The 115,343-nt window shown below is 61.9% G+C and carries 103 protein-coding genes, 3 tRNA genes, 1 other RNA gene and 1 pseudogene (2 of these 108 cut by a window edge); 34 read left to right on the top strand and 74 right to left on the bottom strand.

Features of this window, described 5'->3' with window-relative positions; all coding sequences use genetic code 11:
- The 4 genes in view from rsfS to QP305_RS01045 are tightly spaced (each overlapping or abutting the next) and all read right to left on the bottom strand, a layout consistent with a single transcriptional unit that may run on beyond the window.
- A protein-coding gene (rsfS, locus tag QP305_RS01030) for a ribosome silencing factor (RefSeq protein ID WP_284903396.1) crosses the window boundary here: on the bottom strand, positions 1-39 show its 5' portion. It extends 459 nt beyond the left edge of the window; 39 of the gene's 498 nt are visible here — the first part of the coding sequence; it begins with the start codon at positions 37-39; the stop codon falls past the left edge of the window.
- Positions 36-941, bottom strand: a complete 906-nt coding sequence (locus QP305_RS01035; protein ID WP_284903398.1) for a hypothetical protein — start codon at positions 939-941, stop codon at positions 36-38. Before QP305_RS01035 ends, rsfS begins: the two co-directional genes overlap by 4 nt.
- Positions 920-1,609, bottom strand: coding sequence for a nicotinate-nucleotide adenylyltransferase (gene nadD / locus QP305_RS01040; RefSeq protein ID WP_035277256.1), 690 nt, complete (start codon positions 1,607-1,609; stop codon positions 920-922). Before nadD ends, QP305_RS01035 begins: the two co-directional genes overlap by 22 nt.
- On the bottom strand, positions 1,599-2,861 hold the full coding sequence (locus QP305_RS01045) for a glutamate-5-semialdehyde dehydrogenase (protein ID WP_284903401.1): 1,263 nt from the start codon (positions 2,859-2,861) through the stop codon (positions 1,599-1,601). The genes nadD and QP305_RS01045 overlap by 11 nt, the downstream gene beginning before the upstream one ends.
- A 173-nt stretch (positions 2,862-3,034) precedes the next feature.
- On the opposite strand from QP305_RS01045, the gene trxA reads away from it, so the two are divergent.
- Complete coding sequence (trxA, locus tag QP305_RS01050) at positions 3,035-3,418, top strand: thioredoxin (protein WP_087070873.1); 384 nt, start codon at positions 3,035-3,037, stop codon at positions 3,416-3,418.
- Between the two features lie 171 nt (positions 3,419-3,589).
- Here the strand turns inward: trxA and QP305_RS01055 are convergent, their stop codons facing one another.
- The 6 genes from QP305_RS01055 to QP305_RS01080 all read right to left on the bottom strand — a co-directional run bounded on the left by QP305_RS01055 (position 3,590) and on the right by QP305_RS01080 (position 11,120).
- On the bottom strand, positions 3,590-4,483 hold the full coding sequence (locus QP305_RS01055) for a hypothetical protein (protein ID WP_284903402.1): 894 nt from the start codon (positions 4,481-4,483) through the stop codon (positions 3,590-3,592).
- Between the two features lie 509 nt (positions 4,484-4,992).
- A complete protein-coding gene (gene proB / locus QP305_RS01060; RefSeq protein ID WP_284889070.1) occupies positions 4,993-6,108 on the bottom strand; it encodes a glutamate 5-kinase in 1,116 nt (371 codons plus the stop codon).
- A gap of 45 nt (positions 6,109-6,153) precedes the next feature.
- On the bottom strand, positions 6,154-7,689 hold the full coding sequence (gene obgE / locus QP305_RS01065; RefSeq protein WP_087070876.1) for a GTPase ObgE: 1,536 nt from the start codon (positions 7,687-7,689) through the stop codon (positions 6,154-6,156).
- Between the two features lie 195 nt (positions 7,690-7,884).
- Positions 7,885-8,139 (bottom strand): 50S ribosomal protein L27, encoded by a 255-nt coding sequence (rpmA, locus tag QP305_RS01070; RefSeq protein WP_026429451.1) that lies wholly within the window; start codon positions 8,137-8,139, stop codon positions 7,885-7,887.
- 48 nt (positions 8,140-8,187) lie between these two features.
- On the bottom strand, positions 8,188-8,493 hold the full coding sequence (rplU, locus tag QP305_RS01075) for a 50S ribosomal protein L21 (RefSeq protein WP_016442902.1): 306 nt from the start codon (positions 8,491-8,493) through the stop codon (positions 8,188-8,190).
- Positions 8,494-8,684: 191 nt separating this feature from the next.
- On the bottom strand, positions 8,685-11,120 hold the full coding sequence (locus QP305_RS01080; protein ID WP_284903403.1) for an Rne/Rng family ribonuclease: 2,436 nt from the start codon (positions 11,118-11,120) through the stop codon (positions 8,685-8,687).
- A gap of 496 nt (positions 11,121-11,616) precedes the next feature.
- Here QP305_RS01080 and QP305_RS01085 point away from each other — a divergent pair, with 496 nt between their 5' ends.
- From QP305_RS01085 to QP305_RS01105, 5 genes are all read left to right on the top strand, one after another.
- Complete coding sequence (locus QP305_RS01085; protein WP_284903404.1) at positions 11,617-13,122, top strand: cytochrome ubiquinol oxidase subunit I; 1,506 nt, start codon at positions 11,617-11,619, stop codon at positions 13,120-13,122.
- 9 nt (positions 13,123-13,131) lie between these two features.
- Positions 13,132-14,259 (top strand): cytochrome d ubiquinol oxidase subunit II, encoded by a 1,128-nt coding sequence (cydB, locus tag QP305_RS01090; RefSeq protein WP_087070878.1) that lies wholly within the window; start codon positions 13,132-13,134, stop codon positions 14,257-14,259.
- A gap of 173 nt (positions 14,260-14,432) precedes the next feature.
- Positions 14,433-16,142, top strand: coding sequence for a thiol reductant ABC exporter subunit CydD (gene cydD, locus QP305_RS01095; RefSeq protein ID WP_284903405.1), 1,710 nt, complete (start codon positions 14,433-14,435; stop codon positions 16,140-16,142).
- The gene (cydC, locus tag QP305_RS01100; protein ID WP_284903407.1) at positions 16,139-17,899 is read left to right on the top strand and encodes a thiol reductant ABC exporter subunit CydC; all 1,761 of its coding nucleotides are present in this window, start codon (positions 16,139-16,141) and stop codon (positions 17,897-17,899) included. Before cydD ends, cydC begins: the two co-directional genes overlap by 4 nt.
- A 2-nt stretch (positions 17,900-17,901) precedes the next feature.
- Entirely contained in the window at positions 17,902-19,590 is a 1,689-nt protein-coding gene (locus QP305_RS01105) for a GAF domain-containing sensor histidine kinase (RefSeq protein ID WP_284903409.1), read from the top strand.
- Between the two features lie 103 nt (positions 19,591-19,693).
- On the opposite strand, the gene QP305_RS01110 is transcribed toward QP305_RS01105, so the two are convergent.
- The 8 genes from QP305_RS01110 to QP305_RS01145 form a co-directional block, all read right to left on the bottom strand.
- Positions 19,694-20,311, bottom strand: coding sequence for a response regulator (locus tag QP305_RS01110; RefSeq protein ID WP_039899046.1), 618 nt, complete (start codon positions 20,309-20,311; stop codon positions 19,694-19,696).
- A gap of 74 nt (positions 20,312-20,385) precedes the next feature.
- Positions 20,386-21,267 (bottom strand): bifunctional DNA-formamidopyrimidine glycosylase/DNA-(apurinic or apyrimidinic site) lyase, encoded by an 882-nt coding sequence (mutM, locus tag QP305_RS01115; protein WP_284903410.1) that lies wholly within the window; start codon positions 21,265-21,267, stop codon positions 20,386-20,388.
- Positions 21,268-21,276: 9 nt separating this feature from the next.
- Positions 21,277-22,056 carry a ribonuclease III gene (rnc, locus tag QP305_RS01120; protein WP_284903411.1) on the bottom strand — a complete coding sequence of 260 codons (780 nt, stop codon included), beginning with the start codon at positions 22,054-22,056 and terminating at the stop codon, positions 21,277-21,279.
- An 11-nt stretch (positions 22,057-22,067) separates the two neighbouring features.
- On the bottom strand, positions 22,068-22,628 hold the full coding sequence (locus tag QP305_RS01125; protein ID WP_284903412.1) for a YceD family protein: 561 nt from the start codon (positions 22,626-22,628) through the stop codon (positions 22,068-22,070).
- A complete protein-coding gene (locus tag QP305_RS01130; RefSeq protein WP_026429460.1) occupies positions 22,628-23,221 on the bottom strand; it encodes a hypothetical protein in 594 nt (197 codons plus the stop codon). The genes QP305_RS01125 and QP305_RS01130 overlap by 1 nt, the downstream gene beginning before the upstream one ends.
- Positions 23,218-23,691 (bottom strand): pantetheine-phosphate adenylyltransferase, encoded by a 474-nt coding sequence (gene coaD / locus QP305_RS01135; protein ID WP_016442914.1) that lies wholly within the window; start codon positions 23,689-23,691, stop codon positions 23,218-23,220. Before coaD ends, QP305_RS01130 begins: the two co-directional genes overlap by 4 nt.
- 48 nt (positions 23,692-23,739) lie before the next feature.
- Positions 23,740-24,369: a 16S rRNA (guanine(966)-N(2))-methyltransferase RsmD gene (gene rsmD, locus QP305_RS01140; RefSeq protein WP_284903413.1), complete on the bottom strand. Its 630-nt coding sequence runs from the start codon at positions 24,367-24,369 to the stop codon at positions 23,740-23,742.
- Between the two features lie 3 nt (positions 24,370-24,372).
- A complete protein-coding gene (locus QP305_RS01145) occupies positions 24,373-26,586 on the bottom strand; it encodes an ATP-dependent DNA helicase RecG (protein WP_284903415.1) in 2,214 nt (737 codons plus the stop codon).
- 312 nt (positions 26,587-26,898) lie between these two features.
- Here QP305_RS01145 and rpmB point away from each other — a divergent pair, with 312 nt between their 5' ends.
- Complete coding sequence (gene rpmB / locus QP305_RS01150; protein WP_016442917.1) at positions 26,899-27,090, top strand: 50S ribosomal protein L28; 192 nt, start codon at positions 26,899-26,901, stop codon at positions 27,088-27,090.
- Positions 27,091-27,279: 189 nt separating this feature from the next.
- Here rpmB and QP305_RS01155 read toward each other — a convergent pair whose 3' ends face one another.
- From QP305_RS01155 to QP305_RS01175, 5 genes are all read right to left on the bottom strand, one after another.
- Entirely contained in the window at positions 27,280-28,011 is a 732-nt protein-coding gene (locus tag QP305_RS01155; RefSeq protein WP_284903416.1) for an SDR family NAD(P)-dependent oxidoreductase, read from the bottom strand.
- Between the two features lie 48 nt (positions 28,012-28,059).
- The gene (locus QP305_RS01160) at positions 28,060-29,289 is read right to left on the bottom strand and encodes an L-lactate MFS transporter (protein WP_284903418.1); all 1,230 of its coding nucleotides are present in this window, start codon (positions 29,287-29,289) and stop codon (positions 28,060-28,062) included.
- Positions 29,290-29,640: 351 nt separating this feature from the next.
- Entirely contained in the window at positions 29,641-30,657 is a 1,017-nt protein-coding gene (gene adhP / locus QP305_RS01165) for an alcohol dehydrogenase AdhP (RefSeq protein ID WP_026429465.1), read from the bottom strand.
- A gap of 187 nt (positions 30,658-30,844) precedes the next feature.
- Entirely contained in the window at positions 30,845-31,903 is a 1,059-nt protein-coding gene (gene thiL / locus QP305_RS01170; RefSeq protein ID WP_284903420.1) for a thiamine-phosphate kinase, read from the bottom strand.
- Positions 31,904-32,986, bottom strand: coding sequence for a D-alanine--D-alanine ligase family protein (locus QP305_RS01175; RefSeq protein ID WP_284903421.1), 1,083 nt, complete (start codon positions 32,984-32,986; stop codon positions 31,904-31,906).
- Positions 32,987-33,082: 96 nt separating this feature from the next.
- On the opposite strand from QP305_RS01175, the gene QP305_RS01180 reads away from it, so the two are divergent.
- A complete protein-coding gene (locus tag QP305_RS01180) occupies positions 33,083-33,724 on the top strand; it encodes an AMIN-like domain-containing (lipo)protein (protein ID WP_284903422.1) in 642 nt (213 codons plus the stop codon).
- A gap of 3 nt (positions 33,725-33,727) precedes the next feature.
- On the opposite strand, the gene murA is transcribed toward QP305_RS01180, so the two are convergent.
- The 3 genes from murA to leuC all read right to left on the bottom strand — a co-directional run bounded on the left by murA (position 33,728) and on the right by leuC (position 37,219).
- The gene (murA, locus tag QP305_RS01185) at positions 33,728-35,053 is read right to left on the bottom strand and encodes a UDP-N-acetylglucosamine 1-carboxyvinyltransferase (RefSeq protein ID WP_284903423.1); all 1,326 of its coding nucleotides are present in this window, start codon (positions 35,051-35,053) and stop codon (positions 33,728-33,730) included.
- 89 nt (positions 35,054-35,142) lie between these two features.
- A complete protein-coding gene (leuD, locus tag QP305_RS01190) occupies positions 35,143-35,793 on the bottom strand; it encodes a 3-isopropylmalate dehydratase small subunit (RefSeq protein WP_284903425.1) in 651 nt (216 codons plus the stop codon).
- A 13-nt stretch (positions 35,794-35,806) separates the two neighbouring features.
- Entirely contained in the window at positions 35,807-37,219 is a 1,413-nt protein-coding gene (leuC, locus tag QP305_RS01195; RefSeq protein ID WP_284903426.1) for a 3-isopropylmalate dehydratase large subunit, read from the bottom strand.
- Between the two features lie 246 nt (positions 37,220-37,465).
- On the opposite strand from leuC, the gene QP305_RS01200 reads away from it, so the two are divergent.
- Positions 37,466-38,227 (top strand): IclR family transcriptional regulator, encoded by a 762-nt coding sequence (locus QP305_RS01200; RefSeq protein ID WP_051278627.1) that lies wholly within the window; start codon positions 37,466-37,468, stop codon positions 38,225-38,227.
- A gap of 104 nt (positions 38,228-38,331) precedes the next feature.
- Here QP305_RS01200 and QP305_RS01205 read toward each other — a convergent pair whose 3' ends face one another.
- A complete protein-coding gene (locus tag QP305_RS01205) occupies positions 38,332-39,558 on the bottom strand; it encodes a glycosyltransferase family 4 protein (protein WP_284903429.1) in 1,227 nt (408 codons plus the stop codon).
- 195 nt (positions 39,559-39,753) lie between these two features.
- On the opposite strand from QP305_RS01205, the gene def reads away from it, so the two are divergent.
- Positions 39,754-40,311 carry a peptide deformylase gene (def, locus tag QP305_RS01210; protein ID WP_284903430.1) on the top strand — a complete coding sequence of 186 codons (558 nt, stop codon included), beginning with the start codon at positions 39,754-39,756 and terminating at the stop codon, positions 40,309-40,311.
- 87 nt (positions 40,312-40,398) lie between these two features.
- Positions 40,399-41,430 carry a ChbG/HpnK family deacetylase gene (locus QP305_RS01215; protein WP_284903433.1) on the top strand — a complete coding sequence of 344 codons (1,032 nt, stop codon included), beginning with the start codon at positions 40,399-40,401 and terminating at the stop codon, positions 41,428-41,430.
- Between the two features lie 757 nt (positions 41,431-42,187).
- Here QP305_RS01215 and QP305_RS01220 read toward each other — a convergent pair.
- From QP305_RS01220 to gltX, 5 genes are all read right to left on the bottom strand, one after another.
- Positions 42,188-42,436, bottom strand: a complete 249-nt coding sequence (locus tag QP305_RS01220) for a hypothetical protein (RefSeq protein WP_284903435.1) — start codon at positions 42,434-42,436, stop codon at positions 42,188-42,190.
- Positions 42,437-42,529: 93 nt separating this feature from the next.
- Positions 42,530-42,602, bottom strand: a tRNA-Glu gene (locus QP305_RS01225).
- Positions 42,603-42,627: 25 nt separating this feature from the next.
- A tRNA-Gln gene (locus tag QP305_RS01230) sits at positions 42,628-42,699 on the bottom strand.
- 214 nt (positions 42,700-42,913) lie between these two features.
- A complete protein-coding gene (locus QP305_RS01235) occupies positions 42,914-43,954 on the bottom strand; it encodes a hypothetical protein (protein WP_284903436.1) in 1,041 nt (346 codons plus the stop codon).
- Positions 43,955-43,980: 26 nt separating this feature from the next.
- The gene (gene gltX / locus QP305_RS01240) at positions 43,981-45,483 is read right to left on the bottom strand and encodes a glutamate--tRNA ligase (protein WP_284903437.1); all 1,503 of its coding nucleotides are present in this window, start codon (positions 45,481-45,483) and stop codon (positions 43,981-43,983) included.
- A gap of 25 nt (positions 45,484-45,508) precedes the next feature.
- Here gltX and QP305_RS01245 point away from each other — a divergent pair, with 25 nt between their 5' ends.
- The 4 genes from QP305_RS01245 (at position 45,509) to aroE (ending at position 50,415) form a co-directional block, all read left to right on the top strand.
- A complete protein-coding gene (locus tag QP305_RS01245; protein WP_284903438.1) occupies positions 45,509-46,702 on the top strand; it encodes a MalY/PatB family protein in 1,194 nt (397 codons plus the stop codon).
- A gap of 55 nt (positions 46,703-46,757) precedes the next feature.
- Complete coding sequence (locus QP305_RS01250) at positions 46,758-47,501, top strand: fumarylacetoacetate hydrolase family protein (RefSeq protein ID WP_101595075.1); 744 nt, start codon at positions 46,758-46,760, stop codon at positions 47,499-47,501.
- Between the two features lie 69 nt (positions 47,502-47,570).
- Positions 47,571-49,553, top strand: a complete 1,983-nt coding sequence (locus QP305_RS01255; protein ID WP_284903439.1) for an AMP-dependent synthetase/ligase — start codon at positions 47,571-47,573, stop codon at positions 49,551-49,553.
- A gap of 4 nt (positions 49,554-49,557) precedes the next feature.
- The gene (aroE, locus tag QP305_RS01260) at positions 49,558-50,415 is read left to right on the top strand and encodes a shikimate dehydrogenase (protein ID WP_284903441.1); all 858 of its coding nucleotides are present in this window, start codon (positions 49,558-49,560) and stop codon (positions 50,413-50,415) included.
- A 46-nt stretch (positions 50,416-50,461) separates the two neighbouring features.
- On the opposite strand, the gene QP305_RS01265 is transcribed toward aroE, so the two are convergent.
- From QP305_RS01265 to QP305_RS01275, 3 genes are all read right to left on the bottom strand, one after another.
- Positions 50,462-50,543 (bottom strand) — tRNA-Leu (locus QP305_RS01265).
- A 156-nt stretch (positions 50,544-50,699) separates the two neighbouring features.
- Complete coding sequence (locus QP305_RS01270; RefSeq protein ID WP_284903443.1) at positions 50,700-51,170, bottom strand: peroxiredoxin; 471 nt, start codon at positions 51,168-51,170, stop codon at positions 50,700-50,702.
- A complete protein-coding gene (locus QP305_RS01275) occupies positions 51,154-51,477 on the bottom strand; it encodes a hypothetical protein (RefSeq protein ID WP_284903444.1) in 324 nt (107 codons plus the stop codon). Before QP305_RS01275 ends, QP305_RS01270 begins: the two co-directional genes overlap by 17 nt.
- Before the next feature lie 129 nt (positions 51,478-51,606).
- Here QP305_RS01275 and QP305_RS01280 point away from each other — a divergent pair, with 129 nt between their 5' ends.
- A complete protein-coding gene (locus QP305_RS01280; protein WP_026429485.1) occupies positions 51,607-52,143 on the top strand; it encodes a DUF4916 domain-containing protein in 537 nt (178 codons plus the stop codon).
- On the opposite strand, the gene rdgB is transcribed toward QP305_RS01280, so the two are convergent.
- From rdgB to clpS, 6 genes are all read right to left on the bottom strand, one after another.
- Positions 52,140-52,763: an RdgB/HAM1 family non-canonical purine NTP pyrophosphatase gene (gene rdgB / locus QP305_RS01285; protein WP_284903447.1), complete on the bottom strand. Its 624-nt coding sequence runs from the start codon at positions 52,761-52,763 to the stop codon at positions 52,140-52,142. The two genes, QP305_RS01280 and rdgB, sit on opposite strands and share 4 nt — an antisense overlap.
- Entirely contained in the window at positions 52,754-53,545 is a 792-nt protein-coding gene (gene rph, locus QP305_RS01290) for a ribonuclease PH (protein WP_284903449.1), read from the bottom strand. The genes rdgB and rph overlap by 10 nt, the downstream gene beginning before the upstream one ends.
- 89 nt (positions 53,546-53,634) lie before the next feature.
- Positions 53,635-54,432 (bottom strand): MBL fold metallo-hydrolase, encoded by a 798-nt coding sequence (locus QP305_RS01295; protein ID WP_284903452.1) that lies wholly within the window; start codon positions 54,430-54,432, stop codon positions 53,635-53,637.
- A complete protein-coding gene (murI, locus tag QP305_RS01300; protein WP_087070908.1) occupies positions 54,429-55,241 on the bottom strand; it encodes a glutamate racemase in 813 nt (270 codons plus the stop codon). The genes QP305_RS01295 and murI overlap by 4 nt, the downstream gene beginning before the upstream one ends.
- Before the next feature lie 9 nt (positions 55,242-55,250).
- Positions 55,251-55,877 carry a DUF2017 family protein gene (locus QP305_RS01305; protein WP_284903453.1) on the bottom strand — a complete coding sequence of 209 codons (627 nt, stop codon included), beginning with the start codon at positions 55,875-55,877 and terminating at the stop codon, positions 55,251-55,253.
- Positions 55,867-56,205, bottom strand: a complete 339-nt coding sequence (gene clpS / locus QP305_RS01310) for an ATP-dependent Clp protease adapter ClpS (RefSeq protein WP_284883395.1) — start codon at positions 56,203-56,205, stop codon at positions 55,867-55,869. The genes QP305_RS01305 and clpS overlap by 11 nt, the downstream gene beginning before the upstream one ends.
- 82 nt (positions 56,206-56,287) lie before the next feature.
- On the opposite strand from clpS, the gene QP305_RS01315 reads away from it, so the two are divergent.
- Entirely contained in the window at positions 56,288-57,643 is a 1,356-nt protein-coding gene (locus QP305_RS01315) for a nicotinate phosphoribosyltransferase (protein WP_026429492.1), read from the top strand.
- Between the two features lie 165 nt (positions 57,644-57,808).
- On the opposite strand, the gene QP305_RS01320 is transcribed toward QP305_RS01315, so the two are convergent.
- From QP305_RS01320 to QP305_RS01330, 3 genes are all read right to left on the bottom strand, one after another.
- Positions 57,809-59,626, bottom strand: a complete 1,818-nt coding sequence (locus QP305_RS01320; protein WP_284903454.1) for a DEAD/DEAH box helicase — start codon at positions 59,624-59,626, stop codon at positions 57,809-57,811.
- Positions 59,587-59,931 carry a DUF3039 domain-containing protein gene (locus tag QP305_RS01325; protein ID WP_026429494.1) on the bottom strand — a complete coding sequence of 115 codons (345 nt, stop codon included), beginning with the start codon at positions 59,929-59,931 and terminating at the stop codon, positions 59,587-59,589. Before QP305_RS01325 ends, QP305_RS01320 begins: the two co-directional genes overlap by 40 nt.
- Before the next feature lie 183 nt (positions 59,932-60,114).
- Positions 60,115-60,399 (bottom strand): HU family DNA-binding protein, encoded by a 285-nt coding sequence (locus tag QP305_RS01330; RefSeq protein WP_026429495.1) that lies wholly within the window; start codon positions 60,397-60,399, stop codon positions 60,115-60,117.
- 307 nt (positions 60,400-60,706) lie between these two features.
- Here QP305_RS01330 and mprF point away from each other — a divergent pair, with 307 nt between their 5' ends.
- Both mprF and QP305_RS01340 read left to right on the top strand, forming a co-directional pair.
- Complete coding sequence (gene mprF / locus QP305_RS01335) at positions 60,707-63,400, top strand: bifunctional lysylphosphatidylglycerol flippase/synthetase MprF (RefSeq protein ID WP_284903455.1); 2,694 nt, start codon at positions 60,707-60,709, stop codon at positions 63,398-63,400.
- Complete coding sequence (locus QP305_RS01340; protein WP_284903456.1) at positions 63,393-63,863, top strand: hypothetical protein; 471 nt, start codon at positions 63,393-63,395, stop codon at positions 63,861-63,863. The genes mprF and QP305_RS01340 overlap by 8 nt, the downstream gene beginning before the upstream one ends.
- A 53-nt stretch (positions 63,864-63,916) precedes the next feature.
- Here the strand turns inward: QP305_RS01340 and QP305_RS01345 are convergent, their stop codons facing one another.
- The 3 genes from QP305_RS01345 to QP305_RS01355 form a co-directional block, all read right to left on the bottom strand.
- The gene (locus tag QP305_RS01345; RefSeq protein WP_284903457.1) at positions 63,917-64,801 is read right to left on the bottom strand and encodes a class C sortase; all 885 of its coding nucleotides are present in this window, start codon (positions 64,799-64,801) and stop codon (positions 63,917-63,919) included.
- An 86-nt stretch (positions 64,802-64,887) separates the two neighbouring features.
- Complete coding sequence (locus tag QP305_RS01350) at positions 64,888-66,384, bottom strand: SpaH/EbpB family LPXTG-anchored major pilin (RefSeq protein WP_284903460.1); 1,497 nt, start codon at positions 66,382-66,384, stop codon at positions 64,888-64,890.
- A 132-nt stretch (positions 66,385-66,516) separates the two neighbouring features.
- Complete coding sequence (locus QP305_RS01355) at positions 66,517-69,255, bottom strand: MSCRAMM family protein (RefSeq protein WP_284903462.1); 2,739 nt, start codon at positions 69,253-69,255, stop codon at positions 66,517-66,519.
- Between the two features lie 494 nt (positions 69,256-69,749).
- Between QP305_RS01355 and QP305_RS01360 the strand changes: the two genes are divergently transcribed.
- Positions 69,750-70,181: a DoxX family protein gene (locus tag QP305_RS01360; RefSeq protein WP_284903464.1), complete on the top strand. Its 432-nt coding sequence runs from the start codon at positions 69,750-69,752 to the stop codon at positions 70,179-70,181.
- Between the two features lie 236 nt (positions 70,182-70,417).
- On the opposite strand, the gene QP305_RS01365 is transcribed toward QP305_RS01360, so the two are convergent.
- Complete coding sequence (locus QP305_RS01365; protein WP_284903466.1) at positions 70,418-71,494, bottom strand: inositol-3-phosphate synthase; 1,077 nt, start codon at positions 71,492-71,494, stop codon at positions 70,418-70,420.
- Positions 71,495-71,783: 289 nt separating this feature from the next.
- Entirely contained in the window at positions 71,784-72,806 is a 1,023-nt protein-coding gene (locus QP305_RS01370) for a Cna B-type domain-containing protein (RefSeq protein WP_284903468.1), read from the bottom strand.
- 240 nt (positions 72,807-73,046) lie between these two features.
- Between QP305_RS01370 and QP305_RS01375 the strand changes: the two genes are divergently transcribed.
- The 6 genes from QP305_RS01375 to QP305_RS01400 all read left to right on the top strand — a co-directional run bounded on the left by QP305_RS01375 (position 73,047) and on the right by QP305_RS01400 (position 77,762).
- On the top strand, positions 73,047-74,093 hold the full coding sequence (locus tag QP305_RS01375; RefSeq protein ID WP_284903469.1) for a hypothetical protein: 1,047 nt from the start codon (positions 73,047-73,049) through the stop codon (positions 74,091-74,093).
- Positions 74,094-74,157: 64 nt separating this feature from the next.
- Positions 74,158-75,183 (top strand): hypothetical protein, encoded by a 1,026-nt coding sequence (locus QP305_RS01380; protein ID WP_284903471.1) that lies wholly within the window; start codon positions 74,158-74,160, stop codon positions 75,181-75,183.
- 259 nt (positions 75,184-75,442) lie between these two features.
- Positions 75,443-75,816: a transfer-messenger RNA gene (gene ssrA, locus QP305_RS01385) on the top strand.
- Between the two features lie 91 nt (positions 75,817-75,907).
- Positions 75,908-76,249 carry a helix-turn-helix domain-containing protein gene (locus tag QP305_RS01390; RefSeq protein WP_284903472.1) on the top strand — a complete coding sequence of 114 codons (342 nt, stop codon included), beginning with the start codon at positions 75,908-75,910 and terminating at the stop codon, positions 76,247-76,249.
- Positions 76,246-77,109 (top strand): ImmA/IrrE family metallo-endopeptidase, encoded by an 864-nt coding sequence (locus QP305_RS01395; RefSeq protein WP_284903473.1) that lies wholly within the window; start codon positions 76,246-76,248, stop codon positions 77,107-77,109. The genes QP305_RS01390 and QP305_RS01395 overlap by 4 nt, the downstream gene beginning before the upstream one ends.
- A 5-nt stretch (positions 77,110-77,114) precedes the next feature.
- A complete protein-coding gene (locus QP305_RS01400; RefSeq protein WP_284903474.1) occupies positions 77,115-77,762 on the top strand; it encodes a PIN domain-containing protein in 648 nt (215 codons plus the stop codon).
- Between the two features lie 539 nt (positions 77,763-78,301).
- On the opposite strand, the gene smpB is transcribed toward QP305_RS01400, so the two are convergent.
- From smpB to QP305_RS01465, 13 genes are all read right to left on the bottom strand, one after another.
- Complete coding sequence (smpB, locus tag QP305_RS01405) at positions 78,302-78,832, bottom strand: SsrA-binding protein SmpB (protein ID WP_026429507.1); 531 nt, start codon at positions 78,830-78,832, stop codon at positions 78,302-78,304.
- Positions 78,833-78,847: 15 nt separating this feature from the next.
- Positions 78,848-79,594 (bottom strand): hypothetical protein, encoded by a 747-nt coding sequence (locus QP305_RS01410; protein ID WP_284903475.1) that lies wholly within the window; start codon positions 79,592-79,594, stop codon positions 78,848-78,850.
- Between the two features lie 81 nt (positions 79,595-79,675).
- Complete coding sequence (locus tag QP305_RS01415) at positions 79,676-80,989, bottom strand: murein hydrolase activator EnvC family protein (protein ID WP_234984490.1); 1,314 nt, start codon at positions 80,987-80,989, stop codon at positions 79,676-79,678.
- 86 nt (positions 80,990-81,075) lie between these two features.
- A complete protein-coding gene (gene ftsX / locus QP305_RS01420) occupies positions 81,076-81,990 on the bottom strand; it encodes a permease-like cell division protein FtsX (RefSeq protein ID WP_026429510.1) in 915 nt (304 codons plus the stop codon).
- A complete protein-coding gene (gene ftsE, locus QP305_RS01425) occupies positions 81,990-82,682 on the bottom strand; it encodes a cell division ATP-binding protein FtsE (protein WP_026429511.1) in 693 nt (230 codons plus the stop codon). The genes ftsX and ftsE overlap by 1 nt, the downstream gene beginning before the upstream one ends.
- Before the next feature lie 117 nt (positions 82,683-82,799).
- Positions 82,800-83,987 (bottom strand): peptide chain release factor 2, encoded by a 1,188-nt coding sequence (gene prfB, locus QP305_RS01430; protein WP_284903477.1) that lies wholly within the window; start codon positions 83,985-83,987, stop codon positions 82,800-82,802.
- 9 nt (positions 83,988-83,996) lie between these two features.
- Positions 83,997-84,464 (bottom strand): hypothetical protein, encoded by a 468-nt coding sequence (locus QP305_RS01435; protein WP_284903478.1) that lies wholly within the window; start codon positions 84,462-84,464, stop codon positions 83,997-83,999.
- Positions 84,461-84,901, bottom strand: coding sequence for a hypothetical protein (locus QP305_RS01440; protein WP_284903480.1), 441 nt, complete (start codon positions 84,899-84,901; stop codon positions 84,461-84,463). The genes QP305_RS01435 and QP305_RS01440 overlap by 4 nt, the downstream gene beginning before the upstream one ends.
- A complete protein-coding gene (locus QP305_RS01445) occupies positions 84,898-85,332 on the bottom strand; it encodes a hypothetical protein (protein WP_284903481.1) in 435 nt (144 codons plus the stop codon). Before QP305_RS01445 ends, QP305_RS01440 begins: the two co-directional genes overlap by 4 nt.
- Complete coding sequence (locus QP305_RS01450) at positions 85,329-85,541, bottom strand: hypothetical protein (RefSeq protein WP_284903482.1); 213 nt, start codon at positions 85,539-85,541, stop codon at positions 85,329-85,331. The genes QP305_RS01445 and QP305_RS01450 overlap by 4 nt, the downstream gene beginning before the upstream one ends.
- 40 nt (positions 85,542-85,581) lie before the next feature.
- Positions 85,582-86,487: a type II secretion system F family protein gene (locus tag QP305_RS01455; RefSeq protein WP_284903484.1), complete on the bottom strand. Its 906-nt coding sequence runs from the start codon at positions 86,485-86,487 to the stop codon at positions 85,582-85,584.
- Positions 86,488-86,502: 15 nt separating this feature from the next.
- On the bottom strand, positions 86,503-87,510 hold the full coding sequence (locus tag QP305_RS01460) for a type II secretion system F family protein (protein WP_284903485.1): 1,008 nt from the start codon (positions 87,508-87,510) through the stop codon (positions 86,503-86,505).
- Positions 87,511-87,512: 2 nt separating this feature from the next.
- Positions 87,513-88,718 (bottom strand): CpaF family protein, encoded by a 1,206-nt coding sequence (locus QP305_RS01465; RefSeq protein WP_284903486.1) that lies wholly within the window; start codon positions 88,716-88,718, stop codon positions 87,513-87,515.
- Positions 88,719-88,983: 265 nt separating this feature from the next.
- On the opposite strand from QP305_RS01465, the gene QP305_RS01470 reads away from it, so the two are divergent.
- On the top strand, positions 88,984-90,042 hold the full coding sequence (locus QP305_RS01470) for a phosphotransferase (protein WP_284903488.1): 1,059 nt from the start codon (positions 88,984-88,986) through the stop codon (positions 90,040-90,042).
- On the opposite strand, the gene QP305_RS01475 is transcribed toward QP305_RS01470, so the two are convergent.
- Entirely contained in the window at positions 89,990-93,907 is a 3,918-nt protein-coding gene (locus tag QP305_RS01475; protein ID WP_284903490.1) for an ATP-dependent DNA helicase, read from the bottom strand. The genes QP305_RS01470 and QP305_RS01475 overlap by 53 nt on opposite strands.
- Entirely contained in the window at positions 93,904-97,365 is a 3,462-nt protein-coding gene (locus tag QP305_RS01480; RefSeq protein WP_284903491.1) for an ATP-dependent DNA helicase, read from the bottom strand. Before QP305_RS01480 ends, QP305_RS01475 begins: the two co-directional genes overlap by 4 nt.
- A gap of 197 nt (positions 97,366-97,562) precedes the next feature.
- Here QP305_RS01480 and QP305_RS01485 point away from each other — a divergent pair, with 197 nt between their 5' ends.
- A complete protein-coding gene (locus QP305_RS01485) occupies positions 97,563-97,787 on the top strand; it encodes a DUF3107 domain-containing protein (RefSeq protein WP_284903493.1) in 225 nt (74 codons plus the stop codon).
- A 260-nt stretch (positions 97,788-98,047) separates the two neighbouring features.
- A complete protein-coding gene (locus QP305_RS01490) occupies positions 98,048-99,739 on the top strand; it encodes a DEAD/DEAH box helicase (protein WP_284903494.1) in 1,692 nt (563 codons plus the stop codon).
- An 84-nt stretch (positions 99,740-99,823) separates the two neighbouring features.
- On the opposite strand, the gene QP305_RS01495 is transcribed toward QP305_RS01490, so the two are convergent.
- Positions 99,824-100,450, bottom strand: coding sequence for a MarC family protein (locus QP305_RS01495; protein ID WP_026429521.1), 627 nt, complete (start codon positions 100,448-100,450; stop codon positions 99,824-99,826).
- 216 nt (positions 100,451-100,666) lie between these two features.
- Positions 100,667-101,506 carry a PHP domain-containing protein gene (locus tag QP305_RS01500; protein ID WP_284903495.1) on the bottom strand — a complete coding sequence of 280 codons (840 nt, stop codon included), beginning with the start codon at positions 101,504-101,506 and terminating at the stop codon, positions 100,667-100,669.
- 102 nt (positions 101,507-101,608) lie between these two features.
- Here QP305_RS01500 and QP305_RS01505 point away from each other — a divergent pair, with 102 nt between their 5' ends.
- The 5 genes from QP305_RS01505 (at position 101,609) to QP305_RS01525 (ending at position 107,104) form a co-directional block, all read left to right on the top strand.
- Positions 101,609-103,135, top strand: coding sequence for an aminopeptidase P family protein (locus QP305_RS01505; RefSeq protein WP_284903577.1), 1,527 nt, complete (start codon positions 101,609-101,611; stop codon positions 103,133-103,135).
- Positions 103,135-104,547 (top strand): magnesium transporter MgtE N-terminal domain-containing protein, encoded by a 1,413-nt coding sequence (locus tag QP305_RS01510; protein ID WP_284903497.1) that lies wholly within the window; start codon positions 103,135-103,137, stop codon positions 104,545-104,547. Before QP305_RS01505 ends, QP305_RS01510 begins: the two co-directional genes overlap by 1 nt.
- The gene (locus tag QP305_RS01515) at positions 104,540-105,181 is read left to right on the top strand and encodes a DUF1003 domain-containing protein (RefSeq protein ID WP_087070615.1); all 642 of its coding nucleotides are present in this window, start codon (positions 104,540-104,542) and stop codon (positions 105,179-105,181) included. The genes QP305_RS01510 and QP305_RS01515 overlap by 8 nt, the downstream gene beginning before the upstream one ends.
- Entirely contained in the window at positions 105,168-106,325 is a 1,158-nt protein-coding gene (locus tag QP305_RS01520) for an Mrp/NBP35 family ATP-binding protein (RefSeq protein WP_284903498.1), read from the top strand. Before QP305_RS01515 ends, QP305_RS01520 begins: the two co-directional genes overlap by 14 nt.
- A gap of 155 nt (positions 106,326-106,480) precedes the next feature.
- Positions 106,481-107,104, top strand: a complete 624-nt coding sequence (locus tag QP305_RS01525) for an O-methyltransferase (protein WP_284903499.1) — start codon at positions 106,481-106,483, stop codon at positions 107,102-107,104.
- 215 nt (positions 107,105-107,319) lie between these two features.
- Here the strand turns inward: QP305_RS01525 and QP305_RS01530 are convergent, their stop codons facing one another.
- The 8 genes and pseudogenes from QP305_RS01530 to QP305_RS01565 all read right to left on the bottom strand — a co-directional run.
- Positions 107,320-107,487 (bottom strand): DUF3117 domain-containing protein, encoded by a 168-nt coding sequence (locus QP305_RS01530; RefSeq protein ID WP_016442993.1) that lies wholly within the window; start codon positions 107,485-107,487, stop codon positions 107,320-107,322.
- A gap of 55 nt (positions 107,488-107,542) precedes the next feature.
- On the bottom strand, positions 107,543-108,325 hold the full coding sequence (locus tag QP305_RS01535; RefSeq protein ID WP_284903501.1) for a TIGR00730 family Rossman fold protein: 783 nt from the start codon (positions 108,323-108,325) through the stop codon (positions 107,543-107,545).
- A gap of 58 nt (positions 108,326-108,383) precedes the next feature.
- Positions 108,384-109,508, bottom strand: coding sequence for a mannose-1-phosphate guanylyltransferase (locus tag QP305_RS01540; protein ID WP_284903502.1), 1,125 nt, complete (start codon positions 109,506-109,508; stop codon positions 108,384-108,386).
- A gap of 2 nt (positions 109,509-109,510) precedes the next feature.
- Positions 109,511-110,809, bottom strand: coding sequence for a YihY/virulence factor BrkB family protein (locus QP305_RS01545; protein ID WP_284903503.1), 1,299 nt, complete (start codon positions 110,807-110,809; stop codon positions 109,511-109,513).
- A 58-nt stretch (positions 110,810-110,867) separates the two neighbouring features.
- Positions 110,868-111,704, bottom strand: coding sequence for an exodeoxyribonuclease III (locus QP305_RS01550; RefSeq protein WP_284903504.1), 837 nt, complete (start codon positions 111,702-111,704; stop codon positions 110,868-110,870).
- A 1-nt stretch (position 111,705) separates the two neighbouring features.
- Positions 111,706-112,644: a bifunctional methylenetetrahydrofolate dehydrogenase/methenyltetrahydrofolate cyclohydrolase gene (locus QP305_RS01555; RefSeq protein WP_284903505.1), complete on the bottom strand. Its 939-nt coding sequence runs from the start codon at positions 112,642-112,644 to the stop codon at positions 111,706-111,708.
- Positions 112,645-112,790: 146 nt separating this feature from the next.
- Positions 112,791-114,068 (bottom strand): annotated as a pseudogene (gene glyA, locus QP305_RS01560) (serine hydroxymethyltransferase); the annotation flags it as partial.
- 78 nt (positions 114,069-114,146) lie between these two features.
- On the bottom strand, positions 114,147-115,343 hold the 3' portion of the coding sequence (locus QP305_RS01565; RefSeq protein WP_434736380.1) for an amino acid permease. It continues 258 nt past the right edge of the window; only the last 1,197 of its 1,455 coding nucleotides appear in the window; its start codon lies beyond the right edge, outside the window — the gene reads right to left on this strand; the stop codon is at positions 114,147-114,149.

Raw genomic sequence — 115,343 nt, forward strand, 5'->3', positions numbered from 1 at the left:
AATACGGGCGAGCTCAATCGCGCGGTCCGAAGCTGTCACAAGATCTCCTTGATATTGGGGGTAATGCTGGATGCCACAAGATCACCAGGCGCGGCCTGCGCGCCGTGCTGGAGGAAGAAGAATCCGATAACCAGGCCGAGCACCACGCTAATAACAATGAGCAGCAGCATGGTCATCGTCCAGCGGCGCGGGGAGGATTCGTCGTCGAGTTCATCTTCGTCCACATATTCGTGCGCGAGCGGATCCGGCTGCGCCGCGGGAACGGAAGCGGGCGAGAACGCCGCTGCGGCGTCGTTCCCGGTATTTTCTCCTACCGCAGGCGCCGGTTCCTGCTCCGTAACCGAGGCGCGCAAAGCATCGCTTTGGGTGCGAGCGAGTAAACGTTCGCGCAGGCTGCCGCCTTCGGAAAACTCCGCTGCCACGTCCGGTTCCGGAGCCGGCTCGGAAGCCGATACCGATTCCGGGGCCACTTGCGAGGCAGGAGCCGCCGCGGCAGCTGGTGCCGAGTCAGCAAATGGCGGGATGAGCGAGTGTTCTTCTTCGCCAATACTTGCCTCGGTATCGGCTTCGAAACGGTCGAAAACGGAGATTCGCTCCCCCGCGGGCGCGGATTCTTCACGGATCGCGCGGGGCTCGGTCGCGTTCACAGGTTCGTATGCCTGGGTGGGAGCGCCCTCATCTTCCACCAGCGGTGCCACCACTTCAGCGCCTTCAGCCGCTTGAGAAACTTCAGCCGCCCCAGCTGCCTCAACGGCTTCGGCACGCTCGGCCAGAATGGCGCGCCGCCGCGTTGCCCGCACCACCGGAATATCACGGGTGCGCCGCAATTCTTCTACCGGCGAAGCCTCGCCTTCTTCGAGAGGTTTTAGGAGTCCGCGCTCGCGCATCTCGCTGCGTGTGAGGCGCCGCCCGCCCTCGCTCATTTCTTCTCCTCTCGGCACGACTGTCCTTTGTCAAGTTTACCCGGTGCCTCGCGCTGGGCATAAAGTTTGTATTTCCTGATGTGCTGCACCACGCCTTCGGGCACCAAATACCAGATGGGCTCGTGGGCTTTCACCCGCTCGCGCACATCCGTGGAGGAAATCGCCATAGCGGGAACCTCCACAATTTCCACGGCATGTTTGGGCAGCGCGGACACGTCAATATTGTGCCCGGGGCGCGTCACCCCGATGAAACGCGCCATCCCCCACAGTTCCTCGGCGTTCTTCCAGCGCAAAATTTCCGGAATAACATCCGCTCCGGTAATGAAGTACAGATCAGCATCCGGGTAGACCTCACGCAAATCCCGCAGGGTATCCACGGTGTAGGTCAGTCCGCGCCGCTCAATATCCACCCGCGATACCGTAAAGCGGGTATTCGAGGCGGTGGCGATAACCGCCATGAGATAGCGGTGTTCGGCCGGGCTCACGTGCTGCCCCTGCTTGAAAGCCGGGCGGCCGGTGGGCACAAAAACCACCTCGTCCAGCCCGAAACGATGCTGTACTTCCGAGGCTGCCACCAGGTGACCGTGGTGAATCGGGTCGAAAGTTCCGCCCATCACCCCGATCCGCCGACGCCGGTGCTTGCGTTCGTCGAAAGGAATCTGCACCGGTTCGTCTTTATCGGACATGCCCCTCGCCCTCTGCAATCCACGTCGTCGTGGTCATTTCTTCCAGACCCATAGGCCCGCGCGCATGCAATTTTTGGGTAGAAATACCAATTTCCGCGCCCAGCCCAAATTCGCCACCGTCCGTGAACCGCGTCGAAGCATTAACCATGACCGCCGCGCAATCCACCTCGGAGGTAAACCGATTAATAGCACGCTGATCCTCGGCCACAATAGCCTCGGTATGGCCGCTCGAATAGCGGGAAATATGCGCGAGCGCCGTCTCAATATCAGGCACCACCGCGACGGCCATCTCCAGCGCCAAATATTCCTTGGCCCAATCTTCTTCCGTTGCGGCCTGCGTGGGAATATCCCCCGCGAAACTTTGCGCGGCCGCATCGCAATGCAAGGTCACGCCGCGCTCATAAAGTTCACGCAAAATCCGCGGCATAAATTGCGGTGCGATATCCGCGTGGACCAGAAGTGTTTCGGCCGCATTGCAGACGCTGGGCCGATGCGTTTTCGAATTAACGACGACGGCGCTAGCCCGCTCCACATCCGCGCTGGCATCTACGTACACGTGATTATTGCCCACCCCGGTTTCGATCACGGGGACCAGGGATTCGCGCACGACTGTCTGGATGAGGCCGGCGCCTCCGCGCGGAATAACAAGGTCCACCAGGCCGCGCAATTTCATCAGTTCGACGGCGCCCGCGCGCCCGAAAGCATCAATGGTCTGCACACAGTCGGCCGGGAAACCGGCCTCCGTTACCGCCTGGCGCATGAGTTCCACCAGCACTTCATTGGTGCGGATGGCGGCACTCCCCCCGCGCAAAATCACCGCGGATCCGGCTTTGAGCGCCAAGGTAGCCGCATCGACCGTGACATTGGGCCGGGCCTCATAAATCATTCCGATCACGCCCATGGGCACCCGCACTTGCCGCAAACGCATCCCGTTAGCTAAGCGCGAACCGCGTACCACTTCACCCACCGGGTCGGCCAAACCCACCACATGTTCTACCGCCCGGGCAATTCCTTCGATGCGCTCCGCATTCAGGAGGAGGCGATCAATCATGCCCGGGGAAAGCCGGCTTTTTTCCCGGGCCACATCCTGGGCATTCGCCTCCACAATACGGGCGGTTTCGCTGCGCAAAATCGCGGCGATACGGCGAAGGGCGTCATTTTTTGACGTGGTTTGCGCCCCCCGCAAAGAACGCGCCGCCTGGCGCGCGCGGCGGGCCACATCGGCCACGCCCTCGGTTAACGTTGCGGTCATAGTCTCTACTTTAGGCCAGGAAGGCCTCCGTTACCGAATAGGAACAGCCGGCGGGCTGCGACTTCGCGGATACCTCATGTGGCCACTCGTATATATTCGGGCTACCTCATGGGAATAGCGCGCGCACGTGGCGCGTTGCAGGTAGCGAGATTTCCACTAACTCGAGGAGAACCATGGCAACCGTTACTGTCACCGCGGAAAACTTCAACGATACCGTGCATGAAGGCATTGTCCTGCTGGATTTCTGGGCGAGCTGGTGCGGTCCGTGCCGTGCTTTCAGCCCGATTTACGAGAAGGCTTCTGAAAAGCACCCCGATATTACTTTCGGCAAGGTGAGCACCGAGGATAGCCCGGAGCTCGCCGCGCATTTCCAGATTCAGGCGATTCCCACCATTATGGCTTTCCGGGATGGTATCCGCGTCTTCGAGCAGGCCGGGGCACTGCCGGCCGGCCCGCTGGAGGATCTCATCGGGCAGGTCAAGGAGCTGGATATGGATGAGATTCGCGCTCGTCTTGCCGCTCACGAAGCCGAGGAATCCGCGAAGCAGGCTGAGTAAGCGCGGTAGCTGGCCGCTAGCCGGGCAGCACCACGCGCGAGGCCGAGGCATGCAGCGCCACGCACGCGAAGCTCCAAGCCACGAGGGGCGAACTGGTCAATTCCAGTTCGCCCCTCGTGGTGTTCGGGAAACTCCGCGACTCTCGGAAGGCCCCGCTACTCTCAGTACAGCTTAGGAAATCTCTGCCCGGCCAAAGAGGACCGGGAGCACTCCGCGCACCAGCGAGGCTAAATCGGTACGGATGGAGGTGGGTCGGTAAATAATGCCATCTGCCGCGCCCATGCCCAGCCAGGACTCGGTGGTATCCGCGACATCGTATACGGTTCCAACCACGTGAGCACTGCGGGAGAAGTCCGGGCCGCCCAGGGCTTGGACCAGGAAGAGGCGCTCGCGGGCCGCGGTGCGGGTAGCCGAAATAATAACGGTCATATCGAGGAGGACCTGCAAGTCGGTATCGTATTCTTCCGCCGCCGTACGCAAAGCGAAACGGGCCTCGCGGGCACGGTGCGCATCCGGAGCGGAGAGGCGCATCATCGGCGAAATACCGCAGATCGCGCGCAGATTCAGATTCGGAACATCTTCGGCGCGCACGTGCGGCATGAGGCGCACCCCGGCCGCAATCGCATTTTCCACGTCGCTGCGCAGGGCCGCAAGGTCCGTTGCCGGGGTGATGGGCAGGCTCACCAGGGCCGGAGTATCAGAAGTATCTTGCTGGGTTCGGGCGACCGCTTCGCGCAGGGCTTGGGAGGTAGCAGGCACTTCCACCGCGATATCACCGCGGGCACGCGGCCCTAAGCGGCTTGCCGTTTCCATTGCGGAGGCAACCCGGGAGCCGGGAAGCACAAATTCCCCGGAGAACTGGACGAAATCGAGTCCGCCTTTCCAGGCCGCATCGGCGCAGGAGGCCAGGTGGGCGATGGACGCCCCGTGGGCTGGGCGCACGGCTGCGCCGTCGCCGCACAGATTCTCCCCGCCGCCGAGCGCCGAGAGATCGACTCCTAAAAATGTTTCTCTTAAAACTTCCTCATTCGTGGTGGTGCACAGGGTGGTCAATTGGATGGTCATTAGTACTCACTATCAGGACGAAGACGGGCAGAGGGGGCACTGGCCGGCGCAAGAAGGCGCGCGCTCATAAAGTGGTGATGCCAGCGGCGCCAATGCGCCTTGGTAATTCGATAGTCGGCAAGCATGCTAGAGGTGACATCCTGGAGCGTGACAAACTGCGACATCGAATTCTCCGTTCTTCGTCGGCTCGGGTAGTTCCGAGCGATTGCGAGGGTGCTATATAAGCACTTGCGATAACGCTAGATCTTTATTGTCCAATAGGCAAGACGAACACGACGGTTCTTTGCGCAAGTCACTATTCAATTATTCAGATTACTATTCAGTCACTGTGATGTAATATTTCGCTAGCTTGTGCGCAAATAACCCGATGACCAGCGCAAATAATAATCCTGAGCCGCGCCCGCCGTGAAACTTTATGCAGCTTCCACATAGTTACAGGTCCGTAAAGTAAGGCGAAACACAGAATTGCCCGCGCGTTGCGCGCGCCACCGGCTCAGTATTGAAGCACGCTACGAACCGAGCAGCACGATATCGTTTGCGTGCACCACCGGCTTCTTACCGCGTGCCCGGGTGCTACCGACCAGCTCAATGAGTTCCTCGACGCTGTAGGCGCTCAGGCCTCGGGCGATAACCTCGCCGTGCCCATCGCATAATTCCACGATGTCCCCGGCGGCGAAGCGGCCCGAGATCCCGATGACTCCCACCGGGAGGAGGGATGCGTGGTTGCCGGTGATAGCGGCAACGGCGCCGTCGTCCAAAGTGACCCGGCCGCGGGCTCGCGCCGCAAATTCCATCCAGCGCCCGCGCGCGGAAACGTGTCTGGTGCTCGGCACGAACCAGGTTCCCACGTTGTCGCCGGCCACGGCGCGCTGCACATTATCGACATGGGTGAGAATCACGCCGACCCCGCCCGAGGTGGCTAACTCGGCAGCCGCTACTTTGGTGCGCATTCCCCCGGTTCCCACCGCGGAGCCGCGTCCGGTAATCCGCAGTCCTGCTAAGTCATCTTCGCTGGTCACCTCGGTAATGCGGGTGGCTCCCGGTTCGCTGGGTGGTTTGGTGTAGAGGCCATCCACATCCGTGAGCAATATCAGGGTGCCAGCTCCTACCAGGTGGGCGGTGAGCGCGGCTAGCCGGTCATTGTCACCGAAGCGCAATTCGTCGGTGGCCACGGCGTCGTTCTCATTAACAATCGGAACTACCCGTAAACGCAAGAGCGTGCGCATGGCCGTGAGCGCATTGGCGTAGTGGCGCCGGTTGGTGACATCGGAGGCGGTGAGGAGCACCTGCCCCACGCTGATGTCATGCGCTTCGAAACGTTCTTCGTAGGCGGCCATGAGGCGGGACTGGCCCACCATCGCCGCAGCCTGCTTTTCCCGCAGGGAACGCGGGCGGCCGAGCTTGAGCGGGCCGATGCCGGCCGCCACCGCGCCGGAGGACACCAGCACCACATCCACTCCGCGGGCGTGCACCTCCGCGATGGTATTAACAAGAAGATCGAGGGTTTCCTGGTGCAGGGCACCGTCCGGCCCGGTCAAGGAGGAGGAACCAACTTTGATGACTATTCGACGGGAGTTCTCAAGGCAGTCACGCCGGGTCAGCGGGGCGGATGAGGTACCGGACACGAGTCACTCTTTCTTATCTGATGCTTCGGGACACCGCAGGATAGTTTAGTCCCCTTCCGGGGTGCCTGCCTGCGGGTCCGTCCATATGCCGGCCTCCCGCTCGGAACGCAATTCCTGCCGGGCCTCCTCTTTGGCGTCCATACGCTCGTAAAAATCGGCGCGCTTTTCGCGGCGGGTGGGGCGCGAGCGTTCGGCTTCCACCCGGATATCCCGCCCGCGCGGCCCGTAAATTTCGGCGACGGCGGCAACGGTCGGTTCCCAATCGAAAACGAAGCCGGTCTGCGGCGGACCAATCACCACCATATCGCCCGGCACCGCACCCAGGCGCGCCAGTTCATCTTCAATGCCCAGGCGGTGCAGGCGCTCGCCGAGGTACCCGACCGCTTCATCATTGGCGAAGTCCGTTTGCCCCACCCAGCGTTCGGGCTGGCGCCCGCGCACATTCCAAAACTCTTGCATGCCGTCGCGCCGCTTGACGATGGTGAAACGGTCATCGCGTTCGCGAGTGAGATGGAGCACCGGGCGCACCGTTTCGGTAACCTCACGATTGGCCTTTTCTTCGCGCACCACCCGCGCCAGGTAGAAGGAAAGCTCGCGCAGACCTTCGTGGCTAGCGGTGGAGATAGCGAAAACATCCAGGCCGCGTTCGCGCAGCTCCGGGGTCACAAATTCGGCGAGTTCCCGCGCGTCCGGAACATCGATTTTATTGAGAATAACCACCCGCGGGCGCTCGGTGAGGGGAAGCTGGCCTTCCGTGGGCGGAATATTCGCCGCGTACCGGGCCAGTTCGTGTTCCAGGGTATCCAGATCGGTGAGCGGATCACGCCCCGGTTCCAGGGTGGCGCAATCAATAACGTGAGCAATCACCGCGCAACGCTCGATATGGCGCAAAAACTCCAGGCCGAGCCCGCGCCCTTCCGAGGCGCCGGGAATGAGGCCGGGTACATCGGCAATGGTGTAGCGTTCCTCCCCGGCGGTCACCACGCCAAGGTTGGGCACAAGGGTGGTGAAAGGATAGTCGGCGATTTTCGGGCGGGCTGCGGACATGGCCGCGATAAGGGAGGATTTTCCGGCGGAAGGGAAACCCACCAGCGCCACATCGGCCACCGATTTCAATTCGAGAACAACATCGAGTTCCTCACCGGCTTCCCCGAGCAGGGCGAAGCCGGGCGCTTTGCGCCGCGGGGAGGCCAGGGCGGCATTCCCCAGGCCGCCCACTCCGCCGCGTGCCACTTCGAAGGAATCCCCGGGGTTCACCAGGTCCGCGAGCACATCACCTTCGCTGTTTTTCACCACGGTTCCGGCGGGAACTTTGAGGATCAGGTCCGCGCCGTTCTTGCCGCGTTGGTTATCACCGGCGCCGGGCTGGCCGTTTTCCGCGCTGCGGTGCGGGGTGTGGTGGTAGTCCATAAGGGTGGATTCTTGGGAATCGACCTCAAAGATGATGGAGCCCCCGTGGCCGCCGTTGGCGCCGTCGGGCCCTCCGAGAGGCTTGTACTTCTCCCGGCGCACCGAAACGCACCCGTTTCCGCCGTTGCCGGCGCGCAGGTGCAAGGTCACTTTATCGACGAACGAGGCCACGTGTGCCCTCCCCTTTTCCTGTAGTGATAACGCGGTGCGGGTGCGAAAAGCTGAACGCCCGTACCGCCGCAAACAGCAAGGCGCCGTAGCAAACAGCTGAACGCCCGCGCCCCGCCCGCGTTAACGAATGACGGGGTGGAGGTTGAATCCCCCACCCCTCATCATAGGTGCGTGCGGCGCTAGGGCCGCTGCGCCTTAAGCCTGGGCCACAACGTCAACGACCTTGCGGTCGCGACGGGTAGCGAACTGGACCGTCCCGGCTGCGGTAGCGAACAGGGTGTCATCCTTGCCGCGCCCGACGTTATTGCCCGGATGGAACTTCGTGCCGCGCTGGCGAACCAGAATTTCACCGGCGGATACAACCTGACCGCCGTACCGCTTCACCCCGAGGCGCTGGGCATTGGAGTCGCGCCCGTTGCGCGAGGAAGAGGCGCCCTTCTTATGTGCCATCTGTCTACCTTCTTACTATCTCAAAACTAGCTGCTGACGCGGCAGATCCTACTGGATGCCGGTGACCTTGAGGCGGGTCAGGGGCTGACGATGCCCCTGGCGCTTCCGGTAACCCGTCTTGTTCTTGAACTTGATGATGGAGATCTTCGGTCCCTTTTCATCGCGCACAATTTCCGCGGTAACCTTCGCCGAAATGCCATCGGCAGCCGTGGTGATCTTATCCCCGTCAACGAGCATGATGGGTTCGAGTTCGACGGTATCGCCGACTTCACCTTCCATCCTGTCAACAACCACGACGGTTCCGACAGAAACCTTTTCCTGACGGCCCCCGGCCTTGACGATCGCGTACACCACGTTTGCTCCTGTTGATTACGGCTACTTTTCGCGCTGGACAGCGCACTTAAACGACTGAGTGCCTAAGCACCGACCATCTACTTTACTGCGTTGACCCGCTTTCTTACAAGTGAGACTGCGCATGAGACCGGCCGTGTCGCTATGGGATGCGCCACGTACCTGAGGTTCGCGGCGCATTCCACCACCCCGGTTTACCCTTGGGAACTCGCCGGGAAGCTCAGGACCCCCGCCCCGGTTCCGGTGGAGATAGGGCCGGAGGAAACCACGGCGCGCCGCTTGGTACCCCCACGCGTACCGTTAGCCGCTTCACTCGATCCGGTGTGGATAGAGGACGACGGCGACACCGTCTTTGCGTGGGCACTAGTCGAAGCGGCCGCGTGCGCGGGGCTCACCACGCCGGAGGAGATAACCATGCCGGTTTTACGCGCGGTGCCCGTGCTTGCGGTGCCGGTTCCGTTAGTTGCGGTACCAGATGTAGTACGTGCGCCGCCCGTGACAGCCGCATCCTTAGCGGTAGCGCTCGAGGTATCCGCGGTGGCTGCCGCGCTGCGCGAGGTACGACGACGCCGCGTAGCCGGCTGCTTCTCGGACTTGTCCTGTTTATCTGGCTTCTCCGAGTTTTCAGATTTCTCCGACTTTTCCGGCTTCTCCCGCTTCGCGGATTTCCGTGATTCGGCGGGTTTGTCGGTTTTCTCCTGGTTGTCCGCCTTCTCCTGGCTATCTTTCTGCTGCGCATCAGCATGCCCGGCAGCGGCGATGGAATTCATCATCTGCACGGCCGCCTCGCGCTGCGGCGCGGTGGCTTCCCGCCGCGCCTTGCGCTTGCGGGGTGCGTGAGGTTCTTCGTTTTCCTCCACCGGGTGATCATGAATAATATAGCCGCGCCCTTCGCAGGCCTCACAAACGGTCGAGAAGGCCTCCACGAGGCCCTGCCCCACGCGCTTGCGGGTCATCTGCACCAAGCCCAGGGAGGTCACTTCCGCCACCTGGTGGCGGGTGCGATCCCGCCCGAGGCACTCGATGAGCCGGCGCAGCACCAGATCACGGTTGGATTCCAGGACCATATCAATAAAGTCAATGACCACAATCCCGCCGATATCGCGCAGCCGCAATTGCCGCACGATTTCCTCGGCCGCTTCCAGATTATTGCGGGTGACAGTTTCTTCCAGCGAGCCGCCCGATCCGGTGAATTTCCCGGTGTTCACATCCACAACCGTCATGGCTTCGGTGCGGTCAATAACCAGGGTTCCACCCGAGGGCAGCCACACCTTGCGATCAAAAGCCTTAGCCAGCTGCTCTTCCACCCGGTAAGCCTCGAAAATATCGCGAGAATCATCCCAGCGGCTCACCCGATCCATGAGTTCGGGAGACAGCTCTTCCACATAGGTGGAGATCGTTTCCCAGGCATCCTCACCCTGCACACGCAAGGAATCAAAATCTTCGTTGAAGATATCGCGTACAACCCGCACGGCCAGTTCCGGTTCGCTCTTGAGCACCTGCGGGGCGGTTTTCGCCGCCTTGGCCTTGCGCTGAATTTCCTTCCAGCTCTTCGTCAGGCGATCCACGTCATTCTGGAGCTGTTCCGCGCTCGCCCCTTCGGCGGCGGTACGCACAATAACGCCGTGATCTTCCGGCACAATTTCTTTAAGGAGCTTCTTGAGCCGCGAGCGTTCCGAATCGGGAAGCTTACGCGAAATACCGGTCATATCCCCACCGGGAACAAGAACAAGATGCCGCCCGGCCAGGGTAACCTGGCTGGTCAGGCGCGCGCCCTTATGACCAATAGGATCCTTGGTGACCTGCACCAGCACGGTATCCCCGGATTTCAGGGCCTGCTCAATGCGGCGATTCTTCCCGGTAACCCCGGCGGCTTTCCAATCAACTTCCCCGGCGTACAGGACCGCATTGCGCCCCTTACCGATATCCACGAAAGCGGCTTCCATTGAGGGCAGCACATTTTGCACCCGCCCCAGGTACACATTGCCGACCATGGAAATTTGGGTATGCCGCGCCACGTAATGCTCGACGAGCACATCATCTTCGAGCACCGCGATCTGGTTGAGCCCATCACGTTCACGCACGATCATGTCACGCTTGACCGATTCGCGCCGCGCCAGGTATTCCACTTCCGTAATGGAACCGCGCCGGCGCGCTGAACCCTCGCGGTTTTCGCGGCGCCGGGCCCGCTTGGCGGCCAGGCGAGTGGAGCCCCGGGGCGCTGCCACTTCATCATCCGAAGAAAGGCTACGACGACGCCTGCGGGTGGGCGCTTCCGAAGCACCTTCCGTTTCTTCGTGCTCGCCTTCTTCAGAGGCGGCGTCGTCGTGCTCCGCACTTCGAGGCGTGCGGGCGGATGAATCATGCTCGCCACGTTCGCGCCGGCGGGTGCGCCGGGAGGAAGAATTATCGCCGGAATCGGAATCTGCACCGCTGGAGGAATCGTCATCAACGAGGTAGGTGACCCGGATGGCGTTGGCGGCGTCGGGTTCCTGGAAGAGTGGAATATCCGTATTAATACGGAAGCGCGGGATGTCCACCGCTTCTTCTTCGGGTACCGGAATAAAAAACGGACTCGCCGCAGCCGCACTCACGGTGCCGTACTCCGACGCGGTGGCTTCTTTCGCCATTCATCTACACTTCCCGACGGGCGCGCACCCCGTATCCCGTGCGGGCCTGTCACCATTGCGGCCAATGCCGCGCAAGCATATCCACGTTCGAGGGCATATCCGGCACTCACAATCTGCCGGCCAGGTTCTTCACTACCTCAAACCACCGGGGCGATACGGTAGCGCCCGGTACACTGATACCGATTCTACATGAGGAGACCTCGACCGGCGCTGGGAGATTCCCGAGATCTCCGCAAAGGCGGCGCCTCAGCGGAACGCGCAATCGCCACCACATGAGGCCGGCCGGGACTTTCGTCCTTATTTTTTGACAGGTGTCGCTAACCTGTGTGCCAGATGGCACATGAGCACCGCGCCGGACAAAAGTCCCTCGTGTTCGATACCTCTTATTGCCACTGCGGTGAGTAGGATCGAGGGTGAAAAATTGATCGCGCTGCTACGGGACCACCGCAGCGCTCCACGCGCGATCACACGTGTTACACATCGGAAAGGTGAAAAGGTGGATCCGATCACCCTTGCGCGATGGCAGTTCGGTATTACAACCGTCTACCACTGGCTTCAGGTGCCCCTGACCATTGGCCTGTCTGTCATCGTTGCGTATATGCAAACTAAGGCCCGCAAAACGGGCGATCCGAAGTGGCAGCGGATTACCGATTTCTTCGGCAAGATCCTGCTCATCAACTTCGCGCTCGGCGTTGCCACCGGTATCGTGCAGGAATTCCAGTTCGGTTTGAACTGGTCGGAGTACTCGCGTTTCGTCGGTGACATCTTCGGCGCCCCGCTCGCTTTCGAGGCTCTCCTGGCGTTCTTCCTGGAGTCCACGTTCCTCGGATTGTGGATCTTCGGCAAGGGCCGCCTCTCCCCCAAGATGCACAACCTGACCATCTGGCTTTTCTCCATGGGTACCGTGATCTCCGCGGCCTGGATTTTGGCCGCGAACTCCTTCATGCAGGATCCGCACGGCGCGGTCTTCAACCCGGAAACCGGGCGCGCTGAGCTGGACGGCATGGCGGGCTTCCTCGGGCTGTTCGCCAATACCACCTGGGTACTCACCTTCCTCCACACCATGGGCGCCGCCTTCACACTGGCCGGCGTTGTGGTGGCCGGCTTCGCCTTCTGGTGGATGGCCCGCTCTATTCGCCTCTCCGGCAATGAAGTTGAGGCACGCGAATACTGGAAGCCCACCGCCAAGCTCGGCCTCAAGGTCACCCTGGTTGCCGCGATTATCGCCGCGCTCTCCGGCCACTACATGGGCCAGCACCTCGGCGTGATCCAGCCACCCAAGGCCGCGGCCATGATGGGCGTGTGCCAGGGTGAAGAAAACGCCAAGCTGTCCCTCGTGATGTGGGGCAATAGCTGCGAGGACGCCACCTCCATTTACGTGCCGATTCCCGGTCTGGAATCCTTCATGATGACCAACCACTGGTCCGGCCCCGAATCGCGGCTGGAATCCATTAGCGAAGCTAATGAGCGGGTGCGGGATCGCATCCACCAGATGGAAAACGTCAATGCGGAACTCGTGGAGAAATTCGATACCGCGTTCGAAAATCAGCAGGTCACCCCGAATGTTCTGGCCTCCTACTACTCCTTCCGCGTGATGGTCGGAGTTGGATTGCTGGACATCCTCATCGCGGCCCTCGGGTTGTGGGTGCTGCGCGGTGATCGGATCATGCGTTCGGAAAGCTGGGGTAAGTTCTGGCTGTGGATGATTCCGCTGCAATTCGTGGCGAACTCCGCGGGCTGGATCCTGACCGAAATTGGCCGCCAGCCGTGGATCGTGTACCCGACTCAAATCGACGGCGTGCTTCTTATGACGGATCTGGGTGTTTCCCATTCCGTCAACGGTGGCAGCGTGGCCTTCTCGCTAACGATCTTCACGGTGCTCTACTCGGCACTGGGCGTGGTGTGGGTGTGGCTCCTGGGCCGCTACCTGCGCGAGGGTATCAATACCCACAAGAAGGTCGTCGAATACGATGCGAAATCTACCCCGAATTTCGTTTACTAGGAGGACCTCATGGAACAAACATTTTTGATGACACTGTGGTTCATCCTCGTAGCGGTCCTGTGGATTGGTTTCCTCGCTCTGGAGGGCTTCGGCTACGGCGTGGGGATGTTCCTCAAGACCTTTGCGCGTAATGAACGTGAACGCCGCGCGATGATCAACTCGATTGGCCCCCACTGGGATGGCAACGAAGTGTGGCTGCTCACCGCCGGTGGCGCTACTTTCGCGGCGTTCCCGGAATGGTACGCCACCATGTTCTCGGGCATGTACATCGCCCTTGTCCTCGTGCTCGTCTGCCTCATTATCCGGATCTGCGCCCTGGAATGGCGCAAGATGATCCGCACCGAGCGCTGGCGTAACACCTGGGACACCCTGCATTGCATCGTCTCGTGGATCGTCTCGATCCTCTTCGGGGTGGCTTTCGCTAACCTCGTGGCCGGGATGAAAATCGAAGTGGGCAACTACTCCTCCGGTGAGTTCGTGGCCGTGGCACCCGATGCGGTGACCTGGGAAGCCCTCGCGGATAACCACCACTACCTGACCGGCGGGTTCTTCTCGCTGCTCACTCCCTTCACCATCCTGGGCGGGCTCGTGACCCTCTCGCTCTTCTTCAGCCACGGCGCGCTGTGGCTCTCGATTAAGACGGCTGGTGAACTCCAGTTGCGCTCCATTAACCTGGCGAAGCGCACCACCGTGATCTCCACGGCCATCACCGCGGTCTGGGCGCTGTGGGCCTACTTTGTGTACAGCTCGCAGGTGCTGGCGATTATCCCGCTGGCTATCTGCGCGCTGCTCCTCATTGCCACTGTGGTAGCCACCTGGGCCAACCGCGAAATTCTGGCCTTCGGGCTGCACTTCGCGGCGATTGCCGGGGCGGTATCCACCATCTTCGCGATGATGGTTCCCTACGTCATGAAGTCGTCGATCAACGAGGCCTACTCCCTCACGATCGCGCAGGCTTCGGCCACCGCGCCAACGCAAACCATCATGACCATTGCGGCACTCATCTTCGTTCCGATCGTCCTCGGTTACACGGTGTGGGCATACTCCGTGTTCCGCAAGCGCATTGACGCTGGCCAAATCCCCGAGGAACCCGTGGGATTGGAACCGAAGAAGATCCGCGAGTTCGAGGTTCGCTAAGTAGCACGTGAGATCGGGAGGCCGCGCCCACGCACCGTGCGCGCGGCCTCCCCTCATAAACCCGCACCTTCAAAAACTCGCTCTTAAACCGCCGTAGCGGCCTCGCGAATTCGCGTGGCCGCCGGGTAAGCAATACCGGGCGGGCTACGATAAAGCAGAGTGCAAGGAGAAGAATGAAGCCCGTTGATGCTCGACTCATGAAATTTGCGCCCACGGCGCGCCGCTACGTCGCCTTACTCGGCGGCGTTGGTTTTCTCGAAACAGCGCTCGTGCTCGCGCAATGCTTCTTTATTGCCGCTTCGGTCGCCCCGGTGGCAGACGGCGATCTCACCTTCCGTGATATTGGCTGGCCCGTGTTCGGGGTCGCTGCGGCTTTCACCGCGCGCAGCCTTCTCATCTATATCCGCGAATCCTACGGCCACCGCGCCGCGCTGCGCACCATCGCCAATCTGCGCGCCCGGGTACTACGCCGCGCCGGTGATCTGGGCGACCGCTGGCTCGCCGCGGGAAACACCTCCACCACCGTCACCCTGGTGACCTCCGGGCTGGACGACTTGGAACCCTATTTCGTCAAATTCCTCCCCCAGCTCATCCTCACCTGCACGGTCACCCCCTTCGCGCTCGTCGTTATTCTTTTCCTCGATTGGGTGAGCGCTATCGCCATCGTGGCCTGCATCCCTCTCATCCCGATTTTCATGATCCTCATCGGGCGCATGACCCAGGCATTCTCCAATGAGCGCCTCGCCTCCATGCAGCGCCTCGGCCAGCAGCTCCTTGACCTCCTGGGCGGCCTTTCCACCCTCAAGGCGCTCGGGCGTGAAGAAGGCCCGGCCCGGCGCGTCAAGCACCTCGGGGATGATTACGCGAAGAAAACGCTCCAGACTCTCTATATAGCTTTCCTTTCCGGCGCCGTTCTGGAATTCCTCGCCACCCTCTCCACCGCCCTCGTTGCGGTGGAGGTAGGCCTGCGCATGGTGGCCGGAAACGTCTCCCTTTTCACCGGCCTGACGATTATTATGCTCACGCCGGAAGTCTTTAAACCGCTGCGGGAAGTGGGCACCCAATTCCACGCCTCCTCCAACGGGGTGGCCGCTTCCGCCCAGGTCTTTGACCTACTCGAACAGCCCCTGCCCGTGGAAGACGGCACGCTCGACTGCCCCGATCTGGCCACCTCCCCCATCACCATCTCCGACCTTTCGGTGCTCGCCCCGGGCCGCGATACCATCGCTCCCTCGCACCTGAATGCCCAGATCCTTCCCGGGCACGTCACGGCTTTGCGCGGGGCTTCCGGTTCCGGAAAAACGACGACGGCGAATGTGCTCCTCCGCTTCATTACCCCCGATAGCGGAACCGTTCATATCGGCACCACCCCGCTCGCAGACATCCGCCGAGAAAGCCTGTGGGCGCAGGTTTCTTGGGTATCGCAACGTCCGGTGATCGTACCGGGAACCGTGGCGGAAAATATCGGGGTAACGCCGGGCCCGGCCCTGGAGCGCGCCGCCGCCCTCGCCGGCTTTGATGAGGTCATCGCCGAGCTTCCCGAAGGCTGGAATACCTTCATTGGGCAGGGCGGGGTGGGCCTTTCCGTGGGCCAGCGCCAACGCCTCGCCCTCACCCGCGCCCTGGTATCCGAGCGCCCGCTGGTGCTCCTCGATGAACCTTCCGCCCACCTGGATGCCCGTAGCGAAAAGCGCGTCGTCGAATCTGTTGCGCATCTACGCGCGCAGGGCCGCACCGTTATTGTGATCGCGCACCGCACCGCGCTTCTCGATCTTGCCGACGCGGTTATTGATGTTGTATCGACGACGGCGCAACCGGCCACCGTACCAACGAAAAACGCCACCGCATCCACTAACTCCCAGACAACCGAGGTGACCAAGTGAGTACTTTCCCTCAAGACGAACGCCGCGCTCTCATCCGTGCCCTGCGTTTGCTGCGCGTGGATAAGGGCGGATTCTGGGGCTCCGTTGCGGCGGGTGCCGCCGGGCTGAGCAGTTCAGTGGCCCTGGCTGCCGTTTCTGCCTGGCTTATTACCCGCGCGTCCCAAATGCCTCCGGTTCTTGCCCTCGGGGTGGCCACCACCTCGGTGCGTTTCTTCGGGGTGTCCAAGGCGTTGCTGCGCTATGTTAATCGGATTTTCTCGCACCGGGTCACCCTCTACGGGATGTCCAATCTGCGTACTGCCGTGTACGCGACGCTGGCCGATTCCCCCACCGACGTCGTCACTTCGGTGCGGCGCGGTGACCTGCTCGCCCGTACCGGCCGGGATGTCGATTCCGTTGGCGACGTCGTCGTCAAAGCGGTGCAACCGGGCGCGGTTGCCGGGATAGTCTGCCTGGTCTCCTGCCTGATCGTGGGGATTCTGTGCCCGCCCATCGGTCTGCTGCTGGCCGGCTGCCTCCTGATTTCCGGTATTCTCGCGCCCTACCTGGCCATGCGCGGCGGGCGTATCGCCGAAGAAGCGCAGGTGCGTGACGAAACCGAGATCTCCGCTACCGCGCTGACCATGCTGGATTCCGCCGCGGAGCTGCGGGTAGCCGGGCGGGTGGGCGCCATGGAGGACGTGCAGGAAGCCACCGAACAGCGGATCTTCCGCCACCGCGATGCCGCGGCCCGCCCCCAGGCCCTCGCTATCGCCCTCGATACCCTCGCCATGGGGATTGCCGTGGTGAGTGCGATTCTTATCGGGAGCCGCGCCCTGGATGCCGGCACCCTCTCCGCCACCGCGCTGGCGGTCTGCGTGCTCACCCCGCTCGCCGCTTTCGAAGCCACCCAGGGCCTCGGGGAAGCAGCTATCCAGCTGGTGCGTTCCGCCAAAGCCGCCCAGCGGATCCTCGAGCTCCTCGACCGCGCCCAGCGCAGTGAGGAACCGGAAGCCCCGGCCCCGGTTGCGGAACGTGGCCTGCATGCCACCGACCTTATTATCGGCTGGCCAGGCGGCCCGGATGTGGCCGGGCCTTTCGAGCTGCACGTGGAACGCGGTTCCTCCATCGCCATCGTGGGGCATTCCGGAATCGGGAAATCGACCCTGCTCTACACCCTGGCGGGAATGCTGCGCCCGCACGCCGGCTCGGTGCGCCTGGACGGGCATGAAGTTTCCACCCTGGATCGGCGCACTGTATCCCACACCCTCACCCTCACGGCGGAAGACGCCCACGTTTTCGAAACAACCGTGCTGGAAAACCTGCGGGTGGCCCGCCCTTCGGTTACGGAAAGAGAAGCGGTGGAGCTGCTGGTGCGGGCGGGCCTGGGCACCTGGCTCACCCAGCTTCCGCGCGGGGTACACACCCTGCTGGGAGAGGACGCCGCCACGATTTCCGGTGGAGAACGACGGCGCCTGCTCCTTGCCCGCGCACTGGCCTCCGACGCGGAGTTCTTGCTCCTGGATGAGCCCGGTGAGCACCTTGACCCGGAAACCGCCGATGAGCTTATCCGCGATTTGCTCCGGGCCGGTAAGAATAGCTCCGACCCGCGTACTATTATCTTGGTGACGCACCGGCTCACGCCCCTCGATGCGGCCGACGAGGTTATTGTGATAACCCGTGATGAGGGCGGTATCGCCCACGTGAGCGCGCGCGGCACCCACGAGGAGCTCACCGAAAGGCTCGCCTCATACGCATGGGCGGCGAAACAGGAATAAGGATGCTGGATACCACAACGGTTATTTTCAATGCGCTGGCCTTGACCGCGCGCCTGGATCGCACCCAGGTGCTCGAAAATCTGGCCGGCGCCGGATTGAAACTAACCGGGGCATCCAGCGCCGCCGTTCTCATATTCAATTCGGCGGAAAAGGTGACGAGCATTGTCACCCTGGGCCAGCCGCTGCCCGCGGCTGCCAGCCTCACCCCCACCAGCCTGGATCGGGACCTGACCAGCTTGGGCGATGAGGATACCGTGATGTGGGATCGCGCCGAGGCGGTGAGCGCCGTCCACGATGAGAGCGGCATCATCCCGGAACCCGCCGCTGGCAGCACTCCGCTCAGCGCCGCCGGCCACCAGGACGGCATCTACGGCCCGGGTATCACGAATTTCCTCACCTCCCGCCTCATGACCGGGAACCGGGTGCTCGCCCGGGTGATCTTCTTTAACAAGCCCGGGGCTTTTAGCGAATCAGATATTAACCTCATTGCGCTCTTGGCGCGCGCGGCCACCATCGCCGTCGAAAATGCGCGCCTGTACGAGGAATCGAACTCCCGTGCGCAGTGGCTTTCTGCCTCACGGCGCATCACTATCGCGCTGCTGCAAGGAAGCGACGAAGAAGAAGCCCTCCAGCTCATCGCCACGGAAATGCGGCGGGTAGCGGATGCCGATCTGGCCCTCATTATTCTGCCTTCGGTAGCCGATACCTGGGCCTGCGAATTCGTGGCGGGGGAAGCCGGGCAGGACCTGGTGGGAACCACCTTCGGGCGGGATTCCCGGGCGCGGGCCGTAGCCCAAAGCGGGCTCGGGCGCATTATCGATACGAGCACCGCGGCTCCCTCCCCCGATAATCCCCTCGACCGTTTCGGCCCGCTTCTCTACGCGCCGATGGCCGGCGGGGATACCGCACGCGGCGTTATTATCCTGGCCCGGCTGCGCGGGCGCGCCGAATTCGACATGGTTGATTTGACGATGGCGGAAAGCGTGGCCAACCAAGCCGCCCTCGCCCTGGAACTGGCCGATGCCCGCTATGTGCAAGCCCAATCGGCCCAGCTGGAAGAACGCTCCCGCATTTCGCGCGATCTGCACGATTTCGCGATCCAGCAGTTGTTTGCTTCCGGGATGCGCCTATCCGCGCTGCGTGACGATTTGGCAACCGAGGATGCGGTGGCCGATAACGTGCTCGATTCCCTCGATAACGCCATCGAGTCGATTGACGAATCCGTGGCGCAGATCCGCCAGATTATTTACTCGCTGCGCGGCCCGGATACGTCCGTCCCAGTAGTTTCACGCCTGCGCCGCGAGGTCAGCTCCGTCACGGCGCAGCTCGGTTTCACCCCGAGCCTGCGGATTACCGTGCGCGGCGAAGATATTGATAGCGGCACGCACACCGAAATCGATGATGCTATCGGTTCGGATATTAGCGACGACGTTATCGCGGTGGTGCGCGAATGCCTCTCCAATGCGGTGCGCCACGCCCACGCCCATTCCATCACCGTGACCGTCACCGTCACCGACCGTGATATTAGCGTGGAAGTTGCCGATGACGGCGTGGGCATTGGCGAATTGAGCCGGCGTTCGGGGCTGTCTAATCTGGCCGCCCGGGCCCGGCGCCACCACGGCACTTTCTCCATCGCTCCGGGAAGCGAACGCGGTACCGTGGTGCGCTGGCGGGCCCTTATTGACGGATAAATGCCCGTTTAGATGATAGCGACAGGCGCAAGCACCTAAGCGGGCACTATGGCTGCCGGCTCAACCGGGTGACTGCACAGCCGCTCCGCCACAACAAGCGTTCTTACTGGTTACGCCAACCGGTGGCACGCTGGCCGGCAACCCACGCGGCCACCTGGGTGCGCCGCTGCAGTCCCATCTTGGACAGCAGCGAGGTGATGTGGTTCTTCACTGTCTTTTCTGCCACCCCGAGCTGCTCGCCGATTTCCCGGTTGGATAGCCCATCCCCGATTAGCTCAAGAACATTGCGTTCCGAGGGGGTGAGATCCGCGGTGGGGTCGTCATGATCGGCGCGCCGGCGCGAGACCGTGCGCTCATCGAGCAGAACGCGCCCTTCGGCCACGGCCTTGATATTGTCCGAGATTTCCGCCCCGCGCACCGACTTCAAGAGGTACGCTTTCGCGCCGGCGTTGAGGGATTCGGAGAGGGCGTCGTCGTCATCAAAAGAGGTGAGGACGATGCACTTGGTATCCGGGCTGACCTCCTGGAATTGATTAATAATGTCAATTCCGGTGCCGTCCGGGAGGCGCAGATCCACCAGCGCCACATCGGGGAGTACCAGGCCGCCGCGCCGCACCGCTTCTTCTACGCATCCGGCTTCAGCGACCACCTCGAGGCCCTCCGAACGGTCAACCACCTCAATGATTCCCCGCCGTACCACTTCATGATCATCAATAATCATGACGCGAATATTTTGTGCCACGCGCCGGCCCTCCTTTGTGCATCACCATCATCGGTCAATAATCCGCCCTTATTCTACCCAATCGGAGCGACTTGACATACCGGGCACAGCGTGGTGGAACGGCCCCCGAGGGTAATTTTCTGCAAGGGGGCACCGCAGCGCGCGCAGGGCTGCCCGGCCCGCCCGTAGGCCTGCAAAGACCGCTCAAAATAGCCGCTCTCCCCATTGACATGCACATATAGCTGATCAAACGACGTTCCGCCGGCAGCCAGCGCGGCCTCGAGTACCTCCCGCCCGGCATTGAGCAGTGCCTGCGCCGCAGCCGCGGGGAGCGCCGTCGCCTCCGGGTGGATGCGCGCCCGGTAGAGCATTTCATCGGCGTAAATATTGCCGATCCCGGAAACAATCTCCTGGTCGAGGAGCACCCGTTTAAGCGCGCGCCGCGTGGTGCCGAGAATGTCGAGTAGCGCGCTTTCGTCCAAATAAGGGTCGAGCAGGTCGCGGGCAATATGCGCCACGGGCGCGGGTACGACGGCGCGCTTGGATCCCGCCCCGCCCGGCTGGCCATCAGCGGTGGCCTGGAAAGTGACCGGCGCCAGGTAGCCGAAAGTGCGCTGGTCCACGAAGTCAAGGAGCAGACCGTTATCGAGCTCGAAGCGGGCCCGCAGGTGGCGGCGCTGCCCGGCAGTGCTTTCTTCCTCGCCCGGCTCATCCACCCGGAACTGCCCGGACATACCCAGGTGGGCAAGGAGCGCCAGGTCCTCTCCCATATCGCACCACAGGAATTTTCCGCGCCGCACCACCGCTCGCACAGTGCGACCCACCACCGGGGCCAGGCCCTGCGGGGCACGGCGGATCACGCGGGTTCCGAAAGCACGGGCACCAAGAATGCGCCGGCCGACCAGGTGCTCGGCCAGCCCGCGCCGAATGGATTCAACTTCGGGAAGTTCGGGCACGCCTACCTACTAGGATTCCGCGCCGGCAGTGCCGTCGGTGGCGGATGCACCCGTGCCGGGAGCTGCGTCGTCGTTCTTATCCTCAGCCACCGGCTGTACTTCGCCTTTCTCGATCAGATCGGCGAGAATCCGGTAGGAGGCTTCCGCGGCGGCGTGGCGCGCGTTCTTTTGCGAGGTGCCTTCGCCGCTGCCCCATGCGCGCCCGGCCATCGACGCAACGGCCGTGAAAACGCGGGCGTGGTCCGGGCCGGTGGAGCTGAGTTCGAACTCCATGGTGCCGTCCCAACCCAGGCCGTGCGCGAGCTCTTCGAAACTCGTTTGCCAATCGAGGTTCGGGCCCAGCACGGAGGCGTCTTTGATCTTGGAATCGAGGAGTCGATCCACGATTTCGCGGGTGGGTTCCATCCCGTGTTCCAGGTAGGTGGCGGCGATCAGCGCTTCCACGGTATCGGAAAGGATGGAGTCCTTATTGCGCCCGCCGGAGCGGTCTTCCCCGCGGCCCAGGCGCAGGGAATCGCCCAGGTTGATACGCCGCGCCACATCGGCGAGTGCCTTTTCGGACACCGCGTAGGTTTTCATCTGGGACATATCACCTTCGGAAGCGTCCGGGTATTCCCGAAAAACTTTCTCCGCGATAATGAGACCCAAAATGGAGTCACCCAGGAATTCCAGGCGTTCGTTATGGGGTTCGTCGTGTTCGAAAGCGAAGCTGCGATGCGTGAGGGCGCGGCGCAGCAGCGGCCGGGGCAGGTCAATTCCCCACTGTTCCACTAATTCGCGATAGGCCATACGTACTCCGCTTACTCCTGTGCTCGCAGCTGGGCTTCCAGCGCGTCCAGGGCATCCGAGCGCCGCGGCGGGGCCTCATGGTGGTGCCCTTCGGGCAGGTCTTCCAGGCGTTCCCCGCAGCCGGCGCACAGGCCCTGGCAGGTGGGCGAACACAGCGGCTGGAAGGGCAGGTTGAGCACGATGGCATCGCGCAGTACCGGTTCCAGGTCCACGTGGTCATCCTCAATAACCGGGTGTTCTTCGGCGTCCTCATCCCCTTCGGCGATGAGTTCGGCGCGCCGCTGCGGGTAGTAGGCCAGGTCGGATACGTCCTGGGTGCGTTCTTCGTGAATATCACGCAGGCAGCGCGAGCACTGGCCCGCAACCGTGAAATGCACCTGCCCGCCGATGTACACGCCTTCGGAAACCGAGGTGAGGCTGAGGTCTACATCCAGCTCGGATCCGGTGGGGACGGTCATGAGCTCGATACCCAGATCCGCGGGGGCGGCAAAAGTTTCCCGCACCGGCATGAGGGAGCCGTCGCTACGCGGTAAATCGTGCAGCGACACAACAAAAGGACTGCGAAGGTCCACTATTCCTCCTCGGAATGATCAAAAACAGCGTCGGTGGTTTCTTGGCGGCTGGCGAGAACTTCCCGGCCCGCGTAAATCTGGGCGAGGGCCGCATCCATTTTTTCGTGCGCGGCCCGCACGGCTTCTTCCAGCGCGGCGGCCACCCCGTTTACCTGGCCTTCCAAGGTGGCGAGGGTGGAATCGGAGTAGTGGTTGGCGCCGTCGCGCAGCCGTTCGGCCTTCTGCTTGGCCTCATCCTCAATCCGGGCGGCGGTGGAGCGCGCCGCGATGGTGATGGCGTCATTGGAGACGAGCCGGCTAGCCTGGGCGCGCGCTTCGGCCACAATATTTTCCGCATCCTGGCGGGCCGAGGCAATAATACTGGCGGCTTCCTGGCGGCCGGATGCGCGCACCGAATCGATATCGGCCAGCACGTCATCGGCACGAAGCACCTGGTCGGGCACCGCATCGCGGGCGAGCTGGAGCAGGTCACGCACCTCGGATTGGTTGATCATCACCGAGGCGGACATGGGGATGGACCGGGCGTTATCCACCAGGGCGAGGAGCTCATCGAGGATCTCCACCACCGATTCCCCGCGCGTATCCTGAGTCATTGCATCTCCTCTTCCAAAGCCCGCGCCACCCGCGCGGGAACGAAACTCCGCACGTCACCTTTGTGCCGTGCCACATCTTTGACCAGCGAGGAGGCAATATGGCCTTTCGCCGGGTCCCCCACCAGGAACACCGTTTCGATGCCCGATATTTCCCGGTTCATGAGCGCCATGGGGTATTCCGCATCCAGATCCACCGCGGAACGCAGCCCCTTGACGATGGCGTCCGCCCGGATATCGCGGCAAAAATCCACCAGCAGCCCGCCGAAATCCTCCACCCGCACATTGGCCATGTGGCGCACTTCTTCGCGAATGAACTCCACGCGTTGCCGCGGCGAAAAAAGCGGATTTTTCGAAGAGTTATGCGCGACCAGAATAACAACCTCGTCAAAGAGGGAAGCGGCGCGGGCAAAAACGTCGAGATGTCCGAAAGTGACGGGATCGAAGGATCCGGGGCAGACTGCAAGCGTCATAGTTATAGCCTAATCTTTCCTGAGGCGCTCGGCCTAGTCGACGCGCGATTATTGCGCGCTCTCGGCCGACGCGGGGCGCTCGCTCGCCGCCGCGGTTGCGCCGGGCGTTGCCGTTTCTCCGCCTTCCGTGCCCGCGCTGCGCTGCGCCGTCCACAGCGTCGCGGTCCCGTAACGGCGCGAATCATCGAGTTCCCACCCCTCCGGCCAGCTCGGTTCCGGTGAGGAGCTATCGCGTTCCACTACGACGACGGCGTCCGCGGCTACATGCGGGGCCAGGCCTTCGAGCACTTTCGTGATCTGTGCTTCTGTATAACGGTAGGGCGGATCCACGAAAACGGCATCGAAACGATAATTCGGTTCCTGGGAAAGATACTTTTCCGCTTTCATCCGTACCACGGTCACATCGAGGTGGGCGCGGGCAGCATTGTCACGAATAATGCTGACGGCCGGCCCTTCCGATTCAACCAGCACGACGGCGCGTGCCCCGCGGCTTTTCGCTTCCAAACCCAAGGCACCCGAGCCAGCAAAAAGATCCAGGACTTCCCCATCCGCAATAAAGCCGCGATGGTCGAGCCGGGAAAATACCGCTTCGCGGGCTTTTTCCGAGGTGGGGCGGGTTCCCGAACTCGGCACCCGCAAAATATGCCCCTTGGCGGTTCCGGCAACAATACGTGTCATTGCTTATCCCCTTTCCAGGTAGGTGGCTCGCTCGGTATCCAATGCGTCCGCGGCCCGCTCCAGCTCCGCCGGCAGCGCGCCGCGTTCCACGAGGTCCGTGGCGGCGGCGCGCGCGGTAGCGATAATATCAGCGTCGCGCACCGCGGAGAGGAAACGCAGGTGGGAGGTGGTTCCCGCCTGCCGGGTCCCCAGCACATCACCTTCGGAGCGCAGCTCCACATCTTTTTCAGCCAGCGCGAAACCGTCCGTGGTGGCGGCGAAAGCCGCGAGGCGTTCGGCCGCCAGGCTTCCTTCCGGGGCGCCGCTCACCGCCAGGCACAGCCCGGCTTTGCTCCCGCGCCCGATGCGCCCGCGCAGCTGGTGCAGCTGGGACAGCCCGAAACGTTCGGCGTTCATAATGATCATCATGGTGGCCTGCGGCACATCCACCCCCACTTCGATAACGGTGGTGGAAACGAGCACCGGGACCCGCCCGGCCGCGAAATCCGCCATGGCGGCGTCTTTTTCCGCGGCGCTCAGCCGCCCGTGCATCTCCCCCACCGCGATTCCCTCGAATTGGGGCAGGGCGCGCAGGCGTTCGGCCAGTTCAGTGACGGTGGCCAACGTACTTTCGCTGCCCGGGTCCTCCGCGGGGGTGGCTGCGTCGTCGTTCTCACTAATACGGGGAGCGAGCACGTACACGCGCCCGCCGCCCGCAATTTCTTCCCGGGCGCGCCACCACATGCGCGCGATCCAGTTCGCGCGGTTTTCCGGAACGACGACGGTGCTCACCCCGGCGCGCCCGCCGGGCAGTTCACGCAAGGTGGAGACGGCCATATCTCCGAAAACGGTCATGGCGACGGTGCGCGGGATGGGGGTGGCGGTCATGACGAGGGTGTGGACGCCGCGCGCGAGGATATCGCGTTGGTCCACCCCGAAGCGGTGCTGTTCGTCCACGACCGCCAGGCCGAGGAAGGGAATCTGGACGGTCTCGGAAAGCAGCGCGTGGGTGCCGATAATAATGCCGGCTTCTCCCGAGGCGATACGGGCCAGGGTGGCGCGGCGCTCGCTGGCGGTGAGCGATCCGGTGAGGAGTTCCACCCGGGTGGAGCATTCGGCGGCCCCCAGCATCCCGCCCGCGGCCAGGTCCCCGAGCAGTTCGCGCACGCTGCGGGCGTGTTGGGCGGCCAGCACTTCGGTGGGCGCCAGGAGGGCGGCCTGGCCTCCGCCATCGACCACCTGGAGCATGGCGCGCAGGGCCACCACGGTTTTCCCGCTTCCCACATCGCCTTGGAGCAGGCGCTGCATCGGGGTGGTGGCGGCAAGGTCCGAGGCGATTTCCTCCCCCACCGCGCGCTGCCCGGCGGTGAGCTCGAATGGCAAGCGGGCGTCGAAAGCATCCAGAAATCCACCGCTTTGCGGCGGGTAGGCGGTGGTGGGATGCGCGGCGCGGGCGGCGCGGCGCCGGGCGAGGACGGTGTGAAGCATCAGGGCTTCTTCGTGGCGGAAGGGTAGCTGGGCGAGCGCGGCGGTGATGGGTTCCTCGGGGCGATGGGCCCGGCGCAGCGCCTCGAGCCGGGTGGGCAGGCCATGAGCGCGCCGGTAGCCGGCGGGAAGCAGATCGGGAACATCCGCGCTGGTCAGCCCGGTGAGAACGGTGCTGACCGCCCGCTCGATTTTCCAGGAGGGTAGCGCGGCGCTGGCATGGTAGATGGGGATGGGGCGGCGCAGGCGCTCCACGTCCACGCTGCCCTCGTCTTCTACCAGGTCGTAATCCGGGTGGGTGAGTTGCAGGGTGCCACGGTAGGAACTCACCGTGCCCGAAAATGTGGCGACCGTGCCGGGTTGCAGGCGCCGTTCGTGGTAGGCCAAAACTCGCTGCGACTTCGCGAAAAAGGTGAGGCTGAGTTCGCGGGCGCCGTCGGTCATAAGAACGGAGAGGATGAAGCCGCGCCGCGCGCGCATGGGCCGCAATTCCGCGCCCACCACCCGGCCGATCACGGTGACGTCCTCGCCTTCGCGCACCTGCTCGATGGGGAGGAGTTCGCCGCGGCGCGCGTAACGGAAGGGCAGGTGATAGAGCAGTTCACCCACGGTGTGCAGGCCGAGCCGCGCGAACGAGGTGGCGCTGCGTTTGCCCAGGGCGCGCTCAAGGGGCACGCTGAGCGCGGTCCACCCGTCCGATACCACGGCCGGGGTGCCGCCTCGCGTCTGTGCCGCCGCCTGCGCGCTGTCCATACTCTTCAGATTAACACCCGCGTTATATTTTCCCTAACGGCACGTTGCCCGCACGGCACGCGGTGGCGCAGCACGTGGTGGTGCGGATCGGAACTCTTATGGTGCGGGCCGGCACCGTGGGGACCATGCATTGTTTGTTACGACGACGCCGCCATTCCCGCCACACGTGCCCTACGCCACGGAGGGAACCTTTGGCAAGTGCTCTCCCGACCGCTATACTAGTGGAGTTGTAATTTTCCTATGCGCTCAGGTGTATCTACCGAACAGCGGCAGGTGCGCGAGCGGATCCATGATCAACCGAAGGAGAACACCGTGGCTTCTGTTTGTGACGTCTGCGGCAAGCACCCGGGCTTCGGGAAGAGCGTCTCGCACTCGCACGTGCGTACTAGCCGCCGCTGGAACCCGAATATTCAGCGTGTTCGCGCGCTTGTGAAGGGCGCCCCCAAGCGCCTCAACGTGTGCACCTCGTGCCTCAAGGCCGGCAAGGTGCAGCGCGCCGCCTAAGTACTGTGGCTTCGCTGAGCTCTGGCTCGCTCTTGTGAGTTAGCTGGGCTCAGCATAGGAAGTGGTCGGAAACATGGATATTGTTTCCGACCACTTCCTTTTTCTTTGGAGAACCGGTACCCCGTAAACCTCTGAGGGGAACATGAATCGGGGTTACAACCGGGGTGATTCCCAGAGTTTCTCCGGCTTTTATTGGATGGTGAAACCGCCATCCACGGTCAGCGTGGTGCCGTTCACGAAACCGGCCTTACCATCCGCCAGGAAGAAGACGGCTTCCGCAACTTCTTCAGGCTGGCCAAAGCGGCGCAGCGGAACCGGATCGGTGGGGATCGAGTCGACAATGCCGGCAACCAGAGGCGTCACGATGGTACCGGGTGCCACGGCGTTGAAGCGGATGCCTTCCTTGCTGTATTCCGAGGCCAGGTGCTTGGTGTAGCCAATAACGGCGTGCTTAGCAGCGGTATACGCGGCCCCACCCTTGGCAGCTACGATTCCGGCAACGGAGGCAATATTGACCACCGCACCCTCGCCGCGCTTGAGCATGCCGGGGAGGACTGCGTTCGTCATATCAAAGACGGAGGTCAGGTTAATAGCCAGGAGGAAATCCCAGCGTTCGCGCGGGGTATCCAGGGATGCCTGGTACTTATCAAAGACACCGGCGTTATTGACGAGCACGTCGATATGCTCGAATTCTTTTTCCACCTCGGCCACGGTAGCGATGATGGAATCGTGATCGGTCAGGTCAATGGTGAAGGATGCGGCTTCCCCACCCGCGGCCTTGATCTCTGCCACCGCAGATTTCAGACCGTCCTCATTGACGTCAAGAAGGGCAACCTTGTAGCCGCGCTCCGCGAAGAGCTTGGCCTCCGTGAGCCCCATACCCGATGCCGCTCCTGTGATAACAGCAGTTTTCTGACTCATTTTTTCTCCTCTTATATTGGGTTATACCGCCGCTGGCGGCAGCTTTTATTACTTGGAGCGCCGCTGTGACACGGAGCCCTTCTTCATAACAATTCCGAGAGCAGCGATGGCAGCAACCGTCAAAACCGCTGCCCACATAAATGCCGGGGCATAGTTGCCACTTTGCCGATAGAAGGCCGCCAGCTGGGGAGCGATGAGGGCAGCAACGGAATACGCCGTGAACATAATGGCGTAATTGAGGGTGGAGTACTTGGCACCAAATTGGTCAGATACCAGGGCAGGGAAAAGCGCGAGTAAGGCGCCGCCCGAAGCACCGACCAAGGCCATCAAAGCAAGGAACAGGCCCGCGTTAGTCACCACGGACATGGAAAGCATGGCGGCCACATTGACGGCCATGGCGATCATCAAGGTGATTTCGCGCCCCAATTTATCCGAGAGCGCTCCAAAGATCATCCGACCAATGAAATTGGATAGGGCCACCACGGTCACGGAAATCGTAGCTAGCTCAACTGACATGCCGGCTTGTTCTTTACCGATGGTGGCCGCCGCCCCGAGCATCATCATGTAGGAGGTACCCGCGCCCACGAAAACGAAGAAGAGCAGCCAGAAGGTCGATGTTTTCATCATTTCTCGCCAGGTGAGCTGCACTCCGCCGGGCACGGAAGAATTCGTACTGGGCGGGGTCCACCCGGCAGGAACATACCCTTCAGCCGGAGGGCGCACGAATGCCGCGAAGATGAACATAAGGGCGGCATACACAATTCCCAAGACGATAAACCCTGCGAAAACACTCTTGGCCTCAATAACCGCGGTAGCCACCGGTGCCGCGAAAACCGGACCGACCGCAGCAAATCCGATAACCAAACCGGAGGCGAGGCCCCGCCGATCCGGGAACCACTTGAGTACCGAGGTGATGGTGTAGTTATAGATCATGCCACCGCCGATGCCTGCCAGCACCCCGAAGGTCAGCCACATCATGGCAACGCTCGTCGCAAAGCCGGTGAGTACCCACCCGACACCGTAAAATAACGCTCCGGTGAAGACGATGCGGCCGGGCGTAACCTTATGCGCGACGGTTCCGACGATAATCCCCATGAGCGCGATGAAAATGTTGTAGAGCGTGAAAGCCAGGGTGATCTGACCCATCTCCCAGCTGGTTTCTTCCATGAGGGGAGAAACAAAGACCGAGAAGGCAGATGTGCCCGATAAAGCAAAGGTGAAAACACTGCCGGATATGAGGACGAGCCAGCGGTTTGGCGTTGAAACAATCGTTCCCATAGATAATCTCCCAAGGGTGGTAGCCACAAAGTTCCGTTGCCCATTCAACCGAACAAGTAGGCCGTAAGTACTAATGTGACCTAGAGTACCACCGGGTATACCCGGCATGCCACAAAAAAGAGATCAGTATAAGCAGGTCGTGAAAGTGGGCGAGCAGGGCGTAAGTTTGTGCAAGCAGGAGCCGGAAGGCCGAAAACTAAGAGCCGAGAGGCCGCAACAACAAGGAATCGGAAAGCTGTGTAAGCAAAAAGGGGCGGACCCGGATAAACCGGATCCGCCCCTCCCGAGTAGGGATTATGCAGAAGTCGCCCCGCGGTGACGCCGGGTCACGCGCGGAGGATTTGCCAAGCCCTACTTGGAGAAATCAACAACCATGCGGCCTTCGATCTTGCCGGCCAGCATTTCGTCGATCATATCGTTGATGTCATCGAGGGGACGGGTGGCCACGATCGGCTTGACGAGGCCCTGGGCCCCGAAGTCGAAGGCTTCGGCCAGATCCTGGCGGGTACCCACGAGGGAGCCCACCACCTTGATGCCGTCCAGAACCGTGCGGTGGATATTCAGGTCAATGGTGCCCTTCGGGAGCCCGACGCACACCACCGTGCCGGCGGCCTTCATGGCGTCCACGGCCTGACCGAAAGCAACCTGGGATACCGCGGTCACCACCGCAACGTCCACGCCGCCCACTTCCTTCTGGATCCATTCCCCGGAGTTGATATCCGAGGAATTGACAACGAGGTCAGCGCCGACCTTCTTTGCCGATTCCAGCTTCTCGTCATTGATATCCACCGCGACTACGCGGGCCCGGAAGACATTCTTGGCGTACTGGATGGCAAGGTTACCCAGCCCGCCCGCGCCGTAAATCGCCACCCACTGGCCGGGGCGGATATTGCCATTCTTGAGGGCCTTGTAGGTGGTCACGCCCGCGCAGGTGATGGACGAAGCTTCGGCCGGATCCAGCCCTTCGGGGACCTTGACGGCATAATCGGCGACGACGATGCACTTCTCGGCCATGCCACCGTCAACGCTGTAACCGGCATTTTCCACGTTCCGGCACAGGGTTTCGTCACCGGTCACGCAGTATTCACAGTGGCCACAACCGCGGAAGAACCAGGCGACAGACACGCGGTCGCCCACCTTGAGCGAGGTGACATCCTCACCGATTTGTTCCACAACGCCCACGCCCTCGTGGCCGATAATGCGGCCGGGCACGTCACCGAAATCACCGAGCGCCACGTGGATATCCGTGTGGCACAGGCCGCAGTATTCGATATCGACGAGTGCTTCGTTGGCCTTAATCGGGCGCAGTTCCACGTCCTTAATGTCAACGTAGCCGTCCGAGGTTTCTCGAACTGTCGCTGCTCGCATTTTCTCCTCCTATTTCAGCGGGAGCATCCTTACTCCCAGTTGATGCGGTGCGGTTCGCCGCACCACTTCTTATTTTTGCGAGCGTCAGCATAATCTTCCAGGGGAGAACGTCCTGATTTCGCGCAAAAAAAACACCTATCCGGATAACGGTGCAGCGGCCCTCACCAGCGACCTTCGGCCTCGGCCCTCACCCGCGCCGGAAATGATCCCAACCGCTTCCCCGCGTCCAGGCGCGCCCGTCCACGGTCACCAGACCGCCCGGATGCGCCGCTTCCACCGCACCGATAAGGCTGAAGCCTTCCGGGAGGTGCGGGATGCGCGCTCCCCAGGCCCGTTCCGGGCTCACGTCCATCGTGGCGAGGAAACCGTGATCTTCTCCCCCGGTGAGCACACAGCCATAGGCCCACTCCAGCGGATCGGAACGGCCCAAGTGCCGGGCCACCTCGAGGAGGTCATGGGCGTGGCGGGAGAGCGTCTCAGAATGAATATCGATATGCACCCCGGAGGCGGCAGCTATCCGCTGCGCATCGCGGAGCAAGCCGTCAGACACATCCATCATCGCCCCGCGCAATCCGGCGCGGACCGCGCGCAGCACCTCGGTCACGGGCGGGCGCGGGCGTAGAAAATCCTGAATGAGGCGGGTGGCGGCATCCGGGAAAGCTCCCCGTTCCGGAGCAAAGCCGCGGCTGAGAAGTTCCAAACCGGCCGCCGCCCGCCCCAAATTCCCGCAGTGAATAAGGGGCTGCCCGGGCGCTGCCGCCGAGCGTTGCAGCGGGGTGCGCCCTTCCAGATCACCCAGAATGGTGGCGCTGATGGCCATATGGCTCCCGCCCACGAGGTCTCCGCCGTCGACCCCACATCCGAGCGGGCCGCAACATTCGGCCAGGCCGCGCGCAAGGTCACGCACCCAGGCGACCGGGACGTCCCCGGGCAGTTCCATGGCGACGACGAGGGAACGCGGCCGCGCTCCCATCGCAACAGCGTCGGCAATATTTTGGGCGGCCACCCGCCAGCCGACATCGCTCCCGCTGGACCAGTCGCGCCGAAAATGCACGCCTTCCACGAGCATATCGGTGGAGACCGTGACCCGGCCGTCGCTCAAGCCGAGCACCGCGCTATCGTCCCCGCTGGGGACGATTGTTGTTTCGCCACGCGGGAGCAGCGGCACGATCTGGGCGAGGAGTTCCGCTTCGCTCAGGTCGCGCACCAGGGGCCCGGGCATATTACTGGCAGGTGGCCGGGGCATTTAGCGCAGCCCTACCCCGCGCGCGAGGGCGAGCTCGATGAGTTCGGAAATGAGATCGCGGTAGGCCAGCCCGGTTTTCTCCCACAGGATGGGGTACATGGACACGGCGGTGAACCCGGGAATTGTATTGTGTTCGTTGACGTACATCTCCCCGGTGGTGGTGTAGAAGAAGTCCACGCGGGTCATGCCTTCGCATTCGAAAACCTCGAAAACGCGCCGCGCCAGGCCCCGCATTTTCTCCGCGTCCGCCTCCGGGAGCGCGGCAGGAATCTCCATATGGAAGCCTTCGGTGGCCACGTATTTGGTGGCGTAGTCATACCATTGCACGTCCAAAACGATTTCCCCGAGCACGGATGCGCGCGGCGCGGCACCGTCACGCCCGCCGAGCACGGCGCATTCGATTTCACGGCCCGGGATTCCCGTTTCCACAATGACTTTAGGGTCGACGGCGCGCGCTGTGGCAATGGCGGCGTCGAGCTGCGAAAGTTCAGCTACCCGCGTGATGCCCAGTGAAGATCCGGCGCGAGCTGGTTTCACGTACACGGGAAGCTGCAAACGTTCGGCTACTTCCGCGCGTACGCCCTCCGGGTCGGCGTTCCAGCGCTGGGGTTCCACGAGCACGTAGGGCGCAACCGGCAGGCCGGCTGATTCCAGCACCAGTTTCATATAGTGCTTATCCATGGCCGCGGCCGAGGCGAAAACCCCGCAGCCCACGTAGGGAATTCCCATCATTTCGAAGGTGCCCTGGATGGTGCCATCTTCGCCGAAGGGGCCGTGGAGCAGCGGGAAGGCCACGTCGATAGGCCCGAGGCTGCGCGAACTACCGTCCTCACCGCGCACCACGAACCCCCCGCCGGGCCCGAAATCTGCCAGCACGCGTTCTCCGTGATATTTCACGTCCGCGCCGGCAGCCACCTCCTCCGTGCTCATGGGAACCCAGATGCCTTCGGTGGTGATGCCGATGGGGATAACGCTATAGCGCTCCGGGTCAATAGCTCCCAGAACGGAAGCCGCGGTGAGGCAAGAGACGGAGTGTTCTCCGGATACGCCCCCGTAGATGAGGGCGACGTGATGTGTGGCCACGAATGGACACCTTTCTACTCAGTGCTGTTCCCAGGGTAGTACGCCGGGCCGCGCGGCAAGGTGACAAACCCGGGCGCGGCCTACTACAGTAAACATATGACACAGAACACAATGAAGTCGTTTCTCCTGCTCGCAGGCGCTGCCGCCCTCACGCTGGCCGGTTGCTCCGGGACCGGGAAGGGTGCTCCGGCTAGTGATGGCGCGGCCACGCCGTCCACCCCGGCCGCTTCTTCCCCTGCGCCAGCGGTGAGCCAGTCCCCCAGCCTCACACCCAAGGCTGCGGAAAGCTCCCTCAAGGGCTTTATTGAAGGGGACTCGCAGTCCCCGAATTATCCCAAGCTCACCGAGAATTCCGCGGTGCCCACCGCCGTGCGGGCGGCCGGCCACGAGGGCTGGGACCGCGTGGTGGTGGAATACGATAGCGATGCCGATCTGGAATGGTTCAGTTTCTTCGGTGATGAGGCCATTCAGGATGGTTCGGGGCGGCCCCTGGATATTCCGGGCAAGCGCTTCCTCACCCTGAGTATTTCCGGGGTGACCTACCCGGAGGATCCGGCGCAGGCCGCGGATCTCTCCGTGCCGAACCTCGGGGGCGCGAAGGTGGTGCAGGGAGTCCACGTGGAGCACGCTTTTGAGGGCATGCACCAGGTCCATATCGGGCTGGATAAGGATCGGCCCTACCGGGTGCAGGTGCTGGAGAGCCCCAAGCGGGTTGTTATTGACGTTGCCAATAACTAATCCTTAGGCATCCAGCGGCGTGACGTCCGCACCGAGGGCCTGGAGTTTATCCAGGAACTTTTCGTAGCCGCGGTCGATAATATCCACCCCGGAGACCCGGGATTCCCCTTCGGCCGCCAGCGCGGCAATGAGGTGGGAGAAGCCCCCGCGCAGATCGGGAACCACAATATCGGTGGCCCGCAGCGGGGTGGGCCCTTGGATAACGGCCGAGTGGTAGAAATTGCGCTGCCCGAAACGGCATTCGTGCCCGCCCAGGCATTCGCGGTAGGTCTGGATATTGGCGCCCATATCCCGCAGCGCTTCGGTGAAGCCGAAACGGTTTTCGTAGACGGTTTCGTGGACGATGGACATGCCTTCGGCCTGGGTCAGGGCGACGACGAGCGGCTGCTGCCAGTCGGTCATGAAACCAGGGTGCACATCCGTTTCAAAAGATACGGATTGCAGAGCGCCACCCGGGTGCCAGAAGCGGATGCCGTCGTCACGCACATCGAATTTCCCGCCGACTTTCCGGAAAAGATTGAGGAAAGAAGTCATCGACTGCTGTTCGGCCCCGCGCACGAAAATATCGCCACCGGTAGCCAGCGCGGCAGCCGCCCAGGAACCCGCTTCGATACGGTCGGGTAGCGAGGTGTGGGAGTATCCCACCAGTTCATCCACGCCTTCCACCCGGATAACCCGGTCGGTATCCACAGAAATAATCGCGCCCATTTTCTGGAGCACCGCGATGAGATCCATGATTTCCGGTTCCACCGCGGCATTGGACAGCTCGGTTACGCCTTCCGCCATAACGGCGGTGAGGAGAGTCTGTTCGGTAGCCCCCACGGAAGGATAGGGCAGGCGTACCGGCTTGGCCCGCAGGCCCTTGGGCGCCACCAGGTGCATACCCGTTTCTTCCTGGACGCGCTTGGCGCCGAATTCTTCCAGGACCCTCAGGTGGAAATCCACCGGACGCGAGCCGATATGGCACCCGCCCAAATCCGGAATATAGGCTTCGCCCAGACGGTGCAGCAGCGGGCCGGCAAAAAGAATGGGGATACGGGAAGAGCCGGCCAGCGCGTTCACTTCGTGCGGATCGTGGGGCAGGTGAATATCACCGGGGGTGATCTCCACGGTTCCGGCTTTCGGCTGGTAGTTGACTTCTACCCCGTGCAGGCCGAGCAGCTCCGAAACCACGGTGACGTCACGGATTTGCGGCACATTGCGCAGTACGGACGTTTCTTTGGTGAGCAGGGAGGCAACCATGGATTTCGACACAAAATTCTTTGCGCCGCGCACAGTAATCTCACCGCTCAGGGGGACTCCTCCGCGAACCACAAGTTGGGACACCATACTCTCCGCCTTTCTCGCGTGTCACAGGTACCCAGCCAGCATACCGGCCCACGGCCGGTTTCCGGAGTTATGAGGATATCCGGGTGGCGTTATGCCTGCGAATCTGGCTCCAGGCGCGCCGAGCGAACCGGCACCTCGGGTAGATGCCGCTGCGGCAGGGTACGCGGAGTGAAACCCGGCTGGCGGGCTTCATATTCCTCAATGAGGGAGATATCACGCAGAGTCAGGTCGATATCGTCCAGGCCTTCCATGAGGCGCCAGCGGGTATACGGGTCGATGTCAAAGGGGTAGGTGATATCGGCGCAGCGCACCTCGCAGGCGTCGAGGTCCACGGTCAGCTCCCGGCCCGGCTTTTCTTCTAAAAGTTCCCACAGCCGGCTGGCGGCGTCGTCGCTAATCTGCCCTGCAACCAGGCCCTGTTTTCCCATATTGCCGCGGAAAATATCACCGAAACGCGGGCTGAGGACGGCGCGGAAACCGTAGTCTCGTAGTGCCCACACGGCGTGTTCGCGCGAGGATCCGGTCCCGAAATCGCGCCCGGCTACCAGAATGGAGCCGGCCGCGTACGGGGCCTGGTTGAGGATAAAAGCAGGGTCTTTACGCCGTTCGTGGAAGAGGGCGTCCTCGTAGCCGCTTTTGGTGATGCGTTTGAGGTAGCGGGCGGGCAGGATTTGGTCGGTGTCCACCTCGGTTTCGCGCAGGGGGACGCCGATGCCGGTGTGCTGGGTGAAAATCTCCACGGGCGTGTTCTTTCTACGCTGTAGGGGCGAGGTCTGCGGGATGGGAAATATGGCCGGTCACCGCGGTGGCGGCGGCCACCAGCGGAGAAACGAGGTGGGTGCGCCCGCCCGGTCCCTGCCGGCCGCGGAAATTCCGATTCGAGGTCGAAGCGCAGCGCTCCCCCGGGGTGAGCTGGTCCGGGTTCATGCCCAGGCACATGGAACAGCCTGCATTGCGCCATTCGGCACCGAAAGCTCGGAAGACTTCATCCAGGCCTTCGGCTTCGGCCTGGAGGCGCACCCGCGCCGAGGCCGGCACGATCATGACGCGCAGGTCTTTGGCTTTGTGGCGCCCGCGCCACACCGAGGCAACCGAGCGTAGATCTTCAATGCGTCCGTTCGTGCACGAACCAATAAAAACGGTATCCACGTGAATATCGCGCATGGGCGTACCCGGCCGCAGGTCCATATAGTCGAGGGCTTCCCGCGCGGCCTGGCGCTCTTTTTCTTCCGGCAGTGCGTCCGGATTAGGTACGACGCCGGACAGCGGCACCCCCTGCCCGGGATTCGTTCCCCACGTGACAATGGGCTCAATCTCGGCGGCCTCAAGAACCACTTCAGTATCAAAATGCGCATCCGGATCGCTATACAGCGTGGACCAGTAGTCCACCGCCGCGTCCCAGGCATCCTCGCGCGGGGCGTGGGGGCGCCCGCGCACGTACTCCACGGTGGTGGCGTCCGGGGCGACCAGCCCGGCGCGCGCTCCCGCCTCAATGGACATATTGCAGATCGTCATGCGCGCTTCCATGGACAGCGCCCGGATTGCCTCCCCGCGATATTCAATAATGTGCCCGGATGCTCCGTTGGTTCCGATTTTGGCGATGACGGCGAGGATAATGTCTTTCGCGGTCGTGCCTTCGCGCAGGGTGCCATTGACGGTAATGGCCATATTTTTGAAACGCTGGAGGGGCAGAGTTTGGGTGGCGAGGACGTGCTCAACTTCCGAGGTGCCGATGCCAATCCCGATGGAGCCGAAGGCACCGTGGGTGGAAGTGTGGGAATCCCCGCACACAATCGTCATGCCCGGTTGGGTCAGGCCCAGTTGGGGGCCGACCGCGTGAACAATACCCTGATCCGCGTGGCCGAGGGAATAGATCGGGATGCCAAACTCCGCGACGTTCGCGCGCAGGGCATCCACCTGTTTACGCGAGGTGGTATTCGCGATGGGGCGATCAATATCGATGGTGGGGACATTGTGATCTTCCGTGGCGACGGTGCGTTCCGGGCAGCGCACCGGCCGGCCTTCTAGGCGCAGGCCGTCGAAGGCCTGCGGGCTGGTCACTTCGTGGATGAGATGCAGGTCAATGTAGAGGAGGTCCGGCGTGCCTTCCTCGCCACGCCGAACCAGATGGGCGTCCCAGATTTTATCCGCGAGCGTGCGTCCCATCCCTACCCTCCTCTTCATCATTCCGGGGAATTTTCCCGGGTTCTTTTTGCGGTTACTCTGTCTACTCTTCCAACGGTGATCGGTTGTGGTGGTCCGCGCGCTAGTTTACCCAGTTCCGTCCATATGGCAAGATGAAATTCTCACATTCTGGACATTATGCGACTGTAGCGCGGGCGGCGCGTCGCTGCGCGCGGCACCACAGTGTGGACGTTTGCATCTCACTTATTGAGATGAGAAAATCTCGGTATGGTTGATTCTCCTCACGCTCAGCCTGCGCCCGCCCCGGAGGGAAGTGGTGTGGGCGTTCTCGATAAGGCTGCCGCCGTGCTCGATGCTCTCGAGGCCGGCCCGCAAACATTAGCGCAATTGGTGACCGCCACCCATTTAGCAAGGCCGACGGCGCATCGCCTGGCCGTCGCGTTGGAATACCACCGTTTCGTTTCCCGCGATAACGAAGGGCGTTTTTCTTTAGGGCCGCGCCTGGGTGAGCTCTCCTCCGCCACCGGTGAAGACCGCCTCATCGCCGCGGCGAATCCCGTGCTTATCGCGCTGCGTGACCATACCGGGGAATCTTCTCAGCTTTACCGGCGCCAGGGCGACCAGCGTATCTGCGTGGCAAATGCCGAACGCACCATGGGCCTGCGCGACTCTATCCCGGTGGGTGCTTCTCTATCTATGAAGGCCGGTTCTGCGGCCCAGGTGCTGCTTGCCTGGGAGGAACCCGATCAATTGCATCGCGGTTTGCAGGGCGCTTCCTTTACGGCCACGAATCTTTCCGCGGTGCGCCGGCGTGGCTGGGCGCAGAGCGTAGGCGAACGCGAAGCCGGGGTGGCTTCTATTTCCGCGCCGGTGCGCGGGCCGAGCGGGCGGGTTATTGCCGCGGTGTCGATTTCGGGACCGCTGGAGCGGATGGGTCGCCAGCCCGGGCGGGTGCATTCGGCCGCGGTGGTGGCCGCAGCTGGCCGCCTTACCGATGTTCTACAAACAACCGAGGGTATTAACGAGTAAAGGTAGTAGCGAGTAGTCGAGTATTATCGCCCGCTGCGTAGATACACGGATGCGCGTCACGGCCTGGTGTTTTCCTACACCGAGCCACACACCCGACTATCCGGCTAGCGGGACCGACTATTCTGCATAGCCCGCTCATATTCAGCGAGAACCCGGGGCACCACCTCCTCCCACCCGTACCCGGGCGCCACGCTGGCATTGTGGTGGGCAATCCGGGTGCGCAGCGCGGTATCCTCCACCAGGCGGGCGAGCTGCGCGACCATATCCGCATCGGTTTCCGCCAGGAGCGCTGAGCGCCCGTCTTCTAAGAAATCATCAGCTCCGGTGCCGGCCGGCGAAACAATGGGCAGGCCAGCTGCCCGTGCCTCCAGGGTGGCAATCCCGAAGGCTTCCCGGCGTGAACTGGTGAGGTAAATATCCGCGTGACGGTAAGCCTCCATGAGCCCGGCCCGGTCTGTGCGGCCGGGAAGATGAAGCCAGCCGCTCCCGGGCCCGGAGCAGTTGGTGGGGTTCCCGTGAGCCCGCCCGCGCCGTTCTAATTGGGAGCGCAGCGGGCCATCCCCGTAAATGGTGAGGTGAATATCCCGCCCGGTGAGCTGGCGCGCACCTGCCACGCAATCGATGAGGGCGGCATTGCGTTTGCGCGGGGCCAGGCGCCGCGCCGCCACAACCTCAAGCCGCCTATCCGAGCTGACAGTTGAGGCTGCGCCTGCACCGGCATCGCAGCCGCCGCCCGAATAGCCAGCTGCGCCACCGAGCGCCTCCGCACGCGCGAGGCGATAAGCGGCAACCGCGCGCCACTCCCCCAGATCCACACCGTTAGGGATAACCGCGACGGCGCCACCCACGGCCCGGCGTACCTGCCCAGCCACCCACGTGGATACCGCGTTATGAACCACGCCGCGCGCCGTAACCCAGCGCAGCGGAGCAAGCAGCTTTTCCACCGGATCCAATACACAGTGCCAGGTGACGGTAGTGGGGATTCCTTCCGCCGCCGCTATGCGCATCGCGGCCCACGCAAAAGGCGACACAACTCCGGCCTGAATATGCACCACATCCGCACCCCGCATCGAGGCACGCAGTTGGGCGCCGTGCCCCGGGGAGACCGGGAGATTACCGAAGAGCGCTGAGGTAATGCGCTGGACGGGAAGGCCCGCCACGATATCGCGATCTGCCGGACTTCCGGGAGCCGGAGGCGTATCACGCGGGGTGGCGGTGATGACCAACACCCGGTGGCCCGCATCCTGCAAGGCCAGACCAAGATCCCGGGTTTGAGCTTCAATCCCGCCCAGGCGGGGCAAGAAGCAATCCGAGACGAGCGCAATGCGCATAAGCCCTCACTTTCGCACAGAGACCCCCTCACGGAGGAGCCCCTTGACCGGCTACCCACGGGTAGCCGGGGTAGGTGCGGCGTCGTTCCTTTTCCTAGCGTCAGCTTAGCGCCCGCCTCCGACAGAAAAAGACCACCCGAAATTTTTAAAACGGAATGCTCTTTGCCTGGGCGCGCCCGGGCCTTAAACTAAAGCATGGCTATTCTTCCTATTTACATCACCGGCGATCCCGTTCTGCATCGGCCGGCCCAGCCCATTACGGAATTTAACGAGGACCTGGCTCAGCTGGTCGAAGATATGTATGAAACCACCGTGGCCGCTCCCGGGGTGGGGCTAGCCGGGCCGCAGGTGGGTATTGGCAAACAGATTTTTGTGTGGGTCTACGCCGATCAGGATGAGGCTCCCGAGCGCGGCGTCGCCATTAATCCCACGTTGTTTATTGAACCTGTGAATCCGGATGAAGAGCCTTTCGAAGAAGGATGCCTGTCCTTCCCCGGGGAACAGTATCCCCTGGCGCGCTCCCCGCACGCTTTGCTACGGGCGCAAAACGAAAAGGGCGAGCATTACGAGATCGAGGCAACCGGGTGGTTCGCGCGTATTCTCCAGCATGAATACGACCATTTGACCGGGCATTTGTACGTGGATCGGCTCACCGGGCGCGAGGAAGCCGCGGCCAAGCGTGCCAAGCGTGAGCACGGTTGGGGCAAGAAGGGGAATACCTGGCTGCCCGGGCGCGACAACCTCGAAGATTAGTCCTTTCGCTCCCGCGCACCCGCGGCGCGGACTCCCATTCATTTTTTGTTCATATTTCGGTAACGTGAGATGGATATTTTTGGCGACATGATTGCATCCCACCCCAACTCCTCGGCCCGCACCGTGGCGGTGTGCGCGGATGGGCTGGGGCGCAATCGTGCCCTCAATAACCTCATTATCGAGATGCTGGAACGCGGGCATGCCACCTGCGCCACCCTCCTGGTTGCGGCCCCCGCGGCGGAGCATGCCCTGCGGGCTTTGGCGGCCGTCGGCATCGATCCAGGGCGGATTCTGCTGGGTTTCGCTATTAGTTCGCAGGGGCCCGGGGCTCCGTGGCGCGCCGTCGGCCCGCATGCCTCAAGTTTGACGGACCGCGGCGGGCGCTACCTTTCCGCGGAAGAAAACGCCGCTCCCCCGCAGCTCGTGCGCGAAGATATCCTCACGGAATTGGCTGCGCAATTCTCCTGGATGGAAGACCGCGGGTATCGCCCAGCGGGTATCGCCGGGCCGCGCTACGGTCGCGATTTTCGCGGGCGCGGCCTGGTTATTGATTGCGCGCTGGAATTTTGCGCGCGTGTTGGGGTGCCGCTGCGGTACGCGCGCCGGGGTGATCCGCTTCTGGCGGCCTCGCGTTATCTGGCGGATCGTGGTGCAGGTGCCGGAGAGGGTGCGGCGCGGCATGCGAACTCCGGTACCGATGCGGATGTGGTAGCTGCGCACGCTCGGCGCGTGGAACGTGCGGATGCTCTTGGGGTGCTTCTTCCGAACGACGTCGTATTCTTCCCACCCGAGTTCCCCGCCGAAAGTTACGGGGAATTACGCCATGCCTACCTTTCGGCTTTGGAGGAATGCGCCGGTCCGGCAATCCAGGTGGTATTGACTCCGGCCCGCGAGGATAGCGGAGCCGGGCGCGGGGAATGGGAAACCCGGCTCATGCGCGATCCCTCATTCTTGCGGGCGGTAGCAAGGGTGCGGTGTGCTAATGCGCAAGGGATATCTACTGTGCCGGCTGGCAGCAAGGCCGCATTGAAGCTTGTTGAAGGTAAGCCCGTGGCAGCGAGTAACACCGGATTTGACGACGATGTTATGTACAACGTGATTGATAATATGCGTAAATGACGCGCTCTTCGCGGGTAAGTAGACAGAAATGGTTGCTATAACACCCGGACTTTCCCTTGCTATACCAACGAAAAGTCGGCCTTATTGAGGTCGAGCACCTCAATAAGCTGGCTTCCTTGACATGCGTTGCGTGACATGCCTCGACGGAAAACTCGTTCCGCCCGGGCTGCCACGCGCCACAGTCACGGGGTGGGCAGAGGTGCCAGAGTGCGCTTTCTGGGCCGTGTAGTCGCCATAGTGCGCGTTAGAGACATGAAATCGGATGCAAACGGTGCTCTCCCTCGCACTTCGTCTACGGACCCAGTTCGTACGGATCCAAGCTGGATCCAAGCCAACGACACGCCGTCGTTAGCAACTATTTTTGTCTATTAACCCCACCAAGTGCACATTCAGGACGGGGCTGCCGTTGCTGTAACTTTGATTTCGGACAAACGCGGCGACCTTCCCGCCAGAGCGTCATGGATCTCACTAACTTCAATAGTCACACCAGCACCTGCTGGGGTGGTATGTGTTTTCAGAGCTGGACTGCACTTGTCGTACATGCGAAGTACATCCCGGAAAAACATACCCTCCTCGCCGGCGCGGCGGTCGGCTAGGCAGGACAGCGAGGCAAAGTGTGAGTCCGGGACATCGCCTCCCACAGGATGTGCGTAAGAGACACAGAACCGCCCCGAAACGGTGCTCTCCCGCACACTTTGTTTGCGGGACGCGGTTCACGGTAGTTCCGGGCCGGATCCAAGCCAACGCCACGCCGCCATTAGTCCCACTTTGGGGGTGCGGACGGGGCTGCGGACTGTCTATTAACTCGGTCCGCTTCTTCGCGGTAGAAATCCACGAAGCCTTCAAGTGCTTCAACCTCTGGACGTAGTGCAGCCTCTTTGTCGTTCATCCAGTAGTTTTCCGCTCTTTCGTTATAGTCATCACGGGTGGTGCGCAGCTCGTCCAAAATCTCATTCTGACGAGCGAGTACCTGGTCGAGACTTGTATAGCGCCCTCGGATAATCATGTGGTTCCACCTCCCTGCATTCTCATCCTAGAGGCTGCGGCTGAGCTGAGACGACTCAAGGCGGGAAAACCGAAGCTTTCCCGCCTTGTGCTGTACCCCGTACCGGATTTGAACCGGTGTTACCGCCGTGAGAGGGCGACGTCCTAGGCCGCTAGACGAACGGGGCCTATGAGAATGCCGAAGCATCATCGCTGGGGTACCAGGACTCGAACCTAGAATGGATGAACCAGAATCACCTGTGTTGCCAATTACACCATACCCCAAGGGTGTGAACCTCAGAATCGTTACGTTCCCGAGGACGACAGATAAAAAGCTTAGTGGAATCTCCTCGAGCTAGCAAATCCGCTGGACGTGTGACGCACCACGTTCTCGGTCCGCGCTAGTTCAAGCGGCGCACCTGCTCGAGCTGCACCCGCGCCGGTACAAACGGGCAGCCAGCTCGAACTGCACTTGCGCAGGCGATGCCGAAACCCGTCACTACCATTCACGCACGCGGCCCTGCCGCTCAGCTTCCGCGCTCAAGGCATCCGGTACCCGCAGCCAGATACGCGAACCGGGCGTGCAACCGGTGAGCATCGTATAGCCGTCACAGGCGGGCAGCGAGGAAAACATAGAGCGCACAGCCCCGGCGATGGTGATGTCCACGGCGTCGTAATCGCGGCGGGCCCGCGCCCAATTGACCGTGTAAGTATCCAGGCCGTCAAGGGCCTCCGGACTCCACATCCGCTCCAGGGGGATCCGGAGCGGGAAGCGCTCCACCAGCTCGACCCAGTCGGCCGTGGTCACAATCCGGTAGATCCGCGAATCATCCAGCTGCGCCACCTTCGGGAGTTCGGTAGCGAGCAGGCGGGAGCGCGGGTAGTCGCCGGCGTCGTCGCCGAAAAATGACCAGGTGCTGGAGAGCTCCCCGAGGTGGTGGCCGGTGAAGAACTCGCCCACGTCGAAACTGAGGTAGCTGAAGGCGATATAGTCCTCCGGGCGCGCCGGATTATCCGCCGGGCCGAGGATCTCGATGATTTGCGAACTGATATCCCAACCAAGCGGCCTACGGCTGCGGCGCGAGCGGTGGCTGCGGCGGTGACTGGGCAGCGCAACCTCGTGGAAGCGCAACTGCTGGGGCCCGAAGCCCGCCTCCCATTCGGGTGGAATACGCTGCTCAAGTGCACAATCCCGCGTAGCGGCTTCCTCCGCGCTCAAGGCCCAATCCGCGGCAAGAACGCGCTCAATATTCGCGTTAAAAGCAAAATGGATGGAGAACTCCCCCAGCGCCAGGTTCACGCGCTGGAAAGGCCCCAGCTCAGCTACCGGCCAGGATGGTTGGGAATTTTCCGCACCGAATAGCTCTACCCGTGGGACGCACTCCACGCTGCCATCATCCATGGTGAGAGGCTCGAAAAATACTCGTTCACCAGCGCCCGCCGCCACCCGCTCCCAGGCCCTTCCCCAGGCACGCAGGTAGGTTCCCGGCGCGGGAAAAGACGCGGCGGGCCGCGGCGGCGGCGTCGTACATACCACCATCGCGGCCCTCCCCGTCAGTCTCTCAACTACCCGGAAATCTTTTCCAGGAGTTGGTCAATGCGCGCCACCGCTTCCTCACGCCCGAGGATAGCGATGGAGTCAATCACCGGGATGGACACATTCGTGCCCGTCATCGCCACGAAAAGCGGGCCGAAGGCGAAACGCGGTTTGATACCGAGGCCCTCCACCAGCGCCGCATCGAGGGCGGGCTTAATAGTTTCCGGCGTGAAATCATCCAGAGCGTTCAGCGCTTCACGAGCCCCGCGCAGCGCTTCGGGCGCCGAATCACGCAGCTTCGAGAGGGCTTTCTCGTTGTATTCCAGCTCCGCCGCACCAACGAAAAGGAAGCCGAGCAGATCCCGGGCCTCGCCCAGCAGCTGCATGCGGGTCTGCGCCAGCGGCGCTGCCGCGTCAAGAATTTCCCGTTCGCGATCCGTGAGCTCCTCATAGGCGCCGCCGCTGAGCACCTCGCTGAGATAAGGAACGAGGCGGCGGGTGTAATCGGCCACGTCAAGGAGGCGGATATGGTCCGCATTAATCGCCACGCACTTTTTGTCATCAAAACGTGCCGGGTTCGGATTGACATTGTGGATATCGAAATGCTCCACAAGTTCTTCCTTGCTGAACACATCGCGTTCGGCGGAGAAGGACCACCCGAGCAGGGCCAGGTAGTTGAGCAGGCCCTCCGGGATCATGCCCCGTTCGCGGTGGAGCAGCAGATTCGATTCCGGATCGCGCTTGGAGAGCTTCTTGTTACCCTCCCCCATCACGTAGGGCATATGGCCGAAGCGCGGCGTCCACTTCGCGATGCCCAGTTCTTCCAGGGCGCGGTAGAGCACGATCTGGCGCGGTGTGGAGGAGAGCAGATCCTCCCCGCGCAGCACGTCCGTCACTTCCGTGAGGGCATCGTCAATGGGATTGGTGAGGGTGTAGAGCGGATCGCCATTGGCGCGCACAATCACGTAATCCGGGGTGGAGCCGGCGCGGAAAGTAATATCCCCGCGGATCACATCCGTGAAGGTAATATCCTCATCGGGCATGCGCATGCGCAGCACCGGTTCGCGCCCTTCCGCGCGGTAGGCGGCCTTTTGTTCTTCGGTGAGGTTGCGGTCATAGCCGTCGTACCCGAGCTTGGGATCCTCCCCGCGTTCGCGGTGGCGCGCCTCGATTTCCTCCGGGGTGGAGAAAGATTCATAAGCGTAGCCGCGCTCCAGGAGCTGAGCCGCGACCTTGCGGTAAATATCCCCGCGCTGGGATTGCCGGTAGGGACCGTGCGGGCCGCCCACTTCAACCCCTTCATCCCAGTCCAGCCCGAGCCAGCGCAGGGAATCAAGAATCTGGTGATACGACTCTTCAGAATCACGGGCTGCGTCGGTATCTTCAATGCGGAAAATAAAAGTTCCACCCACGTGCCGGGCGTAGGCCCAGTTAAAGAGGCAGGTGCGTACCATACCGACATGCGGGGTGCCGGTGGGTGAGGGACAGAAACGAACTCGGATCTCGCGTCCGGTAGCAGTTGTGATAGCCATGATGGGTTAAGGATACGCTACGGATATGACATATGATTTCGACACTCGCACCGTCTCCGATCTCATCGCGCAGGGCTCGCATAAGTGGTCCGCTTTCGGGGATGCTATCGCCATGTGGGTGGCCGAAATGGACTTGGGAATCGCGCCGGAAATTCGCGATTACCTGGTGAGCGCAGCGCAGCGCGGCACCCTCGGCTACCTTCCTCCCCGCGAAATTCCGGGGATTATGAACGCAGTTTCCACGTGGCTCGGCCACTTCGGCCCGGCGCCCAGCCCGGAACGCATGTTCCTCATTCCCGAAGTTTTGAGCGCTTTGCGGATCGCGATCACGCAGTTCACAGCCCCGGACGCCCCGGTCATTGTCCCCACCCCAGCATATATGCCGTTCCTCACACTTCCCGGTGAGTACGGCCGGGAGGTACGCCAGGTGCCCTCGATTTTCCGCGAGGGTCGCTGGGAGCTGGACCTTGAGGCGCTGGAAGCGGCGCTCACCCCCGGTTCCCTCCTGGTTTTGTGTAACCCGTGGAACCCGGCGGGCCGATGTTTGACCGGTCCGGAACTCGACGCGGTTGCGGCCGTGGTGGAACGGCGCGGGGCTCGCGTTTTTGAGGATTCCATTCACGCCCCGGTACTTATCGACGGCACCTACGTCCCTTACGGCCCGCGCAGCGCGGCCACCCGCGCGCATACGATCAGCGCGATTAGCGCGACGAAGGGCTGGAATATCCCCGGCCTCAAGGCCGCGCAGCTCATTTTTTATAACGACGACGACGCAGCCCGCTACGCGCCCCACGCCAATGCCTGGAGCTCTCCGACCTCCACGCTGGGAGCCCGGGCCACCGCAATCGCTTTCGAAGAGGCGCTGGATTGGAATCGCGCGGTGTGCTCCTATATTGGCGAGACCCTGCGGATTGTTGAGGAGCGGGTTCGGGCCTGGCCCGGGGTGCGCATGGCCCACGTGGAAGGCACCTATATTGCTTTCCTCGATTTTTCCGAGGCGGAATTTGTGCGCGCGGAAGAGGAACGTGCCCGCAAAGAGGCGCGCGAGCCGAAGGGCGCCGTCGCCGCTATATTGGAGCGGGCCAATGTGGCACTTACGCCCGGGCGGGCATCGGGCACTGGTTTTGAGCAATGGGCCCGCATGGTGCTGGCCACCCCGCGCGCGATTGCCCTGGAGGCCCTGGATCGGATCGAAGACCTGCTGGAGGCGGGAGCGTAACGCCCCTTCGGGGCGCCGGTCGCTAAAGTCTAGGTGAAATACTAAGGTTAATGATATGAAAATAGCACGCTTGAGTTTGAGCCAGGGGCCGCGCTACGCGGTCTACGACGAAGGCGCCGATGACTTCGTTATCCTCGCCGATGATCCGATTTTCGGGGAAATTCAACCGACCGGGGAACGGGTGGCCGCCGCCGATGCCGTGCTCCTCTCCCCCATGATTCCGCGCTCGAAGGCGATTGGCTTCGGCAATGCGACCGCGCCGGGCGCCACCGCCGCTGATCTTTTCTTCTTTATGAAACCCAATACGGCGGTATGCGGGCCCGATGATCCGATTATTATTCCGGAGTGGGCCAGCGAAGGCCTCGCCCACGAAGTGGAGCTCGGAATTATTATTGGCCGGGTTGCCAAGGATGTTCCCGAGGAGCGCGCGCTGGAGGCCGTTTTCGGTTACACCATTATTAATGATGTGACGGCCCGCGGGGATGTGAACGGGGCGCAGAAGATGTTTGATACCGCCCTCCCGGTGGGCCCCTATATCCTCACTGATATTGATGTGAGCGATCTGGCGATGACCTCGCGGGTGAACGGGGAAACCTACACCCGGGCGCGAACCTCCGATTATCCGCTTTCCGTGGCGCAGTCAGTGGCGGCGGCGTCGCGGCGCTGCACCCTGCTTCCCGGCGATATCATTCTGCCCGGTGCCTTTAACGGTGAGCCCCCGCTGAAAGCGGGCGACGTCGTGGAATGTGAAATCGAAGGTTTCGGGGTGCTGCGCAACCCGGTCCTCGCGGCGAACTAAATAAAGCGGGCATCAACTACACAACCGGGGCCGCACCCGCGCCGCGGGCAGGCCCATGCAGGAGGATAGATGAAGAAGCATCGCGATGGTTCCCTATCGCAAAAAGCTCCTTTCAAGAACGAGTCGTATCACACGGTTCCGTGGCTGCTCGCGCAGCGGCAACGCAAGCATCCGCGCGATATCGCGGTGCATATCCAGAGCTCGATTGGCGGGAACTGGAAACCGTTGACGATTACGGAATTCCTCGAGCAGGTGCGGCTTACCGCCCGCGGGCTCATCGGCCTGGGGCTCGGGCATGGCGAACGCATCGGGATCCTCGCGGCAACCTCCTACGAGTGGGCGCTGCTGGACGCGGCCGCTTTGCATATCGGGGTGGTGCCCGTTCCTATTTATGAAACAAGTTCCGCGAAGCAGATCGCGTGGATGGTTGCCGATGCGCAGATTACCCATATTTTCACCGATACTCGCGCCCACGCGGAATTAGTGGATTCGGTGACCCCGCCCGCGATTCCGCCCGCAACCGTCATGACGGAAGATTGGCGCGCTGCGCTCAATGCCGCGGCTCTTGAAGTTCCCGAAGAAGACCTGGACGCCCGCATCGCGGCGGTTACGGCCGATTCGCTCGCCACCATTATTTACACCTCGGGCACCACCGGGGATCCCAAGGGCGTGGAACTCACCCACGGGAATTTCGCGCGTACCGTGCTGGGGACCTGGCATTACGAACCGGAGATTCTCAATAATCCACAGGCTTCGCTGTTGCTGTTCCTGCCCATGGCGCATGTGATGGGGAGGATTTGCGCCTACTTCGGGCTAGCCACCCGTATTTCGGTGGGCTTCGTGGGGAATCTCAAGAACCTCATGAGCGACCTGGAGACTTTCAAACCCACCCTCCTGCTGGTGGTGCCGCGCGTTTTGGAAAAGGTCTATAACGCGGCCGAGGCGAAAGCCGGGGCGGGTCTGCGGCGCCGGATTTTCCGGTGGGCGGCCGATATTGCGGTGCAGAACGGCACCCGGCGCCGGCGCAGCCCTATTTTCGCGGTGAAACGCGCACTGGCACGCAAACTGGTCTTCAACAAATTGCGCGAGGCGATGGGCGGGCGGATTCGTTTCGCGATTTCCGCCGGGGCGCCGCTGGGCACCCGCCTGGGGCGCTTCTACCGCGGCATCGGGCTCACCGTGGTGGAAGGTTACGGCCTCACGGAAACCACCGGTCCGGCAAATGCCACGCGCGCGGCGAATCCCGTGCTGGGTACCGTTGGATGGCCGCTTCCGGGCATGCGTATTAAACTTGCCGACGACGGCGAAGTCTTGGTCAAGGGCCACTCTGTCTTCCGCGGTTACCATAACAATCCCGAAGCTACCGCGGCTGCCTTCGCGGACGGCTGGTTCCACACTGGGGATCTCGGGACTCTCGATAAGCGCGGCAACCTCACGATTACTGGGCGGAAGAAGCATCTCATTGTGACGGCCGGCGGTAAGAATGTGGCACCGGCGGTGCTGGAAGATAAGCTGAGCTCCCATCCCCTCATTTCTAATGTGGTGGTTTTGGGTGATGGGGAGCCTTTCATTTCTGCGCTCATTACTCTGGATGCGCAGATGCTTCCCTCCTGGCTTTCCTCGCACGGCTTGCCGAAGATGAGCCCGGCCGAAGCGATGAATTCCGAGGCCGTGAACGCTTCGCTCCAGCGGGCGATTGACCGCACCAATGCGCAGGTTTCGCGGGCGGAATCGATCCGGAAATTCGTGATTGTGCCCGGTGATTTCAGCGAGGCAAATGGCCTACTCACGCCCTCTCTGAAGGTACGCCGCGAAGTGGTGCTCGAACGGTACCGCGATGTGGTGGATGGCATTTACGGGGCGAATCATTCCGAGTCCACAAAGAAATCGGAGGCGAAGGAACGCCGGCGGGCGGCCCGGAAGGAACGGCGTGCGCAGCGCCGGCTCGAACGACTGCGGCGGCGCGGCGAGCGCGGTGGGCGTGGCGCGGCCGGGCAGCTCGGGGAGCGCAAGGGGCAGCAGTCTGGCGAGCCGGCCGGCGGCGAGAAGTAACGCGATGGGAATTGATGGGCGCACGGTTAGTTATGCCGTGATCGGGCACCCGGTGGGCCATTCCCGCTCCCCCGCTATGCATAATGCTTCTTTCGGACACCTGGGTGTAAACGCTGTTTACCTGGCTTTTGATATTGCTCCGGACGCGGGTGCGCGGGCAGTCGTAGCTTTACGAAACCTGGGTTTTGGCGGTTTTAACGTGACCATGCCGCATAAAACTGCCGTCTATGAGAGCGTTGATAAGCTCTCCGACGATGCCCGGCTCATGGAGTCCGTAAACACCGTTCACATCCGCGAGGATGGGAGCACGGTCGGGCACAATACCGATGGCCGCGGTGCTTTCGCGGCGGTGCGGGCAGCCGGATACGATCCTGGCGATTCGGTGGTGATTTTAGGGGCGGGTGGAGCTTCGCGCGCGATCTATACCCGGGCTGCCCTCGAAGGTGTATCCCGTATCCGGGTATTTTCGCGGCGCGGGCAGAATTACGAGCGCGCTATCGAGATTTTGGCTCGTTTGCGTGCCGAAACCGGTGTGGATGCCCAGCTTTGTGACCTTGCTGATGAGCATGCGCTGCGCCGCGAGGTTGAGGCCGCTTCCCTTCTGGTCAATGCCACGAGCGTGGGCATGAGCACCCATCCGGGTGCTCTGATCCCCGAAAGCTGGCTGCACCCGGGCCATATTGTTTTTGATGCGGTGTACGAGCCGCTGGAAACGGAGTTGCTACAGCGAGCCCGCCGCGCCGGCGCGGGATGCGTATCCGGCCTGGATATGCTGCTGTGGCAGGGCGTTTTCGCCGAAGAAATCTGGCTGGGCCGCACCGACATTCCCGTGGAGGTCATGCGGGCGGCCCTGTGCCAGTAGCGGCGTCGGCCTACATATACCCGCAGATAAGTAAGGCCGCAAAGAGTGCGCACGGAGGGACTCGAACCCTCACGCCCAAAGGCACTGGAACCTAAATCCAGCGCGTCTACCAGTTCCGCCACGCGCGCGTACCGGTCTATCCTAGCGGATTTCCCGGTGTAGGAAAATTCGGAAACGGCCAGGAAAGCCAGAAAAGGCCGGGAACGCCGAAAGGACCGAAAGATCAGAAAACTACCGCACGATCACAATGCCGAGCCAGCGTTCCGGCCCCGCGCCTTTCCTGATTATTCGTCGATACCGAGATCGCGGCGCAGCCGCGCCACATGCCCGGTGGCTTTCACATTGTAGAAAGCCGCTGCCACGGTGCCATCCGGATTGACCACCACGGTGGAGCGGCGCATTCCAATAACCGTTTTACCCCAGTTTTGCTTTTCTCCCCAGGCACCCCATTCACTTGCCACGGCATGATCTGGATCCGAGGCGAGCACAAAGTTGAGGCCTTGCTTCTCCCGGAATTTCTCCAGCGAAGTGAGCGAATCCGGGGAAACTCCCACCACGGCGTAGCCGGCCGAGCGCAGGGAATTGAGGTTATCGCCGAAATCGCAGGCTTCGGTAGTACACCCTGGGGTATTTGCTTTCGGGTAAAAGTACACGATGACTCCGCGGGCGCCGTCGTTCAAATGTTCAGAAAGACGGAAGATTCCCGCAGTACTTTCCAAGGTGAAATCCGGGGCACGATCACCAGAATTTAACATTATTTTCCTTCACAATAAGCACGGCCCACGCGATAAGCATGGCGATACCAATCCCGAGAGGCCACAGGCCCAGAGGCGTGGGCGCGAACCACAGCATAAACACCGCGCCGGCCCCGAATATCCAGGGACGTTCACTCCAGTACCCGAGCCCGCACGCCACCGCTCCGACCGTTCCGAGCGCGAGAATCACTCCGTATTGCGGAAGGGCATGCCCGCTGATGGCGATATACCAGCCCACAGCGAGGGTGAGCACGCCCAACGCAAGAATGGCGAGGGCGAGGCAGTTGAGATATCGAGCTTGGCGCATGCCACTCAGTCTAGCTTCCACATGGCGCGCCGCACCCCGCCCGCGCCGGTGCTCTACGCGAAAATGCAGATGTTTCGCGGGTAGCGTGGAGTGGACCACGCGGCCGTAAAGCCCGGCAAAATTAAGAACATGAGTGAAGTCGACGCAGCTGATATGGGTCCGTGGCTCAGCCCCGAGGAACTCGAATTTGTCCGGCACAAGGTCCCGATGGTGTACGTGGATATTGTGCCGGTTCGCCTGGATGAAACCGGGCGGGTGATCGCTATCGGGATGCTGCTGCGTGCCGATTCTGAGGGGATTTTGCGGGAGTTCCCCTCGGGGCGGGTACTGTTCCACGAACCGGTGCGCGCCGCGCTTATCCGCCATATCGATAAAGACCTCGGTTCGGTGGCACTTCCTCAACTGCCGCCCTACCTGGCGCCCTTCACCGTCACCGAATACTTCCCAACTCCCGAACCGGAGGCCGGGTATTACGATGCGCGCCAGCACCGGGTAGACCTGGCCTATATCATCCCCATTCACGGGGATTGCGATCCGGGAAATGACTCCCTGGAATTCACCTGGTTCACGCCCGGGGAGGCACGCACCGCGGAGCTGCAGGCGGAAATGTCCGATGGGCACGCCGCCCTCCTGCGCGCAGCCCTCGGCTATATTGGCCGCTGCTAAGCCCGCTCGGCTAGCACCTGCACGATCACCGGCGCCAGCTGGGCAAATGCCTTGCCGCGGTGGGAGATAGCATCCTTTTCTTCCGGGCTCAATTCCGCGTTGGAACGGCTGGAACCGGCCGGCGCGAAGATCGGGTCATAGCCGAAGCCCCCGCTGCCGCGCTCGGCGGTGAGGAGGCTGCCCGGCATTTCGCCTTCGCGTACTTCCTCACGGCCCTCCGGGGTTACCAGCGCGGCCGCACAATGGAAATGAGCACCCCGATTGGCCAGCGGCACATCCGCGAGCTGGGCGAGGAGGAGCTGGCGGTTCGCGGCGTCGTTTCCGTGGTGACCGCTCCAGCGCGCCGAAAAAATCCCGGGCGCCCCTCCTAGAATGTCTACGCACAGGCCCGAATCATCAGCAATAGCCGGCAGGCCGGTAGCCCGCGCGAAGGCCCGTGCCTTGATCAGCGCGTTCTGCGCGAAGGTGGTGCCATCTTCCACCGGTTCAGGAACCGCGAACTCCGCGCCGGAGACGAGCTCAATTTCCTGCAAGCACGGCGCCAGAATATTGCGAAGTTCCGTGACTTTATGGGCATTTCCGGTAGCGACGACGACGCGCCGCGGCTGCGCTACTTCCACTGGTCACCGCCGGTAAAAACATCGCTACGTACCGGATTCTCCCCCTCGAACAGCACCCGATGCTGGAGTTCGCGAAGTTCACGCGTGCCCTTATCAGCCAGGTCAAGGAGAGCCCCAAGATCAGCGCGGTTGAAGGGGTGGTGCTCCGCGGTTCCCTGAACCTCCACGTAATCCCCGCTGCCCAGCGCCACGATATTCATATCGGTATCAGCGCGCACATCTTCTTCATAAGGAAGATCGAGCCGCGGCTGGCCATCAATGATGCCCACCGAAACCGCGGAAACCGAGGTGGTGAGGACCGGGCGGCGCACCAACTTACGTGCCCGAGCCCAGGAGATGGCATCCGCCAGAGCCACGAAAGCGCCGGTAATGGCCGCGGTGCGAGTTCCGCCGTCGGCCTGCAACACATCGCAATCCAGGGTGATGGTGTTCTCCCCCAGGGCTTTCATATCAACGGCGGCGCGCAGGCTGCGGCCAATCAACCGCGAAATCTCATGGGTGCGGCCCCCGATTTTCCCGCGCACGGATTCGCGCGGGGAACGATCCGAGGTAGCGCGCGGAAGCATGGAGTATTCGGCGGTTACCCAGCCTTCCCCGCTGCCTTTGCGCCAGCGCGGCACCCCTTCTTCAAAGGAAGCAACGCAGAGCACGGTGGTGCGCCCGAAGCGCACCAGCACACTGCCTTCCCCGGTCTCAAAATAGTGGCGGTCAATAGTGACAGGGCGCATCTCATCTACGGCGCGCCCGTCCGCTCGCGTAGCGCTGGAGTTCTTTTCAGTCATGGCTTAAGGCTACCGCGCCGCTACGACATGAAAAATCCGCATAGCCAGCTGATGCCAAACCAAGCCCCCGCAGCCCCGCCCAAGTCCACTTAGATCCGGAAGGCTTCCCCGGCCCGCACGCAGGCCACCCGGCCCTCGTATTCTTCCCGCGCCGCGGCCCGTACGGATTCCCGATCCGTCCACGGCTGGAGGTGGGTGAGGAGCATCTCATGGGCCCCGGCCTGCGCGGCCAGCGCCCCGGCCCGCGAACCCGTGAGGTGAATGCCGCGCACGGTATCCCGCCCGTCTTCATAAGCGCATTCGGAAAGGAGCAAATCGGCGCCGCGCGCCGCGGCGACGACGCCGTCGCACATATCCGTATCCCCCGTGAAGGTGAGCACCACGTTCTCCCCGGGGCGCAGATCCGAGGGGCCGGTGATCCGGTAGGCGAAAGTTTCCACGGTGTGGAGGGCAGGGAAAGCCTGGATGGTCATGGGACCAACGCGGAACGTATCCCCGGCGCGGACCTGGCGGAAGTCGAAAACGTCGTCGTAGGTTTCTTCCGAGCCGTCGTCGCCCAGTTGGCGGGCGCGCCGCCGCGCATCCCCGGGGCTGTACACCGCCACCCGGGGCAGCGGGCCGGACGGATGCCAGCGCCGGTAGACCTGCATCCCGATGAGGTCCGCGCAGTGGTCGGCGTGGAGGTGGGAAATCACCATGGCGTCCAGGAGGGCCGGGTCGGTATAGCGCAGCAGATGGCCCATGGCGCCGGGGCCGAAATCCAGAGTGAAGGTGTAGGTGCGCGGGGCGCCGTGCGCGTCGATTCCTTCCGCCTGCACCAGGTAGGCCGAGGCGGGTGATTCCGGCCCGGACATCGAGCCGGAACATCCAATGATCGTCAGTCTCATGCCGAGAGCTCCTCCGTAGATAGCACGGTTCCTACTTCCGGACCGAGGAATCTGCGGGCGAGGTGCCCGAAACTCACCGGGTCGCCGGTGGCGTAGAAGCGGCGCCGGGGGGTTCCCGGGCCGGCAAACATATCGCGGGTGGCTAGTTCGCGGTAGACATCGCGGGCGGTTTCATCCGCGGAGGACACGATGGTCACATCCTCCCCCATGGTGTAGGAGATCACGCCAGCGAGCAGCGGGTAGTGGGTGCAGCCCAGCACCAGGGTGTCCACCCCGGCTGCCCGCACCGGAGCGAGGTAATGTTCGGCAACCGCCTGCACCTGAGCGCCGGCCGTCTGCCCCTGTTCCACCAGCTCCACGAACTGCGGGCAGGCCCGGGTGGTCAGTTCCAGATTCGGGGCGGCCGTAAAAGCATCCTGATAGGCCCCCGATTCGATGGTGGCCGGGGTGGCAATCACCCCGATTTTCCCGTTCCGGGTGGCCCGCACCGCGCGGCGCACCGCCGGGCGGATCACCTCGAGCACCGGGATGCCCATCTCCGTGGCGAAACGCTGCCGGGCATCCGCGAGCGCGGCGGAGGTAGCGGAATTACAGGCGATCACCAGCATTTTTACGCCGGAGCCCACCAGTTTCTCCATGATGTCCATCGCGTAAGCGCGTACCTCGGGGATGGTTTTGGTGCCGTAGGGGCAGTGGGCGGTATCCCCGATATAGGTGATGGATTCGCCGGGGAGCTGGTCAATAATGGCGCGCGCGACCGTGAGGCCACCTACGCCGGAATCAAAAATGCCAATGGGACGGGAATCCATACTGTCAAGTTACCGCCGCAGGTCCTTGTTCTGAATGGCAGTGATGAGTGAATCTTGCCACCACGCAATAATTACGTAGAGCACGCCGATCATGTCATCGGTGGTATCGATTTGGGGGCGCTCCGATTCCATAATGTCGAGCGCGCGGGAGGTCACGGCCTCGGATTCCGCCGCGGTGGTGATATCGCGGCGGGTGCCAAGCACGATGCGGATATCATTCGCGCCGGCCAGCCAGCTACCGGCATCTTCATTACTCACCCACACAGCCTCGCTCGCCAGCGAGCTGTAGAAGACCAGCAGATTACGGATTTTTGTGTGGCAGACGGCGGATTCGGTGAGGGCGCGCAATTCGTCAGCGAGCTCGGGTTCCTCGGACATATCGGGCAGGAGCCGGGCGAGGGCAGTATCCATATCGCAGGCCGGGGTGTAGCAGCGGGTGGTTTCCAGGTCGGCTAATTCGCGTTCGTAAGAGGCGAGTACATCGCTGGAACGTGATTCCATTTCCTCGTCCAGGTTGTAGCCGAGCAGAGTTGCGACGTCGCGCGCGAGTCCGGCAAAAAGTTGCCGTTCGGTCGCGTCAACGCTGGCACGGTAACCGCCGCGGGCGGGGCGGAAGGGCAGCATATTATCTCCCACCTTCCGGTTCTTCTTCGATGGTGGCGAGCAGTCCGTAGGTGTGCATGGCCCGGGCGTCTGTTTCCATCTGCTCGCGCGGTCCGGTTGATACGACGGCGCGCCCGCGGGTATGGACCTCTAACATGAGGGTGAGGGCGCGGTCGGCCGAATGGCCAAAGTAGGATTGGAACACCCACTGCACATAGCTCATGAGGTTAATCGGGTCATCGTGCACAACGGTGCGCCAGGCGCGGGCCGGGCCGGTGACCGCTTCAAAAAGCGTGACGCTTTCGGTGCGGCTTGCCGGGCTGCTGGCCCCTAAATCTTCAGGAGATGTGTGCGCGCTCATATCTCCATCCTAGTGCCAAGCTCTAGCCGGCGCGGCCAATCATCCCCGGCCAGCTCAGGCGGACGCGGGTAGACTCAGGCATATGAGTGTTTCAACTGCTTTGCTCACTGATATGTACGAGCTGACCATGGTGGATGCGGCCATGCAGTCGGGAAAGGCCCAACGGCGGGCCGTTTTTGAGATTTTTGCGCGCCGGCTCCCGGGCGGGCGCCGTTACGGGGTGGTGGCCGGCACGGGCCGCCTCCTCGACGCCCTGAAAAATTTCCGCTTCGGGGAAGAAGAAATTGAGTACCTGCGCGCCAATAAAATCGTTTCCGATTCCACCCTGGAGTGGCTGCGCACCTTCCGTTTCTCCGGTGATATTTGGGGTTACGCGGAAGGTGAAATGTACTTCCCCGGTTCCCCCATTCTCACCGCGGTGGGCACCTTCGCGGAATGCTGCGTGCTGGAAACCCTCGCGCTTTCTATTTTCAATTATGACTCGGCGGTCGCCACGGCTGCCTCGCGCATGACGATTGCCGCGCACGGGCGGCCCTGCGTGGACTTCGGGGCGCGCCGCACCCACGAACGCAGCGCGGTTTCCGCGGCCCGCGCGGCCTATATCGCCGGTTTCGTGGGCACCTCGGATCTGGAGGCCGGGCGCCAGTACGGGATTCCGGTTTCGGGCACCTCGGCGCATTCCTTCACCCTGGTCCACGATTCGGAGCGCGAGGCTTTTGATACTCAGATCGCGGCCATGGGCACCGGCACCACGCTGCTAGTGGATACCTACAATATCGCGCAGGGTGTGGAGAATGCGGTGGCGGCCGGACGCGCGGCCGGCGGTGAGATCGGCGCGGTGCGTATCGATTCGGGTGATTTGATCGCCACTGCCTTCAAGGTGCGTGAGCAGCTGGATCGCCTGGGTGCCACCTCCACGAAGATCACCGTCACCTCGGATCTTGATGAGTACGCAATCGCCTCCCTCAATTCCGCCCCGGTGGACGGCTACGGGGTAGGCACCCGCCTGGTCACCGGCTCGGGAGTTCCCACCGCGCAAATGGTCTACAAGCTGGTCCAGCGCGAAGGTGCGGATGGCCGGCCCGAAGAGGTCGCGAAGGCTTCGGAGAATAAGGCTTCGGTGGGCGGGCTCAAGGTTGCCGGGCGCCTGGAAAGCGGTGGGCACGCCACCGAGGAACTCGTGGTGAGCGCCTCCAGTTTCGCCGAGGGCCTAGCCTACCTGGAGAAACAGGGCGCCCGCCCGCTCCAGGTCCACCTGGTAGAAGCCGGCACCATCGACGAACGCTACTGCGGCACGGAAGTCCTCTCCGCCGCCCGCCTGCGCCACGACACCTCGCGCGACGCCCTCCCCTACGACGGCTGGCGCCTTTCCGCCGGGGAACCCGCGATCCCCACCCGCATGGTGGATATTTTCCCGGGCGACGACGCCGCGGCTTAATTCCCGCTCGCCTTCCTGCTCGCTGCGGCTAATTGCACTGGCCGCGGAGGCAGGCGCGGTGTGCTGTGCGCGGCCGCCCGTGGATCGCACGCGCGTGACCACACGCGCGGAACCAAACAGGCGGCGCGCACCTTCCCGGCGCTGGTTCGACGCGGCCTCAAGCGCTTAGCGCTGGCCCACGAACCAGCGCCGCAGTGTTTTCACGCGCGCTTCGATCTGGTCGGCGCTCGCCCGGGCCACTTCCGGGCCACCGCAGGCCCGGCGCAGCTCGGTGTGAATAAGGGCGTGCGGGTCCCCGGTTTTCTTCGCCCAGGCCGCCACCAGCTGGGTGAGTTCCTTGCGTGCGGTGCGCCGGCGGGTGAGCTCATCGGTACCCGGGGCCGGGCGCTGATTGCGGGCCTTTTTTGCCTGCTCGGCCTGGTGGGCGCGCAGCAGCGTGGTCACTTCTTCGGGTTCGAGCAGCCCGGGAATCCCCAGAAAATCAGCTTCTTCTTCCGAACCGACAGCCGCCCCGAGCCCGAATTCACCGCCGTCGAAGAGCGCCCTATCGAAAAGCGCCCCCGATTCCAGGGCCTCGTAGCCCGGGCCCTCCAGTTCCTCACTGGCCTTGTCTTCCCGGTTGGCGGCCTCCAGCAGGTCATCATCCCAACCGGCCACCTCCGCCTGTTTCGAAATGGCGTGGTCGCGTTCTTTTTCCATCTGTGCGGCCAGCTCCAGGAGCACCGGCACGGAAGGCAGGAACACCGTGGCGGTTTCCCCGCGCCGCCGGGCCCGCACGAAACGCCCGATCGCCTGCGCGAAATAGAGCGGGGTGGAAGCCGAGGTGGCATACACGCCCACGGCCAGGCGCGGTACGTCCACGCCTTCGGATACCATCCGCACCGCCACCATCCACCGGGAATCCGAATCCGCGAAGGTCGCAATTTTTTCGTTCGCGCCGGCATCATCGGAGAGCACCACGGTGGGTGCTTCCCCGGTGATCTCGGTGAGGATCTGCGCGTAAGCGCGGGCATCCTTCTGGTTGGAGGCGATCACTAGCCCACCCGAATCGGGTAGCGAACGGCGCACCACCGTGAGGCGTTCGTTCGCGGCGGACAGCACCTCCGGGATCCACTCCCCGCCCGGGTTGAGGGCGGTGCGCCAGGCCTGCGCCGTCATATCTTTGGTGAGCGGCTCGCCCAGGGTCGCGGCCACCACGTCACCCTGTTTAGTTTGCCAGCGCACCTGCCCCGAATAGGACAGGAAAATAACCGGCCGAACCACCCCGTCGCGCAGTGCCTGGGCGTAACCGTAGGTGTAATCGGCTTTGGAGCGCAGGTTCCCGTAGCCATCCGGTTCGTAGGTGACGAAAGGAATGGGTGAAGTATCCGAGCGGAACGGCGTGCCGGTGAGGGCCAGGCGGCGGGTAGCCGGGGTGAAGGCTTCGCGGATGCCATCGCCCCAGGAGAGAGCATCCCCACCGTGGTGAATCTCGTCCAGAATCACGAAGGTGGGCCGGGCACTGGTGCGTTCGCGATGCAGGGCCGGGTTAGCGGCTACCTGGGCATAGGTCACGCACACCCCGTTGAAGAAGGAACCTTCGGTGCGCTGGGCATTCGTGAAATCGGCGTCCAGCTGAATACCCACGCGGGCCGCGGCCTGCGCCCACTGGGTTTTCAGGTGTTCGGTGGGGCAGACCACCGTGATGGTGCGGGCCTCGTGGCGCGCCAGCATTTCGACGGCGACACGCAGCGCGAAGGTGGTTTTACCCGCCCCGGGGGTAGCTACCGCGAGGAAATCCCGGGGCATGCGCTCCAGGTAGAGGCGCAGCGCTTCGGCCTGCCAGGAGCGCAGGCTCGAGGTGGTTCCCCAGGCCGCGCGGGCCGGGAAAGCCGGAGGGAGATTCGAAGCGGCGGAAACGGAAGGGGTATGCGGGGTGGAAGCGGGAATCGAGCGGTGCAGACTCACTTGCCACTTCCCGGCACGTCCGGCCCGAAGGGCCATCCGGAGCCTTGGTTGCCCATCTGTTTGCGGATCTCCTTGCAGGTGGGGCACACCGGGTAGCGATCCGGGTTGCGCGAAGGAATCCAAATCTTCCCGCAGAGCGCCACCACCGGCTGGCCGTACACGGCGGAAGCCATAAGACGGTCCTTGCGGACGTAATGGGAGAAACGCTCTTCGTCACCGTGGGAAAGGCGTTCTTCGGTGCGTTCCAGCACCCCGACGGATTGCTGAGATTCCGTGGCCGGGCCGGCCGGGGCCGATGGCGCGCCCGGAGTTCCTAAAGGATCGGGAAGGGAAGTACTCATGGGCTCTATTGTACGGCCCGCGCCGGTGTGGGGAAGCCGCTGCCGGTAAGCCGCACCGGGGCGCCTCGCGCGGGAAGCGAAAGTGCCCGGAGCCCGGCAGCGCCGTCGTACCTCAACACGCCCGCACACAAGAATCGCCTCCCCGGAACGATCCGAGGAGGCGATACTCACAAGCAACTCAGGCTACTTGTTGGACACAGCCTTCTTGAGGTTGGATCCAGCCGAGATCTTCACGCCGAAACCGGCGGGAATCTCGATTTCTTCACCGGTGCGGGGGTTGCGGCCCTTGCGGGCGGCGCGCTCGGTGCGCTCCACGGAGAGCAGGCCGGTGATCTTCACGGCTTCGCCCTTGGAAAGCGAATCGACGAGCACTTCCTGGAGCGCGGCGATCGCCTTATCGGCATCGGACTTGGACAGGCCGGAACGGTCGGCGATAGCTGCGATGAGCTCTGTGCGGTTAACGGACATGAAAATACCTCTCGATATCTGTTCAGGTACATGGCTCATAAGAACCACTAAGCAAAAATGTAGCGGAAACTGGCGCCAAAGTGAGAATTTTCTGCGAAATCGCCGCGTGTCGGTTAAGACATACATCACAACTCCCACCAATTTGCACAGTTGTCACAGGATTTGCGCACCCGCACCGCCCCAGCGCGGCCGGCGCGAAGGCCCGCCTTAAGGGCATAATGAGTAAGGTTCAGGATGCCCCGGGCCGGTCAGCGCCGCGAAAGTGAGCACGCGGGCCGGGGCGTCGTCGTCGAAGAAAGGTTCCCCGGTGTCGCGACTTGTCGCCTTCATCCGCTCCCACCCCCGCCCCTTCAAAATCGCTTTCTACGTGCTGGTGATCGCCGGCGTGGCGGCCGTGGCTCACAGCCAGCTCAAGGAGCTGAGCGGTGAACAGATGGCGAAAGTGCTGAGCTCAACACCTCCGATTATCCTCGTGGAACTGGTGGCTCTCGGTTTTCTGGCTTTTACCGCCACCGGTATTTATGACATCTTCGCCTCCCGGCATTTTGGGGTGGAGATCCCGGTGGGAACCGCCGCGAAAATCGGGTGGATCGCCCAGGCTTTCAACAATTTCGCGGGGCTGGGCGGCCTGACCGGCGGGGCGATTCGCTCGCGCTACTACAAGCGGGCCGGGGCCTCCACGAAAGCCGCCGTGGATGCCAGCGTTGCGGTGTGGGCCGCAAACCTGCTCGGGCTTTTCGCCATGCTGCTGACCACTTTGCCTTTCGCCTTCCGCTACGACGGGCGTTTCCTGGTGGTCCCCGTGGTGGCCTGCCTGTATATCCCAGTGTATTTCCTGGCCGGCAAGGTCCATTTCTGGAAAATTGACCTGCGCTCAACCGCTATCGGCACCCAGAATTTCCGGCAGAAACTCCAGATGCTTTTTGCCTCCGTTGCGGATTGGCTGGCCGCGGCGGTGTTCTTCTGGATTTGCGTGCGCACCTTCCTGGGTGAAGTTTCTTTCGTGCAGGCGGTATTTGTGTACGCCACCGCCACCCTGGTGGGCCTGCTCAGCTTTATTCCGGCGGGCCTGGGGACTTTCGATCTCACCGTTATTGTGTTCTTCCAGCACCTCGGTTTTGATTCTTCGACCCTGGTGCTCGCGATTATCGTCTACCGCGTCACCTACTACGCGCTGCCGTGGCTGGCCGCTACCGTGTACTGGCTGGCCGAATACGCCTACCCGCGCCTGGGCCTGGAGGATCGCGAGAAGCGCGAACGCTGGCTCATTAACGCGCTTTCCACCGGGGTGGTGATTCTAGGGATTTTCTCCATCGTCAATGCTTTCGCGCCTTCGTTTTACGCACGGGTGGCGCTGCTGCATGTGTTCCTCCCCCACGAAATGATCCGCTCTTCGCGTATCGTTTCGCTGCTGGTGGGGATTATGCTGCTGATTCTGGCGCGCGGGGTACGCCAGCGGGTGAGCCGCATTTTCCCGATTATTTTGATTTTGCTGGGCGTGGCGGCGGTGGCTTCCGTGGCGCGCGGGCTAGATACCGGCGCGATTATCGTCATTATTCTTTTCGCGATTTTGCTCTACCTGGCGCGCGGGGCTTTCAACCGCGACCCGCTCCCCTTCGAATGGCGTTCTTTCGCTTTTTCCGCGATCATCGCGGTGGGGATCCCGCTCGGGATTTTCGCCTGGCGCTGGATCCATGGGGCCCCGCAGGCGCACGTATACCCCACCGCCCACGCGCTACTCACCGGGGTGAGCATGATCTGCTTCGTTTCCCTCATTTCCCTCGCGCTGCTTTTCTCGCGTTCGCGCGCCCCGCATTTTGAGCTGCCCACCCCGGAGGATGTGCATCGTTTCGAAACGTTCATGAGCGAGCACAATGCCGGTAATGCCTTCACGCATCTTTTCTACCTGGGCGATAAGCAGGTCTTTTATTCTTCGAATGGGCGCGCCGCGCTGCTCTACCGCCCCTACCGTTCCTCCATGCTGGTGCTCGGCGATCCCTTTGGGGACGAAGCCTCCTTCGAGGAGCTCTTCGAGGAATTCGTGACCTACGCCGATGAACACGGCTGTTCGGTGGCGATCTACGAGATCGCGGATATCTACCTGGGAGCCTGCGCGAATATCGGTTTCTCCTTCGTGAAAATCGGGGAGGACGCCACCGTGGACCTGGCCACCTATTCCAATGTGGGCAATAAGGGCAAGGTGTTCCGGCGCATGCGCAACCGCATGGGTGAAAAAGGCACACATTTCGAGGTGCATTTCCCGCCTTACACTCCCGAATTCATTGGGGAGCTGCGTGAAGTTTCGGATGCCTGGCTGGGCAAACGTTCCGAAATGGGCTTCTCCCTCGGTTTCTTTGATGCGTCGTATATTGGCCGCACCCCGGTGCTGCTGGTGCGCGGGGAGGAACGTATCGAAGGTTTCGCGAGCCTCATGCCGATGGCGCCGGGTGTTGCGTCCGTGGACCTCATGCGCATTCGCCCCGACGCTCCGGGCGGCACCATGGACGGCATTTTCGTTTCGCTGATCGAATGGGCGAAAGAAAACGGCTACACCCACGTGAACCTGGGGATGGCACCCATGTCCAATACGGGCACCACGCGTTTTTCGCGGGCGCGCGAAAAGGTGGTGCGCGTGATCTACGACTTCGGCGACCGCCTCTACAATTTCAAGGGCTTGCGTTCCTACAAGGAAAAGTTCAAGCCGCGCTGGCAGTCCCGCTATCTTGCGTACACAGGAACGACGGCGCTCACCCCCACCATCCTGGGACTCCTCGATGTAATTCAGCATCCGGATCGCAGCCGCGGGGCGATTCCGCTGCAATGGAGCCTCCCCGCGCCCTGCTCTAGTGAGGGCGACGACGCCGCAGCTGCCGTTCCGGCAGCTGATACTCAGGCCGCGCGTAATATGGCTACCGTGGGCAATGGCGCTGGCGGCGCGATGCGGCTTCCACGAATGCTGGTGCTGCCACGAAGCACGGAAAGAAAGGTGCCTGATGGCTAAACGGCCCTCGATGCGTAATCCGGAAACGCCGATGGACGAATTTGGCACGGTGGTGCTGCGCCGGGCCACGCAGAACGTGCGCAGCAAGCTGGTGGCTGATCCGGAGCGGCACAAGTGCGAGCTCGCGGCGGCTGAGCGGCGCGATGCGGATGATCAGGTGCGTGAGCTCTTCCCGGATGCCCGGATTTGGTACCTGGAGGCCCGGCCGAGCCACTATCGGTTGAAGGCAGCTGGTTTCTTTGTGCTGAGTGTGCTGGATTTGGATGTGTATCGCGGCTGGTTGGATGGCCCGCATCCGCGTGCTTTCTACCTGGTGGAACAGGGCCGGCTCCAGCTGCTGGTGCGGGTCAATGATTTTTATCTTGACGCGATTGCGCTTCCATCCCCGCCCGCGCCGGTAAGCAAGCGGCGTTTCACCATCGGGCGGGATGAGTTTCTGCGTGATGAAGAAGAACTGGCTTAGCTGAACGGGAGGGGTTCTGAGTAGTACCCCTCCCGTTCGCTGTTCCGCAGGCGCTACGCTGCCTTGCTCGCGGCGTTGTTCTTGGCGCGGCGACGTTCTTTCCAGGTCATGCGGCCGAGCACGCCGATGGTCCCCAGAACTGCGGCCCCGTAGGCGATGGCGAACCACGGGAAACGTGGCAGATCCGAGGGCTTATTCGCGGCTTTCACGTCTGCCACCGGGGTGGGAATAATGCGCTCCCCCGTGACCAGGATGCGATGGGAGTTAATACCGAGCGGGGTGCAGGTCACCAGGGTGACGAGGTCTTTTCCTTCTTCTACCCGCAGGGTATCGGTATCTTCCGGGGCCACCACTTTGGTATCCCGGACGCGATAGGTGAGTACGTCACCGAATACTTCGATGGTGAAGGTATCCCCCACGTTGACCTTGTTGAGGTCGGTGAACATGCGTGCGTTGGCGAGGCCGCGGTGCGCGGTGATGACGGCGCGGGTGCTCGGCCCGCCTACCGGCAGCGAGGTGCCTTCCAGGTGGCCGGCCGCGCGGTTGAGGACCTCATCTGAGGTGCCGTGGTAGACGGGTAAATCAACGTCGATATTGGGGATGCGGAGCCTGGCCATGAGGCCTTCGGAGTCCGCGGCTAGAATTTTTTCGTATGGCCAGATGCCGTCTGCGGCGGTGGTGTCGCCGGTGCCGGTGGCTTTGCGTTCGTTGGCTTCCAGGATTGCGCCGGCGTTGAATGCTTCGTTATAGGCGTGCGCGGCGGCGAGCTGGGTTTCTTTATCGGGCTGGGCGGTGGCGATTTGATCGGAGTACGCGCCGGTGATTTTGGATTGCTCGTATTGGGAGAGCCAGGCGGCGGCATGCGGGTACACCAGTAGGGTGAGGCCGAGGATAACGAGGAGCCCGATGAGGTAGGGCAGCAGCAGGTTTTTCTTCATGAGATACAGACCCGGGTGGGGAGGTACCAGATGGCACCTCCCCACCCGTTCGGTAGGCCGCGTATATTACGCGGTCAGTTCTGTGCTTAGGCGTTCACCGCGCGGTTGCGGCGAACCTGGGCGACGGTCAAGCCACCAGCAGCACCCAGGAGCGCGAGGCCACCCAGAGTGAGCAGCAGCTGGCCGGCAGCACCGGTCAGCGGCAGGTTCGGGCCGTCATGCTTGGTGTTGTCGATGGTGTATTCAACCGTGGTCGACTTACCCTTCTTGACGTTAACTTCCTTCACCTCGGTGCTGATCACGTAACCGGCCGGAGCCTTGGTTTCCTTGAGGTAGAAGGTCTTCTGGTCAGCATTGCCCAGGACGAGGCCGACGAAACGGATCTCGCCATTTGCATCAGACGTTGCAGTCGCAACGGCGTTCTGGCCCTTAGTAGCATCGTCATTCGTCGCGTAAACCGCGAATTCCGCATCCTTCAGCGGCTTCTGGTTGTCCTTGTCACGCTTGAGGACGAGGAGGTCACCGACCTTGACGGGACGGTCGCTCGTGGTCGTGTTAGTACCCGGGTTGTATTCATTGACAAGAGGACCGAAGGAGTTGGGGATTTCGCCACCCTCGGGAAGCCCGGTGATCTTGGTGGTGAGTTCCACCTTGAATTCCTGACCCGCCTGAACCGTGGCGAGGCGTTCGGCACTGAGCTGGATGGTTACTTTCTGACGATCAGCGACATCATCATCAGCCTTGACCGCCGGATCAAGGGTAACAGTGTAGTCAGTGTGCTCGGTGAGGGTTTCGGTACCGAGGGTAACCTTGGCGCTCACGTACTTCAGGTGCGGATCCAGAAGATCTTCGATGCCAACCTTGGTGTAGGTTTCCTGAACGCCCTGAGCATTCACACCGAGGGCCGGCACTTCGTACTTGATTTCCCACTTGACATCGTCGCCGACCTTCTTGGCGGCTTCGTCCTTCAGGGTCTTGGTGCCATCATCGGACACGGTGTTCTTCGGGTAAGCGTGAACGTCGTAGAGCCATTCAGCCTTGTTGTTCACCTTCGAGGGGAAGGGGATGGAGACGAAGAAGGGCTGGGCCTTCTTGATCACCTTGTGAGGACCGGTGCTACCTTCGCGGACGAGGTACACGCCAGCCTGCAGGTTGGTGAAGGCTGCAACCCCACCATCAGCGGTGGTCTTCTTCGTTTCATTGGTCTCAACCGCAACGTCTGCACCGTTGTAGGTGACCTTCTTGGTGTTCTCGTTGTACTGAAGCTGGGAAATCTTCTGCCAGTCTTCAGGCTTCGTGAGATCAACGCCGGTTACCTTCTGGAGAATGAACTCGACACCGTCCATGGACTTAGCAGTCGGCGGCACATCAGCGATGGGCTGGCCGTTATTTTCCTTGCCCCAGGCAGGATTCTCGTACTTGTGAACCGTGATGGAACCGGCCTTATTAAGGTCCGGGTTGCCAAGCGGGCTTTCATCGCCAGGAAGAGCGTGGGCCCCGGGTGCGAGCACCAGACCGGCCGCGCCGAGGAGGGCGGTGATCAGGGCGGCGAGCACCGCGCGGATAGATTTCTTCAGCTGCATGGTAGTCCTCTCCGTGATTGCAGCACATATTGCTTCAATTAGTTGTGTGGTTATTTTTGCCCGAAGGGCGGCGGTAGCTACGCAGTGTTACCCGCGCAGATAGTTCTCAGTGGTTGAGCCTTTATTCCACGCTCACCCCCGGTTTCGCCGTCTGATCATCACGATGCTCACCAGGAGCACAGCTCCCCCGAGCACCGCGAAACCTGCCGTGCGGAACGCGCTATCACTCCATCCACCGGTGAGTGGGAGCGGCGGTGCCTCACGAAGCTTGTTGTAAATCACGCCAAGATTCAGTTCCACGGGCTCATTACGATCATTCGTGACCGTGGTGGCGCCCACCTCCACGGTTTTCACCTCGGTGGTCTTTACGTAGCCCAGCGGCGCGGTCTTTTCTTCCAGGGTGTAGGTACCCCAGGGAACATTTTCCAGGCGCAGCTTGCCCGGGCGCGGATCCTGATCCTGCCAGAGCTTGGTGGCCGGGCACGCCTGCGCGGTCTCCCCCACGCAATCGCTCACCTCGAAGGGACGCCCATGTTGATCGCGCACCGTCCACACGGATCCCTTAAGGAACTTTTCCGACCCGGTTTCCTTCTTCTCCCAGACGATGGTGCCGCGCACGCGATCATTCTTAATAATGACCGGGGGATTCTGCTGCTTGGTCGTCACGACTTGCGGCGTACCCGCCGGCCGGTATCCGCGCGGAGCGGACTTTTCATCCACCACGTAGCGCGTTCCGATCCGCAGATCATCCCAGCTGGCCTGGCCATTCGCACCGGTGGTGCGCTCGCCTTGGCGCGGCTCGCCGGCATCGCAGCGTCCGTTCCCGTTGGTATCCTCGCACAGGTCAAAAACGGCCCCGGGCAGCGGGTCACCATAATCCCCATCTTGTTTCTCGATAGTCAAGGAGGTCACCTTGGGGCTATTCGTCACCGAACACGCCAGGTTACCACTCACTTTGGGGCCTTTTACCTCAGCCGTGAATTCGCCGTTGGCTTCCCTCTGGTTACTTACAGGAATCGATTTCCCGTTCTTGTCCGTGCAGCTCCACTCTTTGTTGTAGTCACTAAGGGACGATGCCGACCCATTCGCCATTTGCTCCTTGAGCTCATACACGCGCCCCGGACCTCGCAACAACGTAGACGTAGCCTTTTGGAGACCGGTAGTTTCACCTTTCGTCGTCATAGATTGAGAGAAAATGCCGTCCCGGTCACTCCGGTCACTGCCGTCAGGATTCTTGCCCGGATCCTTTTCCTTAACACTCACCGTGAACTGATCACTATTGTTCAGGCGCTTGGTGATGTCCTTCGCGGCGGTAATCGTAGCAAGATCCGCACAGCCTTCCAGGTCGACAATTTTTTGATCGGACCACTGTCCGTTGTACAGATCGTTGTCGGCACCATCAGGTGTCCTAAAGACCGGCAGACCATGGTTCTTCACTTTGCCAGTAACGATGTCAACCTCGTAAATAGCACTGCGCGCGAAACCGCCCCGCCCGTCGGCGGCACCCGGGTTCTGCCCGCTATAAATCCCGGAGATATAGAACGAACCGTTGGGTCCGGCTGCAAGCCCACCAGGCTCAAACATCATGACGTTCATATGGAACGACCGGACGAGCTCAGCTGGCAGCTCCGGGAAATTCTTATTGCGGATTGTATTGAGATTGATTTGCGGGTTGCGGGAATTATTCGCGGTCGCGTACTGGCCAGCAGCAACGGCCTTCTCATAAGCAGTCTTGAAGGCATTGGCATCAATGCGGTCAATACGCATCTGGGTCAGGCCGGAAAAATCGCGCCCCCGGTTATTGAGACGTCCCTCCGCAGAACCCGCGAGGAGATAAAGATTGCCTTCCTTATCGAAAATCATGTCAGAAAAAACTGTCGAGGACAGGCTACTAGAGCTCAGATAACCAAGAGTGACCAGGCGCCGATTCACCGGGTCGAAGACCATAAGCTTGCGCTTAGATTTATAATTGGGGCCCGCATTCGCCACATCACCAATGAGGAGGTACTTTCCGTCCGGGGACATCGTGCCGCCCTTGATCGGCATTTGCGGGTTGATGATCTGGTAGCGCTCAAGATTTTGGTAACCCGTATCCCCCGTATTGGATATGCGCCCATGGCTAATCCACGTAGTCGGGTTTGTTCCGGGCTGAGTGGAACCTTGCAGCTCGGTATGCCACATGGAGCCGTCCGCGGCGATGGCCAGGCCGTCGTAGCCGAGGTTGCGGCCCGCGCCGGTATCCTTCTTCCATTCCACGCGGCCCACGAGTTCCGAGCCCAACGTGCCGTTCGAATTCACATAAAGGAAATTGATTTCGCCCTTGCCCGAGCTCATGGAGTAAAAACCGCGGCCGGTGCACTGGTGCATCCCGGTAGGCCGCACATTGCGCGGCGCGAAGCGGCTCGGCGGCGCCGCGAGCAGGCTGGCCGAGCCATCCCGCGGGGTGCCTTCCGGCTGTTCCAGAATTCCGAGCTGTTCACGCCAGCTCTTCTGCGCCCGGTCCAGTGGGGTCGTGGCATCGGTTGCGCCCGCAGCGTTCGGATCGGTATCCGGTACCGCGGTGGTTTCTTCGTCGTTCTCTGTTGTTGTGGCGCCTTCTTCGGTCGCGTTTTCTTCGGTGGTGCCTTCTTCAGTGGAGTCCGACGGCGCAGCCGGGCTGGCGGGCTCAGGCTGCACAGGATCCGCGGCGGCGGTTCCGGGTTCCGGAGCTTCCGAGGTGGGCTGATCGCTGGCATCTTGAGCGGTGGTGATACCAGGGGTGGGATGAGGCGCCGGGGTGCCCGAAAATGGGAGACCCGTGGCATGGCTGGTCATGAGTGCGGCAACGATCGTTGCAACCGTTGCCGGTATCGCCCGAAAATTCACGCTCATCCTGTCCATTACACGAAGGATTGATCACCGGAAGTGGTTGATCAGCCCGCCGTATAACTAATAGTTATCAATCGCCTTAACAAGCTACGGGAGGAACTACCTACTGTCCAGTAGCTTGAAACGTGATTCATCTCCGCCAAAGTTCCCAGACGGCTCCCAGCCTGAAAAAACTTTGCAAATCTTTACACTTGGAAAATTGGCGTACTATGGCGCTAAAAATCCCCGAAAATGGCACCCCCCCCCCCCCCGCATTTTTTCACGCTAACGTAGCACAGCACCTTCTAGGACCCTAGACCTAAATTGTTGATTTGAACTAAATTTTCACAGATTAGTAAAGAACTTTATGTTATGAGCACCACACGAAAATTGACAAAAAGTACGCGACGTGTCCATGGTTGTCTAGCGACAAATTTGGCGAGGTAAGCGGCGCTAATCCCTCGCGCTTGTTCGCGAAATAATTGAATACAGCCCCATGCCAGGTCTACGATCAAGTTATGTCACGCAAAGATCCCCAGCTTCTCACCGGCCTCCTCACCGGCATGGGAGCCCTGCACTTCATCGCTCCCGAGCCCTTCGATTCCATCATCCCGCCCCAGCTTCCCGGCGAGCCGCGAGCCTATACGCTGGCTTCCGGAGTGGCGGAATTGGTGACGGCCGGGCTTATTGCGCACCGCCGCACCCGCAAGCTCGGCGGAGCGGCGGCTATCGCGCTGTTCCTCGCCGTTTTCCCGGCGAATATCTACATGGCCTACCAGTGGCGGAATAAGCCATGGCCCCTCAAGGCGATTGCTTATGGCCGGCTCCCCCTCCAGGCTGTGCTGATTAAGCAGGGCTGGAACGTTATGAAGCTGGCGGATGCGGAAGCTGGCGCGAAGGCCGATGCGGAAGCGAACGCGAAGGCGGATTCCGCGGCGGCGAATCACTAAAGAAACGGTGGTGGCGCGGGCGGCCGTGGGCCGGTGAGCTGCGGCGTCGTACCTACCGGCACAGACGCAAGCTGTGCGAAAATTGTTGCACTACTGTAAACAACGTGGCGGCCGTTCCTGGTAGGTGAAACGGCCGCCACGTTTGTTTCGGTTAGGCGCCGGAGACGCCGGCGACGCCGGGCGATGAGGCGAGCGCGGCTAGATAGCGGGCCGGGCTTAGCGTCATCTAGCCGGGCTTAGCGCTCCACTTCCCCGCGGATGAAGGCTTCCACCGCCGCGCGGGCTTCCTCATCGGGGCGCTGCTGCGCCGGCGACTTCATGAAATAGGAGCTGGCGGAGAGCAGCGGGCCGCCGATGCCGCGGTCGAGGGCGATCTTGGCGGCGCGGATTGCGTCGATGACCACGCCGGCTGAATTCGGGGAATCCCAGACCTCGAGCTTGTATTCCAGCTTGACCGGAATATCGCCGAAATTGCGGCCCTCCAGGCGCACGAAAGCGAATTTGCGGTCCTCGAGCCAGGGCACCCAATCGGAGGGACCCACGTGGATATCGTGCGGGTCGAGGTGCTGGGTGATATTGCTGGTGACCGCCTGGGTTTTGGAGATCTTCTTCGACTCCAGGCGCGAGCGCTGCAACATATTCTTGAAGTCCATATTGCCGCCCACATTGAGCTGGTAGGTGTGGTCGAGGGAAATACCACGCTCCTCGAAGAGCCGGGCGAGCACCCGGTGGGTAATGGTCGCGCCGATCTGGCTCTTAATATCATCGCCCACAATCGGCACGCCCGCGTCCGTGAACTTCTGGGCCCATTCCGGGTTGGAAGCAATGAAGACGGGCATGCAATTAATCATGGCGACGCCGGCATCGAGGGCGGCCTGCGCGTAGAACTTCGCGGCCTCTTCGGAGCCGACCGGGAGGTAGGAGACCAGCACATCGGCCCGTGCTTCCTTGAGTGCGGCCACCACATCAACGGGTTCGGCATCGGATTCGGTAATGGTGGCGCGGTAGTACTCCCCCAAGCCGTCCAGCGTGGGACCGCGCAGCACCTCCACGCCGGTAGGTGCCACATCGCAGATTTTAATTGTGTTATTTTCACTGGCGTTGATCGCAGTGGCCAGGTCAGTGCCGACTTTCTTGGCGTCGACGTCGAAGGCCGCCACGAACTCAATATCGCGGATATGGTAATCGCCAAATACCACATGCATCAGGCCCGGGACCGTTTCGCTTTCAGATGCGCCGTGGTAGTAAGTGACGCCCTGCACCAGCGAGGACGCACAATTACCTACTCCCACAATGGCAACGCGAATCGACATACGGTTACTCCTTTGTAGTTATTGATGAACCGTGATTGTTTTTTCAGCCATCGGTGCGGCGGGCGCCGCGGTGAGCGAGACTGAACGGGGCACCTGCGCCCCCATCACCAAGCCACTATGGCACTTAAATGTGCATTTGTGAAGAGACCTTGCGGGTAGATGCGGTTGAGGCGCGCACCTGAGGTTGCGCGGGGTGCGCGGGGATTCGCGGGTGGATGGGAGTGGGGCGGCGACTTTTTGGCGTCGCCGCCCCACGATGAGTCACATTAATGCGCTGAGTCCGCGGTGCTTAGCTGCGCCGTCGTACCACCATCACTCCTCCCGCTGCCAGGCACGCGAGGCCCGCCAACGTCACGGCCGGGCCGGCCATGGATGTTCCCGTTTTCACGAGCCGCTCGCGCGGCGTGGGCGTGGTTGTGGGAGTAGGAGTTTGCGAGGGCGTTGGCGGCGTTGTTACGGGTGGAGTCGTTGCCGGCGGTGTTGTGGCCGGCGGCGTAGTTGCCGGAACCGACGGGGTCGGGGTCGGCGTGGGAGTGGGCGGCACGATAGAGTTCGTCACCACGAAGCCATCCGTCATATTGCCCGTCACGGCCGAGGTGTACCCCTCAACGGCAACTTCCGCGATCTCGTAATTAATGAGATAGCCTTCCGCGCATTTATCCACTTCAGCGAAGGTGGCCGTCCAGCCTTCCGCTTCACCAACAGTCATACGGGCGACTTCCTTGCCATCACCGAGCAGAACGAAAGTGATGTTCTCCGGGCGGGTTTGCTTGGCGTTATCGTTATCCTGCCACGCCTTCGTGGCCGAGACATCGGTGGCCAGGGTATTCGTGAATTTGAGGGTGCCATCCGGGTTCATGCCCACGTCGCTGCGATACCCGGGCGTGGGAATTTCGGTGATATTGTAATCGATTTCGTTGTCCGTCCAGGTGCCCGCAAGCTCGTACTTGGGGACCCTGAAGGTGAAATTCCAGTCATCCACGGTTGAGGGGTAATTGATAACCTCAAATTCACCCTTGTACGCTTCGTAGCGCGGATTGATCCAGGTTTGTTCACTGCGATCCTGGTAGACCTTAAACACCGCGTACTTGATCGTTTCCTTCGGCGCGTCCGTGAGCAAATTTCCTTCGGCATCACGCGTGTACTGCGTCCCCCACAGCTCCAGGGTGATGAAATCCGGGTGTTCCTTGGCCGGGCACTCTATCCGCGCGGCCGGACTATCGGCCGGTTGCGCTTGCGCGGAGGATGCGATCCCCAGCAAAGCCAGAAGGAGCGCTACCGTTGCAGCACCGAGTTTTCGCATATACGTCATCTTCGTCCTCCCTTCATCAGCTCAGCCGTACCCGGGGCGCGGGACATCATCATCGCCGCATTCCGGCCGCGAAAAGGCGTGTTTTCTTGTTTTCGCGCGGCTGCTTGTCTCATCCTCGCCCATCGAAAACGTAACGTGCGGGCTCTAGGTCCCGCACTTTAAAAACGACGACGCAGCCACCTCCCCCACCAGCGCATATGCCACGATGGCGCGGAAAAATTGATTATGAGAAACTGGGGTATGTCCCAAGATATGCGCGTCATCACACCTAAATATCAAGCCACGCTGGAACCGCCGGTTATTGGAGCTGCGCTTGTGGAGGCCTCTATTAGCTACGACGGTTTACCGGTGGCGATCTGGAGTACTGCTGAGGATTGGCACAAGTTTTTCGGGCGGTCGAACGGCGGCTGTACCGCCAACGCATATATCGATGGAATCGTTGACGCCCTGCTAACGCGGCATAATGCCGACGGCGAGGTTATCCAGAAAACACCGATTTTTCGATTCCCTGTTTGCTACCCCCACATCCAATCTCTGCCGTTGGGAGCCTTTCTTATTATCGGAGCGCGATGCCGGTGGCATAAAAAGGAGAACCGCGCTGACCACAATGCTTTCATCTACAACTTTGAGGGCAAGCTAATCAGAAGCGGAACCGTGGGGGACGGTATAGAGGAAGTTCAAGCGCTGAGCGATGGAACCTTCTGGACCAGCTACTTCGACGAAGGTATTGGCGGAAACTTTGGTTGGGGTTCACGATTTCCAATCGATGACCCCGACCTGCACTATCACGACCCAATTGGGCGTACCGGATTGGTTCATTGGAATAGTGAGCTGAAACAAATCTGGGCCTACCCAACCATGGAAGAACTACGCCCGAGATTCGGTGATCGAGGCGCTTTCTACGCAACGATGTACCGTAGTTCCTCCATGAATTTTGACGTGGATCGGACGGTTGTTCTCCCAAGTACATCGCATTTTATTGTTACAATTGAAAATCACGAAATCACCAGATATGTCAACACTCAAGGAGACTTCAAGGGGCTGCCCAGCGTGGCAATCTCCGGTGACCGCGTCCTTATTTGGTCCTGGCGCGGTAAACCGATCATCACACTCATTGATATCAGCGACGGGTACCGAGTAGTTGATAACTGTGAGCTACGCTATCCGAAGGAATTCGATACCGACTCGTTCTCATCTTCGAATTACATTGGACCTACAATCCACGATATTGATGAGGATGGCGTCTGGATAACCCTAGATATCAACGACGTGTGGCCGGATGAGTAGCGTGAGCGGTGCGGCGTCGTCGTACCTTAGCGTGAAAAAGTGAAGCGAGGGAAAGGCTGAAGAAATGCGCGTTATCACGCCCCGGCACCAAGCAACTCTGCAAGCGCCGGTCAAGGGCGCGGTTCTTGTGCAAGCCTCCATTAGTTATCACGGGTTACCGGTGGCGATCTGGAGCGATGAAGAGGGATACGCACGCTTCTTCGAACGTAACGAGAATTTTCCGCGGGTTTTCGTTTCCGAAGAAGCGGATGCGATTTTCGCGCTGCACAATGCTGATGGGACAGTGCGCATCGCATCGGCACCCGTCGATCTGCCCGTTTCCGTTCCCTGTATCCAATACTTGCCTGACGGCACGTTCCTCGCCGTCGGCGCGCGATGCCGATGGTCCAGCGACCGGCATGAAGCCACGCACAACGCCTACATCTATACAGCGGACGGAGAACTGGTGCGATCCGGGGTGCTCGGTGATGGCATCCAAGATGTTCAGGCCCTCAGCGATGGCAGCATCTGGACAAGTTATTTCGATGAAGGAATTCTTGGTAACTTCGGCTGGGATTTCGGCGTCCGCGGGGAGAAAAGCGGCGAGGCGGAGAACCTCGCGATTGGATTTTGCGGGCTCTGCCGCTGGAATAGCGAACTGCAAGCGGAATGGCTGTACCCCGACTGGCACGATGTGGAACCGGAGTTCGGTGAAAAGCTCGCTCGCCTCACTTTTATTGCCGATTGCTATGCCATGAACTGCACCGATGAGCAGACGATCATTTGCCCCTACTCCGATTTCCCGGTGGTTACGATCGCAGGGGATCGGATTACCCGAATTGTTGATACCCGCAAGGAAATACCGCGGCTGAGAGGTTTGGCGGTTTCAGGAAATCGCGTTCTGGCCTACGGCGATTACCGCGAACCTATCTGCGCCTTTGCGGATACGAGCAACGGCTACCGCGAAATCACCCGCTGCCAGGTGCAACACGCGGCCGATGCCACGCTACCCTATTACCCCGCCGGATCCCGCGGCTCCGCGATCCACTTCATTGACAGTCTGCACCGGTGGTTCGTGCTGGATGTTGATGAGGTGTGGGTGGAAGCGTGAGGCCGGCCGGAGAACACTCCTGTGGCTAGCGTCGGATCCGGGTTCGATTCCCGGCGTCTCCTCCTAAAGCTACTCCCCTCTCCAATACTTCGACGTGAAAAATTTAAGAATAGGTACAGATTCTTACTCCGAAATAGAATTCGGACTTCATTACATAGCAGGGGGAATAGCGCGCGCGGCGCCGTCGTTGTAAACTAGTGAATCCACCGCGTTACCGGCGTTGAATGCCGGGGGGTGGAACTGTTTGATAACAGCATACGGGGATGATCGGTTTCGACGGCGGTAGTTAGTCGGAGGGAAGCGGGCCGAGGATGTAGAGTCACCTCGATAACGCTCTCTGCAACCTATAGGTGCCAAGAACAAGAGCACCGATTTCGCCCTCGCTGCCTAAGCTAAGCGACCTGCGAAATCTGCTGAACTAGGTGCGCTTTCCGCCTAGACCTCAGCATCGTTGAGAAAGCCACTGGTGAGTACGTTTGCTACGGGCGTGCTCGCGACACCAACATAGATAGGTTCGTCAGGGCCTGGTTCGTGTGGAACCCTGGAGCCGAAAACAACTATCAACGAACTGCGCCCGGAGAATACTCCTTTGGCTATCGTCGGACCCGGGTTCGATTCCCGGCATCTCCACCTATGATGAGCACCCGCTCCGATTTTTCGGCGCGGGTGCTTACTTTTCCCCGGAAATTCTTATAGAATCAAATTATGGGGAGGATGATTCAGTATGAGTGCTAGTGAAGCTATGATCGGCCAGCGCATCGCTGCCGCGCGCACGTGCGTGGGAATGTCGCAGCGCGATTTAGCTGCAAGTTCGGGTCTGTCTCAATCCACAATCCACCGGATAGAGGCGGGGGAACGCCCTGCAACTCTTATTGAGCTTTCCCTCATTGCTGATGCCTGCGGAGTTCTGGTCGATCATCTACGGGGTACGGAGTCCATTCAGAGTGAGGTCTGTTATGCCGGCCGTACGGACACCGCGGGCGCTGAGGGTCTCTATGATTACCTTGTCTACGCTCTTGGCCTTGCACAGCGTCTTGACGATATTGGAATTCCGGAGGCGGCATGAGCAACGAAGAAATCACCCGGAAAGCCGCTGCGCAATTCCGCCAGGAACACGATTTAGGATCCGCACCGATTCTCAGCGTCACCCAGTTACTTGAACGCGTTATGAACGTTGGTGTCGCGTTTGTTGCTGGTGCCGCGCCGGGGCACGGGATGGTGGTGGACTGGGAAAATAAGCGGCTTGTTGCGGTGGGTTGTACGGATCAGCCCATGCAGCTACGTTCTACGCTTGCTCATGAACTTGGCCATCTGTGGCTAGGGCATCTTGACCGCCACATGAGCACTTCACAGGAGTGGAGGAAAGATACTCCGCGGGAGGATCAGGCAGATGCTTTCGCTCGGCATTTCCTTATGCCAGCAGAAGCTGTAGCTAATGTCATGCAGGGAAAAGAACCCACTCTAGCTGTGTTATCGGATCTTGTTCACAGCTACCTGGTTTCGCCGGCGGACGCTGCCGGTCAGCTTCGTGAGAGTGGTGTTATCGACCAGAGTACATGTGAAGAATGGAGTGATATTCCCGCATCTTCACTTGCCGCTCAATTTGGATGGTTGTCCGAATACAAGCTCCTCGCTGCGCTGGCAGAACAACCACGCGCTCCTCAGAAACTTCTTGCTCGGGCGATTGAAGGATATCGATGGGGTGCCATTGGCCCGGCCGCTATCGCGCGCCTGACGGGCAGAAATGATTACCACGTTCTGCTTAAGGAATTGCGAGCAGCTGGAATCACTCCGGTTGAGATGCCGGATGTTACGGCTGCTGCCCCTCACGATACCGGAGCAGAATTAACTGCTGAGGAATTGGCCCTTTTGTCAGGTGAATCAGGCTGCACCACCCGGGAGCTGGCGATCTCAACGGGCGGATAGCTGCGATGTATATTCTCGACACGGGGCCAATCTTTAAATTCTTCGCCACAGATTGTGTACCACAGCTAGTGAAAGCACTGGGTGGTAACCCTGTGCACGTACCCGCAGCTGTGGAATTTGAAATCTATGACACTCCGAAACGTCGTCCTCAATTTAAACGAGCTGCTGAGACATGGCTAAGGCTTCCGGGACGGTTTAAAAGCATTATCTCGGATGCCCCAACAGAGGATTTGCGGCAATGCTGTCGCGATGTGCTGGGAGTCGAGTTTGACGATATGTACTCTCACACGAAGGACAGAGGCGAGAATATGGCCATCTTGCACGGTGTCCTTCTGGCGCGATCCGGGAAAAAAGTTGTCCTTGTTTGCGATGAGGAAAATGGAACTTTCCTGATCAAGAAACAGGCTCGTTTGCTCATGATCCAGCATCAGCGGGGGCTCCATGTGCCCGGCGGTGCGATAGCACATGCCACCACTATCACTCTTCTGCAGTGGGCAATCGAACGTGGCGGGTTTAAGAATCGCGCCGAATTCATCAAGAAATACCATGCGATGGCATCTTTAGATGAAGCGCTACCGAAAGACATCAAAGCTACTGGCCTCACAAAATCGCCACCTTGGCCGGGAGAATCACGCTCGGATGATCCGCAGTAGGTGGGAACTTCGCGGCGAGCTCTGTTACTGACGGCTGATCACTCCTTACGTTCTGGAGGTCTCTGCCTATGTGGCCAAAAAAATAAGCGCACCGGGCCGAGGCGGAATACTGCGGGACTTGTAGCACCGCCCAGCTCAGTGAACCTTTTGGCAACTCAAAAAATAATGGGGACGGCACCTGCACTCTGCTCGAGAACGTCGATATCGGTGTATACGAGCAAAGTGATACAAATCGGAATAACGTAATTGCCTTCGGTAGCGCCCCCGCGGGAACCCTGGGCGAGCTTCGGGATAACTTCTGCGCGTATTCACCAATCCTCACCCTGCCCGCAAAAAGCTGGAACAATGGCGATGCATGGTTCGTCGACTACATCACGCCAAGTAAAACCTTCATGAAAGCAATGCATGCGGATCGCACCGTCCGACTGGTCATCTCGGCGAACGATCTGCGCTAGTCCAAGATACGGCTCCGTCACAGGGCGACTTCACCAACCCCAAGATGCGCAACTTCAAGCCGTGCCACTCATTGCGCGGAAACGCTACCGCACCAGCCCTTCGCGGCGGCGTGCGGCAGACATCGCCCGCTGCGCCTCCCGGTCCGCCTCGCGCCGGCGGATTGTTTCGCGCTTATCCCATTCCTGCTTGCCCTTGGCCACCGCAATTTCCAGCTTGGCCAGCCCGCGCACGAAATACAGCTCAAGGGGCACAATCGTATAGCCCTTTGCTTCGACCGCCCGCGCCAGCTTCTCGATCTCCGATTTGTGCAGCAGCAAGCGTCGCTTGCGGGTGGGCGCGTGATTCGTCCACGTCCCCATCGCGTAAATCGGAATATTAATCCCGTGCGCGTACACCTGCCCGCGATCCACCTCAATCCAGCCGTCCACCAGCGAAGCCCGGCCCATGCGCAGCGCCTTCACTTCGGTCCCGGATAGCGACATCCCCGCCTCGAAGGTGTCCTCGATGAAATAATCGTGGCGCGCTTTCTTATTGCGCGCGATCACCTGATGCGCATCGGCCGCGGCTTTCGCCTGCTGGGCCGCGCTCAGCTTTCCTTCTTTTTTCTTCGCCACGCGGGCTTCTCCGTTCTAATCCTTGAGTTCGCGCTGATCCGTGATGAGGAACCACACAAAAATCAGGGTTCCGGCCAGCAGCACCACCGCCGGCGCGCTCACGTCCAGCAGATGATCGGTGAAGAACGACGGCGCAGCTGCCGCATCGGTATTCACCGTCAAGGTGATAATCAATCCAATAACAAAAGTAGTCACGCCGGTAGCTACCCCCGCTACCGCGATTCCCCGCCGCGTGGCAATCGTATTAATCATGCGGCGTACCATCGCCAGCACAATGAGCGCCGCGAAACCAACCGCGAAAAGTAGCGTTCCCACCGCGTAAGGCGAATCAGTAATAGCAGCCCGATCCCACACAAACCAGGCAAGCACCAACCCTAAAACACCGGTGAGCACCTCGTAGGCGGTTGCCTTGCGCTGCCCGCGCGCGTAGCGCTTCTCTAATTGCCGGCGCGAATACTCGCTCACATCAGTTTTCTGCTTCTTCTTCGCCGGCGCGGATGCTTCGGCGGAGGTCGAAGCACCTGCGCCCGCGCCAGCCGGAACTGCTTTCTCGGTTTCCCCGGGTTTGGTAGCGGCCTCGTGCTGAGTAGCCGCCCCAGCCGCTCCGGGCTGAGCAGCTTCCCCGGCCGGCTTCTCCGCACTAGGCAAGCTGCCCGGCCGTTGCGGCGTCGTCGTACTAGAAACGCCCGGCGCGGTGTCACGTACGGTTGAGGCTGCGTCGGTGGTGGGAGCGGGATCGGTTGAGCCGTGTGCTTGTGTCATGACATCCTCTTCGTCAACTTCGCGTCAGGCCGCTCCTTGCGCCGGGCCATTTGGCCGCGCGAGGCGAACGGGTACGCCGCGCTATTCGTAGAATCCGGGCAGGGACATCGGGTCGATGACCACGCCGTCCTGCCACACCTCAAAGTGTACGTGGCAACCGGTGACCATGCCCGTCATGCCGGTCCAGCCGATCACATCGCCCTGGCCCACGCTCTGCCCCACCGACACATTGAAACCGGAGAGGTGGTTATAGACCACCACGTAGGACGAGCCGTTGATATAGCCGAGGTTGAGGATGACCTGGTTGCCGTGCGTGCCGTTGCCGGAGGCCGGGCGCACCGCCGCGACCACCCCGGCGGCCGCCGCGTATTGCGGATTACCGCAGGCAGAACGCAAGTCCACGCCCTCGTGCATCCACCAGCCGCCGTCGAAGGGATAGACCCGCATCCCGAAGGGCGAAGTCACGTACAGCGGGGCCGGCACGGGCGGAATGAGCGCGCCCGAAGCTGCCGGGGGCGCCGCCGGGGCACCTCCCCCGCCGCCCTGAGCTGCCGCTTCCGCGGCGCGCCGCCGGTTTTCTTCATCAATGCGCGCGATCTGCGCGGCGGTATCATCGCGGGCCGCGTTCATGGCCGACAGCGAGTTCTGGAATTCCCCGCGCCGGGCCTCCAAAGCCTGGGATTGCTGGGTGACGGAAGCTTCCAGGTCCGCGAGCTCCTTGGTGCGGGCCGCGGCCTGCGCTTCCTTCGATTTCTTTTCCGCCACCGCGGCATCGGCCTGGCTCTTGAGCTGAGATATCTCCCCTTGCACAGCCTTTTGCCGCTGGGCGCGGGTCCGGTTCGCGGCCGTTGTTTGGGTAACATCGGTGAGAGTTTGGGATTGCACCCGGGTGATCGCCTGGTTCGCGGAGAGCGCATTGAAGAAATCCGCGCTGGACTTCGCGCCGATCAGAAGCTCCACGGTGGAAACCCGGTTATCACCGCGATATTCGGAACGCGCAATCTCGCCGAGGTTATCGCGCGTTTCGCTCAGTTTCTTCTCCCCCTGGGCAATCGAGGTAGTGATGGAATCGAGCTCTCCCTCGGCCGCATCCAGGCGCGCGCCAATCTTTTCTTGTTCGCGCTGGGCTGCCGCGGCGTCGTTCTGCGCCTGCAATAACGCGGCCTGCGCCCCGGGGACCTGCGCCTGCGTTTCCTGCAGCTTGAGGTAGACGTTCTGCAAATCCACGTCCACGCCCTCGAGGGAGGAACGCAGATTCTCAATTTCGGCTTCCTGCTGTTCTTGTTGGCGGACGAGGTCGTCGCGGTCATCGGCACGCGCCGGCGTCGCTAACCCGGCAACGCCCAGCGCCCCCGCAGCCAGCGCTCCCAACCATCGTCTGCTCCCGATTCTCACCGGTTCACCTTTCCTATGTTTATCTGTTCCAGCGGCCGTACCGTCAGGATTGGCGACGACGCCGCGGCGCCGTCGCCCCACTTTCACTACACGCGTGCGTACCTGCGCAAAGCGATCCAGGAGGCCAGGCCGGACACCACGACCGAGCCGATGAGCAGCCAGGGCGCCACCTGGAGGGCTTCGCTCACGCCGATCACGCGAATCCACGGCAGCGATTGGGAAATCCAGTCTTCGAGCAGGAATTTCGCTGCCAGCCACAGCCCACCGACCGCGAAAATCGCGCCGACGAGCGAGGCGATAATTCCTTCGAGGATGAAGGGCAACTCGATGAAGAAATTCGAGGCGCCCACGTAGCGCATAATCCCCGTTTCGTTACGCCGCGACATTGCCGAGAGGCGGATCGTGGTGGGGATGAGGAGGAGCGCCGTGAGGATCATGACCGCGGCCAGTCCGCCGGCAATCGCGGTGAAGCGGTTGAGGGTGGCGAAGACCGGCTCGATTTGTTCGCGCTGGTCGTACACACTCTGCACCCCGGGGCGGTTACCAAGGTCTTCCACAAGAACCTGGTACTTTTCCGGGTCGTGCAATTTGACGCGGAAGGAGACCTGCATCTGGTCGGCCGTAACCGTGTCACGCCAGACCGAATCGCCCATTTGTTCCCGGTAGTTGGCGAAGGCTTCTTCTTTGGTTTCGAATTCGTAGCGCTCCACCTGGGAGGCGAGCGGTTCGGTAGTCAGGGCGGTATCGATGGCCTTGATTTGTTCGTCGGTGGCTTCGTTACCGGCGCAGGGTTCGGTGGCGTCATTCGCCGCGCACATAAACACCGAGACTTCCACCTGGCTGTACCAATCGGCACGCAGGTGGCTGATCTGAGTTTGGAGTAGCGCCGCCGCGCCTACGAAAAGCAGGGAAACGAAAGTGACGAGGGAAACCGAGGCAGCCATCGCCTTGTTATTGATAAGTCCCTTGAATGTTTGGGACAGGACGAAACGACTGCGCATTAGTGTTGCCCTCCTCCGTACTGGCCGCGATCCTGATCGCGGACGATCACGCCGTTGGCCAGCTCAATAACGCGTTTACGCATCTGGTTGACGACGGTGGCATCATGGGTGGCCATAACCACCGTGGTTCCCGAGCGGTTGATGCGATCCAGGAGGCGCATAATCGACAGCCCGGTGTTTTGGTCCAGGTTGCCGGTCGGTTCGTCGGCGAGGAGGATTTCGGGGCGATTGACCATGGCGCGGGCGATGGCCACGCGCTGCTGTTCCCCACCCGAAAGCTCGTTCATGCGGCGGCGTTCCTTGCCGTCCAGGCCCACCATTTCCAGCACTTCCGGCACTTCGGTGCGGATGCGATGGCGGGGCGCGCCGATGACCTGGAGCGCGAGCGCCACGTTATCGTGCACGTTCTTATCGGGAAGGAGCCGGAAATCTTGGAACACCGTGCCGATGCGGCGCCGCAGGAAGGGAACACGCCGCTGGGAAACAGTGGCGAGATCCTTGCCGAGCACCTCGATTTTTCCGGATGTTGGCCGTTCGGCAACGTTGATGAGCGAAAGCATCGTTGATTTCCCCGAACCGGAGGGGCCCACGAGGAAAACGAATTCGCCGCGGTCAATATCCGCGCTTACCGAGTCCAGCGCGGGTTTCGCGCCCTTCTGGTAGAGCTTCGTCACCTTGGTAAATGTGATCATAAACTTGCCCTTAGATTACTACTATCGTGCTTTACCCTACGGAACAGGCCGTAAAATCGCGCGGGACGCGCCGCGTACCCGGGGAAATTCACGCGTTTCCTCCCCCGCTTTCCCCACTTAGTCACCGGTTTTGTCGCCTGCCTTGTCACTGGTCTTGCTGCCGGTCTTCTCGGCGGTTTTATCGCCGGCTTTTTCGCCGGTGGCGCGCCAGCGAATACCGGCATCGATGAAGCCGTCAATATCGCCATCGAAAATCGCGTCGGTATTCCCCGATTCGTACCCGGTGCGCAGATCCTTGACCATCTGGTAAGGCTGGAGCACATAGGAACGCATCTGGTCGCCCCACGAGGCTTTGATATCTCCGCGCAATTCTTTTTTTTCGCGCGCTTCCTCTTCCTGTTTGAGGAGGAGCAGGCGCGATTGCAGGACCCTCATCGCGGCGGCGCGGTTTTGGATCTGCGATTTCTCATCCTGCATGGAGACCACGATCCCGGTGGGAAGGTGGGTGATGCGCACCGCGGAATCGGTGGTATTCACGGACTGGCCACCCGGCCCGGAAGAACGGAACACATCGATGCGAATGTCAGTATCCGGGATATCGATATGGTCGGTTTGTTCGATCAGCGGAATAACTTCGACGGCGGCGAAGGAGGTCTGGCGCCGCCCCTGGTTATCGAAAGGCGAGATGCGCACCAGCCGGTGGGTCCCGGCTTCCACCGAGAGCGTGCCATAAGCGTAGGGAGCACTCACCTCAAAGGTGGTTGATTTCAGCCCGGCTTCTTCCGCGTAGGAGGTATCGAGCACCTTGGTGGCGTAGCCGCTGCGTTCAGCCCAGCGCAGGTACATGCGCTGAAGCATCTGCGCGAAATCGGCCGCGTCCACTCCCCCGGCCCCGGACCGAATCGTCACCACCGCATCGCGCTCATCGTATTTGCCGGAGAGCAGGGTGCGGATCTGGAGTTCTTCCAGCGCTTTTTCGGTGCTCGTCATCTCTTCGCCGAGCGCTTCGTATAGTTCCCGAGCCGAAGCCGGATCCGAAAGTTCTTCTTCCTGCGCGATCTCAAGGAGCGCACCAGCATCGTCAATACGGACGCGCATTTTCTCGAGTTTCTCCAGTTCGCTTTGGGCATGGGAGAGTTTCGAGGTGACCTCTTGGGCGCGGGCAGTATCATCCCAGAGCCCGGGCGCGGAGGATTCTTCCGTCAGCGCGGTGATACGCGCGGTGAGGCCCTCCACATCGGTCACCGCTTCGATTTGGTGAAAAACACTGCGCAGATGGTCAAGACGTTCGGAAAAATCACTCACGGCATAAGGCTACCTCAGGTCAAGGCGCGCCCGGGCCTGCGCACGTATCGGCACGGGAAGGTCCAGTACCGGAAGCCGCACCGTTTTTTCCAGGGCGACGACGACGCCGGCGCTATCCGCGCCGGTATCTGGCAGCACGCGCTCCGCGGGGAATGTTGCGGCGGCGAGCTGGCGCACAGTGGCCGCGCTGGGATGGCAATTGCTCAGGGGCGCGCTGCTGAAATAGCATTCGCGGGTGATCTCTTGGCTGATCGCGAGCGCGGTGGAATCGGCCTGCCCCTGGAGTGCGTGCCGGGCGGTGAGGACGGTGGCGAGGTAGACGAAGCCTAAGCACAGCACGGCACTGAGCGCCCAGGTTCCCAGGCCGAGGATAAGGATATTGCCGCGTTCCCGGGGTGCTGCTCGTGCCCGCAATGCCGGAGATTTCGCCAGGGTGTGCACGGCCGCGCCTGTTGACAACGATCCACGCTTGTTCACGGCCGTGCCTCTCGAAAACGGTCCACGGTTGTTGAGGCGCTCTGCTCGATAAGAACAGTGCGCCCAAAATAAGCGAGCGGAAGTGAGACCTCAACCGTGACGGTGACGCCTGCTCCCGGGCTTAGGCACGGGTGGGCGGAGCAGGAGATCCGCGGGGGCGCGCCGCTTAGGGCGGCGCCGCTCACCGCAGCATCGCTTACCGCGACGTGGACAACCGCCCGAGCTCGCGCTGTTCCGCTGGCTGTGTTGTCCGCGGTTGCGAAACTGCGGGCTGCTTCCTGAGCTGCCTGCGCGGCGACCGCCCGGGCGCGGGTAATCCCGGTGCTTTCCACGGTAAATATGAGGAGCGGGAGAACAAGCATGACGAGGATAGCGAGGGCTTCCAGAGTGCCGTTTCCCTTTTCGCGGATGCTTCGGTGGTTCACCTGGTTTTTCATAACCGTGCTCCTTTCGCGGGTGGTGGGTGGGTGTGCGCCCCGCGAGCGGTGAGGACGTGTGCGTGGGCTCGCAGCTTGACCGGATGTGTTCCCAAGAGGGAGGAATATGTTCCGGTGATCTCGACCCGTAGGAATTCTTCTTCCCCGATGCGGATCGTGTTCGCGCTGGCTGTGCACCGGCAGGCGGGGAGGCGCGCGGTGATGTCCGCGGTGGCCTGCGCGGCTATCTCGGGCAGGCTGAGCTGGCGTACCGTTCCCGCACGAGCGGCCCGCGCCGCGCAATCACGTATCTGTTCGATAGCAAAGACGCGGGCTCCGAGAACCGCGAGTGCCAGGGCAGCTAGTACCACCACCCCGGCGAGCAGGCAAAAATCGACGACTGCACTACCGCGTTCGGAGGTGGGAACAGAGGGATCACGTGTCTTTCTCATGAAAAACTCGAGATGCGTTCGATGGCGGTGGAGAAGAGATTCGTGAGAGCCGGGCCGGCTACTGCCCAGATGGCGAGCACCAGGCCGACGGTCATGAGGGTGACAAGTACCCAGCCGGGCACGTCCCCGCGTTCGCCGGAATCCGGAGCGATCCACGTTGAGCAGCGTAGATCAGAGTGGATATATGCACCGTGCGTACTCACTGGCATGAGTGTTCCTTTCGCTAGATAGGTTGGTTGTGGTGGTGGTTTATGGGGAGGTGAGAGGAAGGAAGGTGAGTCGGGCCAGGCCCGGGTAGAGGGCGATGACCACGATGAAGGGCAGGATGAGGAAAACAACGGGGATCATCATGAGGATTTCGCGGCGGCCTCCGCGTTCGAGGAGTTGGCGGCGGGCATAATCTCGTGCTTCTTCGGCCTGTACCCGCAAGGTGTCTGCGAGCGGAGAGCCGTGGGCGAGGGCGGCAAGTAAGGCTTCGCATAGGCTTTGCAAGGCCGGGTTGTGGACCCGTTCGTTGAGGTGGCGCAGGGCCGTGGTGAGCGGGTCTCCGGCATAGACATCCCCGAGGGTTCGCCGCAGTTCTTTTCCCAGGGCTCCGCCGGCGAAGCTCGCAACGTATTCGATAGCTCCCACGATGCTGGTGCCCGCCCCCACCGCGATGCTCAGGAGGTGGGCGATATCGGGAAGTTCGGCGGTGATAGCGCTGTCGCGGCGGCGCAGGCGCGCGGTGAGCTGAGAGTCCACGGCGAGGATGGCGCCAATGAGGAAGAGCACGGGGCAGGCAGCCGCGAGCGCCGCGGGTAATCCGCGGGCAAGGCAGGCTAGCCCGAGCGCGATACCGGCTGCTCCGGCGAGTACTCCCGCGCGTAATTGGGCAAAGCGGAAGTCTGCGACGTCGCCCTCCCCTAAACGGTGGAGACGGCCCGTGACCGATGCATGAGTGGAACCGAATTTTTCCGCGCCGCGCAACACCATTCTGATGATGCGATGGGGCAGGCGCGGGCGGGCACCGCGCAGGTAGGGCGCGATGCGGGAAACCAGTGCGGGGCCTGGCCAGAGCCACCACCAGCCGAGGAGCACGAGGCCCGCCACGGTGATGCTACCGGTCAGTGCGGGGAGGGGTGCGGGAACGAGCATGGGAAGGGGAAGAAGCATAGGAGCGGTCCCTTCCTATACGGCGGCGCGTCGGGCGCGACTGGGACGGGGAGACGAGGACGGGCCGACCTGGGAGGCGGCTGGCATAGCAGTAGGTGAGGCAACCTGCGAGGCTCCCGGTGATGCTCCTGGTGATATTCCCGGTGATATTCCCGGCGAGCCGGCCAGGACCCGTTGCTCTTCGGGGAGTCGGCCCAGGTGGAGCATGAGCCCGTAGGCGAGCAGTGTGGCGGCCAAGCCACCCAGCAGGATGAGGGTGCCGGTTGGCGAGGTGAAGGCGTCCATCGTGCCCGGCCTGGTGGAGAGCAGCAGGAGGACGAGCCACGGGGCGAGTGCGGCCACCCGTGCCGCGTTAACGGTCCAGGATTGCCGGGCGAGGAGTTCGCCCCGGGCCCGGTTTTCTGCTCGCAGGGATATCGCGAGGGATTCCAGGACGCGGGGTAGATCGTGGCCGCCGTGGCGAACGGCGAGTCGGAGAATTTCGAGGACCCGGTCTGATACCGGGTCGTGGAAGGAATCTTTGAGACGGGTCAGGGAGGTGTCAAAGCTTCCGGCTGTTTCCAGGTGGGTGGCGAAGGAGCGCAGCGCAGGAGGGGCATCTGGCCGGGTGGCGAGATAGAGAAGAGCTTCGGGGATAGTGCGCCCGGCCCGGAGGGAGGAAAGCAGCTTATCGATGCGGTCGGGCCAGGCGAGGCGCTGCGTATCCCGCGCTTTCCGCCCCGCGTGACGGGCATGCCAGAACGGCAGCCAGAGCCCTACTACTCCCCCGGCGGCAGCGAGGAAAGGATGCCCGGTGCCGAGCACGGCAGCTAAGGCCAGGCCGAGGCCAGAGCCTATGCTTATCCCGAGCTGGCGCCAGGAAATCGCGACGCGAGCCGATCCGAGGCGCCCCGGCAGTGCCGGCCAGCGCGAATCGCCAGCGTAGCGCGGGCGATCCGAACCGCACACCACCGCCGAACCGCACAGAACGCGGATAACCGTAAGGATTCCGGTGGTGAGTAAAGCTCCAACGATCAGTCCCATGATCAGCTCACCGCCCGGGTAAGAATGCTTCCATCTGGCCCAAGGCCCATTATTTCCAGGATCTGAGCGACCTTACGCTGCCCGCTGGCCGCCCGGGTTACGTGGATGACGAGGTTAATAGTGGCGGCAACGGTGGGCGTCACGAAGTTCGGGGTGATATTTTCACCGGCGAGGAGCGGAAGGATCTCCAATTTCGTGAGGGCTTCCCGCGCGCTATTCGCGTGAATAGTGCAGGCCCCGGGAATGCCCGCATTGAGGGCCACAAGAAGATCGAAGGCTTCCGCACCGCGTACTTCTCCGATAACGATGCGGTCCGGGCGCATACGCAAGCTTTCACGCACGAGGTCGCGGAGAGTCACCGCGCCGCGCCCTTCCAGGGACGGCGGGCGTGTTTGCATCGCAACAACATCGGGAAGGTCAATACCCAGCTCAAAAACTTCTTCCGCACTGATAAGACGCTCATTTGGCGCTATCCCGCCGAGGAGAGCACGCAGGAGAGTGGTTTTGCCAGCCCCGGTTGATCCCGATACCAAAATATTGCGCCCGGCGCTCATCGCTGCGCTTAGGTAGTCTGCCTGCGCTTCTTCCAGCATCTGCACATTCACCAGATCGCTGAGCTGGCGGGCCCGCACCGTGTATTTTCTAATATTGATCGCCCAATATCGCGCGGTGATATCGGGGATAGCCACGTGGAGACGTTCCCCGGTAGGCAGCTGGGCATCAACAAACGGGGTGGAGAGGTCCAGGCGCCGCCCGGAGGCGTAGAGCATCCGCTCGACCAAGGTGTGGATCTCACTTTCCGCCATCGTGAGATTAATACGAGTGGAAACACCCGAGCGGGCCACAAAGATCTTATCGGGAGCGTTAATCCAGATTTCTTCTACCTGCGGATCGTCGAAGAATTTCTGTAGCGGCCCGTACCCGCTCAACTGGGAGATGAGGTGCGAGCGTACGCTCTCCGTATCCGCCAGGGCCGCGTGCTCCCCGCGCACTGATTCGTCATTAAAACTACTGAGGGTTTCTCCCACGATGGTTTCCAGGAAAGCGGCGTCACGGCGCGGATCAATTCCGCGGTGCCGAATCGTTGCCCGGACTCGCTCTTCTATGGCCTGCCGGGTGGCGGAGGCAGGGCGATAGGAACGGCTGGCCGCGTGCGTTGGGCGAGCCGGGGCGGGGCCCGCGGGCCCCGGATATGCCGTTTCGTGCATGGCGCCTCCTTTGGATATTCGGGTAGTGATCGTGGTGAGCTGCTCTCACTGTAGGGTCTCCTGCGTCCGGGAAAAGCACCTAGCTGGCTGGCTGTGGATAGGGGATGCGTTTCGCGATCATGTGGATAGTTCCGGAGGCCGGTCTATATCCGGGCATAGCGACAGACCTATCCAGACGCAGCACCAGACCTATCGGGCCGTGGCGGCCGGCCTATATCCGGGGTGTAGGCAAGCACGTGGCTGAGTTTTCGGATAAATTGAGGGGGTGACTACTTCTCCGCTCTATCTTGCTGCGCTTGCCGTCGGGGCTCTCGGCGTCGAGATTGTCTCCACGCGCCAACCGTTTGTTGAGACGGAAGATTTTGTTTCCGGGTGCGTCCTTGATTCTCAGGGGCGCCACTGGATGGTCAAAGTTCCTCAGAATGGCACGGCGGCTACGTCCTTAGAAGCCGAAGCGGCTCTGGCTCCCCAGCTTTTGGAAGAATTGCGGGCCGGGCGCCTGCCTTTCGATATTATGCGGCCGGCCGGTTTTGTTGATGCTGATACCGGGGGTCGCGCGGTGGTCTACCCGGAACCTTTTGGGCGGGCGTTGGTTTTCGAAGCCCTCGGTGAGGAAGAAGTGCGGGAGATGGGCCGCACGCTTGCCGCGATTCACAGCATTGACCGGGATGTGGTGGCTCGCTCCGGCTTGCCTGTTTATACGGCTGGGCAGTGGCGCGCGCGGGTGCACGCCGAGCTGGAGGCAGCCGATCAGGAAACGTCCCTTCCCACAATTTTGCGCCAGCGCTGGATGGATGTGCTGGATAGTGACGAGGTGTGGGATTTTGAAGAAACGGTTGTCCACGGTGATGTGGCTTCCGATAATTTCTTGTGGTCGAATGGCTCGGTTGCAAGCGTGCTCGGTTTCGGTGAGGCACACGTGGGCGACCCGGCCCGGGATTTAGCGGCGATGCTTGTTCTTGATGATGAACAGTGGCCGAGTTTTATTACTTCTTATGAGAATGCGCGCTCGGTTGAGCTGAGGGAAGCGGATTACACCCGTATTATTTTCACGTCGGAGTTCGCGATTATTCGCTGGCTCATGTACGGGATTCGTACGGGCAGCATGGAGATTAGGAACGACGCCGTCCAGATGCTCGGCGCGCTGGCCGAGGATGTACGTGAGGCCCCGGATTTGCTCCCCGCTCCCCCGGCATCGGAGCCGGTTTTCACAGAAAGTGCTTCCGATGCCGAAGCGAGCGGTGCGGATGAACTCACCGGGGAAACCGCGGTTACTGCACCTGATTGGGCAGACCCGCACGAAGCAGAATTTCCTCCTCGCTGAGCTTCCCAGCCCGCAATTCTTCAGCCCTATTTCCCCGCAGGTAGACGAAGGACGCATCAATTTCCGCGAGGGGGATGCCGTGGGCCCGGGACCAGGCAAGCCGGTAGAGGGCGAGCTGGAGTTCCCGGGCAGCCTTCGTTTCCCCGTAGGGGCGCCGCCCGGATTTCCAGTCCACGATAGTCACCGGGGCACGCCCGGGTACCTGTGAGGTGTCGAAAACAGCGTCGAGTGCGCAGTGGACAACATGCCCCCCGATGACCACACCGAGTTGCTGTTCGATGGCGAGGGGCGGGTAGCTGGCCCATTCGGATGCTTCGTAATTCTCATACATACGCGCAATTTCTTCCGCGCTGAGAACGGGATCATGATCGAGCGGATCCTCGCTATCAATATTGAGCACGGCGGCGCTCGCGTAACTATCAGCGATTTTTTCGTGCAGGATCGTTCCCAAACGCGCAGCTCGCGAGGGCTGGCGGGGAACCGGGCGGCGTTTATTGAGCAGATATTCTTCGCGGTGTTCAGCCCGATAGACGAGCTCGGTGGCGGTGTAATGCCCGCCGGCCTCGGTGTACTCGGACGTTTCGGCTTGCTGTTTGCGTGCGATGAGCCGGCCGATGACCTGGGTGAGTTCGGCGCGCTGGTCAGCATCGAGATTTTCCGCCTCGATAGGGAGGCTGCGGGCCAGGTCACGCGGCCAGGCAAGCAGATCGGGCGCCTCGAAATAATGCGGTACCGGTTCGAGAACCGGCGGATACACAACTTCTTCGCCAAAAATGTCAACGAGCTCATCCACGCTCAAGCTGTCCGGTGCAATATCCGGGAATCCTTCCGGCAGTTTCACGGAGGAAACCGTGGCTGGCGAGGCAACCAGCGTGAGCTCCCCGCGGGCGGCAGCTTCTCGCACCGCGCTCAGGAAGCACGAGGGAGGCCGCGTTTCAACGCCCAGCGCGTTATCGCCCCCATCTGCCGGGGTTTCGGCAGCGTTTTTCTTCGCTTGCTTTTCTGCTTTCTGTACCCGGCCGGACACATCTTTATCATCTTGGAAACAGTATCCGGCCAGCAGGAGCTCCCGAGTGGACCGGGTAAAGGCCACGTAAGCAAGGCGACGCATTTCTTCACTTTCGTGGTACGCCAATTCGTCAAGGAACCGCGCGTAAGTATTCGCGACAGTGATTTTATCGAGATTGCGCGCGCCGGCCAGTGCGAATTGGGGCAGGTACGGATAGTCGGTCCGCAGGGGGTACGGGAAAATACCGGTATTGCGCGGCCAAGCTTTCACACCTTCGGTGACTTCGGAGAACTGGCCTTTCACGAGTTCAGGTACGACGACGAGGTCACGCCATTCCAAACCTTTGGCAGCATGGACGGTCATCAATTGGATAACCCCGGGGGTAACATCGACCGCGCTCTCCACCCGCGGAATATCTGCCCCGGATTCTTCTTCCCCGCCGTGTTCTTCTGCCTCCACCACATCGAGCCATTCCACGAATTCGCGCATGCCCCGCTGGCTATCACCGTGCGCATAGGTGCGGGCCAAGGAGATGAATTGGTCGATGGAGGTACGTACCCGCTGCCCGCCTTCGCTGCGGGTAGCGGCCGCGGTATCCAGGCCGAGCAGGTGAACGGCCCGATCAATCTGATCACCCAAAGCGTTATGCAAACCGGAACGCAAGGATGCGAGGGTGGCATTCAAGCGCCGCAGGCGTTCCCAGCCAGTGCTGGAGAATTCGCCGCGCGCGGATCGGGCTGCTTGCCTGAGCTCAGCTTCGCCCGTTCCCGCCAGCTCCGCCGCATCCGCGTGCTCACCTGGGCACTCGCCCCCGTGTTCACCCGAGTTGCCATCCGCATGCGCATCGAGATGTCCATCCCCATCCGCGTGCTCACCCGGGATGCCCGGGGTGCTCGGGGTGCTCGCCAAGAGCATAAGCGCGTGGAGTGCCTCGCCCAGATTGGCTTCGTCCCGACTGTTGAGAAGGGGTTGCGCGGTAGCCAATTCACCCGCGGCGCCAGACGCGCCCTCGTGGCCGGGTGCGGCGTCGTCGTTAATAAAACTGGCACGCACGTCGCTATCGACTTTGGTGACCGCCGCGGCCGCGTAGCGACGCGCCCACCTCGAGAGCGCGCGGATATCCGCCACCCCGATATTCCAGTGGGCGAGTAAGCGCGCGAGGAGGTCGCCGCGGGCCGGGTTGGCAGCCAGGCCGAGGGCGGCCCGCAGGGTAATGATTTCCGGGCGCGCCACCAGCGATTCCCCGCCCACGATCTCAAAGGCGAGGGGCTGAGGCGTGGCACCCCCAGGGTGAGCGGCAGATTCCCTGGCGAGCTGGCTGTTGAGTTCGCGCAGGGCGGCGGCCATCATATCGATATAGGAGCGTTTGCGGCACAGGACGGCGATCTCGGCCCCGCGCGGTGCTTCACCGCGAGCGCGCCGCTCTTCGTTTTCCGCGGCCACCCGCTCGCGTACCGCGAGGATATGCCGGGCGATGCTCCGGTAGGAGTCTTCGCGAAGGAGGGTACGGATTTCGCTGACGCGCCCGGCTCCCGCTCCGGGGCGTTCACGCAGCCGCAGTGGCGCGATATCGGCACTTTCCCCCGCGCTCCCCGCGGTTCCCGCGCTTGTTGGGGCGGGCCTGAATTCGGGTGGGAAATTCGGGTGGTCGCGATCTTCGCGTAGGAACGTGTCGCGTTCCAAGGGAGTGGCGACGGCGTTGCCTGCCGCGAGCACGGCCCTATCGTTACGGAAAGCGGTGGAGAGCTGGAGTTTCTCTACGTGCCCGAAAATGCGGGTGGTGTGGCGTGCGAAGTTGGTCAGGGCGGCGGCGCTGGCACCTCGCCACCCGTAAATGGCCTGGTTCGGGTCGCCTACCGCGGTGATGGATAGGAAGCCGTCGCGTTTCGCGGTGAGGGCGCTGAGGAGGAATTGTGCCTGGTTTTCGTCGGTGTCTTGGTATTCGTCGAGCAGGATGAGGCGATACCGGGAGGAGATTTCCTTGGCTATTTGGGGATACTGGGTCATGATGCGCCCGGCGATGGCGACCTGGTCGGCGAATTCGGTAACGTTGAGTTCTTTTTTGAGCTGCAGGTAGGACTCCACTAGCCCGAGCACGACCTGTTGCTGTTTGGGTACTGCCGCTCCCCCTTTCAAATTGGTAAATTTCTTGGAGGCATCCGGGTACCAGCAGCGCGCGCTCATGATGCGTGTTGAGTCGGCACACAGAGTTTCCAGGGCGTGATCTTGGGCGGTGAGGAAAGCGCGGGCTTCTTCTAGCTCCACGCCGTTGGTGAGGATTCCTTGGGCGAAGGTGAGGGCGTCGTTGATGAGGCTGGAGCGGCTGCGTTCGGCCAGGACCGCGGTACTAGCGCTGCTGGGCAGGGCGCTGACGACCTGGTCCATGAGCTGGACGCGTTCGGCATCGGTGATGAGGCGGGCGGTGGGATCGGCTCCGACCAGCATGCCATAGGCTCCGGCGATGTCGTTCGCGAAAGAGTTGTAGGTGGATATCACGGGCCTGCGCATGGTGCTTCCCGCGTTGCTTCCTTCCGGGGCAAGGAGGCCGAGTTTTTCCAAGCTGGTGTTAACTCGTTCAGCTAGTTCCCCGGCGGCTTTCCGGGTGAAGGTGAGTCCGAGGACTTCATCCGGGCTCACGTTGCCGCAGGCGAGGTGGTAGGCGATACGGTCCACCATGGTTTTTGTTTTGCCCGATCCGGCTCCGGCAACCACGAGGATGGCCGGGGCGGTGGAGGTGATGACCCGGCGTTGTTCCGCGGTGGGTGGGTGTTCTTGGCCGGCGAGGATGCGGTCTAGAGCGGCATCGGGTTCCGCTGGAGCCTGTGCTTTAACGTATTCGTGGGGTGTGGGTGTCATGAGAAAATCCGTCCTTCTTGCGTGAGGGGACTAATGGATTGAACCCGGTCATTGGCTTCTTCCAAACTGGGCGAGACCGGTACGAAGCCGCTCACCGCGATCTGGGCGGCGCTGCGTACCCGGTCTTCCGCGCGAGCGGCGCTCTCCTCATCAAGCGGTTCTTGGGTGAGAACGGAGGGGCTGTGCTGTTTCTTCAGGAAATTGTGCGGGTGGACGTCCACGAGTTCCGCACCGGCAGGCGTGTGTTTTTCGTTGAGGGCCCACTGGTAGACCTGGAGCTGGGCGTGGTCCTCAGCCTGTGCCTCGCTGGGCTTATATTTTCCGGTTTTCAGGTCAATGACCCGGGCACCTTCCCCGCGGTTGACGAGGCGGTCAATGGAACCGGATACCCGTACGGGCGGGGTGCCGGGTAGCTCACGGCTAATCCGGTGTTCTACGCCTAGCAAGGTGTCATCCCGGTGGGAATCAAGGTAGATATAGAGGTTATCGACCATGTCACTGGCTTGGTCGAAGAGGAGTTTGTCGTAATGAGTGGGAGTTTCGGATAGTTTTTCAGGCCAGAGCTCTACCAGGCGGGCGTGCATCTGCTCCTGATGTGGTTCCTCAGCGAATTCTTCCGCGATGCGGTGAACCAGGGTTCCGATGGAGGCGCTTTCGGTGCCTTCTTCCGAGCGCAGGCCCACCGCGGAACAGAATCCGTCAAGCGGGCAGGCAAGAAGGGATTCCACCGCTGAGGGACTCACGTAGACCGGGCCGGGTACCGCTGCTTCGGTTGAGGTGGCGAGCTCATCCATCCAGGTGTGCGGGTCCGCCGCGCTAAATCCGGCGCTACGCATTTTCTCCAGAGCTACCCGGGCGAAATCGCTGGATTCTCCCCCGGCACGTAGTGCCCGGCGCAGTACCCCAACGGTTTCCTCACTGCTGAGGAGCGCGGGTGGGATCGGTTGGGCAACAAGGGGCCGGCGCCCGAGGGGAAGGGCCATACCCCAACGCGGATCGCTGAGCGAGCGCACGGTACGTGGAAGATTGGGACCGCTCCTAGTGACTCCCGTTCCCACTCCTGCACCCGTGCCTGCGCTAGCACCTGCTCCGGCTGAGTTTTCCGAGATATCAAAGCCGAGCAGGGGGAAGAACCGCGAAGGGGTATCTCCCATGCTGTCCGTGGTGGTCACGAGGAGACTGCGCCGGGAGCGCGTAACCGCGAAATGTAATTGGCGTAGTTCATCAGCGATGACCGTGGATGTGGAATCGCGATAGACCGCACCTCCGCTAGCCGCAGTTCCTGCTCCAGCCGAATCGCCTGCACCGGCCTCGGTGCCTGCACTGGCACGGCTAGCGATTCTTCCGGTTACAAGTTCACTCAGGAGTCCGGTACCCGTGAGGGCATCACGCGGGCGCGGATTGGGCCATACGCCATCCACCACGTGCATGAGGACAATATGATCCCATTCACGCCCTTGGGCTCCCGCGGGAGTAAGGAGGGAAACGCTATCGGCTTCCGCCCCGCCCCGCGCGATGGAATCTTCGGGGAGTTCTTGGGAGCTCACTTCTTCCAGGAGAGTATCCACCGTGACAGCCGGGTCACGATCAGCCATGCGTTGTGCCACCCGGAAGAGGGAAATAACCGCATCGAGATTCCGGTTGGCTCGGTCGGCATCCGGGCCGTGCCCGAGGGCTAATTGTTGCCATTCTTCGGATTTTTCAGCGCCCTCCCACGCGGCCCACAGTACTTCTTCGGCTTGCATGGCGCAGGCCTCCCCCGCTTCCCGGATATGGGCGAGTAGAGCACGCAGAGGTCCGAGTTCCGCTGCGGTGGGCCCACCGCTCCCTAGGACTGCTCCGGTAAGAAGTTCCGCTTCACTGCCACGCTGCCCGGAGAGGAGGGCTTGGGCACGCAGCCATCTGCCTACCCTTTTGATTTCGAGGGGGTCCATTCCGATGATGGGTGAGGCGAGTAATGCCGGGATATCAACGCCCTCCGGGGTGGCGAAGGCGTGCGGGCCGCTGGTGAAGGCAGCGCGGATGAGGTCAAAGAGTGCGGCGACTGCCGGTTCGCGATGCAGGGGCTCATCACTAGCCAGGGGCGCTACCGGTATTCCGCGCCGCACGAGTGCATCGCGGATCCGCCCGTGTTCACTGCGCGCACGGGTAAATACCGCCATCTGCGAGTAGGGGGCACCGGTGCGTAGATGTACTTCTTCCAGGTAGGAAGCCACGTAGGCGATTTCTTCTTCCATGTGGGCGAAGCTGGCCCCGCGCAGCGCATCATTCCACGGATCGGTTGGTCCGCAGGGCAATTGATCGGATATATGCGAACTTGCCGCTTCTGCATCCACCCTGGCACCGTCACCATTGCCACTGGTATGACCGCTGCCATGATCCGGGAGCGCCGGCCCGGCAGCGCGGTGGGCATGCACACCCCCGCCCACCGGGAGGGCCTGCTCAATGCGCTGAGCTTGGCTAATAAGAACGGAACCACCGCGATGCCGGACGTTGAGGTAAACAAGATCAGCATCCAAGCCGCGCGGAGCGGGATAAGCAAGATCACCCGGGAGGGAATGCACCCCGCCGCGAAATCCCTGAACCGCGCTATCGGGATCACCGGCCACGATAATCCGGGTTCCCTGATCGCGCATTACCCGCAAGAGGGGAAGCATGGACCGCGGTGCGTTCTGGGCATCATCAACAAGGACCATTGCCCAACGGGGCCGCGGTACCGGGACCGTGCGGCCCGCTGCCGCCAGGTGTTCTTCCCAATCCGAGAGCATATGGGTAGCCGCACCGACGAGCTGGCTGTGATCAAGACGATCCGGGCTAGCGGCCGAACCTGCCAGCGCATCCCCCAAGGTGCGCACCTCATCGTACCGGCGCATAAGCGCGCCGGCCAGGCGCCACATCTGTGCTTGGAGTTCGGGCACGCTCCCGTTTTCCGCCCAGGCTTCCAACTGGCCGGCATCCAGACCGAGTTCGCGAGCGCGGGTGATAAGGTTACGCAGCTCTTGGCGTAATCCGGGAAGATCACGCACATCCTCAGTAACAAAATCGGGGAAATGGATACCCGAGTATTCATCACTGAGAATCTCACGCACGATGCGATCCTCATCAGGACCGGAGATCAATTCGGGTTTTTCCCGCCCCAGGGCTTGGGCATAGCGCTGCACAATGGCGTAGGCGAAGGCAGAGAGGGTACGGACCTCCAGGTTTTCGGGGCGCACCCCGGCCGCCAAGGTGAGCAGGTGCTGGAGGCGTGCTGCGGCGCGCCGATCCTGGGTGATGACCGCAATATTTCCTTCATGGAGAGCCGCGCGGGCAATATGGGCGAGGACGGTGGTTTTCCCACTTCCGGGCGCACCAATAATGCTCAGGGTGCCCGGGGCTAATCCGCCCGCAGACCGTGCCAGAGCCGCGCTGACCGCTGCCTCTTGTGAGGCATCGAGTTGTTCGACGATCCTGTCCACCACGATCCTTTCTTCGCAGGTGCGTTGTTAGGATTAACCATACGAGAGGCTTACGACAAAATTTTTTGTCGTAAGGGGCCGCTACTGTGGAGGCATCGCGAACGCTACTGCGGAAGCATCGCGAAGATGAGCTATTCAGGCTCTTTCACGGCGGTGCCTTACGGCCCCGCATCCCTAGAGTATTCAAGGAGAAACATATGGAAATCGTTATTGGTTTTCGTGAAACTACCCGCGATCTGATTTTGGAAACGGATGCCTCGGTTGAGGACTTGCGTGCGCTTGTCGATGCCAGCCTGGGTGGAGAAGGCAAGCCTTTGCGTATTACCGCGAAGAAGAATCGTGAGGTAACCATTCCCGCCGATGCTATTGCTTTCGTGGAAATCCGCGAACAGGATACCCGCCGGGTTGGCTTCGGTCTCTAGGAAATTCGTGGTGCACGGGAGGTCGCGGCGGCCCGGCCGGATTCGTGCCGTAGAATAGCCGGGAGCCTGGAGGCCGTGTACGCCGCCTCCAGGCGTGATTGATATGTGTAGCTGCCCGGTCGCTGGGGATTGTCGCGATCGGCTGCTACCTCGGGTGGTGTGCTCGGTCGCCGGTGTATAACCGGCTGATGTGGCATATATCGCAACTGCTGCACCCACCCCTAGCTCGTGCGCCTTAGCGCACGCAGAAAGGACAGCATATGGCTTCCGGAGTGATTGATTCCTCCCGCGCTCATGAACCCACCGACACCTCCCCCGCCGCGGATATCACCGGCACGGGGGAAGGCCTCGAAACCAAGTCTTTCGCGGATTTCGGAGTTTCCGAACCTATCGTTCGTGCCCTGGAAGAGCACGGCATTACCCACCCGTTCCCGATCCAGGCACTCACCCTTCCCGTTGCCCTGACCGGGCACGACATTATCGGGCAGGCAAAAACAGGCACCGGGAAAACTCTTGGTTTCGGTATCCCGCTCCTCGAAGTCTCGATAGGTCCGGGAGAAGAAGGCTGGGAGAATATCCCGCCGGCAGATCAGGGTAAGCCCCAGACACTCGTCGTGCTTCCCACCCGCGAACTGGCCAAACAGGTTGCTTTGGAGCTGCGTAACGCCGCCGCCCACCGCAGCTTGCGTATCGTCGATATTTACGGCGGGCGCGCCTATGAACCCCAGCAAGAAGCGCTGGCCAAGGGCGTCGAAATCGTGGTGGGCACCCCGGGCCGCATCATCGACCTCATGAAACACGGCACCCTCGTGCTCAGCCGGGTTCGCACCGTGGTCCTCGATGAGGCCGATGAAATGCTTGACCTCGGTTTTTTGGACGACGTCGAAAAAATCCTCTCCGCCGTTCCACCTACCCGCCACACCATGCTCTTCTCGGCAACCATGCCCGGTCCCGTCATCACCATGGCGCGCCGCTATATGACGAAACCGACGCATATTCGCGCCCATACTCCCGGTGATGACAGCGCCACCGTGAAAAATATTCGCCAGGTTGCCTACCGCGTCCACGCCCTGAATAAAGACGAAGTGGTTGCGCGCATCCTCCAGGCCCGGGGCCGGGATCGCTCCATTATTTTCTGCCGCACCAAGCGCAATGCGGCCCGCCTGGCCGATACCTTGCGCGACCGCGGATTCGCGGTGGGATCCCTGCACGGGGATCTGGGCCAGGGAGCCCGGGAACAAACCCTGCGGGCCTTCCGTAAAGGCAAGATTGACGTGCTTGTTGCAACCGATGTTGCCGCCCGCGGTATTGACGTGGACGATGTCACCCACGTCATCAACTACCAGTGCCCCGAAGATGAAAAGATCTACATTCACCGTATTGGGCGCACCGGCCGCGCCGGAAATAAGGGCACCGCGGTCACCTTCGTGGACTGGGAAGATATGCCCCGCTGGTCACTTATCAGCAAGCAGCTCAACCTCGGGATGGCCGATCCGGTAGAGACCTACCACACCTCGGATCACCTCTACACCGATCTTGATATTCCCACCGATGCCGGCTCCACCCTCCCCGAATCCCAGCGGGTGCTGGCCGGTCTGGATGCCGAAGAGATTGAAGACCTGGGTGAAACCGGGCACTCGCGGGGCGGGCGCAGGAATTCTCAGCGTCGCTCGGCCCGCCAGGGCGGGCGCCGCGGCCCGCGCGAACGCGGGAGCGAACGGCGTTCTTCTTCGACCCGTGGATCGCGCCGTGCCACATCCACGGCCACGAAGACGGAGGGGCAGCGCTCGGGAAGCGGGCGTCGTCGTACTGAAGAAAAAGAACAGCGCAGTACTTCCGGGCGTACTCGCCGCAAGCTCGGCACCCCTCGCACGCGGGCCGAAACTCCCGCGGCTAGCGAGCAGGCAGGAACGCAGCGGCGTCGTCGTAAACTCTCCCGCAAACTGGACTAAGGCGGATTAACAGGCTCAGGCGGGCACCTCCACATTTCCCGGAGGCGCCCGCCTGAACTTTAGAATTGCGCGGAAAAGAAAAACCTACGCGGCGCCCGGCCACACCGAAACCGCGCCGGCAATAATAAGCTGCACCGAAATAGCGGCCAGCAGCATCCCGGCAATGCGGGTGAGGAACACCGTGCCGCCTTCGCCGAGGAGCCGGTGCATGGGCGAAGCGAAACGCAATACCACCCATTCAATGATGTGCAGCAGAATAAAAGCCGCGATAATCGCGAGGATGCCGCCCAGGGTATCGCCGGATTCCTCCACCTTAATCATGATGGCAACGATCGCGCCGGGCCCGGCCAGCAGCGGAATTCCCATGGGCACCAGGGCGATATTCACCGAGGAAGCCTTCGCCTCTTCTTCTTGCGGATTGGATTCGTCCTGCATGAGCTGGAGGGCGACGAGCAACAGCAAAATACCGCCCGAAATCTGCATGGCGGCGGTGGTAATACCCAGCAAATCCAGAATGTATTTGCCGAAAACCGCGAAAATCGCCAGCACAATCGCGGAGGTGAGGACCGACTGCCAGGCTGCGCGATTGCGTTCCTTATTGGTATTACGCGCGGTGAGCGCGATGAAAACCGGGAGGTTACCCAGCGGGTCGGCGATAACGAACAGGGTCATGAAGGTGGACAAGAAGATCGTGACATCAAAGACGGCCACGGGGCAGTACCTCCTGATTCTCCCCGGCGACCAGGTCCTCCACATCCGCAGGAGCGGTTTTACACCGAGCCGGACTTATAACGACACCATCCTAGGACATCCCCGCGAGAATCGAAAAGACATCCTGAAAATTTTCACGGCCGCGCCCGCGCCGGGTAGGAATGGCGCTCGCAGGTACCCGGCTCCCGCCGGAACGCTACGGCAGTGAAGCGCGTTTTAACCTAGCACAGGCAACGCGGTACCGTCGACCAGCTCGGCGATAATATCCGGGCTCGTGGTGTACTGCCCGAGCCGATTCGTTTTCCCGCGCCCGTGGTAATCACTCGCCCCGAAACCGCGCAGTTGCAAACGCTCGGCAATGCGTTCCAGGCCCGGCACCAGCGCTGGATCGTTTTCCGGATGGCGCAGCTCCACGCCGAATAGTCCGGCCGCGGCCATTTCCTCAAAAGCGCGCTCGGGCACCACCTTATTGCGCGCGGGCGCCACCGGGTGGGCCAGCACCGCTTTCCCGCCCGCCGCCGTGACCATCCGGATGGCCTCGCAGGCCTGCGGCGCGTAATGCGACACATAGTAGGGTCCGTGCACGGAAAGATAGTGGGTAAAAGCCGCGCTCCGGGTGGGAACCACGCCGGCCGCCACCAGGGCGTCGGCAATATGGGGCCGCCCGACGGTCGCCCCCGGAGGCGTATGAGCCACCACATCATCCCAGGTGATAGGCACGTCCGCGCTGAGCTTCTCCACAATGGCCCGGGTGCGAGTGAGCCGCGACGCCCGCGTGGTAGCGATATGCTCCTGGATCGCACGGTCATGCGGATCGAAAAGATACCCGAGGATATGGCAGGTGATCCCTTCCCATTTCGTGGACAACTCCATGCCACGGATAAGTACGACGGCGCAGGAGGCCGCCGCAGCGGCGGCCTCCTCCCAGCCGGCCACCGTATCGTGGTCGGTGAGCGCAATTCCGGTCAGGCCGATACTCCTGGCTTCCTCCACGAGTTCGCGCGGAGTGACCGTGGAATCGGAGGCGGTGGAATGAGTGTGGGTATCGATAGCCATGCTCTCCAGCTTAGTCGGCGCTGGCTGGGGTGCGGGGCGCGGGTGCCGGCCGGGGCGCGGGAAAAGTTCGCGGGGCTTTTTATGTCGGCAAAGGGTGCGATAATGGACGGTATGACTACCAAGGGACAGCACGATCAGGATACTGCGCAGCAAAATTTGCGCGCCCGCGGAAATAACCGTTCTCAGCAGCCCAGTAACCTCGAGTTTCGGGAGTTCATGGGCTCGGATTGGGGGCCCCGGCCCGAACCGGCACCGCGCACAGAGGTCGCAGATTATTTGCCGGCCCGCCACGCCGCCCTTTCCGCGCTTTTCCCGGGTGAACGCCTCGTTATCCCGGCCGGGGAAACAAAAGTCCGCGCTAATGACACCGATTACCGCTTCCGCGCCCATTCTGCTTTCTCACATATGACAGGCCTGGGCGGGGAACAAGAACCCGGCGCGGTCCTTGTTTTCAATCCGCGCGAAGAAGGCGGGCATGATGTCACGCTCTACTTCTACCCGCGCGCCTCGCGTTCCTCAGAAGAGTTTTATTCGGATCCGGCCCACGGGGAATTCTGGGTGGGTGCGCGTCCCTCCCTGGAGGAAGTCAGCCGCGCAACCGGCTTGGCCACCGATTCCCTGGATAATCTTCCCGATGCCCTCGCGAAGGATCTCGGGGAAGGCCAGGTGAGTATCCGGGTGCTCGCCGAAGCATCGGAGCAGATCACCGCGCAGGTAAGTGACTTGCGTGCCGCGGCCGGGCTCTCGCAGGATTCCGCCCAAGATGTGGAGCTGGCCCAGGCCCTCTCCGAACTTCGCCTCATTAAAGATGATTTTGAAGTGCGGGAAATGCGCAAGGCGGTGGCGGCCACCTACTCCGGTTTCGATGAGATTATTCGTAGCCTGCCGCGCGCGGTTGCCCACCATCGCGGGGAACGCGTGGTGGAAGGGGCGTTCTTCGCCCGCGCCCGCGAAGAAGGCAACGGCCTGGGATATGACACCATCGCCGCCTCCGGCAACCACGCCAATACTCTCCATTGGATGACGAATGATGGTGAGGTTCGCGAAGGCGATCTCATCCTCGTGGATGCCGGGGTGGAACTCGATTCTCTCTACACCGCGGATATCACCCGCACCCTCCCGGTCACCGGCACCTTCACGGAAGAACAGGCAGAGGTCTATAACGCCGTGCTGGAAGCTGCTGAGCGCGCCCTGGAAGTGGCCGGCACCCCCGGCGTGAAATTCAAGGATGTGCACGCCGCCGCCATGGAAGTTATTGCCGCGTACTTGGAAAAGTGGGGCATGCTCCCGGGCACTGCCGCGCAGTCCCTGGCCCCCGAGGGCCAGTATCACCGGCGCTGGATGCCGCACGGCACCTCCCATCACCTCGGCTTGGACGTGCATGATTGCGCGGCCGCCCGCCGGGATATGTACCTGGATGCGGAACTCAAACCGGGGATGGTCTTCACCATCGAACCGGGGCTCTACTTCCGCGAAGATGACCTCAAGGTTCCCGAACGCTTCCGCGGCATCGGGGTGCGTATCGAGGACGATATCCTCATCACAGAAAACGGCGCTGAGCGCCTCTCGGAAAATATACCGCGGACCATCGCTGATATCGAAGAATGGTTCACGCGGGTGCAGCGCTAATGAAAACCTCGCAAAATTCTCGCGTTTTTATTGGGCGGCTGGCCGGTACCCCCGTCTACGATCCCATTGGCGACCAGGTGGGTACCGTCCACGATGTCGTCGTGGTGTTCCGCGTCAAAGGGGTGCCATCCGCGGTCGGGCTCACCATTGATGTGGTGGGCCGGCGGCGGGTCTTCCTGCCCATTACCCGCGTCACCTCCATCGCGAACGGCCAGGTCATCATTACGGGTGTGCTCAATATGCGGCGCTTCCAGCAGCGCAGTTCGGAAACACTCGTCATGGCCCAGCTCATTGACCGCGAAGTGGTAGTGCGGGAAACCGGCACCCGCATGAGCGTCGTAGACGCGGCCATTGAACCGCTGCGCGGGCGCGAATGGGGCCTCACCCAGGTCTATGTGCGCGGAATCGGCACGAATTCCCGCCATTCGGAAATCCTCAAGGTGAGCGAAGTGGCCGGCCTGTCCACCGCGAGCCACACCCAGGGAGCTGCTTCAATCGTCTCCCAGCTGGTGGATCTCAAGCCGTGGGATATTGCGGAAATTTTGCGTGATTTACCCGAGGAGCGTATGCAATCGGTCGCCCGGGAGCTTACGGACGAAAAGCTCGCGGACGTCCTGGAAGAACTCGGTGATGAGGACCGCGTTACTGTATTGGCCGGCTTGGATGTGGAACGTGCCGGTGACGTTCTGGACGTCATGCAGCCCGACGACGCGGCCGACCTCATGGCCGATCTGCCGTCTGAAACGGCCGCGATCCTCCTCGACTCCATGAGTGAAGGCGAAGCGCAAGATGTGCGCCGCCTCCTCACCTATGACGAGCGCACCGCAGGTGGTCTCATGACCCCCAACCCGGTGATCCTCGGCCCGGATGATACGGTCGCCCAAGCCCTGGCCGCAGCCTCCCGCCCGGATATTCCGCCGGCGTTGGCCGCGGTGGCTTTTGTGTGCCGCCCGCCTTTGGAAACTCCCACGGGGCGGTATCTGGGCGCGGTACATATCCAGCGGGCACTGCGCGAACCTCCGACCACGATGCTGGGTTCCATTCTGGATCGCAATACCGAAGGGGTGGATCCGGAAGCCCCTATCGGTTCGGTCACCCGCGAATTAGCAACCTATAACCTCACCGCTGTCCCGGTGGTAGACCAGGGGCTCCTCCTCGGAGCGGTCTCCGTTGACGACGTGCTCGACCACCTCCTCCCCGAGGATTGGCGCGATATGGATGATTCCTGGGAGGGCGCGGATTCTGAGAGCGCGGATTCTGAAGGCACGGATTCTGAAGGCACGGATTCTGAGAGCGCGAGCGCGGAACTCGCCGCAAGCGACCCGAGCACAAGCAACCCCGCCGCATCAGAAAACCCCACAGCATCGGGAACCCCCGCCGCATCCACGACGAACGAGGTGAACCGTGGCTAATGATTTCAATGAACCACTCGAACGCCGCAGCCGCTTGTTTCGGCGCCGGCGCCGCAAGGACCCGGAGGCTGCCGGGCGCGCCGCGGAAAGCATCGCCCGTTTCCAGGGCACCGCGAGTTTCCTGGTTTACCTGACCATTTTCGTGGTGGCGTGGCTGGCGTGGAACACCATGGCCCCCGAAAAATGGCAATTCGATTCCGCTGAATTTGGTTTCACCGCGCTCACGCTCATGCTTTCCTTGCAGGCCTCCTACGCCTCGCCCCTCATCCTGCTGGCCCAGAACCGCCAGGATGCCCGGGATAAGGTAAGCGCTGAGCAGGATCGCCAGCGTGCTGATCGCAACCTGGCGGATACCGAATACCTCATGCGTGAAATTGCGGGTTTGCGCGATGCGGTCGGCGATATGGCCACCCGTGATTTTGTGCGTTCGGAATTGCGCGATTTGCTCCACGAGCTTGATGACCGCAATATTGACCGCGCTGCCGAACGCGAAGAACGTATCCGCGAATTGCAAGAAGAACTCGATGCGGTCAAGGCTCAGCGCGAAGCCCGTGATGTCCCGGTTGATCCGGGAGATGACCACGCCCGTGCCGCGCTTGACCGCCCTAGGGAGGAGCCCGGTGCCCACGAGTGATCTTGTTTCCGATTCGGTGCCGCGCTCACCCGCGGCCGCTGCCCTCACCAAGGATCGAGTTCTAGAAGCCCTCTCCGGGGTTATCGACCCGGAGCTACGCCACCCGATTACCGAACTAGATATGATCCACGGGCTGCGGGTGAGCCCGGAAGGTGATGTCACCCTCACGGTGCTTCTCACCACCGTGCACTGCCCGCGCCAAGACGTCATCGAAAAGGAAGTCCGCGAAGCCATCTCCACGCTTGAGGGCGTGGGTACTATCGCCATCACCATGGGTGCCATGACCCCCCTCCAGGTGCAACACCTCCAGCAGAAGCTGCGTGGGGGGCGCACCACCCGGGAGATCTCTTTCGCGCGCCCCGACTCCCCCACCCGCGTTATCGCGGTGGCCTCCGGAAAAGGTGGGGTTGGTAAATCCTCCGTCGCCGCAAATCTCGCGGTTGCCCTGGCTGCCACCGGCCAGCGCGTAGGCCTCATCGACGCCGATATTTACGGTTTTTCCATCCCCGGGATGATGGGAGTGGATACCCCCGCCCAGCAGCTCAACGGCATGATCATCCCCCCGGTCGCCCACGGCGTGAAAGTCATGTCCATCGGTATGTTTGTGCCCGGGAATACCCCGGTGGTGTGGCGCGGCCCCATGCTCCACAAGGCTCTCGAACAATTCTTCGCGGACGTGTACTGGGGGGATCTGGACTTTGTTTTCCTTGATTTACCGCCGGGAACGGGCGACGTCGCTATTTCTTTGGCTCAGATGCTGCCCCGCGCGGATATCCTCGTTGTCACGACGCCGCAAACTGCCGCCGCGGACGTGGCTGAACGGGCCGGTGCAGTTTCTAAGCAAACTGAGCAGACCGTTATCGGCGTCGTCGAAAATATGTCCTACCTGGAACTACCGGACGGTACAAAAAATACTATTTTTGGTTCCGGTGGCGGGCAGCTCGTCGCCACGAATCTCAGCGCGACCCTCGGGTACTCGGTCGAGCTTCTCGCCCAGATTCCGCTGGAGCCGGCGCTGCGGGAGGGTTGCGACGCGGGAACGCCGTTCGTCCTCGATATGGTGGACTCCCCCGCGCGTGATATTCTGCGTGGCCTAGCAGCGCGTATCCAAGAGCTACCGCGGCGCGGGGCGCCGGCTGACTAACGTGCATGCGCTCCGGCTGACTAACGTGCGTGCGCTCCGGCTGACTAACGTGCATGCGCTCCGGCCAGCTAGCCCGGCGCGCGTATCCCGCGTCATGGCACAGCGCACTATGATAGAAACACTGCTGCGCACGATCCCTGTTATGGAGGAGGCTTATGTCCGATCGGACCCTGGCGTGGACATACGCTGAAGACGCCGTTATCGAGGGGGATATTACCCGGGCGGCCCGCGCCACCGCCGCTGAATTCTCGATTCGCTGCGTGAGCCCAGCCTGCGGGAACTTCCTCACCGTGCTGGCGGCCTGCGCGAAGGTCACGAACGCGGTGGAAATCGGGACGGGCAGCGGAGTTTCTGGCCTCTACCTGCTGCGGGCCGGGGATATTCACCTCACCACGATTGACGTGGAGTCCGAAGCCCAGCACGTGGCCCGCTCGCTTTTCGCTCGGGCCGGGGCCAGGCCCGGGAAAGTACGCATTATTAACGGGCGCAGTGCGGATATTTTGCCGCGGCTAGCGGCCCGCTCCTACGATATGGTTCTTGTCGACGGCGATCCTCTCGAGGCTGCCGGCGACTGTGAAGAAGCCTTGCGGATTTTGCGCCCCGGGGGCCTCCTGGTGGTGGCTGGCGCCCTCCAGGGCGGCAAAGTGGCTGATCCGTCGCGCCGCGAAGAACCCGTGGTCGCGATACGGCATCTCATTAAGGCGCTGATGCGGGCCGAAGAACTCGATAGCAGCCTGGTGCCTCTCGGCGATGGCGTGCTGGTTTGCCGGCTGCGCTAAGCGAGCCGTCCTCCGGATCTAACCGGGCTGCCCTTCAGATCCAACCGCGCCATGCGTGAGTACGCCGGTTTCTGAACGCATACTATCCGCAGGTTTCTGAACACATAGTATCCGCCAGTTTCCGAGAGCTCCGCGCTCCGGACGCACAGTATCCGGGGGCCGCGCCCGCTGGCTGGCCCCCGGATAGGTAGTAGGTACAGATAGGTTGGTGGTGGTTACTTCTCCACGCTTGCGAGAGCTTCTTTGAGGCTGACGCATTCTTCGTCGTTGAGTTCCAGGACGAGGCGTCCGCCGCCATCCACCGGAATACGAACCACGATTCCGCGCGCTTCACGTTCGACTTCCAGCGGCCCATCACCTGTGCGTGGCTTCATAGCTGCCATAGTGGTTTCCTTCCTGTTCGCCGCAACTATGCGACTAACGTCACCCCTAATTCTACTAGAAGTCTGCCACCTGTTCGCGGCGAGCTTGTCGCGTGGCTTGTTCCGCCGTGAGGGAGCGCTGACCTGCGATAAGAGCATCAACAGCTTCGCGAGCGGTATCCACGACGGTGAAAATATTCGGATCTGCGGGCGAAATCATACCTTCGTTGACCAGGCGCCCGCGGATCCACTCCACGAGGCCACCCCAGAAATCACTGCCCACCAGCACCACCGGGAATCCGGCAACTTTACCGGTTTGTACCAGGGTGAGTGCTTCGAAGAGTTCGTCGAGGGTGCCGAAACCGCCCGGGAGCACCACGAAGCCTTGGGAATACTTGAGGAACATTGTTTTGCGCACGAAGAAGTAGCGGAATTCAATGCCGAGATTGACGTATTCGTTGAGGCCCTGTTCGTGCGGGAGTTCGATCCCGAGGCCGATGGAGAGGCCGTCATTAGCCGCGGCACCTTTATTGGCGGCTTCCATAATCCCCGGCCCACCCCCGGTAATAATTCCGAAACCCTGCTGGCTGAGGATATCGGCGGTTTCTTCGGCCACCCGGTAGTAGCGGGAGTCGCGCCCGGTGCGCGCCGAACCGAAAATCGAGACGCAGGGCGGCACGTGGGCGAGCGCCCCGAACCCTTCCACGAATTCGGATTGGATGCGCAGCACTCGCCACGGATCGCTGAGGGTCCAGTCCCCGTTGCTGCGGTTGGAAAGCAGCTTGGTATCCGCGGTGACGGGCGGAATCTGGGTGCCGCGCCGGGTTTGCGCCCCGCGCCGATAGTCGCGTGTGTTCATGGTTTCTATTGTCCTTCGCTGCCTGCGCGCCTTCCACCCCGCTACGCGGAGCGGAAAACTATCTCAGATCCGCTAGCCCGGCCGCGTCCAGACCGTCCACGGCCTTTTTGACGTCCTGTGCTTTCTCCCGCGTGGTCACCAGCAGTGCGTTTTCGGTATCAATAACGACGGCGCCCGGCACCCCCACCACAACAATGGGCTTCGTCGAGCTGTACACCAGTGAATCCGGCGCATCAATGGCGAGCACCGGAGCCCCCGTGTTTCCCGGGATCCGCTGGGTGGTAAGTTCCCCGGCCGGGATGCCTTCGGCGAGGGAATCGTAATCCCCCACATCGGACCAGCCCATATCAGCGGGAACCACGGCCACCCGCCCGGCCGCCGCGGCCGGTTCGGCTACCGCCCGGTCAATGACCTCCTTCGGGATGGAGGCCCATAGTTCTTCTACCTGCGCGGTTTGCTGGACCGAGTCCAGATCCCACAGCTGGGCTAGCTGGCGAAGCGGGGCCGCGATATCGGGGCGGTATTCGGCGAGCATATCCATGAGGGTGGCCGCGTGGGCCACGAAAATCCCGGCGTTCCAGTAGTAGCCACCCTGCGCTAGATAGCTTGCCGCGGTATCCGCATCCGGTTTTTCCACGAATTTTTCTACCGCTAAGGCAGCGGTATCGCCCGCGAGCTGCCCACCCGCGAGCGGCCCACCGGCGAGCGGCCCACCGGCGCGGATATAGCCGAACCCAGTGGCCGGCCCGGTCGGGGTAATCCCGAGGGTAACCAGGTAGCCGCGCTCTGCTGCGTGCAGCGCGGTGCGTACGGCAGTAGTAAACGCCGCAGTATTAGAAATGCGGTGATCGGCCGCGAAGGAACCGACCAGGGCATCTGGGTCGGAGCGGTGAGCGAGCGCCGCGGCGATACCGATGGCAGCCATGGTGCCGCGCGGGCTCGGTTCAACCACGTAGTGAAGGGGCGTGTGGATATCGGCGAGTTGCTCGCGGACAGCCGCGGCGTGGGCGGTGCCCGTCACGGTGTAGATACTGGATGTAAGCGGGGCTAGCCGGGTCACCGTATCGTGAATCATGGTGTGCCCGGATCCAAAATCGACCAGGAATTTCGGGTGGCTGGCCCGCGAGAGTGGCCACAGCCGTGAGCCGGCTCCCCCGGCGGGAATAATCGCATGGAATGTCACGCCTAGCTATCCTTTCGCTGCGAGCGGGCGAGTTCGCGTTGCCCGTTCACGTAGTGCGCGCGAGCTTCCTCAGCTTTGAGCTGCGCCTCACGCGCCTTTGATTCTAGCTTTTCGGCCCGGCAGCGAGCCAGGTTCCCGGCCAAACCACCCCATTCGGGCAGCTCTTCTCCCTCATCTTCGGTGGCGTTATCCGGTTCGGGTAGCAAGGAACCCGTGATGGGATCATGCGGCCACGTGAGTGTTTCCGGAACGGAAAGGGTGACGTAATTGGGTGTGGTGGTAGCCCGCAGTTCTTCCGGATCCTGTGCCACGTAAGCCCGGGGCGGGTTAGCCATATAGGCGGAAACCATGAGCACGATACGCGAGGCGAGGTTGAGCCAGAGCAGCAGGGTGGCGATAGCGGCGAAAGGAGCGAGAAGCGGGTTCCCGGACACACTGGATACCGCGGAGGTACCGACCACCCGAATGATGGAGAGGAGGAACGCGCCGAGGGCCGCCCCCGTAATGAAATCGCGGCGGGGTACCCGAATCCCGGAGGTGAAGCGAATAATGAACATGATGACGAGCGCATCGACGGTGGCCGCGAGCAGGAAGACCGCGATTTTAGTTCCGAATTGCACGAGGGCTCCATCTAACCCCAGGTGGGTGAGGAGCAGGGTTCCTACCGAGCCGACGAGGGAGCCGATAATCGCGGAGGTGAGGATCCCCAGGGCGAGCACCACGAATCCGGCCAGCCGGAAGAGGATACTCACCACGCCGTTTTCGGTTCGCTGATTCACCCCGAACATGGCTCCGATGGCGGTGGAGAGCCCGGCCATAATAGACATGGCCGTCCACAACAGCACGGCGCCCGCAATGACGGTTGCCACTACCGAGGTTCCCGAGAGGATGAGGTCATCGGGGTTGATGAGCCCTTCCCCGGAGGAATCTTGGAGGATGCCGGGCAGGGCCGCATTGACGGCATCGACCACGGTTTCCCGCAGCTGCGGGTTCCTGCCGAGGGTGGCCATAAACACGGTCCAGGAAATGGTGAGCGCCGCGGTGATGGCGAAAAGCGCCGAGTAGGCGATTCCACCGGCGAGCAGGCCCCCGCGGGCTTTACCGTAACGGCCAATCCCCCGCATGATGCGCGTGCCTTGCACCCATTCAAGGAGGGCTTTTCCTTTATGTACGACGCCGCCCATGCCGCTTTCCGCCACCCGGGCCCCGCTGGGTGCGCCGCGCCGGGCGGCTTGCCGCCCGCGCCGATCCACCCCGAGAGCCCGGGAAGTCCTATCCATCACTGTGTTCTGCTGTGTCACATAGCCATGGTACGTGAGGCCTACGACAAAAACAGAAGTTTTTGATTCCTCAACGAGCTTAGCTCTCGAGTTGGTAGTCCACCGTGAGCGGGGCGTGGTCGGACCAACGCTCGGCGTAGGAGGGTGCCCTCCCGATGGCGAAGCTTTGTGCGGTGGCGGCAAGCGCGGGGCTGGCCATGTGGTAGTCGATACGCCAACCCACGTTGTTATCAAAAGCTTTGCCGCGCTGGCTCCACCAGGTGTAGGGGCCTTTGCCTTCGTGCCCGTTGTGTTCCAGCAGGGCTCGTTGCACATCCACCCAGGGCCCACCGAACCACCGATCCAAGTAGGCGATTTCATCGTCGAGTACCCCGGAGGTGCGGTTGTGGTTAGACTTCCAGTTCTCAATATCAGCTTCGGTGTGAACGATATTGAAATCCCCGGCGACCAGGGTGCGGGCGGCCGGATCGAATTGCGCTAAGCGGGCGCTTACCCGTTCCAGGTGCGCGTATTTTGCCGCCATCTTTTCTGGATTATCCGCCACTCCTGAATGCAGGTAGGCGCTCACCACCCGCAGCTGGTCATCCGGGAGTTCCACTTCAAGCCAGCGCCCGCTATCCACCGGCGCTTCTTCACTGACGGGCTTTCCATCCGCGCCCACGCCCAGGTGATCTCGGACTTCACCCACACCAATGCCTTCCCGCACCGCGACCGCGACTCCGGCCCGGCCTTTGATATCGGAAACGGCCGTGTAGATCCGGTAGCCGGTGCCCGCGAAAATATCTGCGGTGATATCCGCGGGGGCACGTACTTCTTGAAGCAGGATGATATCCGCGGCGGTGGCTTCCAGCCAGGCCGCGATTCCTTTACGCGCGGCCGCGCGAATTCCATTGACATTGACGGTGCTTATCCGCATCTCATTCCCCTTCATGCCCTGCCCCGGAGCGCTCCGGGAGGATCTGTGCTGCCGCGGCCTGCGCGCCCGCGCAGCGTTCGGCCATATTGACGACGTTGCTGAGCAGCATGACGCGGGTCATCGGGCCTACCCCGCCGGGATTGGGTGATACCCAGGCTGCGTGATCGCGTACGCCTGGGTCCACATCCCCGAGGGTGCGCCATTTTCCTTCCGCGGTGCGCTCCCGAGTTACTCCCACATCAATAACGACGGCGCCGGGCGCCACCCATTCCGGGCGAACGAAACCAGCCTGGCCCACCGCGGCGATAATGACATCAGCGCGCTGGCACAGCTCGGGAATATTCGAGGTGCCGGTATGGCAGAGCGTGACGGTAGCGTTGATATTTTTCCGGGTGAGGAGAAGGCCGATGCTTCTTCCCACCGTGATTCCGCGCCCGAGGACCACCACGTGTTTACCGGCAAGGCTGAGCCCGTGGCGTTCGATGAGCTCCACGATACCGGCCGGGGTGCAGGGCAGCGGGAAGGTGAGCTGGCCGCTCACGCTTGCCACCAAGCGCCCGAGGTTGATCGGGTGGAGCCCGTCGGCATCTTTATCCGGGTCAATCGTTTCGATGAGGCGGGCTTCTGGAAGCCCGGCTGGGAGCGGGAGCTGGAGGATGTACCCGGTGCAGGCCGGGTTGGTATTGAGTTCGCGCAGCGCAGCGGCCACTTCTGCCGCGGTGGCGCTAGCCGGCAGTTCCACTTGCAGAGAGGCGATACCCACCTCCGCGCAATCGCGGTGTTTGCCGCGTACGTATGCCGCGGAGGCCGGGTCATCACCCACCAGCACGGTGCCGAGTCCGGGAGTGTAACCGCGAGCGCGCAGTGCTTCCACCCGCACCCGCAGTTCATCTTTGATAGCGGAGGCAACCGCGCGCCCATCCAAAAGTTGCGCTGCCATTACTCGCCTTCCCCGCTCTGTGCACAGGTGCTTCCAGGGGTGGCACTAGCTGCGTGCCCACCACAGCAGCCGTTCCCGGATGCGCCCGAAGTGCCCGATGCGCCCGGAGTGCCCGATGCACCCGGAGCGCCGGAACCTCCCCCGACCTGATCGAGGCCGGCGTAGAGCGGGAAACGGTCCGCGAGGGCGCGCACCCGGGCACGCAGCTCCTCCACCGGCGCGGCGTGCCCGCCGATGAGAGCGCGGGCGATGATATCGGCAACCTCCGTGAATTCTTCCGGGCCGAAGCCACGGGTGGCCAGGGCCGGGGTGCCGATGCGCAGCCCGGAGGTAACGAAGGGCGGGCGCGGGTCATAGGGAACCCCGTTGCGGTTGACGGTAATACCGATGCTGCCCAGCAGGTCCTCCCCTTCCCGGCCGTTGATCGCGGCATTGCGCAGGTCCACGAGGACCAGGTGCACATCCGTACCCCCGGAAATAATCGAGATGCCGGCCTGCGCCACATCGGCTTCCGTGAGCCGCGCGGCCAGGATCTGGGCGCCTTCCAGGGTGCGGCGTTGGCGCTCACGGAATTCTTCCGTGGCCGCGTAGCCGAGGGCCACCGCTTTCGCGGCAACCACGTGCATGAGCGGGCCGCCCTGGTTGCCCGGGAACACCGCGGAATTGAGCTTTTTCCCGTATTCTTCCCCGCGGGCGGAGAGGATCATTCCCGAGCGGGGCCCGCCCAGGGTTTTGTGGATGGTGGTGGTGACCACATCCGAGTACGGGAGGGGATTGGGGTGCAGCCCGGCAGCCACCAGGCCGGCGAAATGGGCCATATCCGTCCAGAGCACCGCGCCAACTTCATCAGCGATGGAGCGGAAAGCCGCGAAATCCAGGTGGCGCGGGTAGGCGGACCACCCGGCGATAATCATGGCGGGGCGTTCGCGCAGCGCGGTTTCACGCACCTCATCCATATCGAGAAGGTAAGTTTCCGGATTGACGTGGTAGGCGGCTACCTCATAGTTACGCCCGGAGAAATTGAGTTTCATGCCGTGGGTGAGATGCCCGCCCTGATCAAGGGCCATGCCCAGAACTTTGGCCCCGGGTTTCACCATCGCGTGGTAGACGGCGGCGTTCGCCGAGGCCCCCGAATGGGGTTGTACGTTCGCGTAATCAGCCCCGAAGAGGCTTTTTGCCCGCTCAATGGCGAGGGTTTCGGCCTTATCCACCCATTCGCAGCCCCCGTAGTAGCGCCGCCCGGGATAGCCTTCCGCGTATTTATTGGTGAGAACAGAGCCCTGGGCTTGCAGGACCGCGCGGGAAACAAAGTTTTCCGACGCGATCATTTCCAAGCCTTCTTGCTGGCGGCGCAATTCTCCGGTGAGAATCGCGGCAACTTCCGGGTCCGCCACGGCCAAAGGTTCATCCAGTGGTGTACTCATGTCTCTCCTCCACACCTTCCACGCCTTCGCTGTTAGGTCGACAGTCTACCGCGGGGGTGCGACACAGAAACGCAGCGCTTAGGAAATCTTGGGTGCGCTGAGATCGGCGTGCGCCAAATCCGCGGCGGGGCTCTTCGTGACGAGTTTGTGGCCCCACCACAGGGCGAAGAACAGCGGCAATCCGATATAGGAGGAGAGCAGGTCGAGCGCGCCGCCGCCGGAGGTAATAATGAGGTAGCTCTGCCCCACAATCACCACCGCGCACATCACCAGCGCCACGATGGGGCCGGCCGGGTAGAACCGCGCCTTGAAGGGGAGTTCGTCGAGGCTCCGGCCCTGGGCGATGAAGGCGCGGCGGAAATTGTAGTGGCTCCACGCGATGCCCATCCACGTGATAAAACCGGCCAGCCCGGAGGCATTGACGAGCCAGGCGTAGGCTTTGCCGTCGCCCATGAAGGAGGAGATGAAGCAGGCGGTGGCCACCAGAATCGTGATGATCATGGCGTTGAGCGGGACGCCGCGGCGGGTCAGGCGCGCCAGGAATTTCGGGGCGCTTCCTTGTTCGGCAAGCGCGAAAAGCATGCGGGTGGATACGTAGAGTCCGGAGTTCCCGGCGGAAAGCACCGCGGTGAGAATAACGGCGTTCATGACCGCGGCCGCGAAAGCCACCCCGGCCCGCTCGAATACCAGAGTGAAGGGCGAGACGGCGATATCGGAGATGTCGGTGCGCAGCAGATTCGGGTCGCTGTAGGCCACCAGGGTGCCCACCACCACGATCGCGCCGATGTAGAAGATGAGGATGCGCCAGAAAACTGTGCGGGTGGCGCGCGGGACGGTGGTGGCGGGGTCGCGGGCCTCCCCCGCGGCGATGCCCACCATTTCGGTGCCCTGGAAGGAGAAACCGGCCACCATGAAGACCGCGAGGATGCCCGCACCGCCGTTCACGAAAGGCGCCTCGCCTTCCGTCCAGTGCGCGAGCCCCGGGCTGGCCCCGAACACACCTGCGATCATGAGCAGACCCACCGCGATAAAGGCCAGGACCGTTACCACTTTAATGAGAGCGAACCAGAATTCACCTTCCCCGTAGGTACGCACCGAGAGCGCGTTAAGCAAAATGAGGAGGGCCAAAAAGACCGCGGACCACACCCAGCCAGGGGTGTCCGGATACCAGTACTTCATGACGAGCGCCGCGGCGGATAGCTCGGCGGCCACCGTGATTGCCCAGTTGTACCAGTAATTCCAGCCGGTGGCGAAACCGAAAGAGGGGGAAACGAA

This window comes from Actinotignum timonense, from assembly GCF_030216305.1.
In the GTDB taxonomy this organism is placed as follows: Bacteria; Actinomycetota; Actinomycetes; order Actinomycetales; family Actinomycetaceae; genus Actinotignum; species Actinotignum timonense_A.

What these genes read in the sequence shown, in the direction of transcription:
- QP305_RS01510 (WP_284903497.1), top strand. Translation starts at nt 103,135, where the DNA reads ATGAAAACCTCGCAAAATTCTCGCGTTTTTATTGGGCGGCTGGCCGGT.
- rpmA (WP_026429451.1), bottom strand. Translation starts at nt 8,139, where the DNA reads ATGGCACATAAGAAGGGCGCCTCTTCCTCGCGCAACGGGCGCGACTCC.
- QP305_RS01375 (WP_284903469.1), top strand. Translation starts at nt 73,047, where the DNA reads ATGTCCCAAGATATGCGCGTCATCACACCTAAATATCAAGCCACGCTG.
- gltX (WP_284903437.1), bottom strand. Translation starts at nt 45,483, where the DNA reads ATGGCTATCACAACTGCTACCGGACGCGAGATCCGAGTTCGTTTCTGT.
- cydD (WP_284903405.1), top strand. Translation starts at nt 14,433, where the DNA reads ATGAAGCCCGTTGATGCTCGACTCATGAAATTTGCGCCCACGGCGCGC.
- QP305_RS01445 (WP_284903481.1), bottom strand. Translation starts at nt 85,332, where the DNA reads ATGAGAAAGACACGTGATCCCTCTGTTCCCACCTCCGAACGCGGTAGT.
- QP305_RS01220 (WP_284903435.1), bottom strand. Translation starts at nt 42,436, where the DNA reads ATGATTATCCGAGGGCGCTATACAAGTCTCGACCAGGTACTCGCTCGT.
- QP305_RS01205 (WP_284903429.1), bottom strand. Translation starts at nt 39,558, where the DNA reads ATGCGCATTGCGCTCGTCTCGGATTGCTTCTTGCCCCGCCTGGGCGGG.
- ftsX (WP_026429510.1), bottom strand. Translation starts at nt 81,990, where the DNA reads ATGCGCAGTCGTTTCGTCCTGTCCCAAACATTCAAGGGACTTATCAAT.
- ftsE (WP_026429511.1), bottom strand. Translation starts at nt 82,682, where the DNA reads ATGATCACATTTACCAAGGTGACGAAGCTCTACCAGAAGGGCGCGAAA.
- QP305_RS01055 (WP_284903402.1), bottom strand. Translation starts at nt 4,483, where the DNA reads ATGACCATCCAATTGACCACCCTGTGCACCACCACGAATGAGGAAGTT.
- QP305_RS01155 (WP_284903416.1), bottom strand. Translation starts at nt 28,011, where the DNA reads ATGAGTCAGAAAACTGCTGTTATCACAGGAGCGGCATCGGGTATGGGG.
- QP305_RS01490 (WP_284903494.1), top strand. Translation starts at nt 98,048, where the DNA reads ATGGCTTCCGGAGTGATTGATTCCTCCCGCGCTCATGAACCCACCGAC.
- def (WP_284903430.1), top strand. Translation starts at nt 39,754, where the DNA reads ATGGCTATTCTTCCTATTTACATCACCGGCGATCCCGTTCTGCATCGG.
- murI (WP_087070908.1), bottom strand. Translation starts at nt 55,241, where the DNA reads ATGGATTCCCGTCCCATTGGCATTTTTGATTCCGGCGTAGGTGGCCTC.
- QP305_RS01350 (WP_284903460.1), bottom strand. Translation starts at nt 66,384, where the DNA reads ATGCAGCTGAAGAAATCTATCCGCGCGGTGCTCGCCGCCCTGATCACC.
- QP305_RS01380 (WP_284903471.1), top strand. Translation starts at nt 74,158, where the DNA reads ATGCGCGTTATCACGCCCCGGCACCAAGCAACTCTGCAAGCGCCGGTC.
- QP305_RS01535 (WP_284903501.1), bottom strand. Translation starts at nt 108,325, where the DNA reads ATGAACACACGCGACTATCGGCGCGGGGCGCAAACCCGGCGCGGCACC.
- rnc (WP_284903411.1), bottom strand. Translation starts at nt 22,056, where the DNA reads ATGGCCTATCGCGAATTAGTGGAACAGTGGGGAATTGACCTGCCCCGG.
- QP305_RS01390 (WP_284903472.1), top strand. Translation starts at nt 75,908, where the DNA reads ATGAGTGCTAGTGAAGCTATGATCGGCCAGCGCATCGCTGCCGCGCGC.
- QP305_RS01525 (WP_284903499.1), top strand. Translation starts at nt 106,481, where the DNA reads ATGTCCGATCGGACCCTGGCGTGGACATACGCTGAAGACGCCGTTATC.
- QP305_RS01160 (WP_284903418.1), bottom strand. Translation starts at nt 29,289, where the DNA reads ATGGGAACGATTGTTTCAACGCCAAACCGCTGGCTCGTCCTCATATCC.
- QP305_RS01465 (WP_284903486.1), bottom strand. Translation starts at nt 88,718, where the DNA reads ATGCACGAAACGGCATATCCGGGGCCCGCGGGCCCCGCCCCGGCTCGC.
- rsmD (WP_284903413.1), bottom strand. Translation starts at nt 24,369, where the DNA reads ATGACACGTATTGTTGCCGGAACCGCCAAGGGGCATATTTTGCGGGTG.
- QP305_RS01280 (WP_026429485.1), top strand. Translation starts at nt 51,607, where the DNA reads ATGAGTGAAGTCGACGCAGCTGATATGGGTCCGTGGCTCAGCCCCGAG.
- aroE (WP_284903441.1), top strand. Translation starts at nt 49,558, where the DNA reads ATGGGAATTGATGGGCGCACGGTTAGTTATGCCGTGATCGGGCACCCG.
- coaD (WP_016442914.1), bottom strand. Translation starts at nt 23,691, where the DNA reads ATGACGCTTGCAGTCTGCCCCGGATCCTTCGATCCCGTCACTTTCGGA.
- rph (WP_284903449.1), bottom strand. Translation starts at nt 53,545, where the DNA reads ATGACTGAAAAGAACTCCAGCGCTACGCGAGCGGACGGGCGCGCCGTA.
- QP305_RS01275 (WP_284903444.1), bottom strand. Translation starts at nt 51,477, where the DNA reads ATGCGCCAAGCTCGATATCTCAACTGCCTCGCCCTCGCCATTCTTGCG.
- QP305_RS01550 (WP_284903504.1), bottom strand. Translation starts at nt 111,704, where the DNA reads ATGCGGATAAGCACCGTCAATGTCAATGGAATTCGCGCGGCCGCGCGT.
- QP305_RS01250 (WP_101595075.1), top strand. Translation starts at nt 46,758, where the DNA reads ATGAAAATAGCACGCTTGAGTTTGAGCCAGGGGCCGCGCTACGCGGTC.
- QP305_RS01080 (WP_284903403.1), bottom strand. Translation starts at nt 11,120, where the DNA reads ATGGCGAAAGAAGCCACCGCGTCGGAGTACGGCACCGTGAGTGCGGCT.
- QP305_RS01555 (WP_284903505.1), bottom strand. Translation starts at nt 112,644, where the DNA reads ATGGCAGCGCAACTTTTGGATGGGCGCGCGGTTGCCTCCGCTATCAAA.
- nadD (WP_035277256.1), bottom strand. Translation starts at nt 1,609, where the DNA reads ATGTCCGATAAAGACGAACCGGTGCAGATTCCTTTCGACGAACGCAAG.
- QP305_RS01315 (WP_026429492.1), top strand. Translation starts at nt 56,288, where the DNA reads ATGAGTGTTTCAACTGCTTTGCTCACTGATATGTACGAGCTGACCATG.
- QP305_RS01245 (WP_284903438.1), top strand. Translation starts at nt 45,509, where the DNA reads ATGACATATGATTTCGACACTCGCACCGTCTCCGATCTCATCGCGCAG.
- QP305_RS01340 (WP_284903456.1), top strand. Translation starts at nt 63,393, where the DNA reads ATGGCTAAACGGCCCTCGATGCGTAATCCGGAAACGCCGATGGACGAA.
- QP305_RS01180 (WP_284903422.1), top strand. Translation starts at nt 33,083, where the DNA reads ATGACACAGAACACAATGAAGTCGTTTCTCCTGCTCGCAGGCGCTGCC.
- trxA (WP_087070873.1), top strand. Translation starts at nt 3,035, where the DNA reads ATGGCAACCGTTACTGTCACCGCGGAAAACTTCAACGATACCGTGCAT.
- QP305_RS01145 (WP_284903415.1), bottom strand. Translation starts at nt 26,586, where the DNA reads ATGGACAGCGCGCAGGCGGCGGCACAGACGCGAGGCGGCACCCCGGCC.
- QP305_RS01110 (WP_039899046.1), bottom strand. Translation starts at nt 20,311, where the DNA reads ATGATTATTGATGATCATGAAGTGGTACGGCGGGGAATCATTGAGGTG.
- cydB (WP_087070878.1), top strand. Translation starts at nt 13,132, where the DNA reads ATGGAACAAACATTTTTGATGACACTGTGGTTCATCCTCGTAGCGGTC.
- QP305_RS01410 (WP_284903475.1), bottom strand. Translation starts at nt 79,594, where the DNA reads ATGACACAAGCACACGGCTCAACCGATCCCGCTCCCACCACCGACGCA.
- QP305_RS01295 (WP_284903452.1), bottom strand. Translation starts at nt 54,432, where the DNA reads ATGAGACTGACGATCATTGGATGTTCCGGCTCGATGTCCGGGCCGGAA.
- murA (WP_284903423.1), bottom strand. Translation starts at nt 35,053, where the DNA reads ATGGTGTCCCAACTTGTGGTTCGCGGAGGAGTCCCCCTGAGCGGTGAG.
- QP305_RS01460 (WP_284903485.1), bottom strand. Translation starts at nt 87,510, where the DNA reads ATGGGACTGATCGTTGGAGCTTTACTCACCACCGGAATCCTTACGGTT.
- QP305_RS01475 (WP_284903490.1), bottom strand. Translation starts at nt 93,907, where the DNA reads ATGACACCCACACCCCACGAATACGTTAAAGCACAGGCTCCAGCGGAA.
- QP305_RS01105 (WP_284903409.1), top strand. Translation starts at nt 17,902, where the DNA reads ATGCTGGATACCACAACGGTTATTTTCAATGCGCTGGCCTTGACCGCG.
- thiL (WP_284903420.1), bottom strand. Translation starts at nt 31,903, where the DNA reads ATGCCCCGGCCACCTGCCAGTAATATGCCCGGGCCCCTGGTGCGCGAC.
- QP305_RS01530 (WP_016442993.1), bottom strand. Translation starts at nt 107,487, where the DNA reads ATGGCAGCTATGAAGCCACGCACAGGTGATGGGCCGCTGGAAGTCGAA.
- QP305_RS01215 (WP_284903433.1), top strand. Translation starts at nt 40,399, where the DNA reads ATGATTGCATCCCACCCCAACTCCTCGGCCCGCACCGTGGCGGTGTGC.
- QP305_RS01395 (WP_284903473.1), top strand. Translation starts at nt 76,246, where the DNA reads ATGAGCAACGAAGAAATCACCCGGAAAGCCGCTGCGCAATTCCGCCAG.
- leuC (WP_284903426.1), bottom strand. Translation starts at nt 37,219, where the DNA reads ATGGGACGCACGCTCGCGGATAAAATCTGGGACGCCCATCTGGTTCGG.
- QP305_RS01455 (WP_284903484.1), bottom strand. Translation starts at nt 86,487, where the DNA reads ATGCTTCTTCCCCTTCCCATGCTCGTTCCCGCACCCCTCCCCGCACTG.
- QP305_RS01330 (WP_026429495.1), bottom strand. Translation starts at nt 60,399, where the DNA reads ATGTCCGTTAACCGCACAGAGCTCATCGCAGCTATCGCCGACCGTTCC.
- QP305_RS01320 (WP_284903454.1), bottom strand. Translation starts at nt 59,626, where the DNA reads ATGGCCCTTCGGGCCGGACGTGCCGGGAAGTGGCAAGTGAGTCTGCAC.
- QP305_RS01255 (WP_284903439.1), top strand. Translation starts at nt 47,571, where the DNA reads ATGAAGAAGCATCGCGATGGTTCCCTATCGCAAAAAGCTCCTTTCAAG.
- QP305_RS01500 (WP_284903495.1), bottom strand. Translation starts at nt 101,506, where the DNA reads ATGGCTATCGATACCCACACTCATTCCACCGCCTCCGATTCCACGGTC.
- QP305_RS01355 (WP_284903462.1), bottom strand. Translation starts at nt 69,255, where the DNA reads ATGAGCGTGAATTTTCGGGCGATACCGGCAACGGTTGCAACGATCGTT.
- QP305_RS01345 (WP_284903457.1), bottom strand. Translation starts at nt 64,801, where the DNA reads ATGAAGAAAAACCTGCTGCTGCCCTACCTCATCGGGCTCCTCGTTATC.
- QP305_RS01130 (WP_026429460.1), bottom strand. Translation starts at nt 23,221, where the DNA reads ATGACTCAGGATACGCGCGGGGAATCGGTGGTGGAGATCCTCGATGAG.
- QP305_RS01360 (WP_284903464.1), top strand. Translation starts at nt 69,750, where the DNA reads ATGTCACGCAAAGATCCCCAGCTTCTCACCGGCCTCCTCACCGGCATG.
- QP305_RS01200 (WP_051278627.1), top strand. Translation starts at nt 37,466, where the DNA reads ATGGTTGATTCTCCTCACGCTCAGCCTGCGCCCGCCCCGGAGGGAAGT.
- clpS (WP_284883395.1), bottom strand. Translation starts at nt 56,205, where the DNA reads ATGAGCGCGCACACATCTCCTGAAGATTTAGGGGCCAGCAGCCCGGCA.
- QP305_RS01440 (WP_284903480.1), bottom strand. Translation starts at nt 84,901, where the DNA reads ATGAAAAACCAGGTGAACCACCGAAGCATCCGCGAAAAGGGAAACGGC.
- QP305_RS01235 (WP_284903436.1), bottom strand. Translation starts at nt 43,954, where the DNA reads ATGGTGGTATGTACGACGCCGCCGCCGCGGCCCGCCGCGTCTTTTCCC.
- QP305_RS01505 (WP_284903577.1), top strand. Translation starts at nt 101,609, where the DNA reads ATGGACGGTATGACTACCAAGGGACAGCACGATCAGGATACTGCGCAG.
- QP305_RS01365 (WP_284903466.1), bottom strand. Translation starts at nt 71,494, where the DNA reads ATGTCGATTCGCGTTGCCATTGTGGGAGTAGGTAATTGTGCGTCCTCG.
- QP305_RS01045 (WP_284903401.1), bottom strand. Translation starts at nt 2,861, where the DNA reads ATGACCGCAACGTTAACCGAGGGCGTGGCCGATGTGGCCCGCCGCGCG.
- QP305_RS01325 (WP_026429494.1), bottom strand. Translation starts at nt 59,931, where the DNA reads ATGAGTACTTCCCTTCCCGATCCTTTAGGAACTCCGGGCGCGCCATCG.
- QP305_RS01270 (WP_284903443.1), bottom strand. Translation starts at nt 51,170, where the DNA reads ATGTTAAATTCTGGTGATCGTGCCCCGGATTTCACCTTGGAAAGTACT.
- QP305_RS01400 (WP_284903474.1), top strand. Translation starts at nt 77,115, where the DNA reads ATGTATATTCTCGACACGGGGCCAATCTTTAAATTCTTCGCCACAGAT.
- adhP (WP_026429465.1), bottom strand. Translation starts at nt 30,657, where the DNA reads ATGCGAGCAGCGACAGTTCGAGAAACCTCGGACGGCTACGTTGACATT.
- QP305_RS01370 (WP_284903468.1), bottom strand. Translation starts at nt 72,806, where the DNA reads ATGACGTATATGCGAAAACTCGGTGCTGCAACGGTAGCGCTCCTTCTG.
- QP305_RS01450 (WP_284903482.1), bottom strand. Translation starts at nt 85,541, where the DNA reads ATGCCAGTGAGTACGCACGGTGCATATATCCACTCTGATCTACGCTGC.
- QP305_RS01485 (WP_284903493.1), top strand. Translation starts at nt 97,563, where the DNA reads ATGGAAATCGTTATTGGTTTTCGTGAAACTACCCGCGATCTGATTTTG.